The organism is Streptomyces sp. NPDC048211, assembly GCF_043202315.1.
In the GTDB taxonomy this organism is placed as follows: domain Bacteria; phylum Actinomycetota; class Actinomycetes; order Streptomycetales; family Streptomycetaceae; genus Streptomyces.
Genome location: NZ_JBIDAD010000004.1, coordinates 287,492 through 399,403 on the forward strand (window position 1 = coordinate 287,492; position 111,912 = coordinate 399,403).

The following is a 111,912-nucleotide window of genomic DNA, read 5'->3' on the forward strand; positions in this document are numbered from 1 at the left end:
GTGTTCGACTCGCTCACCTCGATGCTCGGCTCCGCCTCCGGGTGGACCAACATCAAGGTGACCACCATCGAGGTGCTGGCCGGCTTCGGTCTCGGCGTCGCCACCGGAACGGTGATGGGGCTGGTCCTGGGCTCCTTCCCGCTCCTGGGGAAGGTGCTCGAACCACTCGTGGCAGCCGTCAACGGCATCCCGAAGATCGCACTGGCCCCGCTGTTCCTGCTGTTCTTCGGCATCGGACAGTGGTCGAAGATCACCATCGCCATGACCGGTGTGGCCTTCGTCGTCTTCTACAACATCTATCTGGGACTGCGGCTGCGGGAGCGCGAGCTCGTCGAGGTCGTCCAGGTGATGGGCGGACGCAAACACCACGTCCTGGGCTATGTGACGATCCCGACGCTCGCGGCCCCGTTCTTCGCCGCCCTCAAGACCGGTGGCCCCCTGGCCATCCTCGGCGTCATCGGCGGAGAGTTCATCGCCTCCTCCGAGGGCGTGGGGCACGAGCTGTTCACCGCCGCGCAGAACCTGGACGCGGCCTCCGAGTTCGCCGGCCTGATCGTCCTGGTCGTGCTGACCCTGTCCCTCAACGGCGTACTCAGCGCACTCGACACCTACGCCCTCAAGCGGCTCGGCCTCGCGGCCCGCCGCCGGCCTCAGCCCAAGAAGTGAATTCCACCCGCCCCGTCAGGAGAAAGGCCGGCCCCTCGATGAACGAATCCCCGCACGCCGCCCCGGATGACGCGTCGCCCTCACCCGGGAGGCCCTCCCGCAGGACGGTGCTGGCAGCCCTCACCGCGTCGACCGCGGCAGCGCTGCCCCTGCTCTCCGCCACGTCGGCCGGCGCCGACCCGAATCGGTCCGCCGACCTCCTCTACGTCGGCACCTGGGGTCAGAACCAGGTGCACGCCATACGGTTCGACCCCGCACACGGGACCATGACACCCCTCGGGCCCGTGGCCGAGGTCAGCTCGAACTGGGTCGCGGTGCACCCGACCCGCCCGGTCCTCTATGTCGCGGCCGGCGAGCAGGGCGGCGCCATCCGCGTCTTCCGTATCGACGGCGCGTCCGGAGCCCTCCGGCAGACCGGTGAGGTCCGGGCTCAGGAAGCCCCGGGCGTCCAGGGCGGGCTGTCGTACATCGGGCTGAGCGAGGACGCGGCCACCCTGCTGGTCGCCGACTTCTCGGCGGGATCGGCGGCGACCCTGCCGGTCGACGCACACGGGGGACTCGGAGCGGTTGCCTCCCGAGTGCACGACACGGGGTCCGGCCCCAGCCCCCGCCAGGCCGGACCGCACCCGCACCACGTCGTCATCGCCCCGGGCGGGAGGTTCGCGCTGGTCGCGGACTTCGGAGCCGACCGGGTGTTCGTCTACGACTACGACCGCAAGACCCAGCGGATGTCCGCCGGGACCCCCGACGGTCCCGGCCCGTACGCGACGGCGCCGGGGTCGGGACCCCGGCGCCTGGCCTTCCATCCGGACGGCCGGACGGTCTACCTGCTGAACGAACTGACCGCGGACATCGAGGTCCTGAGGTGGGACGGGAGCAGGGGCACCCTGACGTCCCGCCAGGTCCTCACGACGAACGCACCGGGCCACACGGGCACGACCAGCGCAGCCGAACTGGCCGTCAGCCGGGACGGCCGCCACGTCTACACCTCCAACCGCGGAGACAACGCCCTGGTCGTCCTCTCGGCCGACCCGGGCACCGGCCTGCTCACCGAGGCGCAGCGCCTGCCCTGCGGCGGCGTCACACCGTGGAGCTTCTCCCTGCACCCCGACGGGCGGTGGCTGTTCGTCGCCAACGAGGTCAGCGGCACGGTCAGCCTCTTCCGCGTGGACCCGCGATCCGGGCGCCTCACGGACACCGGCACCTCCGTCGCGGTCCCCAACCCGGACTGCATCGGCATCCACTCCTCGCACGGCCGCTTCTGATCAACGGCGTCGCCGGGCCCGGCCGGTCACCGGCCGCCGGGCCCGGCAACTTCGCGCGCCCTTTCGCGGGACACCGGCAGCCGGAGCACGGCGAGTCCACCGACGTGCGTGCCGTCTTCCCGGGCGGGGCCACTACCTCTCAGGACAGGCGATGGGACATGACCATGAAGCTTCACCGCAGATGCCCCCGGTCCTCCGCGGGCGCCCTGTTATCGGTGATCGCCGGCGGCCGGGCGGTCGTGCTCGCGACGGTGATGGTGACCGGTTCCGCTCTGCTGACGGCGTGCGGGGGATCCGGGGCGGACGGGCCGGACGCGGTGATCACCGTCGGCGTCGCAGGCAACGTCTTCGACGTGCCCCTCCGAGTGGCGGACGCGGAAGGATACTTCGGCAAGCGCGGGATGAAGGTCGACTTCGTCGAGGTCACGGCCGCCACGGGTATGCCCGCCCTGGAATCGGGATCCCTGCAGTTCCTCAACTCCAGCCCCACGAACTTTCTGGGGGGCTTGGCGAGGGGCCTTCCGGTGGTCGCGGTCGGCGTGGACGGGCTCGGGAATCCGCTCGGCCTGGTCGTGGGCGACGAGTTCGCCGAGCGGCACGGCCTGACCGCCGGGTCCCCGCTGGACGAGGTGGCCGAGGAGCTGAGGGGCTCGACCGGTGGCTACAGCTCGGCCAACACCAAGGCCGAGGCGGGGATCTTCCTCAAGGCCTGGGAAGTCGGCCCCGAGGAGGTCCGGTGGGTGTCGCTGCCCAGCCCCAGCGCGGACGAGGCGGCGCTCGACAACGGCCGGATCGACTGGTTCCTCACCTCGGAACCGCTCCCGCTGCAGATCCAGCACTCCGGGGGCGGTGTCGTGGTGGCCGACTCGGGAAAGGTCGTCGAGTGGTCCAGCGGTTACGCCGGCTACGGGCAGGTCGTAGTGGCGGACAAGAGCTACGCCGGTCAACACGCCTCCACAGTACGGAGGTTCATGGCCGCGGTGCAGGACGGAGCGGGCTATCTGGCGGCGCACATGGATGACCCTTCCGTCGTCGCGGTGGCAGGCAAGGCCCTGCCCGGCGTCCCCGCCCCGGTGGTGCGGGCGAGTATCGAGGAAGCCGAGTACCCCATCTTCGCGGACATGAGTGCGCATGACTGGCGGGTGACTCTTCGCTTCGTCGACGACCTGGGCGGTCTTCCCGAGGGTGCCGGAATCACGGCGGACGGCTGGACCAACACGTACCTGCGATGACGCGGCGCGGTGCGCACCGGTGTGCCGGACCGCGCCGGAGCCTCGACGGGGGCAGCGCCCGCAGCCCGGGGTCTCCCCTCCCGTGCTCGCGGACGGCACGCGACGAGTCGCTGGTCGCTGGCGTTCCATTGATGCCCCAGCTCGACATAATTGTCAGACAAAAAATGCGAGCCCTTCATGCATCCTCGCGATGCGGACCTCGTTTTCTGTGCAATCTCTTGCTGAGGCGATTTCCGTGGTGTTACGGTCGCGCCCAGCTTGTTCGACAATCCGTGTGACGGACGCGTGTCGCCAACGAACCGGGCCAACCCTCGGGCGTGTCTCGGCCGTGGCCGTGAGAACCCCCGCAGAGCCCTCCGGCAGCCCGACGATCACGTCGAGCGAGGCGATGTCCCCCGGAGCCGTACGTCCTCCGCCATCGAAAGGACCCAGACAGTGATGTCTTCCGACATGAAGCGTCGAGCGTTCCTCACCGCCGGTGCCGCAGTCGCCGGTGCCGCGTTCCTGCCCCGGCCCTTCGCGGTGGCCGCGGCCGCCTCCGGCAAGAAGGGCGTGATGCTGATGAACCGCATCGGGCCGTCCTCGTCGACCCTGTACATGGCCGACGCCGACGGTTCCAACGAGCGCATGCTGCTGGCCGGCGGGGCGTACGACCGGCACGCCGCCTTCTCGGCCGACGGCAAGAAGGTGTTCTTCACCTCGGAGCGGACCGGGGACGGCAACTCCTGTATCTACTGGGCCAGTCTCAACGGATCGGGCCAAGGCGTGGGCGTCCAGGCCCTGGTGACCGGGCCGGCCATGGACGACGCCGCGGCTCTGTCGCCGGACGGCAACACCCTCGCCTTCGCCTCCACGCGCTCGGCGGACCACCTCTCGCAGATCTGGCTGCTCGACCTGCGGACCAAGAAGCTGACCAACCTGACCGGCACGGCGGCCCTGGCCGGCGATCCCGCGAGCCCCGACGGGCATTTCCGTCCGTCCTGGTCGCCCGACGGCACCTGGATCGCCTTCTCCAGCGACCGCAACACGACCTGGCGCGGGCACAACGACGGCAAGGGCTGGGAACACACCCAGGAACTGAGCATCTACGCCATCAAGCGGGACGGCACCGGGTTCCGCCAGGTGGCCACCAAGCCGGGCTACTGCCTGGGTTCGCCGAAGTGGTCGCCGGACGGCACCAGGATCGTCTACTACGAGATCACCACCGAGGGCACCTGGGGAGCGCACCGCCCGGAAGCCATCGGAATCGTCGAGTCACAGATCGTCTCGGTCGATGCCGCGACCGGCACCGACCGCGTGGAACACACCTCGGGCCCCCACCTGAAGGTGGCCCCCCAGTACGTCAACGCCACCGAGATCGGCTATCTCGTCAAGGGCGGACCCGACGAGGGTCTGGCCTACGCCTCGGGCACGCTGCCGTCCGTCAAGCGGGCGCTGCGCTCGCCGGTCTGGTCGCCGGACGGGCAGTCGGTGATCTACGAGAAGGTCGGCTTCACCACGCGCGCCCTCGACGCGCCCCTCTACAGCTGGGACGCGGACTGGGACTACCGGTTCTGTGACGTGTTCCCCGTCATCTCGTCGCAGGGCAGGCTCGCGCTCACGGAGAAGCAGACCGGTCCCGGCAAGTCCTCGATCGTGACCATGAACCCGGACGGCTCGGACGTCGAGGTCGCCTTCGACACCGCGAACAGCGGACTCGACCCGGTCATGGTCGCCAAGGGGCTGGCCGGCGCCTTCCGCCCGTCCTGGTCCCCGGACGGCCGGTGGATCGCGTTCGGTCTGGGCGGATGGTTCCAGGAGCGCGCGGAGACCACGGCCACGGTGATGAGGGTGCGCAGCGACGGATCGGCGCTGGAAGCGCTCACGGACAGTACGACGAACGCGGGCTTCCCCAGCTACTCGGCCGACGGCAACCGGGTCGTGTACCGGGTATGGGGTGAGGAGAACGGCCTGCGCGTCCTCGATCTCTCCACCGGAGCGACGACCGTCCTGACCACCGAGTCCGACAACCTGCCGGACTGGTCCCCGGACGGCAAGCTGATCCTCTTCACCCGCAGGACGAGTACGACCAACTTCGACGTGTGCACCATCCGCCCCGACGGGACCGGCCTGAAGGTCCTGACCGGCACCGGCGCGAACGACGGCCACGCGGTCTGGAACCACGACGGATGCATTCTGTACAGCAGCGGCATGTACGGCTTCCGGGAGGAGGCCGCGCTCTACGACAACACCTTCCAGCCCTACGGCCAGATCTTCAGCATGAAGGCCGACGGTTCCGGCAGGAAGATGCTGACCGACAGCCAGTGGGAGGACTCCATGCCGCTCTACCTCCCGCAGGAGGTTCTCTGACGGTGACCCGCGGACGCCCCGGCGTGCAGGCGTTTCGCATGCCGGGAACGTCCCGCACCCGGGTGCCACGGACCGGTGGATCCTCGTCCCACGCGCGACCCGGACGCGGGGCCGGCCGACGCGGGCGAGCGGCGAGCGGCGGTGCTCGGGTCCGTTGCGGGCACGTCAAGCGCGTCGGCTAGGGTGCGATGCGCTGCGGACTTCCGGAGCACGGATGCCGCGCGACCGAGTGCGCGCGTGCCGCACCACGATCGAGGAGCACGACGGGCCCTGCCACAGGATCCCGTCGGCCGCCGTCGGTGGTTGCGTCGGATGCGGCCGCGAGCCGCATTGAATGGGGTGGGGAATGTCCAGACATCGGCTGTCCAGAAAAGGCCGCTACATCGCGTGGGCGACAGCGGGGGCCGTCGTCGTCGCAGGTGCCGGGATCGCGGCACAGACGTCCATGGCGGCTACCGCGTGGCCGGCCCAGAAGACCTACACCGGCCGGGCTTTCGACGCCTGCACCGCGCCCTCGCTCAGCGCGATGAAGGCGTGGCACACGGGGTACTACGGCGCCGCCGCCGTCTACATCGGCGGAAAGAACCGCGGCTGCGCCCAGCCCAACCTGACCAAGTCCTGGGTGAAGTCGGTCAGCGCCACCGGATGGAAGCTCATCCCGCTCTACGTCGGCGCGCAGCCGCCGTGCCAGAAGAGCGCGAACCGCGAGAGGTTCACCGCCTCCACGGCCTCCTCCGTCGGCGCGAGCAACGCCAAGGACGCGATCGCCAAGGCATCCGCACTCGGGATGAAGGCCGGCAGCCCCGTCTACCTGGACATGGAGCCGTACAGCATCACCGACACGGCGTGCAACAACGCCGTCCTGACGTACGTGCGGTCCTTCACCAGGACTCTGCGCAACGCCACTTACCGCGGCGGCTTCTACGGCTTCAGCAGTTCCAGCGCCAAGGCCATCGCCACCGCCACGAACAAGACGGACCTGCCGGGCAACCTCTGGTACGCGCTGTGGGACAAGAAGAACACGACGACCACGGACTGGCCGTGGAAGCCGGCCCAGTTCACCGACCACAGCCGCGGCCACCAGTACATGGTCAACAGCAAGGAGACCCGCGGCGGCTACACCATCACCGTCGACCGCGACGCATGGGACGCCCCGGTCGCGATCATCGGCTGAGGGTCCGGCCGGCCTCCGGCTCCGCGCGCGGAGGCCGGGCCGGGGCCCCTGCCGTGAGGCCGCCGGGCCCGGTCCGCCCCCTCGGGGCCGGTCGTTACCATGCTCCGTGACCGAATCCCTGACCGAACCGACGGACGCGGCCGATGCGACGGCTTCGAAATCCCGGATATTCGCCGACCTGACCCCGCTGCGGACCTCCCCCGACTACCGGCGGCTCTGGTTCGGGAACACGGTCTCCTGGATCGGCCAGGGCATGACGGCGCTCGCCGTGTCGCTCCAGGTGTACGACCTCACCGGCTCCGCCTTCTCCGTCGGGCTCATCGGGTTCTGCTCGCTCGTGCCGCTGGCCGTCTTCGGGCTGTACGGCGGAGCCGTCGCCGACACCGTCGACCGGCGCAAGCTGGGACTGGCCAGCGCCTTCGGGTCGTTCCTGCTCTCGGCGGCGCTCGTGGCGGTGACCGTGGCCGGGGTCGAGCAGGTGGGGCTGCTGTACGGGATCGTCGCGCTCCAGGCCGTCTGCTTCGCGCTCAACTCACCCGCCCGCAGCTCGATGATCGCCCGGCTGCTGCCGGCCGAGCAGTTGCCCGCGGCGAACGCGCTGTCCTCGATGACCAGCACCACGGGCGCCCTCGTCGGACCGATGCTCGGCGGGCTCATCGTCGGCTGGTGGGGGTACCGTGCCGCGTACGGCGTCGACGCGATCACGTTCACGGCCTCGCTGTACGCGATGTGGCGGCTGCCCTCGATGCTGCCGGACCGGGGCGCAGGGAAGGCCGCGGACACGAAACGCGCCTCCGTCGTGGACGGGCTGCGGTTCCTCGGGAGCCGGCCCAATCTGCGGATGACCTTCTTCACCGACATGTGCGCCATGGTGCTCGCCCAGCCGCGCGCGCTCTTCCCCGTCGTCGCCGGGCTCTGGTACGGGGGTGACGCGAAGACCACCGGACTGCTGGTCGCCGCCCCGGCCCTGGGGGCGTTGCTGGGCGGGGTGTTCTCCGGCTGGCTCGGGCGGATCCGGCGCCAGGGCCTCACCGTCATGTTCGCCGTCGCGGGCTGGGGGACCGCCATCGCCGTGTTCGGGCTGACCCGTCAGCTCTGGCTCGGGCTGCTCTTCCTGGCCCTCGCGGGGGCCGCCGACACCACGTCCATGGTCTTCCGCAACACCATGCTCCAGGCCGCCGTCCCCGACGACATGCGGGGCCGGCTCCAGGGCGTGTTCATCGTCGTGGTGGCGGGCGGACCGCGACTCGGCGACTTCCTGGCCGGGTCCGTCGCCGACCTGACGTCCCCGGGCCTCGCCGTGACCGGCGGCGGGATCGCGTGTGTGGTCGCGGTGGCGCTGCTGGCACTGCGGTGGCCCGGGTTCGCGCGCTACGACGCGAGCGCACCCGAGGCCTGATCCGACGGGTCCGCACGACCGGTCAGGACACCTTCTCGATCGTGGGCATGTCGCCCCCGGTCGTCGTGCCGTCGATCAGCGAGAACATGGCGCCCTGCGGATCGGTCAGCGCGGCGAACCGGCCGAACGGCATCGTCATCGGGCCGAACCGGATCTCCGCCCCGAGCGACTTCGCCTTCTCCACCGCGGCGTCGCAGTCCGCGACCGTGAAGTACACGTTCAGATGCGGCGGCATCCCGGACGGGAAGTCGTCCGTCATCTTCATCCGGCCCAGGACGGGGTCCGAGCCCAGGTCGTACAGCGTGAAGTCGACCGCGTCGTCGACCATGCGCTTCACTCCGTACCCGAAGACCGCCGGGAAGAAGGCGTCCGCCTTCTCCGGCTCCCGGGTGAAGATCTCGGCCCAGGCGTAGGCGCCCGGCACCGTCCGTGCCTCGAAGCCCTCGTGGGAGCCCGCCTGCCACACTCCGAAGGCCGCCCCGCCCGGGTCGCTCGCCAGCACCATCGTGCCGAACTCACCGACCTGCATCGGCTCGACCACGACCGTGCCGCCGTTCTCGCGGACCTTGGCGGCGGTGGCCGCCGCGTCCGGCGACGCCAGGTACAGACACCAGGTGGCGGGCTCGTCGTGGCCCGGCCTGCGCGGCATCACGGCGGCGACCGCCTTGCCGTCCACGTGGGCCTGCGTGTAGTTGCCGTACTCGGACTGCGTTTCGCCGTACGTCCAGCCCAGCACCTCACCGTAGAAGCGCTTCGCCCCTTCGAGGTCGCCGAACGTCCCGTCGGCCCAGCAGGGTGTGCCCTTCGGCTCTGCGGCCATGACCGGTCATCTCCTCAGGTGTGAATGGCCCCCGTGACACGCTAACCACCTCTCGCCCCTCCTGCGCGCCGGACACGGGTCAGGGCCCCGGCCGGTCCGCCCGGACGACGGAACGGACCACCGAGCGGGCGACGCCGAGGTCCACCAGGTCCTGTGGGCGCAGCCGCAGCTGGTCGGCCGTGGCGTGCACCCGGTCCGGGGTGCGTTTCAGGATCGCCGCGGCGAGCTCCGGGGCGATGACGGAGAAGTAGCTGTCCGCGGTGACATGGGTGTTGTCCGGCGCCGCCAGGGCCAGCGCCCCGCCCGAGCCTCCTTCGCCGATCACCAGGGTGGTGACGGGGACCCCGGCCGCGGCCACCGCCGCGAAGGCGTCGGCGATGGCCGCTCCCGCACCGGCCCGCTCCGCCTCCGCGTCATTGGCCGCGCCCGGGGTGTCGACCAGGGTCAGGACCGGGACCCCGAGCCGGTCGGCCAGCCTGATCACCCGGGCCGCGGTGCGGTAGCCGGCCGGCCGGGTCGCCGTGCCGCACTGCGCCACGTACGCGACCGGCTCACCCTCGTGCAGCCCGAAGCCGCACAGCAGCCCCGGGTCCGTGCCGCCGCAGCGGTCCCCGCTCAGCGGGAGCCGGAGGCCGAAGTAGGCGTTCAGATACGCCTCGGCGTGCGGTCTGTCCGCGGACCGGGCCCGGAGCACGGCGTCCCAGCCGGTCCCGGGGAGCCCCCTCGTGGTGAAGGCGGCCGGGACCGGGGCGGGGGCCGGCGGGGTGTCGCGGTGGGCGAGCAGCCGGAGCCAGTGGCCCACCGTGGCCGCCAGCTCGCCGGGCGGGACGACCGCGTCGATCTGGCCGGCCGTCAGCTGGCCCTCGGCGGTGTAGGCACCGGGGTCCGCGCCGTCCGGCCGTACCCGGGATCCGGCGAACCCGACCTGTGCCCCCGGCAGCGCCAGGATCACATCGGCGCCCGCCCCCAGAGTGGCCCAGCCACCGCCGGTCGTGGGGTCGCGCAGGACCGCGAGCTGGGCCGGGCCGGCCGCGCGCAGCCGGGCCGACGCACGGGCCACCCGGTGCAGCTGGGTGAGGGCGATCATGCCCTCCTGCATCCGGCTGCCGCCCGTCGCGATGAGCGAGACGAGGGGAAGGCGCTTAACCGTGGCCTCCTCGTACGCCGCCTCCAGCCGGTCGCCCGTGCGCTGTCCGAGCGAGCCGCCCAGGAAGCCGAACTCGAAGGAGATCAGCACGCAGGTCCGGCCGCCGACCGTGGCGGTGCCGTGGACGACGGACTCCTGCTCGCCGGTACGGGCGGTGGCCCGGGCCCGGGAGTCGGCGTACCCGGACCAGTCGAGCGGTCCGTCGGCCGCGGGGCCCCGGTCGGGTGCGCCGTGCGGGCCGGGCGTGTGGGTCACGGGAGACGTGGTGGTCCCCGCAGGCGCGGCGGACTCGGCAGATCTGGTGGCCCCCGAAGGCGCGGCGGACTCGGTGAAGTCGGTCGTCAGTGCGGCGATCGCCTCCCGGGCCGTCAGCCGGTCAGCCATGGAGGGACCGCTTCATGATCTTGCCCAGGTCGTTGCGCGGCAGGGCGTCCAGATAGCGGACCGTGCGCGGGCGCTTGTGCGGGGAGAGCTGGGCGGCGACGTGGTCGGCCAGCTCGGCGGCCGAGGGCGGGGCGGCGGGATCGGCCGGTACCACCCAGGCGACGACCCGCTCGCCCAGGTCCGGGTCCGGTTCGCCGGTGACGGCGGCCTCGCGGACGCCCGGGTGCTCCAGGAGCGCGTTCTCGATCTCGCCGGCGCCGATCTTGTAGCCGCCGCTCTTGATCAGGTCGGTGGCCTTGCGGCCGACGATCCGTACGTACCCGTCGGGGTCGAGCGTGGCCATGTCGCCGGTGCGGAACCAGCCGTCGGCGGTGAGGGCCGCGGCCGTGGCGTCGGGGCGGTTCAGATACCCGGTGAACAGGTTCGGGCCGCGGACCTGGATCTCGCCGATGGACGCGGGGTCCGCGAGCGGAGTGCCGTCCTCCTCCACCAGGCGGAGTTCGACGCCGCGCAGCGGGGCGCCGACCGTGCCGGGACGCGGTTCGCCGTCGGCCCGGACGCCCGTGTTCATCAGCGTCTCCGTCATGCCGTACCGCTCGATGACCCGGCGGCCGGTCGCGGCCGCGATCCGTTCGTGGTCGTGGACCGGCAGCGCGGCCGAGCCGGAGACGAGCAGCCGGGCCCCCGCGAGCGCCTTGGCGAGGCCCTCGGACGCCGACGGGTCCGCAAGCGCTTCCGCCAGCCGGTGGTACATCGTCGGGACGCCGAACAGCATCGTGCCGCCGGAGCCCAGTTCCCGGGCCACGCCCTCGGTGGAGAACCGGCCGAGATGGCGCACCGAACCGCCCCGCCGCAGCGGGCCGAGGATGCCGAGGATCAGGCCGTGCACATGGAACAGCGGCAGGGCGTGGACGAGGACGTCGTCCCCGGTCCACTGCCAGGCGTCCTCCAGCGCGTCCAGGGAGGCGGCGATCGCCCGGCGGGGCAGGACGGCCCCCTTGGGCGGGCCGGTGGTGCCGGACGTGTAGACGACCAGGGCGGGGGACTCGGGGGAGGGGTCGGGGAACCGCGAGTCCGTGGGGGGCCGGGCCGTCACGGACACGTCGATCCGTCGCAGCCCGGCCAGTGCGGGCGGCAGTACGTCCTCGGCCGCGGCCAGCACGGCCGAGGGCGCGCTGTCGGCGACGATGTGCGCCAGTTCCCGCTCGCCCGTCTTCGGATTGAGCGGTACGGCGGGCACCCCCGCCCGTAGCGCGGCGACCACCGCGACCACGGTCTCCGGGGCGGGGGTGGCCCAGACAGCGACCCGCCCGGCGCCGGCGACGCGGGCCGCCAGCGCATCCGCCGATGCTGCCAACTGTGCGTAGGTGAGGGTCAGTTCGCCGAAACGGATGGCTTCGCGGGAAGCCGTCGGGCCGGCCGTGTCCTGGAGTGCAGGCAAGAGTGGCATCACGCCGCGAAGCCTAACGACCGGTGCGCGGGAGCGGGCGGGCTCGCGACGCCCCGCGGCTCCGTCTCCGGCGCCGTCGGCGTCCGGTTTCGCGCCCCTCCTCCGGCTTGGACGCGAAGCCGTGTGACGCCGCTCGCCGACCCCTCCCTGTCGCGCTCCGGACCGTCATCCGGTGAAGCGCTTCCGGCCCCGGAGCCTCGCTCGAACCGCGGCGCGGGTGGCTGTACGGGGCACCCGAGAGGGATTTGGTTGTGACCTTGACAAATTAATTTTGCGTTGCCAGCATGCAAAAAGTTCACTCCGTCCGAGCATTCCGGCGTGTCCGGGAAGAAAAAACCTGGTCGCCCCACCTGGTCATGTCTCGTTGCTCGTCCGGCCGCACACGCACGTCGCAAAGCGCGACAGCGCCTTGCCTGACAACCCCACGCACCGTCAGGAAGGAACGCGTTCATGTTCTTGTCTCCCCCACTGTGGTCCAGAGTCGTCACCGCGCTGACTCTGGTGGCCACCGGTGGACTCGCCGCCGGCACCGCGGCCGCCGCACCCCCCGCCCCCACCGCGGTCCACGCCCCGGCCGATATTCCCGCCGCCGACTACCAGCAGGTCCAACTTGCCCTGGGCGCCGACGAACTGGGCGAGGCCATGTCCCTCGCCGTCCTCCCGGACCGCTCGGTCGTCCACACCGCCCGCGACGGCACGGTCCGCCTCACCGACGCCTCCGGGGCGACGAAGACCGCCGCCGAGCTCAAGGTCTACACACACGACGAGGAAGGGCTCCAGGGCGTCGCGGCCGACCCGGACTTCGCGAACAACCGCTACCTCTACCTCTATTACTCGCCCGCCCTGAACACCCCGGCCGGCGACGCCCCCGTCACCGGCTCCGCCGCCGACTTCGAGGCATGGAAGGGGCACCTCAACCTCTCCAGGTTCACGCTGAAGGCCGACGGCACCCTGGACACCGCGAGCGAGAAGGTCCTCCTCGAAGTCGCCAACGACCGCGGCCAGTGCTGCCACGTGGGCGGCGACATCGACTTCGACGCGGCCGGGAACCTCTATCTGACCACCGGCGACGACACCAACCCCTTCGAGTCGAGCGGTTACGCGCCGATCGACGAACGCACCGAACGCAACCCGCAGTTCGACGCCCAGCGCTCCTCGGGCAACACCAACGACCTGCGCGGCAAGCTGTTGCGGATCAAGCCCACCGCCGACGGCGGTTACACGATCCCGGCGGGCAACCTCTTCGCCCCCGGTACCGCCGCGACCCGCCCGGAGATCTACGCGATGGGCTTCCGCAACCCGTTCCGGATGTCCGTCGACAAGCCCACCGGCACCGTCTACATCGGCGACTACGGCCCCGACGCCGGCACCACGGACGCCGGCCGCGGCCCCAGCGGCCAGGTGGAGTTCGACCGGGTCACCGGCCCCGGCAACTTCGGCTGGCCGTACTGCACGGGCACCAACACCGCGTCGGAGACGTACAACGAGTACACCTTCCCGAGCGGCCCGTCCGGCGCGAAGTACGACTGTGCGGGCGGCCCCGCCAACAACTCCTTCCGCAACACCGGTCAGCCGAAGCTCCCCGCCGTGCAGCCCGCCTGGATCAGGTACGCGGGGGACGCGGGCTCCCCGCCGGAGTTCGGCGGCGGCTCCGAATCGCCGATGGCCGGTCCGGTCTACCACTACGACGCGAACCTCCCGTCGTCGGTGAAGTTCCCCGCATCGCTCGACGGCCGCTTCTTCGCCACCGAGTACGGCCGCAAGTGGATCAAGCCGGTCGAGGTGAAAGCCGACGGCTCACCCGGGACGATCGAGACCTTCCCCTGGACCGGGACCCAGGTCATGGACTCCGCGTTCGGCCCGGACGGTGCGCTGTACGTCCTGGACTACGGCACCGGCTCCGGCAACCAGGCGCTCTACCGCGTCGAGTACCTGGCGGGCAGCAACCGTTCGCCGGTCGCCAAGGCCGCGGCGGACCGCACCTCCGGACCCACCCCGCTCGCCGTCGCCTTCTCGGCGGCCGGCAGCGCGGACCCCGAGGGCGGGGCGCTGGGCTACGCCTGGGACTTCGGTGACGGTGCCACCTCCACCGAGGCCGACCCGCACCACACCTACACCACCGCCGGCACCTTCCACCCGACCCTGAAGGTCACCGACCCCGACGGGCTCACGGGCACGGCCAGCCTCGTCGTGACGGCCGGCAACACCGCCCCCACCGTCACGCTGACGGCCCCGGCCGACGGAGCGCTCTTCTCCTTCGGCGACTCCGTGCCCTTCACCGTCACCGTCACCGACCCGGAGGACGGCACGGTCGACTGCGCGAAGGTGAAGGTCACCTATCTGCTCGGCCACGACAGCCACCGCCACCAGATCACCTCGAAGAACGGCTGCTCCGGCACCATCGACGTCCCCGTCGACGGTGAGCACGACAGCGCCGCCAACATCTACGGGGTCTTCGACGCCGAGTACACCGACGCGGGCGGCCTGACCACGCACAGCGACAGCGTCCTGCAGCCGCGCCACCGCCAGGCCGAGCACTTCGCCGCCCAGTCCGGCATCGAGCCCGCCCAGCACGGCGCGGCCGAGGGCGGCGCCACCGTCGGCTTCACCGACGACGGCGACTGGATCTCCTTCGCCCCGTACGCCCTGGGCAACGCCACCGGCATCTCGGCCAGGGTCTCGTCCGCGGGACCCGGCGGCACCATCGAGGTCCGCGCGGGCTCCGCCACGGGCACGCTGCTCTCCACCCTGACCGTCCCTCCCACCGGCGGCTGGGAGACCTTCACGGACGTGTCGGCCGGCCTCGGCAACGTCCCCGCCGGCTCCACCGGACTCTTCCTCGTCTTCAAGGGCCCCACGGGCCAGGGGAATCTGTTCGACATCGACGCCTTCACCTTCGAGACGGAAGGGTGATCCACGGATGAGACGCCAACTGGCCCGGCACGCACGCCATGTCGCGTGCGCCGCCGCACTGGCCCTCGGCGCGGCCTTCCTGGCCCCCGCCCCCGCAGGGGCCGCGGCTGCCGCCGACCCGTACGACGTGCTGGTCTTCTCCAAGACTGCCGGATTCCGACACGACTCCATCCCGGCCGGCATCACCGCCATCCGGGAACTCGGCACGGCGGACGGTTTCACCGTCACGGCCACCGAGGACGCGGGGGCCTTCACCCCGCAGAACCTCGCGGGCTACGAGGCGGTGGTCTTCCTCAGCACCACGGGCGACGTCCTGGACAGCGCGCAGCAGGACGCGCTGTCGGCGTACGTCGACGGGGGCGGCGGATTCGTCGGCGTCCACGCGGCCGCCGACACGGAGTACGACTGGCCCGCGTACGAGCACCTCGTCGGCGCCTGGTTCAAGAGCCATCCGGCGATCCAGCAGGCGAAGGTCGTCACCGAGGACCACGCCCACCCGGCCACCGCGCACCTCGACGACGTGTGGACCCGGTCCGACGAGCTGTACAACTACCGCACCAACCCGCGCGCCGACGTCCACGTGCTCCAGACCCTGGACGAAAGCAGCTACACCGGCGGGGAGATGGGCGACGACCACCCGATCACCTGGTGCCACCCGCAGCAGCAGGGGCGGTCCTTCTACACCGGGCTCGGCCACACCATCGAGTCCTACAGTGATCCGGACTTCCGGCAGCTGCTGCTCGGCGGCATCCAGTACGCGGCCGGCGCGGCGCAGGCCGACTGCGGCTCAGGAAGCACGGACCCGGATGACGACCCCGTGGAGGCGGAGTCGTACACCTCCTCGTCCGGTGTGCAGAGCGCCGCGCACGCCGGGGCCGGCGGCGGGGCCACCCTCGGGTACATCGACAACGGCGACTGGGCGGGCTACGCCTCCGTCGACACGGCCGGGGCGGCCTCCTTCACCGCCAGGGTCTCCTCGGCCGGGGCGGGCGGCACCATCGAGGTCCGCTCCGGATCGGCCACCGGGCCGGTCCTCGGATCGGTGGCCGTCGCCCCGACCGGCGGCTGGGAGACGTTCACGGAGGTCACCGGCACCCTCACGGCCGCCGGTTCGGGACCACTGTTCCTGCGCTTCACCGGGGGAGCGGGGGCACTCTTCGACATCGACAGCTTCACCCTGGCCGAGGGGACACCGGCCGCGGCGTCGGGCTCCTCCGACGTGCACCTCTTCTACTACCCCTGGTACGGCACCCCGGAGACGAACGGCAGCTGGCGGCACTGGGAACAGGGCGGCCACACCCCGCCCGACGACATCGGCGCCGACCTGTACCCGAAGCTCGGCCCGTACGACTCCGGTGACACCGCCGGGGCCGTCGAACAGCACATGAAGTGGATCGAGCGCTCGGGCGCGGGCGTCATCGTCTACAGCTGGTGGGGGCGCGGCGGGTACGAGGACTCCCTCGCCGGCCAGGTCCTGGCCGCCGCCGCCCGGCACGGGATCAAGGTCGCCTGGCACATCGAGCCGTACAGCGGCAGGACCGCGGCGTCCGTGGTCGACGACATCGCCTACCTGAACAGCACGTACGGCGACAGCCCCGCCTACTACCGGGACGCGGAGCACGGCAACCGCCCGGCCTTCTACGTCTTCGAGAGCCTGCGGATCCAGGACTGGTCGGCCCTGGACGCCGTACGGGACAGTGCCATCGTCCTCGCGCAGACCACCGACACCACCAAGGTCGCGCACTTCGGCGGGATCTACACCTACGACGGCATCGCGGGCGCCACCGCCCCCGGCTGGCAGCAGGCAGGGGCGTACGCGCAGGCCAACGGTCTCGTCTGGGCGCCCTCGGTGGCCCCCGGCTACATCGACGACCGTGCCGTACCCGGCAACACCACACCCACCCTGGGCCGGGACGACGGCGCCGCCTACGACCTGGAGTGGAGCAACGCGCTCGACCCCGCCATCGGCGGATCACCCACCTGGGTCTCCGTCACCTCCTTCAACGAATGGCACGAAGGCAGCCCGATCGAACCCGCGTCGAGCACCCCGCCCGCAGGACACGGCTACCTGACCTACGAAGGGGCCTACGGCAAGACCGGGGCGGCCGCCGAGACGGCCTACCTCGACCGGACGGCCTACTGGGCCGAACGGTTCGAGCAGCAGCGCGCGGCGGCCCCCGCCCCGCACTGACCCGGCCCACGACGAACGGCAGCGTCCCGGCGGGGCCGCTGCCGTTCTTTGCTTGCCGCGGGGGCGTCTCAGGCGTCCCGCTGAATGGTCCGCATCCGCCCGTACGCGTACACGCAGCCCGCCAGCGCCAGGTCGGACAGCAGCATGAAGCCGATCGAGTAGGAGCCCTTCGCGCTGTAGATCGCACCCATCACCAGCGGCGGGACGAAGCCGCCGAGGCCGCCCATCGCGCCGACGATGCCGGTGACACTGCCCACCTTCGCCTGCGGGGTCACCTGCGAGACCAGGGCGAAGACGCTGCCGCTCGCGGTGCCGAGCCCGGCCGCCATGACGAGCAGGGCGATCGTGCCGCCGGGCACCAGCTTCGGGTCGAAGGCCTGGACGATGGCCATCAGGGCGGCGACGCCCAGCGCGGCCGAGGAGACCAGGGCCGGGTGCATCCGGTCCGAGAGCCAGCCGCCGATCGGCCGGAAGATGACGGTGACCAGGGCGAAGCCGGCGGCCTTCGTGCCGGCGTCGGTCGGCGAGAGCTCGTACCAGGTCTTCAGGTACGTCGGCAGATAGACGCCGAAGGCGACGATGCCGCCGAAGCCGATCGCGTACAGGGCGGACAGCTCCCAGGTGACGCGCAGCCGCCCCGCCGCTCCCAGCCGATGGGCCAGTGTGTCGGTCGGCACCTGGCGGCCGGGCCGGTCGCTGATCAGCACCGCCGCCAGCGCCGCGAACACCACGAGCGCCGCGGCGACCACGAGGAACGGCAGGTTGTCGCCGTGCTTGGCGATCCGCGGGGTGAAGTAGCCGGACAGGGCGACGCCGCCCATGCCCATGCCGAACACGCCGAGCGCGAGGCCGCGGTCGGCGGGCGGGAACCAGGAGTTGACCAGGGGGATGCCGATCGCGAACGTCGTCCCGCCCAGCCCCAGCAGAAAGCCCACGGCCAGCATCGCGCCGTAGGAGTCCTTCGCCGGGATCAGCAGCAGCACCGGCACGATCGTGAGCGCCGAGACCAGCGGGAACATCAGCCGCGCACCGTACTTGTCGGTGAGCGCGCCCACCGGGATGCGGCCCAGCGAGCCGACGAGCACCGGAACGGCGACCAGCAGGGACTGCTGGAACGAACTCAGACCCAGCCGGTCCTTGTAGTCGGCGGACATGGGCGCGATCAGGTTCCAGGCCCAGAAGGTGAGCGCGAAGCCGATCGTGGCCATCACGAGGTTGCGGTAGGCGGCGCCGGAGGGCTTCTCGGTGGCCGGGGCTGGTGACTGCTTCGCTGCTGTGTCCACACAGTCAGTCAAGTGCGCGGGCGGGCCGTGGGCCCGTCGGGTTACTCCGAACGTGAGGCCCGCGACGGCCGTGTCCCATGGGCGGCCGGCGTCTCCGCAGTCGCGATCGGCCCGGAGCTGGGACAATCGCGGTATGGACCGTCTGGACAGGGAAATCCTCGGCGTTCTCCAGGAGGACGCGCGGATCTCGTACCGCGATCTGGGCACACGGGTCGGGCTCAGCGCCAACGCGGCGGCCGACCGGGTGCGCCGGCTGCGCCGGGACGGTGTCATCCGCGGCTTCACCGTGATCATCGACCCCGCCGCCGACACCAGGACCGGACTCGTCGTCTTCATCGACGTGACCCTGCGGACGGACACCACCAACGAGGTGTTCGAACGGGCGGTGCTGACCCTGCCCGGAATCACCGAAGTGGTCCATGTGACGGGCGGGCACGACTACCTCGTACGGGCCACGGCCGCCGACACCGCGGCCCTGGACGGGCTGCTGCGCAGACTCAAGCGAGAGGCGGGCGTCGCCCACTCCAGCACCAGGATCGCGCTCAGAGCGGCGCCTGCCAGATGACGGTCGGCGCGCGCGAACCGTCGGGTTCGCGCCCGTCGTCGGCGACCGAGAGGCGGACCCCGGCCCGGCCGTCGGGCAGCACGGCCGTCGCGTCCACCTCCACCTCGATCGCCGACACCCCGGCCCGCCGGTGCGCGGCCGCCAGCGCACCGCGCAGCGCGGCGAGCAGCTGTCCGTCCACCGGGTCCCGCACGAGCGCGTCCACCGCACCGGCGAAGTGCACCGAGGGCGGGAACCCGAGGACGGCGGCCGCGCCGCTGGTCTCCCGCAGCACCCGGCCCCGGAAGGTGGCGGGGGCCTCGGCGGGCGGCTGCTGAAGGGCGAAGATGGCCGTCCGCACCTCCTGGATCGTGGAGTCCAGCTCGTCGACGGCCCGGCCGAGCAGCTCGTCCGTGTCCTCGGCACGGGCCCGGCGGCGGGTCGATTCCAGCATCATCTCGGTGGCGAACAGCCGCTGGACGACGAGATCGTGCAGGTCGCGGGCGATCCGGTCCCGGTCCTCGTACACCGCGAGCTGTTCGCGGTCGTGCTGGGAGTCGGCCAGGACCAGGGCGAGCGCGGCCTGCGAGGCGAACTGCGAGGCCAGCAGCCGGTCCACGTCCGTGTACGGACGGGCGCCGCGCCGGCGGGGCAGGGCCAGGGTGCCGATGAGCCGCCCGCCGCTCTGCAGCGGCAGCATCATGCTGGGTCCGAAGCGGGACCGTACCGGGGTGGTCATCCGGGGATCGGTCGCCGAGTCGTCGACGAAGACCGCCTCGCCGCCCAGCAGCTGGACCAGGACGGGGGAGCCGGGGGCGATCGCCGTCCCCACGAGCCCGGCCGGGTCCTCCAGGGTGGACGCGACGACGATCTCCATGCCGCCCTCCTCGTCGGGCTGGAGGATCACCCCGGCCGACGCGTCGCTGAGGACCCTGGCCCGTTCCGCCACGGTCATCAGGGCGTCGGAGGCGTTCTCGCCGGTCAGCAGGGTGTTGGTGACCGCGGCGGCGCCCTCGATCCAGCGCTCCCGCTGCCGGGCGCTCTCGTACAGCCGGGCGTTGCCGATCGCGATGCCGGCCTGCGCGGCGAGGACGCGGAGCAGCGTCATGTCGGTGTCGGTGAAGTGCCCGGTGTCCTTCTCGGCGAGGTAGATGTTCCCGAACACCCTGTGGTGGACGCGGATCGGGGAGCCGAGGAACGAGCGCATCGGGGGGTGCCCGGGCGGTACGCCGCAGGAGCGGGGGTCGGCGGTCAGGTCGTCGGAGCGCAGCGGTTGCGCGTGTTCGATGAGCTCGCCGAGCAGGCCCGTGTGCCCGTCGGGGAGGCCGCCGACGGCTGCCCGTTCGCTCTCGCTCAGCCCGGTGACGAACAGCTCGCTGATCTTTCCGCTCCCGGGGTCCAGCACCCCGAGCGCCCCGTAGCGGGCCCCGGCGAGGGCGGTGGCGGTGTCGATGATCTGCTGCAGGGTGGTCCGCAGTTCGAGGGTGGTGCCGACGCGCAGCACCGCCTCCAGGAGGGCCGGCAGCCGCGGTGACTGCGGGACACCGCGGCCGGGCGTCCGCTCGGGTGGTTCGTCGGTCATCCGCCGGGCCCGTGGGGCTCAGCCGGCGAGCGGATCGAGGACCAGGGGGCTGATCTTGCCCTCCATCATGGCCCCGAGCCCCAGGACGGAGCAGACGTCGGGCCGTTCGGCGATGTGTACCGGCATGCCCGTCGCGTCGCGCAGCATCTGGTCCAGGCCGGGCAGCAGCGCGCTGCCGCCGACCATCATGATCCCGCAGTCGGCGAGGTCGGCCACCAGGTCGGGCGGGCAGTCCCGCAGGATCTTGCCCAGGCCGTCGAGGACCGCGGTCAGCGGCCGGTGGATCGCCTGACGCACCGCGGCGGTGTCGACCTCCACGGAGCGGGCCAGGCCGGTCGCCACGTCCCGGCCGTGGATCTCGGTCACCGAAGGGCCGTGCGGGGTCAGCCCGTTGCCGCTGAGCGCGAGCTGGAGGGGGCGCACGGACTGGCTCGGCAGCATCAGCTCGTGGAACTGGCGCAGGTGCTGGATCACCGCGTGGTCGATCGCGTCGCCGCCGATGGGGATCCGTACCGCGGTCACGATGGAACCGAGCGAGAGCACCGCGATCTGGGTGGTCGCGGCCCCGCACACCATGATCATGGTGGCGGTCGGCTGCTCGACCGGCAGTCCGCAGCCGACGGCCGCCGCGATCAGGGTGTCGACGAGCTCGACCCGGCGGGCCCCGAGGCCGACCAGGGTCTCGACGGCGGCGCGCTGGGCCAGCGGGTCGCTGTCGTGCGGGGTGCAGGCGGCGGCGCGCAGCCGCGGCTTGCGGCGCAGCTGGCGGCGGAGTTTCTCGCCGAGCAGATGGCGCAGCATGCGCTGGGCCATCTCGATGTCGACGACGGTTCCGCCGGAGACCGGGCGGGCCACCCGGATGTAGTCGGGGGTGCGGCCCGTCATCTGTTCGGCGAGCGCGCCGACGGCGATGAGCGAGCCCGTACGGGTGTTCACGGCGGCGACGCTCGGCTCGTCGACGACGAGCCCGAGCCCCTTGACGTACACCCGGGTACGGGCGGCCCCGAGGTCGACGGCGACATGGCAACGGCGCAACTGCTCAAGGCTGACGGTCACGGCAGGTTCTCCCGAGAGCGCTGATGGGGGGACCGACGGGCAGCCGGTTCTCTTCGCATCGTGCGCCGTTCGGGGGCATCGTGCGCGTTGGGATACGCCGGAGGAGGTACGGAGCTGACGGTGTGTCGGCCGTGGCTCAGCCGCCGGGCGGACCGGGGAGCAGCCGCTGGAACAGCCCCCAGGTGAACTCGGCGACGTACGGGGTGCCGGTGGCCGCGTCGGTGATCGCGAGGGCCCAGCGGGTCGGCGCGCTGCCCTCCATCGGACGGGCCGGCGCGAAGGCCCGGGCCACCTCGTTCACGGTGCACGACCAGGGGCGCAGCTCCTCGGCCGGGCCGAGCACGGGGGCGGCCGCGCCCGGGGCCCGGACCAGCCACTCGTTCCACACCGCGCCGCCCGGTGCCACCATCACCTCGAACCGCAGGTCCGGCCAGAGCGGTACCGGCCAGAACAGCGCGTCGCACTCCAGGTCGCCGACCGTGCGCCGCAGGGACGTCTCGGGCTCGCCGAGCACCGAGCGGTAGCGGCGCAGCGCCCCTCGCCCCCGGGGCGCCCGCGTCATGGCCTGCCAGCGCCGGTTGGCCTCGCGCATCTCGGCGAGGCCGGCGCTCAGCTCGTGCCGGGCGTCCTCGACGAGGCCGGGCTGGTGGTCGGCCATCCGGCGCAGCAGGACGAGCTGGAACTCGCGGGGGCCGAAGGGGGCTGCGGTGGTCATGGAATCAACGGTTCCACACAAGACCCTCACCTGAGCGGCTTTCTCCGTTGTCCGCCGGGCATCTAATCTGCGGGCGCCATGGATTACTGCCAGCCCTGTCAGCGACATCTCAACGGCGCCCTGGCCTGCGCCGGATGCGGAACCCCCGCGGAGGCGCTGAGCCCCTACGCCTTGTCGGCGTCCTTCGGCCACGAGCCGGAAGCGCGGGACGAACAGGCGGCGTCGCACCCGTCCGGGGGGCGCCGCCGCCGGGGGCACGACGCTGCCCGGACGCGGGGCGGTACGCACGGCGGACACGGTCCGGGCCGCAGGCGCGCGGAACCGGACGAGCGGCCGCGCCGGGGCCGCCGGGGCCGCAGCCGCCGGGGCCGTTCGGTCCTGCTGGTCCTCCTGGGTGTGGTCCTCGCGGCCGGTGCGCTGAGCCTGGCCGAGCTGGCGGCCGAACCGGACGGCGGTGACGGCGGCTCGGACTACGTACGCGAATCGACGTCCGTCACCACCGCTCCGGCCCCGGAACCGTCGGCGAGCGACACGGCCGAGCCGCCCGGACCGGTGAGGAGGCCCGTGGGCAGTCCCTCGGTCGTCCCGGCCACCGACGCCCACTCCCCGGACGCCGGCCCGACCGGCCGGGCCACGGCCGAGGCGCGCCCCGGCGGTGTCACCTCGGCCCCGGCTTCCGCCCCGGCCTCCGCACCGTCGTCGGCGGCTCCGTCGGTCACCACCGGCGGTCCGTCGGAGCCGGGCGGGCCGGGCGGCACCCCGCCGCCGTCCGAGACCCCGCCGCTGCCCACGCCCACCCCGACACCCGCGCCGACACCGTCGGACGACGCGTGCTGGTGGTTCCCGTGGTTCTGCTGAGGGGCCGGGCGCTCAGGTCCTGAGCGGGCCCTGAGCGAGCGCCGAGCAGGCCGGGGCGCTCAGGCGCTCGGCGCCGGCGGTTCCACGCCCAGCATCCGGCGCAGCAGGTCCCGCAGCACCGCGCGGTCCGTGTCGGAGAGGCCGGCCAGGGGCTCGCGGGCGAAGTCGAGGGAGGCGCGCAGCTCCCGGGCCGTCGTGGCGCCCTTCTCCGTGGGCGCGGCCAGCTTCACCCGCCGGTCGGCCGGGTCGGGTCGCCGTTCCACCAGGCCGCGTGCCTCCAGCCGGTCGACGATGCCGGTCACGTTCGACGGCTCGCACTTCAGCTTCTGGGCGATCCGGCGCATCGGCAGCGGATCCAGGGAGAGCAGCCCGAGGACCCGGGCCTGGGCGCCGGTGAGGCTGTGGGCTGCCGCGGCCTGCTCGTACTCCTCGTAGTAGCGCGCCACGACCGCGCCGATCAGCTCGACGACTTCGAGGGTCAGCGGGTCCGTACGAGGGGTGGCCATGACACCCAGGATAGCGGGTTACTTGACAAGGTGAAATATCCAGGCGCATGGTTGTTTCACATCATGAAGCTTTTCTGCTCCGGCCGAACGGCTTCCCGCACCCCCTAGGCATCGAGGAGACCCCGAGCCCATGTCTGCAACTCTTCCCACGTCCAGCCGTGAATGGCACCTCGTAGCCCGTCCGCACGGCTGGCCGAAGGCCGAGGATTTCGCACTGCGTGAGGCGCCGGTCACCGCTCCCGCCGAGGGCCGGGTCCTCGTCCGCAACCTGCACTTCTCGGTCGACCCGTACATGCGCGGCCGGATGAACGACGTGAAGTCCTACACCCCGCCCTTCAAGCTGGACCACCCCATGGAGGGCGGCGCGGTCGGCGAGGTCGTCGCATCCAACGCCGAGGGCTTCGCGGTCGGCGACCACGTCCTGCACGGTCTCGGCTGGCGCGAGTACGCCGACGTCCCCGCCAAGCACGCGGTGAAGGTCGACGCCTCCCTCGCCCCGCTCTCCGCCTACCTCGGCGTGCTCGGCATGACCGGGCTCACCGCCTACGCGGGCCTGTTCGACGTGGCCTCCTTCAAGGAGGGTGACGCGGTCTTCGTGTCCGGCGCGGCCGGTGCGGTCGGCAGCCAGGTCGGCCAGATGGCGAAGCTCAAGGGCGCCTCGCGCGTCATCGGCTCGGCCGGCTCCGACGAGAAGGTCAAGCTGCTCGTCGAGGAGTACGGCTTCGACGCCGCGTTCAACTACAAGAACGGCCCCGTCGCGCAGCAGCTGCGCGAGGCCGCCCCCGACGGCATCGACGTCTACTTCGACAACGTCGGCGGTGAGCACCTCGAAGCCGCGATCTCCTCGTTCAACGTGCACGGCCGCGCGACCATCTGCGGCATGATCGCCCAGTACAACGCGACCGAGCCGACCCCCGGTCCGCGCAACCTCGCCCTCGTCATCGGCAAGCGGCTGCGCCTGCAGGGCATGCTCGTCGGCGATCACGCCGATCTCCAGGGGCAGTTCGTCCAGGAGGTGGCCGGCTGGCTGGCCTCCGGCGAACTGAAGTACCGCGAGACGGTCGTCGAGGGCATCGAGAACGGCTTCGAGGCCTTCCTCGGTCTGCTCCGCGGCGAGAACACCGGAAAGATGATCGTCTCCCTCGGCTGAACCGCCCGTCGGAGCACCGGCTAGGCTCGCCCCAGGCCGTCGCGATCGTGGGCGCGAGTCGCGGCGCACCAGCAGGAGGAATCCTCAGCATGACCATTCAGGACATAGCCGTCGCGTACACCGCCGTCGCCACCGCTACGAACGGCCGTGACGGCCGCGTCGCCTCGGACGACGGCAAGCTCGACGTCGTCGTCAACCCGCCGAAGGAGATGGGCGGCAGCGGCGCGGGCACCAACCCGGAGCAGCTCTTCGCAGCGGGCTACAGCGCCTGCTTCCAGGGTGCGCTGGGTGTGGTGGCCCGCCAGGAGAAGGCGGACATCTCCGGATCCACGGTCACCGCCGCGGTCTCCATCGGCAAGACCGAGGCCGGTGGCTTCGGTCTGGAGGTCGCGATCACCGCGACCATCCCGAACGTCGACACGGCGACCGCGCAGGCGCTCATCGAGAAGGCCCACCAGGTGTGCCCCTACTCGAACGCCACGCGCGGCAACATCAAGGTGGAGCTCTCGGTCGCCTGACCGCCCGCACCGCCCGTACGCAGCCGAGGGCCGCACCCGTGAGGGTGCGGCCCTCGGCCGTTTCGCCGTCCCCGCCCGGCATCCCCTGTTCGGTACTCCGGACATTGCCCGGAATTCTTGCGCGACCCATTGACGCGCAAGCGCTTCGATTTTACGGTCCGTTCGAAGTTACGGGCAGCATTCGGTATTTCGAACAGTGAGGGCGGGGCATGGGACGACCTGGCCTGAATCGCAGGCAACTGATCACCGGGCTGGGCGGCGCGGCCGTCGCCGGCAGCTTCGGCTTCGCGGCGCTGGGAAGCGGTGCGGACGCCCTCGCGTCGAGTGCCGCCACCCGGGTCCGCTACTGGAACCTCTTCAGCGGCGGCGACGGCTACAACATGATCGCGATGCTGGACTCCTTCCGTAAGGAGAACCCCGGCATCGACGTGAAGGACTCGACCCTCCAGTGGGGCAGCCCCTTCTACACCAAACTCGCCATGGCGGCGGCGGGCAACCGCGCACCGGACCTCGGCGTCATGCACCTGGGCCGGGTCACCGGGTTCTCACCGGGGCGCCTCCTGGACCCCTGGGACGTCGGCCTGCTCGCCAAGTACGGCGTGAAGGAAGCCGACTTCAGCCCCGCGCTGTGGAAGCGCGCCGTCATCGACGGCAAGCTCTACGCCCTCCCGCTCGACAGCCACGTCCAGCTCTGCTTCTACCGCAAGGACGTACTGCGCAACGCCGGCCTGCTCGGTGACGACGGGCGGATCGTGCCGGTCACGTCCACCGACGAGTGGTTCGACGTGCTCAAGAAGGCGAAGAAGGCCACCGGGAAGGGCCTGCAGACGATCGGGATGTGGGCCAGCGACCAGAACTTCCAGTGGTGGTTCTTCGTCGCCTTCTACACCCAGCTCGGCGGCACCTGGTTCGACGCCGCCAACACCGGGACCACCTTCGACACCGGCAAGGCCACCCAGGTCCTGGAGTTCATGCGCCGGCACATCACCGACGGGTACTCCAACCCCGGCTTCGCGGGCGGCGCCGGCGCCGAACAGTTCATCAACGGTTCCCCGTTCTGCTGGGAGGGCAACTGGTCGGTGCCGGTGTTCTCCGGAGCGAAGATCGAATACGGCGCGACCCCGCTGCCGCCCGTCTTCGGCAAGCCCGCCACGCACGCCGAGTCGCACGCCTTCGTGCTGCCCCACCAGTCGGGCCGCGGCGGCGACACCAACGACGGCGCCCACCGGCTCGCCGCCTACGTCGTCCGGCACGCGCAGCAGTGGGCCGCCGGCGGGCACATCCCCGCCTACACGCCGACGCTCTCCACGGCCGCGTACAAAGCGCTCGAACCGCAGAACGAGTACGTCTCCGCCATGGACCACCAGGCGACCGAACCGAAGGTGTGGTTCGCGGGCTCCACCGGCATCCTCGCCCAGCGCGTCGGCCCGATCGTCGTGTCCTCGACGCTGGGCTCCGCGAAACCGGAGGCGGCCGCCCGCCGCATGAAGGGCATGCTCACCGAGCTGCTGGCCTCGAAGAACCCCATGGACGGCCGTACCGCGGCGCAGGGAGGTGCGGTCGCATGACGACGACCAGCCCACAGACCGTCCTCGCGCCCGCCCGCGCGAGGACCACCGCCGACAGCGCCACGATCCGCCGCAAGCAGGGCATCCAGCACGGCGGCTGGTTCGTCGCCCCCTTCCTCGTCCTGTTCGCGCTCTTCGTGATCTGGCCGCTGCTGCGCGGCGTCTACCTCAGCTTCACGGACGCCAACATCTCCGGCGACGGGGCGGGCTTCGTCGGCCTCGACAACTACCGCGAAGCCCTGCACGACCAGCTGATGTGGGACGCGCTCGGCCACAGCGCCTACTTCACGCTGCTCGTCGTGCCGTGCATCACGGTCCTCGCCTTCCTCCTCGCGATGCTCGCCCACCACATCCAGCGCGCCCAGTGGCTGTGGCGCCTGTGCTTCTTCATCCCGTTCCTGCTGCCCTCGACCGTCGCGGGCAACCTGTGGCAGTGGCTGTTCAACCCCGGCACGGGCATGGTCAACTACCTCTTCGGCCTCGATACGCCGTGGCTGACCGACAAGTCGTACGCCATGCTCGCCGTCGTCCTCACCACCCTGTGGTGGACGGTCGGCTTCAGCTTCCTGCTCTACCTCGCCGCGCTCCAGGGCATCCCCGCCCACCTCTACGAGGCCGCGAAGCTCGACGGTGCGAACGCCTGGCACCGCATGGTCCACATCACCCTGCCCCTGCTGCGCAACATCACGGGCCTCGTGATCGCGCTGCAGATCCTCGCCTCGCTCCAGATCTTCGACCAGGCCGTCGTGATGCAGGACTTCGGCCCCGGGCCGGAGGGATCGACCCGCACCTTCGTGCAGTACACGCTCGAAGAGGGCTTCACCAGCTACCGCGTGGGCTACGCCTCCGCCATCTCCATCATCTTCTTTGTGATCATCGCGGCCGTCGCCCTCGCGCGGATGTGGCTGCTGCGCAACCGTGAGGAGGGCAGCCGATGACCACCGACGCCGCACAGACACGGATCAAGTCCCGTACCCGCACGGCCTGGACGCCGAGCCAGATCGTGCTCACCCTCATCGGCGCCGCCGTCTCCGCCGTCTTCCTGGCGCCGCTCGCCTGGGCCCTGTTCACCTCCCTCAAGTCGGAGACCGAGGCCGTCGAGGTGCCGACGCACTGGCTGCCGGAGCACTGGACGGGCCAGGCGTGGAAGGCCCTCTTCGAGACGGGCAACATCACCAACTGGTTCGTGAACTCGCTCGTCGTCTCGGTGTGTGTGACCACGGTGGTGCTGCTCGTGAGCGCACTCGCCGGATACGGCTTCGCCCGCACCGAGTTCAAGGGCAAGACGTTCTGGATGGGTGTGGTGATGGCGGGCCTGATGGTCTCGCCCGCCGTCCTCGGCGTCCCCCTGTTCACCACCGTCCAGCAGATGGGCATGGTCGACACCTACTGGGGCATGATCCTGCCGCAGTGCGCGCCCGCCGCGATGGTCTACATCCTCTACAAGTTCTTCCAGAGCATCCCGAGGGAGCTGGAGGAGGCCGCGTACATCGACGGCGCCGGCCGCTGGCGGGTGTTCTTCACCATCATCGTGCCGCTCTCCCGCCCCTCCCTGTCCGCGGTCGGCATCTTCACCTTCATCGCCTCCTGGAACAACTTCCTGTGGCCGTACATGGTGACCAACAACCCCGATCTGATGACCATGCCGAACGGCATCGCGACCGTCATGAACTCCTACGGCATCCAGTGGGCCCAGCTCATGGCCGGCGGGCTGATGGCGGGACTGCCACTGATCATCGTCTTCGTCTTCTTCCAGCGCCAGATCGTCAGCGGCGTGGCCCACACCGGCCTCGCAGGCCAGTGACCCGTACCGAGACACGTACCGACACCACCCCGAAGGAAGTCATGACCCGCACCGCCCGCTTCACCCTCGACCCCGCCTTCACCGTCGGCGAGGTCGACCCCCGCCTCTTCGGCTCGTTCGTGGAACACCTCGGCCGCTGCGTCTACGACGGCATCTACGAGCCCGGCCACCCCTCGGCCGACGAAGCCGGCCTGCGCACCGACGTCCTGGAACTGATCCGCGAACTCGGCGTCACCGCCATCCGCTACCCCGGCGGCAACTTCGTCTCCGGCTACCGCTGGGAGGACAGCGTCGGCCCCGCCGACGAGCGGCCGCGCCGCCTCGACCTCGCCTGGCGCTCCACCGAGACGAACCGCTTCGGGCTCTCCGAGTTCATCGCCTTCTGCAAGAAGATCGGCCCGCAGGCCGAGCCCATGATGGCGGTGAACCTCGGCACCCGGGGCGTCCAGGAGGCCATCGAGCTCCAGGAGTACGCCAACCACCCGGCCGGCACCGAACTCTCCGAGCGCCGCGTCTCCCACGGCGACAAGGACCCCTTCGGCATCAAGCTGTGGTGCCTGGGCAACGAGATGGACGGCCCCTGGCAGACCGGCCACAAGACAGCCGAGGAGTACGGCCGGATCGCCGCCGAGACGGCGCGCGCGATGCGGCAGATCGACCCGTCCGTCGAACTCGTCGCCTGCGGTTCCTCCGGCCGGTCCATGTCCACGTTCGCCGCCTGGGAGGCGACGGTCCTCGCCGAGACCTACGACCTCGTCGACTACGTCTCCCTGCACGCCTACTACGAGGAACTCGGCGGCGACCGCGACTCGTTCCTGGCGTCCGCAGTGGACATGGAGTCCTTCATCGAGGACGTCGTCGCCACCTGCGACCACGTCGGCGCGCGGCTGAAGTCCACGAAGAAGATCAACCTCTCCTTCGACGAGTGGAACGTCTGGTACATGGCCCGCAGCCAGCAGGAGGCGGAGGCGAACCCCCTCGACTGGCCCGAGGCCCCCCGTCTGCTGGAGGACAACTACTCCGTCACCGACGCCGTCGTCTTCGGCACCCTGCTCATCGCCCTGCTGCGCCACGCCGACCGGGTCACCGTGGCCTGCCTGGCCCAGCTGGTCAACGTGATCGCCCCGATCATGACCGAGCCGGGCGGCCCGGCCTGGCGCCAGACCACCTTCTTCCCGTTCGCCCAGGCCGCCCGGCACGGCCGGGGCCAGGTCCTGGACGTGCGGGTGGACTCGCCCACGTACGGGACGGCCAAGTACGGCGAGACGGACCTGCTGCACGCCACCGCCGTCCGCGACCCGGAGACCGGCGCGGTCACCGTCTTCGCGGTCAACCGCGGCCAGGACACGGCCCTGCCGCTCGAAGTCGCCCTGCACGGCTTCGACCTGACGGAGATCGCCGAGCACCAGGTCCTCGCCGACGCCGACCCGGACGCCCGCAACACCCTCACCGAACCGGGCCGGGTCGCCCCGCACCCGGCCGAGGGCACGGTGCTCGAAGGGGGCGTGCTGCGGGCCACCCTGGAGCCGATGTCCTGGAACGTGATCCGCCTCGTCTGAACCGGCCGGGCCGGGGCGACGGGTACCCGCACCCCGGGGCTTCGCGTACGGAGCCCCGGGGCGTCAGCCCGTGCCGCCGGCGGCCTCGCCCGTACCGAAGACGTACACCAGGTAGGCGGGCTCCTTCCCGGGGAGCGGATACTCGCGGAGATAGGTGGCCGCCTGTCCCGACCGGTACAGCGGGCTCTCGACCAGGGCCCCGGCCTTCTCGTACGCCGCGTCGACCCGGGGTGTCATGCCGTCCAGCCAGGCGGCGGCGGCCTTCGGGTCGGCACCGGGGTGGTCGAGCCCGGAGCAGTCGCGCAGGAAGCGGGCGCGCCCGGGTGCCTTCTTCGGGGCGGTGCAGGTCACGGCGTCGAGATCGCCGGAGAGCGTCCAGACGGCCGCGACGGTCAGCGCGGAGCCGCCGGCGGAGGTGCCCGCGGAATGCCAGACCGCAGGCGCCGCGTCGCCCGCCCGCACGTCCACCTTCTCCCGCGGTTTCATGGCGATGTGCCAGGTCTTCGCGAGACGGTCCAGGAACGCCCGGCCGGTGTAGCCCGGGGCCAACGGCACGGCACGTCTGCCCTGGGGGATCTTGTCCCGGGTGGCGGGAGCCGTGGGCCAGTCCCCCAGATCGGCCGAGGTGGTCAGGGGCGAAGGGGCGCTCGGGTGCGCGGACGCCGGGGCGGTGGGTGTGGCCCGGGCCGTCTCGGGGGGCGCGGCCGAGGTGTGCGGGGACGAGCAGGCCGAGAGGAGGGCGGCGGACAGGGCCGCCACCGCGACGGCGTGCGCCGCGCGGGACCGTGACGTGGACAAGGGTGACTCCATTCGATGAGGTGCGGGCCCGGGGTGGTGCCGTCCCCGCGGGGACGGCACCACGGTCACCTCACTCGTCGAAGCAGGTGCCGGTCGAGGCCGCGGAGACCGGGACCAGCTTCACCGCGTCGTAGGCGACGTCGGCGTCGCCGGTGTAGTCCGACCGGCTCGTGTTGTCGGCCTGGATGTTGGCGCCCTGCCAGAGCTTGAGGGTGCCGAGGGGCGCCCACACGTCCTGGCCGTTGCTCTTGGAGGCCTGGTTGACACTGCAGGTGTGACTCGGTTGGGCGCCTACCGTGTTCATGCCGACATTGACGGTGTACGGGACCACGGCCTGCGCGCCGTGGTTCGGCAGGTGCACGTAGATCGCGTACCGGCGGCCGGGCGATTCGGAGAACGGGAGCAGGGAGGCTTCCGGTGTCCAGGTCGCTGTGACCGTGTGCCACAGGTAGTTGGTGTGGGTGGCGTTGTTGGGGTAGGCGTGGGTGAACCAGACGTGGCCGTCGTAGCCCGCGCCCAGCTGGTGCAGGTCGATCGGGGCGATGTCCCCGGTCGCACGCCAGGTGCCGTCGCTGCGGTTCATGGTGAAGTTGTCACCGAGCCGCAGCTTGAACGTGCCCGACATCGTCGACGCGTCCTTGCATCCCTGGGTGTTGTCGGCCGGGACCGGCAGGTCGTCGATGAGGAGGGTGCCGTCGGCCCTCTCGACGTTGTCGCACGGGCCGGCGGCGTACTGCCGGTCCAGTGCGGGCTCGCCGCTGCCGAGCGCGTACACGAGGTTCTCCTTGGAGCCCGTGGTGTCGTCCATGCCGCCGCCCCAGCTGACCGATCCGTCCCACCAGCAGCTGTCGTCCTCGGCCGGGCACGGGTCGCTTCCCGAGGGGGCTCCGGGGTCACAGCTGTTCGTCCCCTGCGTGCAGTAACTGTGGTAGTTGGTGTTGAGGTTGAGCTTTCCGCCGACGCCGACGCCTCCGGTGGGGAAGAGCGGCAGGGCGTAGGAGGGCTCGGTGCCGTACGTGTGCTGCGGGGTCTCCACCCAGCCCATGATCTTCTCCTCGTACGGCCAGTTGGCCGGGTGCGCGGCGTCGTCGTACGAGTCGCGGAGGAAGGGGGCGCGGTCGGCGGGGTAGTTGGGATTGGCGGGGTTGTTGTACCAGCCCAGGCCGGTGTGCCCGCTGTTCTGGGACGAGTCGGTGTAGACGCCGCTGTTGTATCCCCACAGGGCCATGTACCAGTTCTCCACGTAGCTGGAGTTGCCTGTGTTCACGTTCATGCCGAGGGACTTGAGCTGGTTCCACGTCTTGCTGAGGATCTGCACTCCGGCGGCGATGTTGGACGCGTAGTCCGTGGCGATCGCATACGCCTCGGTCGGGCTGTACGGGTCGGGCTTCGCCTCGTTCATGCCCGAGGTGACCTGCGCGATGCCGTAACCGCAGTCGGCCACGGCCCCGTTGGGGTAGTAGTGGATGCTGTCGGTGTTGCCGAAGTAGTCCCCGAGCAGCGGATTGCCGCCGTCGCCCGGGACGGAGTGCCAGGACGCCTGCCGGAAGTTGGACTCCTGCGCGAGGACTCCGAGCATCACCTGGGCGGGGACGGTGCCGCCGCCGGTCAGAGCCACCCGCGGGAAGAGACCGTTGGGGGTGTACGCGACGCTGCCGGTGCCGAGGTAGTTCGCCGGACGGGTGACCGTGAGGTCGCCGTGCACGGCCTGGTCGACGGCCCACTCGACCATGTTGGTGCTGGGCTGCAGGGCCTGAGCGTGCGGATCGTTCCGCTTCACCAGGCAGTTCGAGTAGTGGGAACCGGTGTTGGGCTCGTCGGGAACGAGGCCCGTGTAGGCCAGTTCGTCCTTCTCCAGCTCCAGGTTCGGGCCCGTCTCGCGTTCCACGTCGTCGGCGGCTTGGGTGACGGCCGCCTCGGCCGTGACCACGTCGGTGGAGGCCGGGGTGTCCGTCGCCGTGGCGAGCGCGGCCACGTGGATGCGCCCGGCTCCGGTTCCCGACGGGGAGCCGATGGCCGAAGTGATGCCCTTGAGCTCGTCGGAGGCCACCGACGTGGTGAGCAGATGACCTTGCCGCGAGGCCGCCACGGGCTTGTCGGGGGCGTCCGCCTTGCGGAGTCCGGGCGCCTTGGTGGTGTCGATGCCCGATACGGTGCCCGCGACCAGGTCGCCGTCACCGCGCGGAAAGAGCCCGAGCTTGCCGAGGGGTGCGCTGCCGAGCCGGGTCAGCTTCCCGCTCCGGCCGTCCAGACGGTGCAGCTCGTCCTTGCCGTGCGCGACGAGGGCCAGGTCGATCGCGCCGCCCTCGGAGGGCGCGAGGGCGAAGAGCCGGCCGGGGAGTTCGGCGACGGTGTCGGACGTGCCCTGCGCCTTGCCTTGCGTGGCGAGCCTGACCAGCCTGCCGTCGATGACTCCGAGGTCGTCGCCGTCGGCGGTGGGCATCGGGTTGGTGAACTGGCCCTTGACCGTGGTGGTGCGCAGCGTCCTTCCCGACGCCGCATCGACGTCGAAGACCTTGGTGGTGCCGTCCCGTGAGTCGCCCACCGTGCTCCGGGTGAAGGTCACGGTGTCGTTCTCGCCGCAGCCGGGCGAGAAGTAGGCGAGCTGTACACCGGTGACCGACTGGGTGACCTTGCCGCTGGCCAGGTCGATCACCGCGGCAAAGGCCCCGTGCTGCATCAGCGAGGGCTTGTTCGCGGCCGTCGACGGTGCGTAGACGGCCGCCGCGTAGCGCCCGGAACCGGTGGTGCAGGTGTAGCCGGTCCACGGCCCGATGCCGTTCAGACCGGACTGGGTGAGGTTGGCGATCTCCCGGTAGGCGAACGAATCGGCCTCGTCCGCCACCAGGATGTGGAAACCGGCGGAGTCGCCCGTGCCGGTCACGGCGCGGTCGGTCGAGTCCTGCCAGTTCGTGCCCAGCTGGCTCTCGGGCGAGGCGAACAGGCGCCCCTGGGTCTGAGGCGCCGCCGCGGCCGATGTGCCCGCCATGCCGATCGCTCCGGTGGCGGGAAGCATCCCGGCGGCGAGGGCGGCGCAGGACAGGAAGGCGGTTCTGGCCGTCAGCCGAAGCGCCCGCGGGCGGCGGCCCCCGGCACGCGCGGCAGTGCTCCTTCTTCTCAACGCCATGGTGTGCACGCTCCGTTGGTTCCCTGGGTCCGCGAGCTCTCGGGTGCCGGGTCGTGGTCCTCGGTCAGGTCGCTGAAGCAGCCCTTCGCCGAGTAGCTCGCCGGAACCATGGGGGTGGCCAGGGCGACATTGGTGCTGTCGACGAGTCCGCCCGAGTAGGAGGCCTCGCTGCCGCCGAACTGGGGCACGTAGAAGATCGTCGCGTACTGCTGGTACAGGCTGGTGTTCGTGGGGTCCACGGTCACCTTCGCCCAGGATGCCCCGCAGGTGGCGGAGTGGAAGAGCTTGACGGTGATGGCCACCGTGCCCGACGGCGGGTCGTCCGTCTCGCTCACCAGTTGGGCGTCCGAGTCGCAGCCCATGGCCACGGGGTTCCTGCCCATGCAGCTGATGCCCTGGCAGGAGTCCGCCGCGGCGGGTGTGGCGAGAGACAGGGGAGCGGCGCAGGCCAGGGCAAGCGTCAGGAGCAGGGCTCGGCGGATACGTGCACGTCTTCGTCTGAGCATGAGGTCCTCGGTCCATGGATGATCGATCCATGACAGGGTGTGCGGCCGCTCCTCACGGCGACAACCACGGTTTGCTCAAGGGATTCTCAAGGCTGTTCCGCGCCTCCGACCTGCGAACTCTCAAGTGAATGGCGCGATTTGCAGATACTTCGCAGATTGCGAAAACGGATGCTTGGTCGGTGCATCTATGTCTAAGGCGGGCGACCTCGTCCTCGCGAACGCCGGGGCCCCGGAGGCGGTGGGCCCGCTGCGCGGCTCCCCGTCGTGCCGGCGCCGTGCGCGATCTCGTACGCTGACGCCATGCGTGATCTCGGGGCGGGCCTCGGCTATCTGATCAAGGGGCAGCGCTGGGTCGCCCAGCACGGCAAGTGGTTCGGCATCGGGCTGCTGCCCGGCCTGATCACCCTCGTCCTGTACGCGGGCGCCCTCGTCGGCCTCGGCTACGGGGCCGACGACCTCGCGGACTGGGCGACCCCATTCGCCGACGGCTGGTCATCGCCCTGGCTCGGGCTGCTCCGCACCACCCTGACCGTGCTGGTCTTCGCCTTCGGCCTGTTCCTGGCCGTCATCACCTTCACCGCGGTGACCCTCCTCGTCGGACAGCCCTTCTACGAGTCGCTGTCCGAGGAGGTGGACCGCGCCGAGGGCGGCGAGGTCCCCGAGTCCGGGCTGCCGCTCTGGCGGGAGCTGTGGATCTCCGCCCGCGACAGCGTGCGCATCCTGGTGCGCGTCGCGCTGTACGCGATCCTGCTCTTCGCCCTCGGATTCATCCCGGTCGCCGGCCAGACCGTCGTCCCGTTCCTCGGGTTCTGCGTCACGGGGTACTTCCTCGCCGAGGAACTCACCGCCGTCGCCCTCCAGCGCCGCGGCATGGTGCTGAAGGACCGGCTCGTCCTGCTGCGCGGCCGCCGTCTGCTGATCCTCGGCTTCGGCGTGCCGCTGGGGCTCGCCTTCCTGGTCCCGTTCGTCGCCGTCTTCCTGATGCCGGGCGCCGTCGCGGGGGCGACCCTGCTCGCGCGTGACCTGACGGGAGAGGACGGCGACGAGGAGGAGGACGCCGGGACGGCTCCGCCCCCGCGCCCCTGAGACCCGTCCGGTCAGCTCCCGTGGACCTCCAGCGCGGCGCGTACGGCGGACTCCAGCGCGCCCTCGATCCAGGCGGGCTTGACGGACGTGTGGCAGCCCGCGAAGTGCAGCGGCCCCTCGACCGAGCGCACGTCGGCGAGCAGTTCGGTGTGCTGGCCGGGCAGCAGGACGGACGCCTCGCCGTACGCGTACGGGTCGCGCATCCACGACTGGGTGGCACCGGCGCCCGTGTAGAAGACCTCGACGCGCTGGCCGTACACGTCCTGGACCCCGCCCAGGGCGTGCGGGTAGCGCTCGTCGTCGTCCAGGGAGTCCCACTTCAAGGCGTCGTCGGCCCAGCTGTACGAGGCGAGGAGTACTCCGCCCCTGCTCCCGTCGACCGGGTGGGAGGGCTGGTACATGAAGCGGTTGGCGTTGTCGGTGACCGATCCGCCGCCGATGACGTGGGCCGCCTCGGGCTGGTTGCGGGCGGTCGCGCGGTACGCCGCGTAGTGCACACGCTGGTTGGGCGGAATGTGCCCCGGCGGTACGGAGGGGTGCGCGCCGAGCAGTGAGCCGTCGGCCGGCGCCCTGCCGAGCCGGTAGTCGTCGTACAGGCCGGGCCGGACCCTCTCCAGCTCCGCCTTCCAGTCCTTCTCCTCGAACTCCCACCAGCGGCGGCTGAATTCGAGCAGCACCTTGGTGGCCGAGTCGTAGTGGACCTCGGTGATCGCCCGCCGCTTGCCGTACGAGAGCGGCGGCGTGACCGGGACGTGCCGCAGTCCGGAGAACGGCACGGTGACGATCGCCCGGTCCCCGGTGAAGGTCTCCCGCACGACCTTGCCGTCCCGCCCCTCCGACACCGTCTCGACCCGGACGCCGTCCTGGCCGTGGCTGATCCTGGCGGCCCGGCGATCGAGGCGCACCAGGTCCTTGACCCGTGCGTACATCGCGTCGGCCAGCGTCGCCGTGCCGTCGGGCAGCTCGTAGAACGCCGTGTCCGGGCTGATCAGGGAGGCCCCGATGAAGCTGTGCACGAAGGCGAGCGGCAGCCGCGAGGTGAGGTTCTCGACGGTGCCGATGAGGTCGATGGTGCGCTCGTCGAGCCCGGCCGCCTCGGTCAGGAAGCGGAACATCGACCAGTGGCCGTACTTCTGGATGACCCGGGCCCAGCCCTTGACGAGCTCCGAGCCCTCCTTGCCCTCGAACTCCTCGCGTACGGGGGCGAAGGCCTCCCGCACGATGGCCGAGGCGGTCTTGTCCTCGAACTCCGCGGGGACCCCGAAGGACCGGTTGACCGCCTGCGGCCTCTGCGCGTAGTCCGCCTTGCGGACCCGGATGCCGTTGACGTGGATCCAGGTGTGGTTGACGGGCTTGCCCTCGGCGTCGACGTCGACCAGGTGGAAGCGGCGGCGCTTCAGCTCGAAGCTGTCCATGAGCCCGGTGACGAGCGGATGGCTGTCGGGGATCCGCATGGCCCCGGCCTCGGCGTACTGCTTCGGGTCGGCGAAGGGGGACTTCGCGTTCTCGTGGCCGCCGGTGCGGAAGGTCTTGATCCGGCCGCCGACCCGGTTGCCGTTGGCCTCGATCACTGTGACGGTGTGTCCGGCCTCGCTGAGCAGGCGGGCGGCGGTGAGCCCGGCCGGTCCCGCGCCGATGACCAGCACCTTCTTCGGGCCCTTGCCACTGCGCGGCAGGCCCTTGGTGAGCAGGACGTCCTGGTAGTGCGGCACCAGCGACTCGTCCTGCTCGTCGCGTACGAGGATGGCGCGGGCGACGGTCAGGCAGGCGTTCCAGTCGGAGCCGGGAGCGGCGGCCGGGGCGGCGGCGGGCGCCGCGAGGGACCCGGGCGCGGCCGCGTGCGCCGCGCTCGCGGCGGTCGTGGCCAGGGCGGCGGCACCGGCGGCGGCGCCCGCGATCACGGTGCGCCTGGAGGGCAGGCCGGCAGCGGGCGCGCCGGAGGAGGGCAGAGCGGAAGAGGGCAGGCCGGACGTCGGTTCGGCGGGCTTGGAAGTCATGCGAGCCACCTTGGGGGGCGTGGAACGGGGCGCATTGCGCGAACGCGCGTAGATCGCCCCGAATCACTCCCAGGTACCGCTTAACGATCTTGTATTATCGGCATTGCCGCAGGTCAGATCGGGTCGGATCGCCCGGCTGCGGGATGTGCGCAGCCGGCCGGGAACGGCCCCGCGGGCTCAGCGCGCCGAGAAGCCGTACACCGTCGTCGACCGGTATTCCGCACCCGGCCGCAGCACCGTGCTCGGGAACTCCGGCCGGTTCGGCGAGTCCGGGAAGTGCTGGGTCTCCAGCGCGATCCCGGCGCACGGACCGAACGGCCGCCCGTCGAAGTGGTCCGCGGTGTACAACTGCATGCCCGGCTCCGTCGTCGTGACGGTCAGGACGCGCCCCGACACCTCGTCGTACAGCTCGGCCACCGGTCCGGCCACGCCCTCGTCCAGTACGAAGTTGTGGTCGTACTCCTTGGAGACCGGCTGCGGCTCCCGGAAGTCGAACCGGGTCCCGTCCACCGGCAGGAACTCACCCGTCGGCAGCGACTCCTCGTCGGCCGGGGTGATCCGCCCGGCCGCGATCCGCAGCCGCTGGCCCAGAGCGCTGCCGGAGCCGGCGCCCGCCAGGTTCCAGTACGTGTGGTTCGTCAGGTTCAGCACGGTCGGCGCGTCCGTCGCCGCCCGGTACGCGATCCGCAGCGCCCCGTCCTCGTCCAGCGTGTAGGCCACCGAGACCTCCAGACGCCCCGGGAACCCCTCCTCGCCGTCCGCGGCGACCAGGGACAGCTCCACCCCGTCGGCGATCCCGCGCGCGTCCCACACCCGCTTGTCGAAGCCGACGGCCCCGCCGTGCACGTGGTTGCGGCCCTCGTTGCGCGTGACGTGGTGGGTCGTCCCGTCGAGGACGAACGCCGCACCGCCGATCCGGTTCGCGTACCGCCCGACCAGTGCGCCGAAGTACGGCCCCGTGTACCGGACGTACGAGGCGAGATCGGGCAGTCCGAGCGCCACCCCGGCCGGCACGCCGTCCCGGTCCGGCACCTCGACCGACTGCACGGTGGCGCCGTACGTCAGCACCCGTACGCGCGTACTGCCGCGCTCCAGCGTCCAGCGGTCCACGGCGGTGCCGTCCCCGAGGGTGCCGAAGTGTTCCGTACGCATCACCGTGTTCGAACCCGTCTCCATGATCCAGACCTTAGCCCGGAGGCCGCGCCGCCGTGACGTTGCGGTAGGCGATCTCGGCCAGCCGGGCCTGCCCGTTGCGTCCCGGGTGGAACCAGTCCCACTGGCTGAGCTGCTTGCCCGTGAACCGGTAGTCGAACACCGCCCCGCCGTCGTAGCGGCAGCGCGCGTCCTTCGCGCACACCTCGCGCAGCACCCCGTTGTACGCGACGACGCGGTCCTGCACCGCCGTCCGCCGGGCCACCGCCGAGGCGCCCAGGTTGTCCGCGTCGCCCAGCATCGACCTGCAGATGCCCAGCTTCCAGATCTGCTTGCCCAGCTGGCTGCCCCGGCCCGTCGACCAGAGCCGCTTGAGGTCCGGCACGCTCGACACGTACACCTGCGCCTTCGGCGCCGCGCTGCGCAGCTGACGCATCGACGCCTCGAAGGACGCGCGGAAGTCGGCCACCGGTGTCATGGTCCGCACCGAGTCGCGGCAGGCGTCATTGGCGCCGATCATCACCGTCACCAGATCGGGGTCCTCCTTCGCGGCCAGCGCCATCTGCTCCGGCAGCTGCGCGATCCGGGCGCCCGTCTCGGCGTGGTTCCAGCTGTGGGCCGCCGCGCCCGAGGCGCCGAGAAGCCGCACGGCCAGGCTCCGCACCGAACGGTCCGTACCGGTCGACCAGGAGGCCTCGGGGCAGTCGGCCAGCACCGAACAGGCGTCGAAGCCACGGGTGATGGAGTCGCCGACCGCGGCGACCGACTCCGGACTGCGGTCCCAGACCGGTGCGGCCGCCGGCCGTCTGCCCGCGTCGGAGGCCGCGCCCTTCGTCGTCCGGTCGGACCCGGAGTCACAGCCCGTCAGGACGGCCGTGCCGAGGAGCGACACGGTGGCCAGCGCGGCCAGCGCGGTGCGCGGACGGTGCCGTACGGAGCGATGCGGCATTGCTCTCGTCCCCTCCTGTTCCTGTCCCATGCCTCCGGCACACCTGCGTGGCACCGGTCGGCGGGCCCCCGCGCCCTGCCGGGTGAATGCCGAGCGAATCATGGGCCCAGGACCGACGGTACGTCACACCTCGGACGCCGCCGCACGGTAGCTTTTCCCCGTCGAACCAGTGCCTCTTCCGGCCGCCCGGCTCCACTCGGGTGGCTCTCGAACATCACATCACGTCACATACCCTCCCTTCTCCGGACATTAACTCCCGATACTGTTTACTGATGACAGCCTCGGGAACCGGCCGGTAAGAGGTGGTACGGCGCGAGGCCGCTGGGGAAGGCGAACCTCGTCCCACACTGGAGGTCCCGGTGACGACACGTGGAGTCCTGTACGTCCACTCAGCCCCGCGCGCGCTCTGCCCACACGTCGAATGGGCGGTGGGGGGCGTGCTCGGCGTGCGGGTCCAGCTCGACTGGATCAGACAGCCGGCCGCACCCGGCACCTGGCGTTCCGAATTCTCCTGGCAGGCCAGCCCGGGTACGGCGTCCAAGCTCGCCTCCGCGCTGCGCGGCTGGGATCTGCTGCGTTTCGAGGTGACGGCCGAACCGTCGCCGACCGCGGAGGGCGAGCGCTACAGCTCCACGCCCGAGCTCGGCATCTTCCACGCCGTCACGGGCATGCACGGCGACATCCTGGTGCCCGAGGACCGGCTGCGGGCCGCGCTGGCGCGGTCGCTGAGCGGGGAGAGCGACCTGGAGGCGGAGATCGCCAAGCTCCTGGGCAAGCCGTGGGACGACGAACTGGAGTCCTTCCGCCACGCGGGCGAGGGCGCGCCGGTGCGCTGGCTCCACCAGGTGGTGTGACCGCCCGGAGCCCCGCCCCGCGGCGCACGGACCGTGCCGGCCCCATCGAGCCCCTCCCGCGGCCGGGGAGCGGTTGCGGGGGCGGCGGGCGCCCGCGAAGGGCCCGTGACACGCGGGAAGCCCGCCCCCTGGCCGGGGACGGGCTTCACACGTACAGCCGAAGAGGTCACACGCTGCGGAACGCCAGCACCACGTTGTGCCCGCCGAAGCCGAACGAGTTGTTGATCGCCGCGATCGGCCCTTCCGGCAGCGGCCGCGGCTCGTCGCGCACGATGTCCGCCTCGACCGCCTCGTCGAGGTTGTCGACGTTGATGGTCGGCGGAGCCATCCGGTGGTGCAGCGCCAGGACCGTCGCGACGGTCTCGATGCCGCCGGCGCCGCCGAGGAGGTGACCCGTCATCGACTTCGTCGCGGAGATCGCGACGTGGTCCAGGTCGTCGCCCAGGATCTTGCGCAGCGCCTTCAGCTCCGCGACGTCGCCCTGCGGCGTGGACGTCGCGTGCGCGTTGAGGTGCACGACCTCGGACGGCTTGAGGTCCGTCTGGTCCAGCAGGTTCTGCATCGCCGCGGCGATGCCGCGCCCGGTCGGCTCGGGCTGGGCGATGTGGTGGGCGTCCGCGGACAGCCCCTGGCCCAGCACCTCGCAGTAGACCCGGGCGCCGCGCGCGGCGGCGTGCTCCGCGGACTCCAGGACGACGACGCCGGCGCCCTCACCGAGGACGAAGCCGTCCCGGCCGGTGTCGTACGGACGCGAGGCCTTCTCGGGCTCGTCGTTGCTCTTGGACATCGCCATCATGTTGGCGAACGCGGCGATCGGCAGCGGGTGGATCGCCGCCTCGGTGCCACCGGCGAGGACCACGTCGGCACGGCCGGTGCGGATCATCTCGACGGCGTACCCGATCGCCTCGGCACCCGACGCACAGGCGGAGACCGGGGTGTGGACGCCCGCCCGGGCGTTCACCTCGATACCCACGTTGGCGGCCGGGCCGTTGGGCATGAGCATGGGCACGGTGTGCGGGGAGACGCGGCGTACGCCCTTCTCCTTCAGCACGTCGTACTGGTCGAGCAGGGTGATCACGCCGCCGATGCCGGAGGCGATGACCGAACCCAGCCGCTCGGGCTGGATCTTCTCGTCCTCACCGGCGGGACCGGTGAAGCCCGCGTCCGCCCACGCCTCGCGGGCCGCGATCAGCGCGAACTGCGCCGAGCGGTCCAGCTTGCGGGCGAGCGGGCGGGGCAGGACGTCTCCCGGGTCGACGGCCGCGAGGGCCGCGATCCGGACAGGCAGTTCGGCGAAACGTTCGCCCTCAAGAGGCTTGACGCCGGAACGGCCGGCCATCAGACCTTCCCAGGTCGATGCGGAATCGCCACCCAGCGGAGTGGTTGCGCCGATACCGGTGACGACCACGGTGCGATTGGTCGAGCTCACTGGAAAATCTTCTCCACGTGTAGAGGGTCGTGAATCAGCGGCGCCACCGCCGGGTGGCGACACAGCTGGGCCGGGATCAGCCCTGGTGCTTGAGGATGTACTCGGTGGCGTCGCCGACCGTCTTGAGGTTCTTGACGTCCTCGTCGGGGATCTTGACGTCGAAGCGCTCCTCGGCGGCGACGACGACCTCGACCATGGACAGGGAGTCGACGTCCAGGTCGTCCGTGAAGGACTTCTCCAGCTCGACGTCCTCGGCCGGGATACCGGCGATCTCGTTGACGATCTCGGCGAGACCGTCGAGGATCTCCTTCTGCGTGGCGGCCATGTTGGCGCTCCTTCGGTGTATATCTGCTGGGTTCGGGCGTCCGGGCGAAAAGCCCGGTGTGCCTAGGGGAGGGTAACGACCGTCGCGGCGTAGACGAGACCCGCCCCGAAGCCGATGACGAGCGCGGTGTCGCCGCTCTTCGCCTGACCGGTCGCCAGGAGCCGCTCCATTGCGAGCGGAATCGAGGCGGCGGAGGTGTTGCCGGTGGTCTCCACGTCACGGGCGACCATGACGTGTTCCGGCAGCTTCAGGGTCTTCACCATCGAGTCGATGATCCGCATGTTGGCCTGGTGCGGGATGAAGACGTCCAGGTCTTCCGGGGTGATCCCGGCCGCCTCCAGCGCCTGCTGGGCGACCTTCGCCATCTCGAAGACGGCCCAGCGGAAGACAGCCTGGCCCTCCTGCGTGATGGCGGGGAACTTCTCCGGACGGTCGGCGTGGAAGGTGTCCCACGCCACGGTCTGCTTGATCGTGTCGGACTTGTCGCCCTCGGAGCCCCAGACCGTCGGGCCGATGGCCGGCTCCTTGGAGGGGCCGACGATCACGGCACCGGCTCCGTCGCCGAACAGGAACGCCGTCGCGCGGTCGCTCAGGTCGGTGAGGTCGCTCAGCCGCTCCACGCCGATCACGAGGACGTACTCCGCCGAGCCCTCGACGATCATGCCCTTGGCGAGCGTGAGGCCGTAGCCGAAGCCCGCGCAGCCGGCAGAGATGTCGAAGGCGGCGGGCTTGCCCGCGCCGACCTTGTGGGCGATCTCGGTCGCGATGGCCGGGGTCTGCTTGAAGTGCGAGACGGTGGAGACGATGACCGCGCCGATCTGCTCCGGCGTGATCCCGGCGTCGGCGATGGCCTTGCCGGACGCCTCGACGGACATCGCGGACACGGTCTCCTGGTCGGAGGCCCAGTGGCGGCTGGCGATTCCGGACCGGGAGCGGATCCACTCGTCGGACGAGTCGATGGTCTCGAGGATCACCTCGTTGGGCACGACACGGGTCGGGCGGTAGCCGCCGACACCCATGATCCGTGCGTACGGGGCGCCCTTGCCGGGCTTGATCTTCGACATGCTCTCGGGCTCCTTAGACGCCCGCGTGCTCAGCGATGAGCGCGCGGGCGGCGTCGAGGTCGTCGGGGGTCTTGAGCGCGAGAGTCCGGACGCCGGGCAGTGCCCGCTTCGCCAGACCGGTCAGCGTGCCGCCGGGGCAGGCCTCGATGAGCGCGGTGACGCCCAGCGCCTTGAAGGTCTCCATGCACAGGTCCCAGCGGACCGGGTTGGCGACCTGGCCGACCAGCCGGGAGATGACCTCCGCGCCGGTGGCGACGGTCTGCCCGTCGGCGTTCGAGACATATGTCACGGTCGGGTCGGAGACCTCCAGGGCCGTGGCGGCCTCACGGAGACGCTCGACCGCGGGAGCCATGTGATGCGTGTGGAACGCGCCGGCGACCTTGAGCGGAACGACCCGGCGCACGCCCTCGGGCATGTCCTCGGTGAGCGCGGCGATCTGCGCGGCGGTGCCGGCGGCGACGATCTGGCCGCCCCCGTTGACGTTCGCCGGGGTCAGACCGAGCTTCTCCAGGTGCGGGACGGTGACCTCCGGGTCGCCGCCGAGCAGCGCGGCCATGCCGGTCTCGGTGACCGCCGCGGCCTCGGCCATGCCGAGCCCCCGGGTGCGTACGAAACGCAGCGCCGCGTCATCGCCGATGACTCCGGCGAGAGCGGCCGCGGTGATTTCACCCACGCTGTGACCTGCGACGACACCCGGCGACGCGTCGAGCGCGGCGGCGGAGAGCAGACCGGCGGCGACCAGCAGCGGCTGAGCCACCGCGGTGTCACGGATCTCCTCCGCGTCGGCCTTCGTGCCGAAGTGGGCAAGGTCCAGCTCGATGGCGTCGGACCAGGCCGCGATGCGGTCGGAGGCACCGGGGAGGTCGAGCCAGGGAGTCAGGAAGCCGGGCGTCTGAGCGCCTTGGCCGGGAGCGACGAGTACGAGCACCCTCACACTCTCTCTTGTGAACGGTACGGAACGCCCGTGGGGACAGGGACGAAGAACCGTATGGGGAATTGTTGAAGTCCGACAAAAGTCTAGGACTGGGGATCTCTGTCGGCCAGACGCCCCAGAATCAGGGCGATCCGCAGAGTGAACGCCGAGCGGACGTCGGAAGGCGACCAGCCGGTGACGTCTGTCACACGTCGGAGCCGGTAGCGCACGGTGTTGGGGTGGACGAAGAGCATCCGGGCCGCGCCTTCGAGGCTGCTCGCCTGTTCCAGATACACACTCAGCGTCTCCAGGAGGGCAGAACCTGCTTCTTCGAGCGGTCTGTAGATCTCCTCCACCAACTGATCCCGTGCGGCCGGGTCGCCCGCCATCGCGCGTTCCGGCAGCAGATCGTCCGAGAGGACCGGCCGCGGGGCGTCCTGCCAGGCGCCGCACGCCTTGAGCCCGGCGGCCGCCGCCTGCGCGGACCGGGTGGCCGCCAGCAGGTCCGGCACCACGGGACCGGCGACGACCGGCCCCGCCGCGTACGGGCCGATCAGCGCCTTCGCGACCTGGAGCGGATTGTCGCTGCCGCCCGCGATGACGACCAGGCGGTTGCCCAGCACCCCGGTCAGGACCTGGAGCTTGGCGTGCCGGGCGGCCCGGCGGATCGCCTCCACCGTCAGCTCGCTGTCCCCGTCCGGGGCCGTGCCGAGGAGCACGCACACGTGCTCGGGCGAGTTCCAGCCGAGCGCGGCGGCCCGGGACACGGCCCCCTCGTCGGCTTCCCCGGACAGCACCGCGTTCACCACGAGCGATTCGAGGCGGGCGTCCCAGGCGCCCCGCGCCTCGGCGGCCTGGGCGTACACCTGGGCGGTCGCGAAGGCGATCTCACGGGCGTAGACGAGCAGCGCCTCGCGCAGCACCGACTCGTCGCCGGGCGCGGCGACTTCGTCGATCGCGGCCTCCATGACCTCGATGGTCGTCCGCACCATCTCGACGGTCTGCCGCAGCGTGATCGCCCGGGTCAGCTCGCGCGGGGCCGTACCGAACACGTCGGTCGAGATCGCCTGCGGGGTCTCCGGATGCCGGAACCACTCCGTGAACGCGGCGATACCGGCCTGGGCCACCAGGCCGATCCAGGACCGGTTCTCCGGTGGCATCGCCCGGTACCAGGGCAGCGACTCGTCCATGCGGGCGATCGCGTTCGCGGCCAGCCGGCCGGAGGACTGCTCCAGCCGTTTCAGGGTCGCGGCATGGAGGTGGGCGGCGTTGGCGTCGGGCTGCTCAGGATCGGGTCGGGGCACGGGGACAAGACTGCCCTATCCGGACGGGTGCCCGAAGGGGCGGGGCGGTCAGCGGGTCGAACCGACGGGTATCCGGCGGTGCCGGGGGCCCGCCCGGGCTACCGTGGGCGGGTGATTTCCGTACGTCGCTCGGGCGACCGCTTCAGGGGTGGGGACGGGGCGGCCGGCATCGAGTCCCGGCACTCCTTCTCCTTCGGCGCGTTCTACGACCCCGACCACCTCCGCTTCGGCCCGATCCTGGCCTGCAACGAGGAGCGCCTCGCCCCCGGCGCCGGCTTCGAGGAACACCCGCACAGCCACACGGAGATCGTGACCTGGGTGGTCGAGGGCGAGCTGACCCACCGCGACTCGGCCGGTCACGCCACGGTCGTACGGCCCGGGGACGTCCAGCACCTCAGCGCCGCCTCCGGTGTCCGGCACGTCGAACGCAACGACGGGGAAAGCCCGTTGACGTTCCTCCAGATGTGGCTCGCGCCCCGGGAACCGGGCGGCGAACCCTCGTACACGACCGTCCCGGGCATCGCCGACTCCACCCCGTACGCCCTGCCGGAAGCCGGTGCGATGCTCCATGTGCGCCGGCTGACCGAGGGGGAGCGCACGGCGGTGCCGGACGCGCCGAAGGTGTACGTGCACGTGGTGGCCGGCACCGTGCGGATCGGTGACCTTGAGCTGGGGCCGGGCGACGCGGCACGGATCGCCGGCGAGGAAGGCCTCGAACTGGTCGCCGGAGGGGCGTCCGAGGCGCTGATGTGGGAACTGCCGGACTGAGCAGAGCGGGGGGTCGGCGCCGGCACTCCTTCGGCTCCTCCCGTGTCCTCCGCGCCGGATCAACCGGCCCCGGACGAGCCCGGACAGCTGATCACGCGGCCCGGAACTCCGGACGGAACACCGGCTAAGGGCTGCAGTCCAGGGCTGCGGGGAGTTCGGCGAAGGTCTCCTCCACCAGCTTCGTGAGACCGTCGCGGTCGCCGTTGCCGCCACATGCGGTCCAGCGCAGGGAAGCCGTGCGCCAGGCCGCCACGAAGATCTCCACGGTCAGCCGCAGCCGTACCTCGTTGACGCGGTCGCCGGCCCGGCCCTTCACGCCTTCGATCAGAGCCCGGGTCGTGTCCTGGCAGTAGCCCAGGCTGTGCGCCTGCAGTGCGGGAACGGCTTCCGCCAGTTCACGGGTTGCCAGGAAGCGGCGGTCCCAGTCGGGGTCCATGGTGCCCAGGGTGGCGTGAAGCGCCATCCGCAGAGCGTCGAGCAGGGGGCCGTCCATGTCCAGCGTGGCCACGTCGTCCAGATAGGCGGACCACAGGTCGCTGTCCGCGGCGAGCGCGACGTCCTCCTTGGACCGGTAGTTCCGGAAGAAGGTGCGCTTCGACACCTCCACGACATCGCACAGCTCGTCCAGCGTGGTCGCGTCGTATCCGCGTTCGGTGAACAGGCGGAGTGCGGTCTCGGACAGCGCCCGGCGGGTGCGCAGCTTCTTCCGCTCTCGCAGCGGCAGGTCGCGCAGGGCATCACTCACGATCACGAGGCTACCAGAGGCTATTGCCCTTTGACGGTTAATGCCACTCAGTGGCATTCTCGCCCGAGTGGCCAACCTTGGCTGCCGCATGCCCTTCGAAGGAGCCCGACATCGTGACTGCTGTTCCAACGGTCCGCTCCCGCCCGGCGATCACCCTGGCGGTGGTGTTACTCGCCTTTGCCTCCGTGCCGATGTCCATCTCGGGAGCGGCCGTCGCCCTGCCCGGCATCGGAGACGACCTGCACGCCGCCGGCGCGCCGTTGCAATGGGTCATGAACGCCTACAACCTGACGTTCGCCTCGTTCATGCTGGTCGCCGGTTCCGCGGCCGACCGGGTGGGCCGCCGCCGGATCTTCGTGACCGGCGCCGCGGTGTTCGCCGTCGGCTCGATCGCCGCGGCACTCTCCACCGGCATCGAGCTGCTCGGCCTTGCCCGTGCCCTGTCCGGCATCGGCGCGGCAGGCGTGTTCGCCAGCGGCGGCGCGATCCTGGCCACCACCTTCGACGGCGCGCAGCGCACCCGCGCGTTCGCGGCCCTCGGCAGCGCCGCGGGTCTCGGCCTCGCGGTCGGGCCCACTCTGTCCGGCTGGCTGGTCGGCGGGATGGGCTGGCGGGCCACCTTCGGGATGCACGCGGTGCTGGTGCTGGTGGCGTTGGCGGGCGTCGGGTTCGTCGCCGAGTCCCGCGCTCCGCGGCGTCCCCGGCCGAACGCGGTCGGCGCGGTGGTGTTCGTCGCCGGGCTGGGCGCGTTGGTCCTGGGCGCGGTCCAGGGGCCGGAGTGGGGCTGGGCGAGCGCCGGCGTGCTGCTGTTGCTGGCCGCGGGCTTGGCGCTGCTGGTGGCCTTCTCCGTCCTGCAGTCGCGGTCCGCCGACCCGTTGCTGGACCTGACGCTGGTGAGGAACCGCCGTTTCCTGGCCCTGTGCATGGTGCCCGTGGTGACGACGTTCGGCTTCGTGACGCTGCTGACCTACCTGCCCACCTATCTGGTGGGGGCCGGCGGCTTCTCCGCCCAGCGCGCGGGGACGGTGCTGCTGCTGATGACCGGACCGGTACTGCTGGCCCCGCCGTTGGCCGGAGGGCTCGTCAACCGGGGTGTGCCGGCCCGGCTGCTGATCACGGTGTCGCTGGCGCTGTTCGCCGTGGGCAACCTGTGGCTCACCGTCATCGGCCCCTCCACCCCCGTGGCCACCTTCGCGGGACCGCTGCTGCTGGTCGGGCTGGGCGCCGGACTGTCCTTCGGGGTGGGTGACGGACTGGCGATGAGTCTCGTCGAACCCGGGCGGGCCGGAATGGCCACCGGATTCCTCAACACCATGCGCGTCGGCAGCGAGGCCATCGTCATCGCCGTCTTCGGCGCGGTCCTGGTCAGCCTGATCGGCACCCGTGTCGACTCTCCCGAGCTGGCGGCAGAGGTTGCCGCGGGCGACCTGTCCGGCGGTGTCTCCCACGTGCTGGCCGACGGATACACCCACGCCCTGCACCTCGCGCTGTACGGTACGGCCGCCGTCTGCGCGGTCGGTGCGGTGCTCATCGGCCTCGCGCTGGCCCCGGCGCGAGGCAGGGCCACTCCGCCTGCCGCACCACAGCCGTACGAGTCCGCCGCGTCCGGCACCCCGGCGCCGCGTCCGGCATCCGGTGCGTCGAACGCAGCCAACGCAACCAGCGGAAAGGCGCGTTGAGCCTTCACCCGGATGCGCCTCGTCCCGCCGCAGCCGGACGGTGAGCCCGCGCACCCGACCGCCCCCGGTGTCGCCGGGCCAACCGCGCACGCACGGCCGCAGGCAGGTGCGACGCTCCATGGGCCGCCGGCCGGGGGCGGGGGTGCGCACGGGTCATCCGGCAGGCGACGGATCTTCATCTCGCGGCCACGGGCGCGCCAGTGGGCGGGGCCAGGATCGAGGCCGTTCATGACCCTGTGCCAGGAGGCTCCCATGTTCCGCCGGACCCTGTCCGTTCTCGCCACCGTTGTCGCACTCACCGCCGTGGGATCCGCAGGGCAGGCCTCGGCCGCCGACGGCGCGCGGACCGCCTCGCCCGCCGGTGCCCGCGTGCTGAACGTCATGTCGTTCAACATCCACCACGCCCAGGGCACCGACGGCGTGCTCGACCTGCAGCGGATCGCCCGCGTCGTTCGCGAGAGCGGTGCCGACGTGGTGGGCCTGCAGGAGGTGGACAACCACTACTCGGCGCGCAGCGACTGGGCCGACCAGCCGGCGGAACTGGCGGCCCTGCTCGGATACCACGTGGTGTTCGGAGCGAACATCGACGCGGCCCCGCCGGCCGCCGGCGGGCACCGCGTCCAGTACGGCACCGCGATCCTCTCCCGGTACCCGGTCACCGCGTCGGACAACACCTGGCTGTTCAACTCGCCGGGTCAGGAGCAGCGTGGCCTGCTGCACGCCACGCTGGACGTCCGCGGCAGGAAGGTCGAGTTCTACGACACCCATCTGGCCGCCGGTTCGCAGACCGACCGCCTGCGCCAGACCGATCAGATCGTGGACCTGATCGGTACGAAGAAGCCCGCCATCCTCGTGGGCGACTTCAACGCACTGCGCGACGCCCCCGAGTCCCAGCCGCTGCAGAACGCGTACACGGACGCGTGGGCGAGGTCCCCGCACCCGCGCGGCGACGGTGCGACGTACCCCGCGGAGGCCCCCACCGGACGGATCGACGTCATCTACACGACCCGTACGGCGACTCCTCTCGTCACCCGCGTCGTGAAGGGCGATCCGGTGGCGTCGGACCACCTGCCGCTCCTCAGCAAGGTCCTCATCACCTCCTGACCGGCGAAGCCCTCCGCGGCGGCGACGGGACTTCCGCCACACGCCCTACTCGTCCCCGCCCGCCGGGTACGGGCTGATCATGGTGTCGAAGTAGCCGGCAGGGGCTTCTTCGAGGAAGTCCAGCATGTTGTCCAGGAACGCGCGCAGGGGCGGGGTCGCGTTGTGCCGGTCGAGATCCTCCTGGGAGCGCCAGACCTCGTACAGGAAGAGCCGGCCGTCGTCGTGCGCGTGAAGGTGGTATTCGAGGTTGCCCTCCTCCTGCCGGGTGGGCTCCACGAGGGAGGCGAGGAGCTGGCGTACCTCGTGGGCGCGTTCCGGCCGGGGGCGCAGGAAACCGTAGAGGGCGATGGGTGCTTGAGCCGTTGTCATGCCGCCCACGCTAGGATCTGACATCCATGAGAGGTTCAAGGCCGTCGTGCGTGAGGTGGGTCACATGAAGATCGGTGAACTGGCCCGCACGACAGGTGTGAGCGTGCGGTTGCTGCGCTACTACGAGGAGCAGGGACTGCTCACCTCGTACCGGACGGCCGGTGGCCATCGCCACTACACCGCCGATGCCGTGACCGCGGTGACGCGGATCCGCTCCCTGCTGGCCGCCGGCCTCCCCACGAGGACCATCCGGGATCTCATGCCCTGCTTCCTCGGCGACGGCCCTGTCCTCGACGCCTGTGTCCAGGGGCACCTGGAGACGCAACTGCAGGACCTGGACAGCCGTATGGCCGACCTGCGCCATGCTCGCGCATCGCTCAACGGCCTCATCGACGCCTCGACGAGGGCGTCCACGCCCTCGCCCGTCTGAACCGGCCCCGGAGCGCTCGCCTACCGGCGCCCGGTCTCCCGCCGCCACATCGCCCACATCGGCGGCCCCGACCGGAACGCCATCTCCTCGTGCACGGCGAAACCGTGCCGCTCGTAGAACGTCAGATTGCGCCGGTTGCTCGACTCCAGGAAGACCGGCCGCCCGTCCGCGTCGGCCCGCTCCAGCAGCCCGCCCAGGACCCGGGAGCCGCGCCCCGTGCCGCGCGCGTCGGCGTGGGTGCCGATGTACTCGACGTACCAGTGGGCGGGGGCGGCCGGGTGGCGGTGCTCCAGCGCGAGCAACCGTAGTCCAGTTCGGGGGAGTTGGGCCCGCCCGGCCCGCACCAGCGTGCCCGCGTTGCGCAGCAGGTAGCTCACCGGGAGTTTCCACTGCCCGGGCTCCGCCCACACCGCCGCCACGGTGCGGTCCGTGTCGGTCCACACCCGCCCCGCCGGCACCTGCTGGGCGAGGTGGGCGGTGAACAGCAGCCGCAGCCGCCGGTCCCGGTCGTGCGGCATCAGCCAGGACCAGACGGGGTCCTCGGCGTAGGCGCTGGCGAGGACGGCGGCGAGCGCCGGGACGTCGGAGGCGGTGGCGCGGACTGTGTCGGTCATGGCCGGGGAGGGTAGCGGCTCTCCGCGATCTCCGGCCAGCGCGATGGCAAGACCGGCCGACCGGCCAACCGGGAGCGAGTTTCGGCTATCGCAGTGAACCGTCTCGACCCGGCATCGGGCTCCGTGGAAATCTGCCGGTGCCTCAGGAATACGTCCCTGGTTCGCCCGGCGTTCGTCCTGGCGGCCTAGTTTTCGCAGGCATGCGCCGACGTTCGCCCCCCTGAATCACTCTCCCCCAGAGGTCCCCCTGATGACTCCCCGCATCACCGAATCCATGTGCCCCGACGCCGAGAGCACCGTGAGTCCCGCCGGCGAATTCCGGATCACCCGGCGCCGGATGCTCCAGACCGCCGCCGTCTCCCTCGGCGCCCTCGCCGCCGGGCCGGTCGCCGAAGCGGTCGGCGGCGCGCAGGCGAGCGCGGCCGAATACCACCTGCCCAAGGGCTACAAGGGCGACATATCCGATCTGAAGCACGTGGTGATCCTCATGCAGGAGAACCGGTCCTTCGACCACTACCTCGGCCAGCTGCCCGGTGTGCGCGGGCACCACGACAAGCAGGTCCTGAGGTTCCAGGACGGCACCGACGTCTTCCAGCAGCGCGACGCCACCGGCGCCGTCGTGACCCCCGCCGTGTCGACCGCCACCTGGAGCGACAACCACAACTTCTACGGTGCCAACGGCGGGCGCTGGAACACCTGGGTACAGGACAAGGGCGACCACTGCATGTGGTACTACACGCCCGACTACATGCCGTGGATGTACTCGCTCGCCTCCCAGTACACCGTCTGCGACATGAACTTCTGCTCGCTGCACGGGCCCACCATCCCGAACCGCTACTACCTGATGACCGGTTCGGCGGGCGGCGAGGTCACCAACGCCAGGCAGAACGACTACAGCCGCGGCTGGACCACGGTCCCCGAGCAGCTCCAGCAGGCCGGAATCGACTGGCGGGTCTACTCCGACAACAGCGGCAACGGCGTCCGGGGCAGCCTCCAGAGCGGCTACGTCGGCGAGTACGGCTGCAACGTCACCAACAGCTTCGCCTCCTTCGACCCCCGCACGGCCGACCCGGCCGACCTCGCGCCGGGCACCGGCAAGATCTGGAAGGCCAACTCCTTCGTCTACGAGGGCGCCACCACGCCCAACGACGACTCCGAGGCCAACCTCGACGCCGTCCTCCGGGACCTGATCGCGGCCTGCGCGCCCGGCGCCGAGCACCCGCTCCCCGAGGTCTCCTGGGTGGTGATGCCCGCCGCGTGGAGCGAGCACCCGGGCTTCGACACGGTGCACGGCGAGCGGTACATGAACAAGGTGCTCCAGACGCTCCAGAGCAACGAGGACATCTGGAACCACACCCTGGTGATCATCACGTACGACGAGAACGACGGAAAGTTCGACCACGTCCTGCCCCCGCGCCCGGAGGACGGCACACCCGGTGAGTTCTCCGGCACCACTCCGTACGGCTTCGGCCCACGGGTGCCGATGCTGCTGGTCTCGCCGTGGACACGAGGCGGCTACGTCGCCTCGGAGGTGTTCGACCACACCTCGACGGTGAAGTTCCTGGAGACCTGGGCCTCCCATCTGGGCAAGCCGTTCACCTGCCCCAACATCACCGACTGGCGCCGTTCCATCGCCGGCGACCTGACGAGCGCGATCGACTTCGCGCACCCGCGCCCGGGTCCGGTCGTCATCGCCGACCCGGTCACCGGGACCCCGCCGAAGCCGCCGCGTGACCGGATGGAACCGCGCGGCCTCTCCTTCCACCCGCACGCCACCCTCACGGAGGACCGCTCCGCCGGCACGGTGACCGCGTCCATGACCCTGGCCGGTGGCCCAAAGGGCAAGGCGGTGAGCCTCCAGGTCTTCCCCGACCAGTACCTCGCCTTCGCCAACACGCCGTACACGGTGAGCGCGGCCGCCCCACGCTCGTACACCTGGGACACGACGCAGACCGACGGCACGTACGCCTTCTCCGTCTACGGCCCGGACGGCTTCCTGCGCTCGTTCGCCGGACAGGTGATCCCCGAGGGGGAGCACGGGAAGCACGTCGGTATCCCGCGCGTCGGCGCGGAGCTGGCCGGCGGCAGGCGCGCCGAAGTCAGGCTGCGGCTGCACAACGACGGCAAGCACCCCGTCCGTTACACCCTGAAGGCCAACGACTACCGCGGCGGCACCCGGAAGTTCACCGTCCCCGGCGGCCACTCCACCCTCGTGCACTGGCCCACCGAGCACGGCTACTACGACGTGGTGCTCACCGCCGACACCGGCACCGGCTGGACCCAGCGGTACGCGGGGCGGGTCGCGACGGTCTGACGCACCGCCCCCGGGCATGAGGGATTCCCGGCCCCCACGGGGTGGGGCCGGGAATCCCTCATGCCCGGTACGGGCTCGCTACGGCCCCGGGACTCCTGCTAGCGGGCGAACTGCGGGTCCTTCTGCTGGTTGTAGATCTCCTTGCCGGATGCGTCGAAGGCGTGGACGTAGGGGTTCGGCCCCCCCACATCCATCGGGTCGATGTGGGACGCCTCGGTGGCGAGAGCCGCCGCGTAGACGAACGCGCCGCCCGCCATGACCGCCGGGTACTGCTTCGGGTCGTCGCCGTAGCTGATGGTGATCCTGGCGACACCGGACGCGTAGTGCCCGGCGCCCAGCATGGCCAGCTGCTTCTTGCCGACGGGCGAGCCGATGGAGTCGAAGTACGCGATCGTGCGGCCCGTGCCCCACAGACGGTTGTTGATGAACGTGGGCGGGGAGTCCGGGCTGTTGCCCTTGTCGCCCTTCGACTCGCACTGCACGTACTGGCCCGCGGAGTCGACGGCGACGACCACGCCGTCCCAGTCCTTCGAGGCGAGGGGCGTGCGCACGCCGATCACCGCGTGGTAGCGCGACGCGTCCGCACCCAGGCAGGAGGAAAGGATCCTGGTCACGGTTCCCGCGTCGATCGGCGTCGTCTTCCCGCTGGTGACGGTGTACACCGCCGGAGCGGAGGACCCCTGACCCGAGGACGACGTCCCGCCCGTACCACCCGACGTGGAGCCGTGCGCGGCGCCCGCGCTCGGTGACGCGGCGGCACCCGTCGGGTTGCCGGCGGGGGAGGCGAGGACCGGCTGGGCTTCCCCTGCCCCGCTGAAGACGGCCACGGCCCCGATGCTCAGCGTCGCGACGCCGGCGGCGACAGCCACCGGCACACCCCACCTGCTGCGCAGCGAAGGCCGGTTGTCTTCTGCGTCGATCTTCATCAGTAGCTCCTCTCGGGTCCGCCGATGATTCGGCAGATCACGATCGGAAGGAGCCGCAGGAATGCCCTGCATGTCATTCATCGTGCGACCTCTTCCGCGTTGACGGGATTCCTGGAACTGAATGACGCCGCCACCATGGCCCCGTCGACGAGATCGGCCCCCAGCCTCCGCCGTGCCCGGTGCAGCCGGGACTTCACGGTCCCGACGGCCACCTTCAGCGTCGCCGCGGCCGCCTGCTGGTCCAGGCCCGACCACACGCAGAGCTCGACGACCTCGCGTTCGTGGCGCGGCAGCCGGGCCAGCGCCCGGTGGATCTCCGACATGCGACGCTCGTCGTCGACCCGGACGGCGACGCGTTCCGCGTGGTCGCCCACCGGCTCGTCGTGCGAGACGAGCCGGTGCAGCAACGCCTCCGCCCGCCGCAGCCGCCGTCTGGTGTTCGACACCAGGCGGTCGGCGATGCCGAGCAGCCACGGCAGGGCCGAGTCGCGGTCGAGTACGGTCTCCGACCGCCGGCGCCAGGCATGCAGGAATACGGTCGACGTGAGGTCTTCGGCCTCCGACCAGTCGGCCGTCCGCCGGAAAAGATAGTTGTAGACGGTCTTTCCGTGACGGTCGAAGATCCGGCCGAACGCCTCTCGGTCCCCGTCGACGGCCCTCGCCCACAGCGCCCGGTCGGATATCCCTCCGACCGGTGCGGGGGGTCCAGCGTCGTTCAGTTCCATGACCTATACGTGTCCGGCACCAGGCCGAAGGTTCCCGCCGGGCCGAACCCGTTTCGGCGGATGGATCCGAGTGCCCTTGCCCCGGCCCGGGCGGGGGGTTCCGTCCTCAATCGCCGGACGGGCTTGGTTGGCGCGGGTGCCCCGTGGGGTGCGGGTGCTCCGCGGTGGTGCGGTGCGCCTCTGCCGGGTGGGCGGGGGTCCGGGGCCCCTCCGGGGCGTCTCCTCAAACGACGAACGTTCCGCGGGTACGCGATGATCCCGGGTCGGTGTTCGTCGTTCTGCGGGGACTCCCCTGCACGGCCCCGGCCCCGGCCGCCCTGCGTCTGCGGCGGTCGATTCGCCGGTGTGCAGACGCGGGCGATGCCGGGTGGGGGCGTGCAGGGGAGTCCCCGCAGGGAATGGCGTACGACCCGGGTCCTGCGCGTTGCCGGGTGAACACGCCATTTCTGAGGAGACGCCCCGGAGGGACCCCACCCCCACCCCACCCGGCGGTGGCGGGCCGCACCACGCGGAGCACCCGCACCTCTCAAGCCCGTCCGGCGATTGAGGACGGAACCCCGCGCCCAGGGGGTGTCGATCAGAGGCTGTCCACGAAGCCCCGCCAGGCATCGGCCCCGATGACGAGGACGGGGCCGGAGGGGTTCTTGCTGTCGCGGACGGGCACGGAGGCGGCGCAGCCGTCGGCCACCTCGACGCAGTCCCCGCCGGTGTTACCGCTGTACGACGACTTCCGCCAGGCCGCGCCGCCGGTCACGCTGCACTCGACGCACTCGCCGCCGGTGTTTCCGCTGTAGCTGGATTTACGCCACTGCGTGTTCTTCGGGTCGAGGCCGGTCTCCATAACGCTCCTCCATCACGCGGGCGATCAGGGCGGCCGAATCCTCGACGGAGAGGGCGGCAGCCTGCAGGTGAGCGTATCGGAGGGAGCCCTCCCTGACCGTGTCGGGGCTGGCGGTCATATGGCCGGAGATGAGGTCCTCGGTGTAGACGATGTCCGGGTCGTCGTCGAAGCGCATGGTGGTGAACGAGCCTGCCAGGCTTGCATGTTCACCTGCTGCGAAGGGCAGTACCTGGATGCGCATCCACCGGTTGGTGACGAAGTCCAACAGCCGCAGCAGTTGGGCCCGCATGGCCTCGCGGCCGCCGATCGGCCGGTACAGTGCGGCCTCGTCCAGGATGGCCCAGGCCAACGGCGGCCGTTCGCGCTCCAGGATGCGCTGGCGCTCCATCCGGGCGGCGAGCAGGCCCTCCAGATCGTCCGGCATGCCCGTGGCCAGGACCGCCCGCGCGTACTCCTCCGTCTGCAGCAGCCCGTAGACCAACTGCGCCTGGTACGTCGAGATGTACGTCGCACGGGCCTCCATGTCCGCGTACGGCTGGAACCAGGTCGGCAGCTGGCTGCGCAGGACCAGGCCCATCAGGCGGGAGAACGTCCCGCCGGTTCCGAGCGCGGCGTCCACGCGTTCGGAGAAGTCGCGGGTGGGGATCTTCTTCGTCGTCTCGATCTGGCCGACCAGCGATCCCGTACAGAAGATGATCTCGCCCAACTGGCCCTGCTTCAGGCCGTGTGCCTCGCGCAGGCGGCGTAGTTCCCAGCCGTAGTAGTCCAGTGGGGAGGCGCTGGGGTCGAGCGATTGGACGTTGGCCACGGCGGGACCTCCGGTGTGCAACGCCTGGCGGCGTTCGTTTCCGTACGTAGCCGAGCGTAGTCATCCCCTCGCAGGATGGTGACATGAATCACGCAACTGCTCCCGGTGCGGCCGAGTCCGAAGAGGCGGTCTACCGGGCCGACTTCGCCATGGGCGAGCACTCCGCCCGGCACCTGCGCCGCATCCTGCGCCTCTACCTCACCGGGTGGCGCATGACGGAGATCGCCGACGCGGCGGAACTCGCGTTGACCGAGCTGATCGCCAACGTCGTCCGGCATGTCCCCGGGCGCCGCTGCCAGACGTTCATCTTCCGGCTCCCGGGCGGCGAGGGCGTCCGCGTCGAAGTGGCGGACGCCTCGCCGGCCGTGCCCCGCGTGGGCGGGGGCGAGGTGCTCGACGAGGGCGGGCGAGGGCTCGTCCTCGTGGATGCCCTCGCCGACAAGTGGGGTGTCGAGATGCGCGGGGACGGCGGCGGCAAGACGGTCTGGTTCGAGTGCCTGGCCGTCGCCGCGCCGGTTACGCGGCCAGCTCGGCCAGCACCGCGTCCGTGAACGGGGGCCACACCTCGGCCGCCCACGGCCCGAACGCGCGGTCGGTGAGGGCCACGCAGGCCGCGCCCGCGACCGGGTCGATCCACAGGAACGTGCCCGACTGGCCGAAGTGGCCGAACGTCGCGGGGGAGGAGTGCGCGCCCGTCCAGTGCGGGGACTTGTGGTCGCTGATCTCGAAGCCGAGGCCCCAGTCGTTCGGGTTCTGGTGGCCGTAGCCCGGCAGGACGCCCTTCAGTCCGGGGTGGACGACGGTCTGGGCCTCCAGCACGGTGCGCGGGTCCAGGAGCCGGGGCGCCTGGACCTCCGCCGCGAACAGCGCCAGGTCGTCGACGGTCGATACGCCGTCGCGGGCGGGGGAGCCGTCCAGGGTGGTCGAGGTCATGCCCAGGGGCTCCAGGACCGCTTGGCGCAGGTACTCCGGGAACGGGATGTCGGTGGCCTTCGCGATGTGGTCGCCGAGCACCTCGAAGCCCGCGTTCGAGTAGAGCCGGCGGGTGCCGGGCGGGGCCGTCACCCGGTGCTCGTCGAACGCGAGACCGCTGGTGTGGGCGAGCAGGTGGCGGACCGTGGAGCCCTCGGGGCCCGCCGGCTCGTCGAGTTCGACCGCGCCCTCCTCGTACGCCACCAGGGCCGCGTAGGCCGCGAGCGGCTTGGTGACGGAGGCGAGCGGGAAGCGGTGCGCGGTGGGACCGTGCCTGCCGAGGACGGTGCCGTCCGCTCGTACGACGGCTGTCGCCGCGGTGGGGACGGGCCAGTTCTCGATCATCGCCAGGCTCTGCATGCCTACGAGGTTAGTGCCCGTGGCGGAGCGGCCCGTTCGGCGGGCTCACATGGCGCGCAGGCCCCGGTCGGCGAAGGTGATCAGCCACTCGAAGCTCTCGTCGACCTCGGTGCTCCACTGGAAGGCGTTGGCCGACTGGAGCGTGGCGAAGCCGTGGCAGAGGCTGCGGAGCATGCGCAGGGCGTGGTTCACGTCGGACGCGGCGATGTCGTAGCCGCGCAGGACCGCCATGAAGGCGTCGAGCAGGCGGCGGCCCGCGCCGGCCAGCGGATCGTCCGGGCCGGTCGGTTCCACGCCGATCGTCGCGGCGTACCGGCCGGGGTGCTCCAGGACGAAGGTGCGGAAGGCGCGCGCCGCGGCCGCCAGGGCGTCGCGGCCCGCGTACCCCTGCACCGCGGTGCCGACGGCGTCGGCCGTCTCGGCCAGCGCCAGGGCGGCGATGCGGCGGACGAGGTCGTCCTGGCCGCCCACGTGCTTGTACAGGGACGGAGTGCGTACGCCCACCCGCTCGGCCAGCAACGCCATCGTCAGCCGGGGGAGGCCCACCTCGTCGGCGAGGGCGGCGCCCGCGGCGACGACGGCCGCCGGGTCCAGGCCGGCCCTAGGCACGGGCGGCGTCCGAGTGGAGGAAGGCGAGCACGAGGGAAACCACCTGGTCGGGGAACTGGTTGTGCGGGTAGTGCCCGGCGCCCTCGATCATCTCCAGGCGGCCGGTGCCGGGCGGCAGGGCCTCGATGATCGCCGAACCCTCGGCGTGCGGGTCGCCCCAGTCGGGATCGAGCGAGCCCATGACGACCAGGACCGGGCAGTGGACGTTGCCGAGCTGCGCACCGGCGTCGGTCGGGGCGCTGCGGCCCATGCCCTGGAAGGCCTTCATCCGGCCCGGCTCGCGCAGCAGGGAATCGATGCGGCCGAGCCGCTCGGGCCAGTCGGCCGGCTTCACCCCGGGGTAGGCCACGTCGAGGTACGCGCGCCACTGCGGCACACTGCCGAGCACGCCCGCCCCGAGCAGGTGCAGCATGCCCCGCCGGAAGCGCTTCACCCGGAGGTCGCCGAGGTGGATCGACTGCTTGCGGGTGAACGGCGCCAGCTCGACGACCGCGGTGACCAGCGAGGGTTCCCGCGCCGCGGCGATGGTGGCGGCCCCGCCGGAGATCGAGTGCCCGACGAGCACGGCCGGACCGCCCAGGTGGCGGATCACCGCGAGCAGATCACCGGCGATGGCGGTGCGGCTCCAGTCCGGCCAGCCGGCGCTGGACTCGCCGCAGCCGCGCAGGTCGACCGCGGCGACGCGGTAGCCCGCCGCCACGAGCGAAGGGATCATCGCGCGGTACGCGGCGCGGCTGTCGCCCATGCCGTGAGCGAGAACGATCAGCGGGCCGGCCCCCGCCACCTCGTAAGCGATCGTGCCGCCGTCGACGGCAAGGTGTTCGGTCATGACATCCTCCGTGTGGCTAAGGTTGTTAGCTAAAAGCTACTGTCATTAGCCGGAGGAGTCAATGACCGAAACTCGTATCCGGTGGCACTTGCTTAGAGTGCACTCCAGGGTTCTAGCGTGGAGGGCATGACGGTGACGGAGACTGAGATCGCTTCGACAGGGGTGGACACCTGCGCATCGGGCCCCCGGCCCCATCCGCGCCCCGAGGGCCAGGACCGGTACACCATCAGTGAGGTGGCCGCCTTCACGGGGCTGAGCGCCCACACGCTGCGCTGGTACGAGCGGATCGGGCTGATGTCGCACGTCGACCGGTCGCACACGGGACAGCGCCGCTTCACCAACGCCGACCTGGACTGGCTCGGCTTCGTCGGCAAGCTCCGGCTGACCGGAATGCCGGTCGCCGACATGGTCCGCTACGCGGAACTGCTGCGCGAGGGCGACCACACCTTCGAGGAGCGCCAGGAACTGCTGGAGGCGACCCGCCGCGACGTGAGGACGCGGATCGCGGAGCTCCAGGACACCCTCGCCGTCCTCGACTACAAGATCGAGTTCTACGCAGGCGCCCGACGGGCGCCGGAAAGGCCCAGTGCCTGATGACTGACAACAAGATCGCCACCGCGGAGCTCGGCACCGGAGGCCCGCAGGTCGGTGTCCAGGGTCTCGGCTGCATGGGCATGAGCGAGTTCTACGGCGACACCGACGAGGCCGCCGCCCGCGAGACGCTGGAGACGGCCCTCGCCGCCGGTGTCACGCTCTTCGACACCGCCGACGTCTACGGCCTCGGCGCCAACGAGACGTTCATCGCGCCCTTCGTCGCCGCGCACCGCGACGAGATCACCCTCGCCACCAAGTTCGCCATCGAGCGGCGCGGGGACGACCCGCACTACCGGGGCGTGCGCAACGACCCCGCGTACATCCGCGAAGCCGTGGAGAAGAGCCTGCGGCGGCTGAACACCGACGTCATCGACCTCTACTACATGCACCGCCGCGACCCCGCGATCCCGCTGGCCGAGTCCGTCGGTGCGATGGCCGAGCTGGTGCGGCAGGGCAAGGTCAAGCAGCTCGGGCTGAGCGAGGTGACCGGTGCGGAACTGCGCGAGGCGCACGCCGTGCACCCGATCGCCGCCCTCCAGTCAGAGTGGTCGCTCTTCAGCCGGGACGTCGAGCGCAGCGCCGTGCCCGCCGCCGTGGAGCTGGGCGTGGCCTTCGTGCCGTACTCGCCGCTCGGCCGGGGCTTTCTGACCGGGGCGTTCGCGGACGCGGGCAAGGACCTCGGGAAGAACGACTTCCGCCAGTTCCAGCCGCGCTTCACCGGCGACAACGCGAAGACCAACGCCGCGCTCCTGGAGCCGGTCCACAAGATCGCCGCCGCACACGGGGCGACCGCGGCCCAGGTGGCGCTCGCCTGGGTCCAGCAGCGGGCCCAGGTGCACGGGCTGGCCGTGGTGCCGATCCCCGGCACCCGTAAGAGCAGCCGACTGCTGGAGAACGTCGGCGCGACCCGCCTCACGCTGTCGGCCGAGGAGCTGGCGCTGCTGGAGCCGATCGCCGGCCAGGTGGCGGGGGACCGCTACCCGGACATGAGCTCCACGTCCGCGGCCCGCGAGTAGCGGCAGGGGGCTCCGCCTCACGCCAGCCCCAGGGCGAAGACCGCGAACCCCGCCGCGAGCACCGCCGCCACCGCGCGGCGGGCGTTCGCGGCGCGCGTTCCCGCCCTCCACGGCGCCTCGAACCGCCGGGCGTACCGCGCGATCAGCACCAGCAGCCCCGCGAACACCGGCATCCAGGCCAGCCGGGCCAGGATCCAGCCGAGTGTGTCCGGACCGGTCGTCAGTCCGGGCACCGGGCCGGCGAACGACGCCGGTACCGCCGCCGCGAGCATCGCTGTCTGGTGCCAGCACAGGATCGTCATCGCCGACAGGTTGATCACCACGACCGGCGCCCACACCGGCGGCCTGCGCAGCAGCCCGCCGATCCGGTCGCGCAGCAGGATCGCCGCACCGCTCTGCGCGGCGGCCAGCGCCAGGACCAGCAGCGACGGCGGATGTGAGTTGGTGCGGGCCTCGCCCGGCACCCCGACCATCGACGCCGGGTAGTGGAGGAGCAGCAGCAGGGCGGCGAACAGCACGCCACCGCCGACGAGGAGGAACCGGGCACCGCGCTTCCCGATCCGGCCCTCGCCCCAGGAGACGCCGAGCTGGTATGCGAAGAGCCAGCCGGGCACGATGTTCAGCATGCTGAGCCAGGAGGGCATCGCCTCGGCGAGCGGCCCGTAGCGCAGCAGGTCGACAATGGCGACCGCGCCGATCAGCGGGACCGCCGCCCAGCCTCCGAGCCGCCGCGCCATGCGGACGCAGTACGGCGTCAGCGCGGTGACCACCGCGTACACGCCGACGAACCAGAGCGGCTGGATCACCAGCGTCGACCCGGTCCGCAGCGTGTCGCCGGGCACCCCGAGCGCGTGCAGCACCGGGATCATCGCCGCCCACACGGCCGTCACCCCGAGCACCGGCCGGCCGAGCCGGGCCATCCGGCCGCGCAGCCAGGCCCCCGTCGTGCTCTTCCTCCGGCGGTAGGAGAGCACCGAGGCGTACCCGCCGACCAGGAAGAAGACGCCCAGCATCTGGAGCACCCAGCTGAGCGGGGCGAGTGCGCCGAAGGCCGAGAGCGGGCTGGCGTTGTGCAGGGCCCCGCCGTCGTCGAGCCGGAACCCGCCGAGCAGCCAGTGCCCGGTGGGTACGGCGAGCAGCGCGAGCGCGCGCAGACCGTCGAGGGCGCGGTCGCGGTGGGCGGGGGTGCGGGAATCGATGCGGGAGGCGAGGGCGCGCAGGCTCATCGCAGGTCCCCTTCCGTGTACGAGCCCACGGTGTACGTGCCGTCCGCGATCGCGGCGAAGGCGCGGAGGGACTCGGTGCCGGGTGCGAAGTAGCCGGTGTGGCCGTGGGCGTCGGCGGCGGGTACCCGGCGGGCGCCGAACCCCGGGGACGTCGGGTCGGCACCGTGGCCGAGCCCCGCGAACTCGACGTTCGGTACGTTGTCGATCCAGTCGTCCGGGTCCTTGGCGGCCCACACCCGGGCATCGGTGTGCAGGTCGCCGACGTTGTCGGCGCGCATCCCGGGCGAGCCGAGGACGACCAGGTCGCCGGCGTGCAGCCGGGGTGCGGCCAGACCGCAGACGACGGAGCCGTAGCTGTGGCAGAACACGGTGGGCTCGGGCGCGCCGGCGGCCGCGAGTCCGTCCGCGAACCGGGTCAGCCGGTCGGCGCCGGCCTCGGCGAGCGAGCCGGTCGCGGCGTCCACGCCGACGCCGACGGGCGTGGTGTACCCGGCCCACGCGATCACCGCACTGCCCGGACCGGTCTCCGCGTACAGCGACTCGGCCATGCCGGCCGGTGTTCCGTATACATCGTTCGTACGGTCGAAGGTCCCGGCGTCGATGTCCGAACCCGGCACCACGACGGACACCCGGTCCGCCGTGGCCAAATCGCCGAAGACCTCGGCCACTTGGCCGCGGCCGCGCGGGTCGAACGCGAGGATGTGGCGGCGCGGGTCCGCGGCGAGGCTCGCGTAGCGGGGGTCGTGATCCGCCTTCAGGGCCAGGGCGTTGGCCCGGTAGCGCAGTTCGACGGGTGCGCCGTCCAGGTTCCCGACGACGAGCGGATGCCGGGCGATCAGGGACTGCCGGTCCTGCTCGCTCAGACCCCGGAAGAACCGGGCCACGTCGGCCGGCGTGTCCCGCTCCGGATCGGGCAGCTGCCGCCCCAGTACGTGATCCGACCGCCAGGCGGCGGTGCCGGGCGGCGGACCCGTCAGCGCCTGCTGGGAGTTCCCCGACGCCCAGCCGGCGGTCCCCGACACGACGGTGGTCGCCAGGGCGACCGCGACCAAGGTCCTCGCATAGCGGCGCATCCGACCCTCCCTCTCCGGCAGAACCGGCTCCCGCACGCCGTCCGGCGCGTCGGAGAGGAAGGTAGGAAGGCGACGGGTGCGGGGGCGTCACACCGGGGGGCCAAGTGCGGGGTGATACCGGGGTAGGGGGTGTACGGGGTGCGCCGGGCGGACCCTGTACACCGCCGGCACGCCCTCGACCGCCGGGCGGGCTGAAGGAGTCCTCAACCGCCGGTCGGGCCGGACTCGCCCGGCACCACCAGGCCCGCCTCGTACGCGAAGATCACCGCCTGGGCGCGGTCGCGCAGGTCCAGCTTGGCCAGCACCCGCCCGATGTGGGTCTTCACCGTCTGCTCCGCCAGGACCAGGTGCCCCGCGATCTCCTGGTTCGACAGGCCCCGCGCTATCAGCTCCAGGACCTCCGTCTCGCGCGGGGTCAGCCCGTTCAGCCGCAGCGCGGGCCCGTTGCGGGTGGTGCCCGACGGGCGTTGCCGGGCGAAGTCCGCGATCAGGCGCCGCGTCACGGACGGCGCCAGCAGCGCATCGCCGGCGGCCACCACCCGGACCGCCGAGATCAGGTCGGCCGGCGGGGCGTCCTTCAGCAGGAAGCCGGACGCCCCGGCTCGCAGCGCCTCGTACACGTAGTCGTCCACGTCGAAGGTGGTGAGCATCAGCACCTTCGGCACGTGCACCACGCCCACCGGCGGGTTCAGCAGCTCGCGCGCCGCCGCCAGGCCGTCCATCTCGGGCATCCGCACATCCATCAGCACCACGTCCGGATGCGTGTGGCGGCTGACGTCGACGCCCTGGCGGCCGTCCGGCGCCTCACCGACCACGTCGATGTCGGCCTGCGCCGCCAGCAGCGCCGCGAATCCCGCCCGCACCATGGCCTGGTCGTCGACGATGATCACACGGATGGTCACGAGTCCTCCGGTTTCGGGGGCGGGACAGAGGAGGCGGAAGGGGCCGGGGCGGGTGGCAGGGGGAGCCGGGCGGCCACCCGGAAACCGCCGTCCGGCAGCGGGCCGGTGTCGAGGGTGCCGCCGGTCAACCGTACGCGTTCGCGCATGCCGACCAGCCCGTGGCCCGTCCCCGTCGTCTCCACCGGAGTACGCGGGGCGAGCGACGAACCCGTGTGCTCCGGCGGGTCGTTGACGACCAGCACCGTCAGATGCGCGCCGTCGGAGCTGACCGACACGCGGGTCCGGGCACCCGGCGCGTGCCGGACCACATTGGCCAGGGCCTCCTGCACGATCCGGTACGCGGACAGGTCCACCGCCGGAGGGACCTCCTCCAGCCCGGCGGGCAGCGACAGCTCGGCCGGCAGCCCGGCCCGTACCGTCGCCTCCACCAGCTGCTGCACCCGGTCCAGACCGGGCTGCGGCGCCCGCTCGCCCTCCGTGCCCTCGCTGCGCAGCACCGTCAGCAGGCGCCGCATCTCGGTGAGGGACTCCCGCGCGCTCGCGGCGATCGAACCGAACTCCTCGCGCGCCTCGTCCGACAGCTCCCGCAGCCGGTACGGGGCGGAGTCGGCCTGGACCGTGATCACCGACATGTGGTGCGCGACGACGTCGTGGAGCTCGCGGGCGATCCTGGTCCGCTCCTCCAGCAGCGTCCGCTGCGCCCGCTCCGCCTCGCTGATGGTCTCCTGCTCGGCGAGCCGGCGTTGAGCGACGCGCCGTTCCCGTACGGTCGCGCCGATCACCAGCACCACGGCGCCGAGGATGAACACCAGGAGCGAGTTGTCGGTGCTGCGGTGGGTGGAGACCACGAACAGGATGAGCCCCGCGGCGCCGGTCGCCAGCCAGACGCCGACCAGGGTCTGCCGGCGCTCGCGCAGCCCCAGCGCCAGGAGCAGGAAGAGGTAGCCGACGACGCCGGGCGGGGTCCACGGCCAGGCGCCGCTCTGCCCGCCCTCCTGTCCCATGAGCACGACCGCACCCAGGATCTGGGCCGGGAAGATGATCCACCAGGCCTGCAGCGGGCGGTGCGCCAGCATCAGGAGCGGCACGGCCTGCGCGACGGCGAGCGCGCCCGCGATGCCGCCGCTCAGGCCGTACTGGTCGTTCAGGACGGTGATCGTGACCGGGACGAAGACGGCGACGAGAGCCAGGACGGCGACGTACGGAAGCAGCCGCTGCCACGGCTTCGGCGCGTCGGCCAGGAGGGGGGTCGGGGGATGGGACGGATGGGACAGCGCATGGCCGATCTCGCGCAGATTGCGCAGGGCGGCCTTCAGCAGACCGTCCGCCGGAGGGTGCGCGGGAGCGGGCTGCGGCGGCGGGGGCGGGGAGGATGAGGGCATGGCGTGATCAGGGTAGGCAGCGAAGTCCCCCGGGCGCGTCATACCGGGGTCCCGGTCCGCCGCCGCCGCTCCCGTACGGGGGTATGAGTTCTCGTACGGACACGCCCGCTACAGCTCGGCGAGCAGCTGTGCCTTCTTCGCGCGGAACTCGTCGTCCGTCACCAGCCCGGCCTGGTGCAGCTCCCCGAGATGACGGATCCGCTCGGCGATGTCCGCCGGGTCCCGCCGTCCCGCGCCCACCAGCGCGGCCGCGGCCGCGACGGGGGTGGTCTGCTTCCTGCGTACGGACTCCAGCACGGCCGCGGCGAAGGGCAGCGACTCGTGCACCGGGCCGTAGCCGAGGCCGAAGATCACCGCGGCCGGGTCCTGATCCACCCGGGTGGGAGGCGCCGTCATCGACTGCGCACTCGGGGCGGTGCTGGTCAGCAGGCCCGCGCCCGGGCCGGTGGCCCCAGCTCCGGCGCCCGTGCCCGCTGCCGGACCCACGGACTCCAGGCCCCGCGGCACCAGCCGCAGATAGCCCTCGAAGGCCTCGGGCGAACGCCACTCGACCCCGCTCAGCTCCGTCACCGGGAACGTCTGGTCGCCCGCCTTCCACTTCTCCGAGGAGGCACCCGTCCAGAACCACCGGAAGGAGATCCGGTCCCCGTCGAAGCTGGCCCTGCCGTCGTACGCCTTGAAGCGCATCGGCGCCTCGGGGGCCGCGACCAGGAACCTCTCGGCGGGTTCCCCGGCATCGGGCCCCAGCCTCGCGCGGAGCTCGTCCGCGTAGTACTCCGCGAGCGTCTCGCGTTCGGCGGGGAGCACCAGACGATACGGATCGCAGCCGTCCTTCAGCTGCCCGGCCGCCGCCTCCAGCAGCGGATCGGCACCGGGTCTCGGGACCGCACGCAGCACCACCGTGCCCCGCTTGCCCGGGGTCAGCGTCACCGACGACAGCGCCGCATGCGGTACGCGGCGCTCACGGAGGCTCTGGAGGAGCCTCGGCGTGCGGATACCCCGTTCGAAGCGGATGAGCACGGAGTCGGTGTCGAACTCCCAGGTGGCATGAATTCCGGCCAGCACATCACCCATGTGCCTCATCGTATGCGGCACTTGCCCGCGCGTCGCCCCTCGGAGGCCCTCGCAATTCGTGGCCGGTCGCAGTTCTCTACGCGCGTCAGACCCGTTTGCGCGGCTGTTACGCCCGTCAGACCGTCGCGTGGCCGGAAATCTGTTCGTGGCAGCCGTGGTCGGACTGGGCACAGGTCACGGAGGCGTAGGCCCCGGTGCCGATCGCGGCGAAGTTGCCGAGGCTCTCGGTTCCCGGCTCGAAGTAGCCGCTGTGACCGACCGCGTCGCCCGCCGACGCGATGCGCGCACCGAAGTCCGGATCCACCGGGTCGGCCCCGTGGCCGATGCCCCCGACCTCCAGGTTCGGCACGTCCTCGATCCAGTCGTCGTGGTCCCGCATGGCCCACACGTTGGCCCGGGTGTGCAGCTGGCCGGCGTTGTCGACCCGCATGCCGGGGCTGCCCGCGACCGCGATGTCCGTCACCCGGCCGGGCAGTTCGTCCGCGGCGACGCCGCACAGGACGGAGCCGTAGCTGTGGCAGAACAGCGAGACCGGGGCGGTTCCCGGGAGCGCCCCGACGAGTGCGCCGAGCCGGACCGCCCCGCGTTCGGCGAGGTTGCCCGTGGCCGCGTCCATGCCGATGCCGGCGGGTGCGGTGTAGTCGGCCCAGGCGATCACCGCGGTCCGCACGGCGGGATGCGCGGAGTGCTCGGCCGCGTACAGGGACTTGGCCATGCCGACGGGCGCGGCGTTCGTCTTGGTGCCGGTGCGTTCCAGCGTCAGGAGGTTCGTGTCGACGCCCGGGACGATCACCGAGACGCGCTCGGCCCGGTCGAGGTCGCCGAAGACCTCGGCCGCGTGGCCGCGGCCCGTCGGGTCGAACGCGAGGAAGTGGCGGCCGGCGGCGAGCATCGAGCGGAAGCGGTCCGCCCGGTGCTGCGCCTCGGCGCGCCCGTCGGGGGAGAGCCGCTGGTCGTGCACCCGGGCCTGCTCGGTCGTCCGCGCCTGTTGCAGCGCCAGCCGGTTGGCCCGGTAGCGCAGGGTGACCGGGGCGCCGTTCAGATTCCCCACCACGAGCGGGTACTTGCGGGCCAGCCCGGCGCTCTGCGCGTCGGTGAGGGCCGCGAAGAAGTGCGCCAGCTTGTAGGCGGGCGCGTCCGCCGAGGGGAGGGCGTGTCCCGCTATCGACCCCTTGGCCCAGGAAGCGAGTGCGACGGTGCGTGGCGCGTCGGATTGCTGAGGGCGCACGGCGGTCCAGCCGGTGGTCGCCAGCATCACGAACACGACCGCGATGGCGAGAAGAGCGCGCCAGGCGGTGAGCGTGGGGGAGGAGTCGAAGGAAGTCACTTCGGCCCACATTAGGAGACGCGCGTAGGACGCCGTTAAGCGGGTGACGCACATCACTCGACTATGGGGAAGAGAACGCCGTTTCGCTCACGCTGTGTTCGGCCTTGCGGCACGCTCCGACGCGCCGGGCGTCACCGGAGTGCCACATCGGGGCCTCGTGGCCCGCCTGTTGTGAGGTCGGTCATGTGCCGCGGCTGAGGCGTGCGGCACACCGCCTCAGTTGAGGTGCGCCGTCCCCGCCGGATGGGTGCGCCAGTCCCCGGCGAGGGCCGGCCCCAACTGGTCCAGGTAGGTCTCGGTCAGCGTCCGCAGCGAGTCCATGGTGCCGTCGCAGCCCCGCCCCCACAGCTGCCCGGTCACCCGCATCACCCCGCAGAACGCGGCGACGGCGACCCGCGGCCGCGGGTCCCGCGCCATGTCCAGGCCCTCGCGCCCGGCGATGAGCCCGGCGATCTGCTCCTCCACGGTGACACCGCGCCGCATGTGGGCGGCGAGCAGGGAGGGGGTGGACTCGATCATCCGGTACGTCTGCATGTGGAGCTCGACCGGGACGATGGCTTCGATGGCCTCTCCGATACTGTTCCAGGCGCACAGGACCGCGTGACGCATCGCCTCGAAAGGGGTTTCGGCGGTGGGGCGTTGACGCAGTTCGAGGATGAAGCGGGACTCCACCATGTCCTGGACGGCGAAGACGACCGACTCCTTGCCCGCGAAGTAGCGGAAGAAGGTGCGCTGGGAGACGTCGACGGCGTCGGCGATCTCGTCGACGGTGGTCTCCTCGTAACCCTGGGTGGTGAAGAGGTCGAGGGCGGAACGGATCAGTGCGTCCCGGGTGCGTTGCTTCTTGCGTTCGCGCAGCCCGGCCGGAAGGCCTGCGGCTCGCTGCCGGTCGGTCACTGAACTGATCCTCTTTTCCCTGTTTTGTCCAGCTCAGCCTACCTGCGCGCTACGTGTGAGCTACGTGACAGTTACCGACTTGTGAAATGGTTTGTCAACTGTCAGTGACTGACACTACCCTCCGGGTATGACTAGTCAGACCACCGTCGAGAAGGCGTCGCGGGAACCCCAGGACTCGCTCGGCACCCCACCCGCCAAGGGCCTGCGCGGCCACCCCTGGCTGACGCTCTTCTCCGTGGCCATCGGCGTGATGATGGTCGCGCTCGACGGCACGATCGTCGCGATCGCCAACCCCGCGATCCAGAAGGACCTCGGCGCCTCGCTCGCCGACGTCCAGTGGATCACCAACGGCTACATGCTCGCCCTCGCCGTCTCGCTGATCACCGCGGGCAAGCTCGGTGACCGGTTCGGCCACCGTCAGACCTTCCTCATAGGCGTCGTCGGCTTCGCCGCGGCATCGGGCGCCATCGGCTTCTCCAGCAGCGTGGTCCTGGTGATCACGTTCCGGGTGCTGCAGGGCCTCTTCGGCGCTCTGCTGATGCCGGCCGCGCTCGGCCTGCTGCGCGCCACCTTCCCGGCCGAGAAGCTGAACATGGCGATCGGCATCTGGGGCATGGTGATCGGCGCCTCGACCGCGGGCGGTCCGATCCTCGGCGGCGTGCTCGTCGAGCACGTGAGCTGGCAGTCCGTCTTCTTCATCAACGTGCCGGTCGGCGTGATCGCCCTCGTCCTGGGCGTGCTGATCCTCAAGGACCACCGCGCCGAGAACGCGCCGCGCTCCTTCGACATCGCCGGCATCGCGCTGCTGTCCACGGCAATGTTCTGCCTGATCTGGGCGCTCATCAAGGGTGCGGAGTGGGGCTGGGGCGACCCCAAGACGGTCGGCTTCCTGGTGGCCGCCGTGGCCCTGTTCGTCGGCTTCGCCCTCGTCCAGCAGCGCGTCCGGGAACCCCTGATCCCGCTGGCGATGTTCCGGTCCGTCCCGCTCTCCGCGGGTGTGGTCCTGATGGTGCTGATGGCCTTCGCCTTCATGGGCGGACTGTTCTTCGTCACCTTCTACCTGCAGAACGTGCACGGTCTGAGCCCGGTCGACAGCGGTCTGCACCTGCTGCCGCTGACCGGCATGATGATCGTCGCCTCCCCGCTCGCGGGCTTCATGATCACCAAGTTCGGCCCGCGGGTCCCGCTCGTCGGCGGCATGGTGTGCACGGCGATCGCCTGCTTCGGGATGTCCCAGCTGAGCATCGGCACCGGCACCCTGACCATGTCGATCTGGTTCGGTCTGCTCGGCCTCGGCCTCGCCCCGGTGATGGTCGGCGCCACCGAGGTCATCGTCGGCAACGCCCCGATGGAGCTCTCCGGTGTCGCGGGCGGTCTGCAGCAGGCCGCCATGCAGGTCGGCGGCAGCCTCGGCACGGCGGTCCTGGGCGCGATCATGGCGGCCCGGGTCGACTCCGTACTCCCCGGCAACTGGACGGAGGCGAAGCTTCCGCCGCTGTCGTCCGAGCAGCTCGACCAGGCCTCCTCCGCCATCAAGGTCGGCATGCCGCCGGTCGCCGAGGGGACCCCGCCGGACATCGCGGGCAAGATCGTGGGCGTCGCCCACGACACCTTCCTCTCGGGCATGAGCACGGCCTTCATGGTCGCCGGCATCGTCGCGGTGATCGCCGCGCTCGTCGCCACCCTGACCAAGCGCGGCGAGAACGCCGAGGCGGGCGTGGGAGCCGGTCACATCTGACCCGACCCGACCCGACCCGGCCCGGGGCCCGTCGCCCCGGAGCGTCAACACCGTGCGCACGACAGCCCCGCCGGAACGTTCCGGCGGGGCTGTCGCCTATCAGGGTGGTCCCGCCCCCGGGCCCCTTCCCCCGCCGCTGCCGCGCAGCTCAGGGTGGGTTCCGAAGATCCACATCAACACGGGGGTTGATTCCTATGCGTACGACCGTTGTCGCGGCCGCCCTGGCCGCCACCGCCCTCATCCCGCAGGCTCCGGCGCACGCCGCACCCGGCCGGCTCGGGGACTGCGGGAGCGGGCAGCTCTGTCTCTGGGCGAAACCCGACTTCACCGGCGCCCGGCAGGTCCACGAACTCTCCACCGTCGACATCGAGAGCTGCGTCCCGCTGAAGGCGGGCGCCACCGCCCAGGCGCTGGCCAACCGCACCGGCCGACCCGTCACCACCTACCAGTCGGCGGAGTGCGACGAGACCGGCGAGTTCGACACCTACCCGGGAGACGGCACCTGGGTCCCGCACGCCTCGTACCAGGTACGGGCCTTCAAGATCTGGGAGAACTGACCGCACACGGAAAACGCCGCGGGGCGGCGGGAGCCGTCCGGCTCCCGCCGCCCCGCGGCCGTTCGTCCGTCCCGGCTACGCGTCGCCGCCCGCGGCACCGGGGTCTGCCGAGGCCACGTCCAGCAGCTCGTAGCGGTCGACCGCGATCTTCAGCGCCGAACGGTCGACCTTCCCCTCCTTCGCGAGCTCGGTGAGCACCGCGAGGACGATCGACTGCGCGTCGATGTGGAAGAACCGCCGGGCCGCCCCGCGGGTGTCCGCGAAGCCGAACCCGTCCGCGCCCAGCGACTGGTACGCACCGGGCACCCAGCGCGCGATCTGGTCGGGCACGGACCGCATCCAGTCCGACACCGCCACGAACGGCCCCTGCGCCCCGGACAGCTTGCGCGTCACGTACGGCACGCGCTGCTCCTCCTCCGGGTGCAGCAGGTTGTGCCGCTCGACCTCCACGGCCTCGCGCCGCAGCTCGTTCCAGGAGGTGGCCGACCAGACGTCCGCCTTCACGTTCCACTCGTCGGCGAGGATGCGCTGCGCCTCGACCGCCCAGGGGACCGCCACACCGGACGCCATGATCTGGGCCGGGATCTCGCCCTTCTCGCCGCTGCTGTAGCGGTGGACGCCCGCCAGGATGCCCTCGACGTCCACGTCGGCGGGTTCGGCCGGGTGCTGGATCGGCTCGTTGTACACGGTGAGGTAGTAGAAGACGTCCTCACTGTTCTCGCCGTACATCCTGCGCAGACCGTCCTTGACGATGTGCGCGATCTCGAACCCGTACGCCGGGTCGTACGCCACACAGGCCGGGTTGGTCGAGGCGAGCAGCTGCGAGTGGCCGTCCGCGTGCTGGAGGCCCTCGCCCGTCAGCGTCGTCCGGCCGGCGGTCGCACCCAGCACGAAGCCGCGTGCCAGCTGGTCGGCCATCTGCCAGAACTGGTCACCCGTGCGCTGGAAGCCGAACATCGAGTAGAAGACGTACACCGGGATCAGCGGCTCGCCGTGCGTGGCGTACGCCGAACCCGCGGCGATCAGCGAGGCCGTGCAGCCCGCCTCGGAGATGCCGTCGTGCAGCATCTGCCCGGTCGGCGACTCCTTGTACGCGAGCAGCAGATCGCGGTCCACCGACTCGTACTGCTGCCCGAGAGGGTTGTAGATCTTCGCGCTCGGGAAGAACGCGTCCATGCCGAAGGTGCGGTACTCATCGGGCGCGATCAGCACGAAACGCTTGCCGATCTCCTTGTCCCGCATGAGGTCCTTCAGGATGCGGACGAACGCCATGGTGGTGGCGATCGACTGCTGACCCGACCCCTTCTTCGCGGTCGCGTACGTCTTGTCCTCGGGCAGGACCAGCGGCTTCGCCCGCACCACGCGGGTCGGGACGTAACCGCCCAGGCCCTTGCGGCGGTCGTGCATGTACTGGATCTCCTCCGAGTCGCGGCCCGGGTGGTAGTACGGCGGGTTGCCGTCCTCCAGCTGGGAGTCCGCGATCGGGATGTGCAGCCGGTCCCGGAAGCGCTTCAGGTCCTCGGCCGTGAGCTTCTTCATCTGGTGGGTCGCGTTGCGGCCCTCGAAGTTCGGCCCCAGCGTCCAGCCCTTGACCGTCTGCGCCAGGATCACCGTCGGCTGGCCCTTGTGGGCCTTGGCCGCCGCGTACGCCGCGTAGACCTTCTTGTGGTCGTGACCGCCGCGCCCGAGGTGCAGGATCTGCTGATCGGTCATGTCCTTGACCATGTCGCGCAGCCGCGGGTCGTCACCGAAGAAGTGATCACGGATGTACGCGCCCGTCTCGGTGGCGTACGTCTGGAACTGGCCGTCCGGCGTCGTGTTCAGCTTGTTGACGAGGATGCCCGTGCGGTCCTGCGCCAGCAGCGGGTCCCAGGAACGGTCCCAGACCAGCTTGATGACGTTCCATCCGGCGCCGCGGAACTGCGACTCCAGCTCCTGGATGACCTTGCCGTTGCCGCGCACCGGGCCGTCGAGGCGCTGCAGGTTGCAGTTGACGACGAAGGTCAGGTTGTCCAGGCCCTCACGGGCGGCGATGGACAGCTGGCCGAGCGACTCCGGCTCGTCCATCTCGCCGTCGCCGAGATACGCCCAGACGTGCGAATCGGAGGTGTCGGCGATGCCGCGCGCCTCCATGTAGCGGTTCATCCGCGCCTGGTAGATCGCGCCGAGCGGGCCGAGGCCCATCGACACGGTCGGGAACTCCCAGAAGTCCGGCATCAACCGCGGGTGCGGGTAGCTGGACAGGCCGTTCGGCGCCTTCGACTTCTCCTGGCGGAAGGCGTCGAGCTGGGCCTCGCTCAACCGGTCCAGCAGGAAGGCGCGGGCGTAGATCCCGGGGGAGGCGTGCCCCTGGAAGAAGATCTGGTCGCCGCCGCGCCCGTCGTCCTTGCCGCGGAAGAAGTGGTTGAAACCCACGTCGTACAGCGAGGCCGAGGAGGCGAACGTGGCGATGTGGCCGCCCACGCCGATCCCCGGACGCTGGGCGCGCGACACCATCACGGCCGCGTTCCAGCGGGTCGCGTTGAGGACCTTGCGCTCGATCTCCTCGTCGCCGGGGAAGAACGGCTCGTCCTTCGTGGCGATCGTGTTCACGTAGTCCGTACTGCGCATCTCCGGCACGGCGACACGCTTCTCCCGCGCGCGCTCGATGAGCCGGAGCATGAGATAGCGGGCCCGCTCACGGCCTCGCTCGTCGACGGCGGCGTCGAGGGAGTCGAGCCATTCCTGGGTCTCTTCGGGATCAAAATCCGGGACCTGACTCGGAAGGCCGCCAATGATGATCGGGTTGCGATCGGATCCGGAAGCCACGCTGTTCCTTCGCTGTTCGGTGGTGCTCTACGGGGCCTGTGCACGGGGAGCGGTCCCCCCGGTGTGTCTGCTGCGTACGCCAACCCATCGTGTACCGCGAGGGCGCAAACGTCATCTCTACCCAGAGGTAACCGCCGACTTTCGCGACTCCGTGTCCCGGACGGGCGCACGAACCGTGCCGGAACGGGTCTCCGGCCGGGCGGGAACCGCCGGGCAGGGCCATCGGGCGGGAGACATCAACCGGGAGGCATCGGGAAGGAAGCATCGGGCAGGATGAGTCGGGCAGGATGGGTCGGGCCAAACCGCAACCATACGCCCAAGGCGTCCAAGCGTTCCCAAATGCTGCTCGACTCCGTTTGCCGGACCGAAACCGCATAAGCTGTTCAAGGACGTAAAGGGTGTGGACGGCAGCGCCGGCTCCCGCAGGGGACTCGCCGACAGTGCGGTGACGTGGCAGGGAACGTCACCGTTTAGGCGGTCTCGTACGCTGGGTACTTGCGCGATCCGCCGCTCCCGTGTGGACTACGGCCAACGCCCCGCGCACGCGCGTGGCTGAAGCATTTTCCGAAACATGATCAGGAGGCAACCCGTGAGCGCGACCGCGGACCACGCGGAGGAGCGGACCAACCCGGCAGCACGCCTGGGGTTCGAGCCCGGACAGGTGGTCCAGGAGATCGGCTACGACGACGACGTCGAGCTGGAGCTCCGTGAGGGCATTGAGGCCACTACCGGCCAGGATCTCGTCGATGAGGAGTACGACGACGTCGCAGACGTCGTCCTGCTCTGGTTCCGCGACGAGGACGGCGACCTTACGGACGCGCTGGTGGATGCCATTGGTCTGCTCGAGGACGGCGGTACGGTCTGGCTGATGACGCCGAAGACCGGCCGTGACGGATACGTCGAGCCGAGCGATATCAACGAGGCTGCCCAGACAGCCGGTCTCGCCCAGACCAAGAGCATCAGTGCGGGCAAGGACTGGACGGGCAGCCGTCTGGTCACGCCGAAGGCGGCCAAGGCCAAGCGCTGAACCGCACTCGCCCCTGAAGGCCCCCGACGGCATCACGCCGTCCGGGGCCTTCGTACATTCCCCCGCACGTCCGCAGGAACCTTCCACGGGCGCCGCACGGCCGCCCCGCGCCTCTGCGTAGGGTGGGAGCCACCCGGACAGCCCAGCCCGGCGACGTAGCGAAGGGACGCGTTTTCATGGCGATCGAGGTCGGCACCAAGGCCCCGGATTTCGAGCTGAAGGACAACCACGGCCGGACCGTGAAGCTCTCCGACTTCCGTGGTGAGAAGAACGTGGTGCTGCTGTTCTACCCGTTCGCCTTCACCGGCGTCTGCACGGGCGAGCTCTGCGCGCTGCGCGACGAGCTGCCCGCCTTCGAGAACGACGACACGCAGCTGATCGCCGTCTCCAACGACTCCATCCACACCCTGCGCGTCTTCGCCGAGCAGGAGGGTCTCGAGTACCCGCTGGTCTCGGACTTCTGGCCGCACGGCGAGACCTCGCGCGCGTACGGCGTCTTCGACGAGGACAAGGGCTGCGCGGTGCGCGGGACCTTCATCATCGACAAGGAGGGCGTGGTGCGCTGGACGGTCGTCAACGGCCTGCCCGACGCCCGCGACCTGAACGAGTACGTCAAGGCGCTCGGCGCGCTCTGATCCGTGATCCGGTGGATCTCGCTGCGACCCGGGCCAAAAGCCTGTTTTGGCCGGGAACCGGTCACTAGGATCCATTCGTTGATCGGATGCCAACACGACGTGGAGGCGCCGGCACCGGCCGGCCCCCAAAGAAACCAATGGGAGGACTCGTGGGAGTCAGCCTCAGCAAGGGCGGCAACGTCTCGCTGACCAAGGCCGCGCCCAACCTGACCGCGGTCATCGTGGGTCTGGGCTGGGACGCTCGTACCACCACCGGCGGCGACTTCGACCTCGACGCCAGCGCCCTGCTGACGAACGCCGAGGGCAAGGTCGGCAACGACGGCAACTTCGTCTTCTTCAACAACCTCAAGAGCCCCGACGGCTCCGTCGAGCACACCGGTGACAACCTCACCGGTGAGGGCGAGGGCGACGACGAGGTCGTCAAGGTGAACCTGGCCGGCGTTCCGGCCGACGTCGACAAGATCGTCTTCCCGGTCTCGATCTACGAGGCCGAGTCCCGCCAGCAGAGCTTCGGCCAGGTGCGCAACGCGTACATCCGCGTGGTCAACCAGGCCGACAACACCGAGCTCGCGCGCTACGACCTCAGCGAGGACGCGTCGACGGAGACCGCCATGGTCTTCGGCGAGCTGTACCGCAACGGTGCGGAGTGGAAGTTCCGCGCCATCGGTCAGGGCTACGCCTCGGGTCTGCGCGGGATCGCGCAGGACTTCGGCGTCAACGTCTAGACAGCAGTCCGGGGTGCGCGCCCACGCGGGTGCGCACCCCGGTCGGCACCAGCACGTCCCGTCCGGCGCCGCACCCTGTGCGGCGCCGGACGCGCTCGGCAGACGGATTTCACCGGTTCATCACCGGTTCATCGACTCGGGGAGGACACACCATGGGCGTCACGCTCGCCAAGGGAGGCAATGTCTCCCTCTCCAAGGCCGCACCCAATCTCACCCAGGTGCTCATCGGTCTCGGCTGGGACGCACGATCCACGACGGGGGCGGACTTCGACCTCGACGCCAGCGCACTGCTGTGCCAGTCGGGCCGGGTGCTCGGCGACGAATGGTTCGTGTTCTACAACAACCTCACGAGCCCCGACGGCTCCGTCGAGCACACCGGTGACAACCTCACGGGTGAGGGCGAAGGCGACGACGAGTCGGTCATCGTGAATCTCAACGAGGTGCCGGCCCACTGCGACAAGATCGTCTTCCCGGTCTCCATTCACGAGGCCGACAATCGCGGACAGACGTTCGGCCAGGTCAGCAATGCGTTCATCCGCGTGGTCAACCAGGCCGACGGCCAGGAACTCGCGCGTTACGACCTCAGCGAGGACGCTTCCACCGAGACCGCGATGATCTTCGGTGAGCTGTACCGCTACAACGGCGAGTGGAAGTTCCGTGCAGTGGGGCAGGGGTACGCGTCGGGGCTGCGGGGCATCGCTCTAGACTTCGGGGTCAACGTTTCGTAAAGCCGCGCACGGCGCGGGGGAGCCCCGTGCTCTTCGGGGGAGACCCGTTACATACATGATGGGGTAGCCAGTGCTTCTGAAAACCTTCGGCTGGTCGTTCGCGATTACCGCGATCGGCCTGGTCGCAGCGTGGTTCTACGGGGGGTGGGAAGCCTTCGGAGTGGTGGCGATCCTTTCCGTCCTGGAGATCTCGCTGTCCTTCGACAATGCGGTGATCAACGCCGGAATCCTGAAGAAGATGAGTGCCTTCTGGCAGAAGATCTTCCTCACGGTCGGCGTGCTCATCGCGGTCTTCGGCATGCGGCTGGTATTCCCCGTCGTGATCGTGGCCGTCACCGCCAAGCTGGGACCGATCGAGGCAATCGATCTTTCCTTCAACGACCCGGACCGCTACAAGGAACTGGTCACCGACGCCCACCCGGCGATCGCCGCCTTCGGTGGCATGTTCCTGCTCATGATCTTCCTCGACTTCATCTTCGAGGACCGTGACATCCAGTGGCTGCGCTGGATCGAGCGCCCGCTCGCCAAGCTCGGCAAGGTCGACATGCTGTCGGTCTGCATCGCGCTGATCGTCCTGCTGATCTCGGCCCTGACCTTCGCGACGCACGCGCACCAGCACGGCGGCGGACACACCGACAAGGCGGAGACGGTCCTGCTCGCCGGCGTCGCCGGCCTGATCACGTACCTCATCGTCGGCGGTCTCTCCGGCTTCTTCGAGAACAAGCTCGAAGAGGAGGAGGAGCGCGAGCACGAGGCGGAGGAAGAGGCCAAGCGGTCGGGCAAGAAGATCTCCGCGGTCGCTCTCTCCGGCAAGGCCGCGTTCTTCATGTTCCTCTACCTGGAAGTGCTCGACGCGTCCTTCTCGTTCGACGGTGTCATCGGCGCCTTCGCCATCACCAACGAGATCGTGCTGATGGCCCTGGGCCTCGGTATCGGCGCGATGTACGTCCGTTCGCTCACGGTCTACCTGGTCCGCCAGGGCACCCTGGACGACTACGTCTACCTGGAGCACGGCGCCCACTACGCGATCGGCGCCCTGGCCCTCATCCTGCTCGTCACGATCCAGTACGAGATCCACGAGCTCATCACCGGTTCCGTCGGCGTCATCCTGATCGGCTGGTCCTTCTGGTCCTCGGTCCGGCGCAACAAGGCGATCGAGGCCGATGGCGCGGGAGGCAGTACGGAAGTCTCCGCCGGGGTGTGACCCGGCAGGGAATGAGGAACGCTCTCTGCGGGGCGGCTCGTACGGCGACGGCTTCGGGGAACACCCGGATCCGGCCCGGAGCCGCCCCGCAGCGGTGCGTGCGTCGCATGTGCCGCGTGCGACCTGTGGGGCCGACATGTATGGGGGTTGGGGATGGCGTTCTGGAACAGCCTGTGGCCGGGGCGGGAGACACAGTTCGAGTCGGGCAGCGCCGCCACCAACTCCATCGTGCTCTCGCGGCGGCACGCCACGGTCTCACTGACCAAACAGGGCGCGCTGACCGGCAACCTCCGGGTCAACCTCTCCTGGCAGATGCGTACGTCCGACATCGGGGGCCGGTCCCGGGAGAGCGGCCGGCTGCTGCGGCCGCTGAAGCTGTTCCAGCCGGACGTGGTCCAGGCCCACACCCAGGGCGTGGCCAACGTCGACCTGGACCTGGGCTGCATGTACGAGCTGGCGGACGGCACCAAGGGGGTGGTGCAGCCGCTCGGGAATCTGCTCGGTGATCTGAACGGGCCCCCGTACATCAAGCTCAGCGGCGACGACCGTTTCGGTTCGGCGTCCGGGGAGACCGTCTACGTCAACCTCGACCAGCGCTCGCAGATCAAGCGGATGCTGTTCTTCGTCTACATCTACGACCAGACCCCGGCCTTCGACCGTACGCACGCGAAGGTGACGCTCTATCCGGGCAACGGGCCGCGCATCGAGATCGAGCTGGAGGAACGGGCCCCGCAGGCCCGCTCGTGCGCCGTGTTCACGCTGGAGAACGTCAAGGACGAGCTGATCGTGCGGCGCGAGGTGAAGTTCGTGTACGGCTTCCAGTCGGAACTGGACCGGCTGTACGGGTACGGCATGCAGTGGGGGCGCGGCTACAAGACCCGGGCGTAGCGGATGTCGCCGGTCAGGCGGCCCGGCCCCGTGGCCGCTGCCCGTTCGGGGGCGGACAGGGCCCGTGAGCCCGGCGCGGTGGGGGCAGGGCCCCCGTCTGCCCGGCCCGGTGGGGGTCGGGCAGGGTCCCGTGCACGCGGCCCGGTCGCAGGGAGTGGCCCCGGCGGCGAGCCGGTCGGGTCACGGCCGTATGAACTGCGGACCCTGAGGCGGCAGGACGAAATTCGGGTCGGGCGCGTGCGCCGCCGCCGCCGCGGGCTGCGGGTAGCCGTAGGCGGGCTGTGCGGACGTCGGCTGAGGGTAGCCGTAGGCGGGGCCCGGTGCCGGTGCCACAGGGGCCGCAGCGGGCTGCGGGTAGCCGTACGCGGGCTGCTGGTGCTGGATCGTGGCCTGCGCGTCGGGGCCGGGAGCCGGTGCCGGCGGGAACGCGGGAACGGGGGGCGGTGTCGGTCCGGGCTCGGCGGCGGCCTCCGACTCGTCCACCGAGATGCCGAAGGCGGTCGCGAGGCCGATCAGGCCGGTCGGGTACCCCTGCCCCACGGCCCGGAATTTCCAGCCATCGCCGCGCCGGTACAGCTCGCCGCAGATGATCGCGGTTTCCTCGCCCGTCTCCGGCCGTACGTCGAAGACGGCGAGCGGCTCACCGCCCGACGCCGCGGCGTCGTAGAGCAGGATGCGGAGGTCGCGCACATGCTCGAAGGCGGCCCCGTCGGAGGACGCGGCGATGACGACCTGGTCGACCGAGGGGTCGAGTGCGTTCAGATCGGCCTCGACGGTGTCCGTCAGACCCTCGGGCAGGCTGCGCTTCGGCAGCCGTCGTACCAGGCCGGAGGGGTGGCGGGGCTGGTTGTAGAAGACGAAGTCCTCGTCGGAACGCACGCGGCCGCCGGAGCCGAGCAGCAGGGCCGAGGCGTCCACATCGGGAACCCCGGTGCCCGGTGTCCAGCGCAGCACGGCCCGTACGGCCATGGCGTCGAGGGGGACGTTCGAGCCTTTCACCATCGCGTGCGTCATGCCGGTCATCCTGCCTGCTGGCTGCCCGTGCGGACAACGCGGGGGTCGCAAGCCGTGTCGCAGGGGAATGTCGGAACGAGTCCCTCCGCACCCTTTGGAACCATCGCTAAATGGACGAGTTACCCGGAATTCATGTGCGCAGGGAACTGCCGACACCCGTCCGAACGTACTATTACCGGCCACACGTTGTCCGGCCGGCCAGGTAGTACGGGGGGAATCACATGCGTCATTTCGGTCATATCGCAGCTTCGACGAGGGGCGATCTGTTCTTCCGGGAGCCGTGCGCCTTCGACGCCGGTTCACCGGCGCCCGTCCTCGCGGCCGCCCTCGGCGCCACCCTCTACAGCCCCGCCACCCGGCCCCGGCTCGCCGACGACGTCATCAAGCAGGCCCGCCGCGGAGTCGTCTCCATGGTGCTGTGCCTGGAGGATTCGATCGACGACTCCGAAGTGCAGGGCGCCGAGGAGAACCTGGTCAGGCAGTTCGCCGACCTCGCCGCGCGCGACGACGAGCTGCCCCTGCTGTTCATCCGCGTCCGCGAACCGGGTCAGATCGCGGACCTCGCACGGAGGCTCGGCGCATCGGTCCGACTGTTGTCCGGTTTTGTACTTCCCAAGTTCACCCAAGAGCGTGGCGTCCCCTTCATGGAGGCGCTCACCCAGGCCGAGCGCGCCGCCGGGCAGCGGCTCTTCGCCATGCCCGTGCTCGAATCCCCCGAGCTGCTGCACCTGGAGACCCGCCAGGAGTCCCTCCAGAGGATCGCCCGCACCGTCGACACGTACCGCGACCGGGTGCTTGCGCTGCGGCTCGGCGTCACCGACTTCTGCTCGGCGTACGGACTCCGCCGCGCGCCCGACATGACGGCCTACGACGTCCGGATCGTCAGCGACGTCATCGCCGACGTGGTCAACGTGCTGGGCCGGGCGGACGGCACGGGCTTCACCATCACCGGCCCCGTCTGGGAGTACTTCAGGCTCCAGGAGCGCATGTTCAAGCCACAGCTGCGCCGCAGCCCCTTCCTGGAGGGCCGGGCGGAGGAGCTCCGTACGACCCTGATCGAGCACGACCTGGACGGACTGCTGCGGGAGATCGAGCTCGACCGGGCCAACGGCCTGCTCGGCAAGACGTGTATCCACCCGTCGCACGTCGCACCCGTGCACGCGCTGTCCGTGGTCAGTCACGAGGAGTTCAGCGACGCGCAGGACATCCTGCGGCCGGAGCGCGACGGCGGCGGGGTGCTGCGCTCCTCGTACACGAACAAGATGAACGAGGTGAAGCCCCACCGCGCCTGGGCCGAACGCACGCTGCGGCGGGCGGAGGTCTTCGGCGTGGCGAAGGAGGACGTCGGCTTCGTCGAACTGCTGGCGGCGAGCGTCGCGGAATAGCGGAACGAGCGGTGCGCGAGCGGAGCCGGCGGTGCGGGTGCACGCTCGGGCACGTGATGCTTGAGGGACGGGCCCCGGTGAGCGGGCGCGCGTGACAGGCCAACGGAAGGAAACGGCGAACGTGGTGTGGTCGGGTAGCTGGGTCGCGGAGCGGCTGGGCGTCGAGCTGGCGGGCGACGGGGAGCTCCGTGAGCTGCTGGGCCTCGCCCTGCGGCGCAACCCCAAGCGGGCACATCTGCTCGTGTCCAACGTGCTCGGCAAGCACGTGCCGCAACGCCCCTCGGTCGTGTACGGCGCCGGCTTCGAACTCGGCCGCCGGGTGCGCGACCTCCTCGGCGAGGACGGCGCACGGCACGCGGTGGTCCTCGGCTACGCGGAGACGGCCACCGGACTCGGGCACGCCGTCGCCGACGGGCTCGGACCGGCGCCCTACCTCCACTCGACCAGGCGCCCCGTCGAAGGCGTGGCGCGGGCCGGCGGCTTCGAGGAATCGCACTCCCACGCCACCTCGCACCTGCTGCTGCCGGAGGACCCGGACCTGCTGGCGGGCGAACGGGGCGGTGACGCGGGCGCGACCCTCGTCCTCGTCGACGACGAGTTCTCCACCGGCAACACCGTCCTCAACACCATCCGCGCCCTGCACGAGCGCTACCCCCGCAAGCGGTACGTCATCGTGGCCCTGGTCGACATGCGCTCCCCGGCCGACCAGGGGCGGCTCGCCGAGTTCGCCGAGGAGATCGGGGCCCGGGTCGACCTGGTGGCGAGGAACACGGGCACGGTCAGCCTCCCGGAGGGCGTCCTGCAGAAGGGGCAGGCACTGGTCGCCGAGCAGGAAGCGGCCCAGGCGGCGGCGCGGCCCGGGGACACCCACCAGCCGCTGCGCGACGTCCCCCGCCCCGTCACCCGGATCGACCTCCGGTGGCCCGCCGGAGTGCCCGACGGCGGCCGGCACGGCTTCACCCCCGCACACCGCGCCCTCCTGGAACCGGCCCTCCCCGCCATGGCCGACCGCATCGCGCAGGCACTGGGCGCACACCCGCGCCGGGTCCTGGTCCTCGGGTTCGAGGAGCTGATGTACGCGCCCCTGCGCCTGGGCACCGCCCTGGAGGAGCGCACCGGCGCGGAGATCCGCTACTCCACCACCACCCGCTCACCGGTCCTCGCCGTGGACGACCCGGGCTATGCGATACGCACCCGGCTGGTCTTCCCCGCCCACGACGACCCGGCCGACGGACCCGGCGAGCGCTACGCGTACAACGTCGCGGGCGGCGGCTTCGACGCCGTGGTCCTGGTCGTCGACTCCACCGCCGACACCCCCGCACTGCACGGCCCCCGCGGCCTGCTGCACCAGCTCACCCCGCACACCGCCCATGTCCTGCTGGCGGTCGTCCCCTCGTACGTACCGGCGGCGGCCCGTGCCGCCGCGCCGGCCCCGACGTACGCCCCCCAACGGCAGGAAGAGTCCGCCATGCTGCCCGAGCCCCTCCGTGGCCCCGCCTTCTCCTCCTACGCACCCGACGAGGTCGGCTGGCTGCTCCAGGACCTCTCGGACACCGAGCTGGAGGCGCCCACCGAGGAGCGCGAGGAGGCGATACAGAGCGGTGGCGCGCACTACGCCGAGTCGCTGCCCGTCGAGTACCAGCCGTCCGAGCAGTACCAGGACCTCTTCAAGGCGGCCCTGGACCTGTCCGCCGCCCGCATCGCCCGCGCCGTCGGCACGGTCACCGAGACGGTCCTCGCCGAGCGCGGCCCCCGCCCCGTGCTGGTCTCGCTGGCCCGCGCCGGCACCCCCGTCGGCGTCCTGATGCGCCGCTGGGCCCGCCTGCGGAACGGCATCGACCTGCCGCACTACGCCGTCTCGATCGTGCGCGGCCGCGGCATCGACGCCAACGCCCTGCGCTGGCTGGCCGCCCACCACAACCCGGCCGACGTGGTCTTCGTCGACGGCTGGACCGGCAAGGGCGCCATCACCCGTGAACTGGCCGCGGCGATCGCCGAGTTCGAGGCGTCCGACGGCACCGAGGGCTTCAACCCCGAGATCGCGGTCCTGGCCGACCCGGGCGGCTGCGTCCGCACGTACGGCACCCGCGAGGACTTCCTGATCCCCTCCGCCTGCCTCAACTCCACGGTGTCCGGACTGATCTCCCGTACGGTCCTGCGCTCCGACCTGGTCGGGCCCGACGACTTCCACGGCGCGAAGTTCTACCGGGAACTCGCCGGATCCGATGTCTCCGGACACTTCCTCGACACCGTCACCGACCGGTTCGGCGAGGTCGTCGACGCCGTGGACGCCGAGGTCAAGGAACTGCTCACCGCGGACCGCGCACCCACCTGGGAGGGCTGGGCCGCCGTGGAGCGCATCAGCGAGGAGTACGGCATCCACGACGTGAACCTCGTCAAGCCCGGTGTCGGCGAGACGACCCGCGTCCTGCTGCGCCGCGTCCCGTGGAAGATCCTCGCCAAGCGCGGCGCCGGCGCGGACCTGGAGCACATCAGGCTGCTGGCGCAGCAGCGAGGCGTCCCGGTCGAGGAGGTCGACGCACTCCCGTACACCTGCGTCGGGTTGATCCACCCCAAGTACACGCGCGGAGCGACCGGTGCGGACGGCAAGGCGGTGGAGTCCAAGTGACCTCCCAGGGAGCCCCGCTGTCGCCGTCCGCCGTGACGCTGGTCGCCAGCGACCTCGACCGCACCCTCATCTACTCGGCGGCGGCCCTCCAGCTCCCGATGCCGGACGCCGAGGCACCCCGGCTGCTCTGCGTCGAGGTGTACGGCAAGAAGCCCCTCTCGTACGTCACGGAGACGGCCGCCGGTCTGCTCGCCGAACTGAGCGGCTCCCCGTCCACGGTCTTCGTACCGACCACCACCCGCACCCGCGAGCAGTACCACCGCATCCATCTCCCGGGCCCGCCCGCGGAGTTCGCGATCTGCGCCAACGGCGGACACATCCTGGTGGACGGCGTGTCCGACCGTGACTGGCAGCGGACCGTGACCGGCCGGCTCGCCGAGGAGTGCGCCTCGCTCGACGAGATCCGCGTCCATCTCGTCTCCGCCGCCGACCCCGCCTGGCTGCTCAAGGAGCGGGTCGCCGAGGACCTCTTCGCCTACCTCGTCGTCGACCGGCCCCTCCTGCCCGCCGACTGGACGAAGGAGCTCGCCGCGTGGGCGGAGCCGCGCGGCTGGACCGTCTCGCTGCAGGGCCGCAAGATCTACGTCGTACCGCGCCCGCTCACCAAGAGCGCGGCCATGCGGGAGGTCGCCCGCCGCACCGGCGCCACGTTCACCCTGGCCGCCGGTGACTCCCTCCTCGACGCAGACCTGCTGCTCGCAGCCGACCGGGGCTGGCGCCCCGGCCACGGCGAACTGGCCGACGCAGGCTGGAACGCCCCGCACGTGGAGGCGACCGCGAAGAGCGGTGTGGCCGCGGGCGAGGAAATCCTGCGCCGCTTCCTGGAGGCGACGGGCGCGCGCCGGGCTGCGGCCTGAGGCGGGAGGCCCTCCGGGACGGGCGGTCGTAGGCGCGTGGCCCTCCGGGACGGGCGGTCCTTCGGGGCGGGGCGGTACTCAGCCGCTGGGCGGTCCGGGACCGGCGGTCATGGACGGGGCGTCAACTTTGCGGCGCGCCAGGGGAATCCGCTCGGTCCGCGGAGGTCCGACGGCTAAAGTCACCGCGTTCCCGCCGGTCGGCGGAGCACTCGGCACGAACAGGAGTGGCGCGTTGACCAAGGGCAACCAGACAAAGATCACGGACGAGCTGTACGCGTACATGCTGGAGCACAACCCGCCGCTGGACGCGGTGCAGCGTGAACTCGTCGAAACCACCTACGCCCAGCTGCCCGGCCACGCGGGCATGCAGTCGGCCGAGGAACAGGGCCCGCTGCTCGCCTTCCTCGTACGGCTGACCGGGGCCCGGCACATCGTGGAAGTCGGGACCTTCACCGGTTTCTCCGCCCTGGCGATGGCCCAGGCACTGCCGGACGGCGGGCGGCTGATCGCGTGCGACGTCTCGGAGGAATGGACCGCCTACGGCCGTGAGGCCTGGGCGAAGGCAGGCGTCGCGGACCGGATCGACCTGCGGATCGCCCCGGCCCTCGACACACTGCGGGCCATGCCCGCGGAGCCGCACATCGACTTCGCCTACCTGGACGCGGACAAGGAGAACTACCGCGCGTACTGGGAGGAACTGGTGCCACGGATGCGCCAGGGCGGCCTCATCACCACGGACAACGTGCTCTTCCACGGCGGCGTGACGGACCCGGGGGCGACCGGGGCGACGGCGGCCATCCAGGAGTTCAACGACCACGTGTCCGCCGACCCGCGGATGGACAGCGTGCTGCTCACGGTGGCGGACGGACTGACGCTGTCGCGCAAGCGCTAGACGTATTGCCCTGTGAGGTTGGGGACGCGGTCGGCTCGCGGAGGCTGGTAACGCGGTCGGCTCGCGGGGGGTCGTCGCGCGCCGACTCGGTGCCCCGCGCGGGCCCCGTGTCCGGGTCCCGTGTCCGGGTTCGTGGGGGTCAGCCGCAGCAGCCCCCGCCGCAGCAACCGCCGCCTCCGCCACCGGCCGAGGGCGCGGGAGCGGAACCGGCCGAACCGCCCACGGCGACGGCCGAGAGGAGCTTCACGGTGTCCTCGTGCCCGGCGGGGCAGGAGGCGGGTGCCGAGGACTCGGCCATCGGACGGCTGAGCTCGAAGGTGTCTCCGCAGGAGCGGCAGCGGTACTCGTAACGAGGCATGCCCCCAGGCTATCGGCCGGGACGCGCAACGGACGGCCGGACGGCCCACGCGTTCTACGAACCGCCGGGCGAGGAATCACCGGGGGGCGGACCCGCCGGGCGCGGAACCACCGAGCGCGGAACCACCGGGCCGGACGACGGGCATCTCCTCGACCGACCGCCGCCGTGCGAGCCGCTGCTCACGCGCGGCCTCCTCGGGGTGGCGGGCCCGCCAGTAGGGATTGTCGTGGGGGAGCCCGCCACTGACGCGCCCGTACATCCCGAACATCATCAGCAGCAGCCCGACCACGAAACTGAACAGCACGTTCTGGATCTCGAAGGCGAGGAAGTTGAGCCCGGTGTCCAGCAGGGCGAGATTGACGAAACCGCTGAGGACGAAGGCGATGCCCAGCACCATGTTGAGCGTCGAGGCGAAGTTGCCGCCGATGACCATCCCGATGAACAGCAGTAGCCCGACACAGATCGACAGGACGCTGAGCGCGCCGTTGGTGCTCAGACCCGCGACCGTGTCGCCGCCGGTGTCGAAGAAGCCGACGTGATCGGTCAGCCCGAGGATGCCGAAGGCGAGAAGCACCAGACCCATCAGCCCGGCGCCGATGCGGTAGACGCGGCTGAGCCGGTGGTCCACCGGAAGGTGCTCATCGAGCCGAGTGGCCTTGCGATGGGCAGCCGGCCGCCGGGCGGGACGCAGTACATGGGTGGCCATGGGGCCTCCTTCCAGGTACTACCAGGATCCCGCCGGACCGGGGCCGCCGCACGCGGGCAGCCCCGAGGGCGGTACGTACGCGCCCTCGGTGCGCGGTGCGCGGTGCGCGGTGCCCGGTGGCCGGTGCCCGGGTCAGGCGCCGGCGCCGCGCTCCTCACGGATCTCGGAGACGACGCGCGCGGCGGTCTGCCGTACGCCCTCCGTCACGGTCAGGAAGTGCCAGTAGTCGGGGTGGCGGCCGTCGAGGGCGGTGACGGCCTGGTCCAGCCGGGCCACCGCGTCGTCGAGCGGCTGGGCGTGGCGCGGCTCGGGGGTGTGGCGCCCGGCCATGGCGAGGCGCTGGGCGTCACGGATTGCGAACCGGGTGCGCTGGATCTCCTGCTGCGGGTCCTTGGCGACGGCGTCCAGCCGCTGCAACCGGTCACCGGCCGCCGAGACCGCCTCGTCCGTGGCGTTGAGCAGGGCCCGTACCGTACTCAGCCGCGACGTGGCATCCGCCCAGCGCTGCTCGTCACGCGCCTTCGCGGCCTCCTTGAGCTTCTCCTCGGCCTGGCGCACATTGACGGCCGCCTGCTCGGGAACGGGCTGGAGGTCCTGCCAGCAGGCCGCCGAGAACCGCCGCCGCAGCTCGCTGAGCACGGGCTCGACGGAGGCCGACCGTGTGGTCAGCGCCTGGGCCCGCGTACGCAGCGTCACCAGCCGCTTGTCGATCTCGGCGGCCCGCTCGGGCAACTGCGCCGCCTCGGCGCGTACGGCTTCGGCATCGCGCAGCACCTGATCGGCGCGCTGAAGGGTCTCGGGTACACCGTGCCGGCCGGCTCCCTGGTTGAGCTTGGTCAGCTCGGGGGCGAGAGCGGCCAGCCGCGCGGCGAGATCGTCCGCCCGCAGTCCGGACTCCCGCACCGCGTCGAGAGCATTGCTCGCGGCGAGGAGCGCCTGACGCGCCCGCTCCACCGCGGGGGCGAGCCGGGCGAGCTGCGTCTCGGCCGTCCCCAGCAACGGACCGAGCCCGGCGGCGAACCGGTCGAGCTCGCCCTTGACGCGTACGAGCTCATCCTTGGCGGAGGACAGCTCGGCCCGGGCACGGGAGGCGACCGAGGGTTCGAGATCATCCCGGTCGAGATCGTGCGCGTCGACGGCCGTGATGTAGGCGTGACTGGCCTCGTCGATGCGCCGCCCGAGAGCGGCGAAGCCGTCGACGGCCTTCCGCGCGGCCGGCGAACTGTCCACGGCCGTGATGGTCTCGATGGAGATCTGCAGATCGCGCTGAGCGGTGTCGAGCTCGTAGAAGGCCTCCGCGGCGGCATCCTTCGCCGCCTGGGCCTCGGCCCGCTGCCCCTCCCCGCGCCCGCCGAACCAACGCCGCGTACCGCCCCCGGCGACGGCGGCAGGCAACGCCGAGACGAACAACGGCACGGGCAGCAGCATCAGCAGGAGAGCATCGCGAATGCCCCGACCGAGGCCGTGCCGACCGAGGCGGACGGCGCCGTGCCGACTGACAGGAACATCGCCGTGCCGGCTGACAGGGACATCACTGACGGCGGAACTCCCACCCGCTCTCGCCTGCGGCTTCGCGTGTGTCGCCGTCACATCCCTCTCCCGTGCTGTTTCGCCCTGCCCGGTACATTCTCCCACCAGGTAAGGACGAACACACGGGCCCGTTAGTTCGCGCTTCGTACGGTGACTTCGCCGTTGTCGCTGTGCGCTTTCACCGCGTGCGGACTGTCATCACTGCGAGGCACCTTCACCGAGACGCTTCCGTTGTCGGCCGACGCGGACACGGCGTACCGGTTCTTCCCCGCCGGCAGGTCGATGGTGATACCGCCGTTGTCACTGACGGTGTCCACGAGATTCGGCACACGCGTGAAGTCGAGCCTCACCGAACCATTGTCGGAACGGGCCACCACGGACGCCGCCGAGATCCGCTCCCCACGCACGGAGCCGTTGTCGCTCTTCAGCTCCAGCGGCCCACTGATATCCCGCACGACGACTCCGCCGTTGTCGGAGAAGAGCTTGAGCGGCGTACCGAACCCGGACGCGGTGACCTTCCCGTTGTCGGCATCCACGGTCAGCGCGAGCCCACGAGGCACCTTCACCTGGTGCTGCGCCCCGCAGTCACTGATCATCGCGTCGCACTTCACCCGAAGCGTCAGCGTGTCGCCCTCCAGCTTCCACACGGGATCCGGCCCACTCCCGAACATGACCCACCCGTCCACCTTGCGGGTCACCTCGATCCGCTCCACATCGGCGGGCACGACCTCCACGGTGGAGTCCTCCGCGTCGATGGTCAGCGCTTTCCCCTTGTACGCGAACGACTTGTGCTCGGCGGGGGCACCCTCCACATCGGCGCTGCCGCACCCACTGAGCAGGCCGACGAGCAGAACGGCACCACCGGTGGCCACGAGGACGTGGGTACGGGCACGGGCACGGGTGCGGGTGTGAGTGCGGATGGTCATGGCGATGGAGTCCCCCTGGCTGGTGCTGCCGATGTGATCCCACCGTATGCAGCGGCCGCCCGGGGGACGATCCGGACGGCTACCGTCTTGGGGGTGGGGATATCCCCCGTACCGACTTCGGGGCGGACGCGCCGGGGGCGCCCCGGACCGGCCCCGGACCGGCGCGGCCCGGCCGGGTAACCGATTGTCGACGGGCACCGTGAGGCATGTAATCTGTTGCTTCATCCACGGGTGCGTAGCTCAGGGGTAGAGCGCTGCTCTTACAAAGCAGATGTCGGCGGTTCGAAACCGTCCGCGCCCACCAGTAGGTAGATAGGCAAAGGCCCAGGTCACCGGTACTGAACCGGGAGCCTGGGCCCTTGTCGTTCTTTGGGCGGGAGGCGGGGGAGGGGCGTCGTGCTACTTACGTGCCAGATGCGTCGCCGGATTCGCCCGGCCAGACCTGCCTGTTCCGCTCGTCGACGTGAGCGGCGATGGCGTGGGCACGTCCGTTCACCAGGTGCTGATGGATCAGCGCTGCCCGCGCCGAGGAATGTCCCATCCGCGGCATCAGCTCACGCGTCGTGGCGCCGCCTGCTTCCGGTGCGTCGGGCGCATAAGTCCCCCGGGGCCGAGGGGCTGTATTCAAGGTCCTCAACTGCGCCCGTAGCGCATCGATTTCAGTCCAGCTGATACGAACGACATTCCAGAGAACAGGCATTTTCGCCGCTTCCTCGCCGGCGAGACCGTCGATCACCGCTGCGCCTCGGCTGCGCCCGGCGTCTTGAAGGTGGCTGAGGTCGTCCCGCAGCGTGCTGTCGTGTTCGGTGAGCGGCGCAAGGCCCTCGGCCATGAGGTCAACCGTAAATGATCGCAGCTTCCCAAGTTGAGGGATCCGAAGCTGTCGGCACGGGCCTGCCCTGCGGATTGCTCTGGTCCGCGAGCGCACGTCGCAATTCTCATGCCCATCGAGGCGTTGCACACTAGTCTCCGACTATGGCGAGCACGACATGTGGATGGTGCGGACGGCTGGCTCACATGAGACCGGTCGGCGGGGCCGAAGTGGTCCCCGATCAGGACAGCCGTCTCAACGTGGGATTCGAAGCCTATCGATGTGCCAACTGCCGCCGGCTTGTCCTCGCCTATGGGTGGACCGACTTCAGCCGTACGAATGATTGGGACGACGCACCTTCTGATCTCTGGGACCATCCGCAGGCCCAGCAGGCACGGTGGCTTCCCCCGGCGGAGTCCAACAGGACATTCCCAGACGTCCCCGCAGCGATCGAGTCGCTCGCGGTTGAGGCGCACGACTGTCTGAGTATCAAGGCCGACCGAGCTGCCGTTGTACTTGCTCGTGCGGTGGTCGAAGCGTCCGCGAAGGAAAAGGGTGTCACCAGAGGGAGCCTGATCGCGAAGATCGATGAGCTCCACCAACTAGGTCTGCTTCGGGGGCACATCAAGGAAGCAGCACACGAGGTGCGCTTCGGGGGCAATGAGGTAGCCCATGGCGATCTCGCCCCCGTTGATCACGAGGCGTCCGAAGAGATCTTGACACTCATGGATGAGGTGCTGAACGACCTGTTTCAGTCCCCGGCTCGCGTGGCCCGTGCCCGTCAGCGACGACTGGAGCGGTCCCCAACAGGCCCTGCGTCAGTGAGCACCACCGCGTCAGAAGGACAGCCCAGCATCTGAGCTCCTGACGCAGCACGCACGGCAAGGCTCCACGGACGATCGCAGCCGCACCGTGGTGCATCTCTCCGTGAAGAGGTCGCGTGCCACAACCGTGCAGGACGCAGGGGTCAGCCACGGGTAACACCGGTGCCTCATGGGCGAGTACTCGCCCGTTTCCTGGATCGGTGAAGCCGCAGCTCAGAAGGAAGACAACCCAGCCGCGCTCCTGAAGCGGTGGCCTCAGCCCCAGTGCGCCCCAGTGCTTCCAAGTGCAAGCGGCATGCGCCTACGTGCGCCTTCCGCAGAGTCGGGAGCGTTCGACACACTCGGCTGGTCTGTCGGTCCGACGGCACCAGGGGGAGTAGTGGCTCGAACGCAGTCCAAGTGTGGAGCGCTTACACAGAAGGGGAGCCGGTGTCAGCGCCTCGCCATGATCGGAGCATCCAGGTGCGACCGTCACCGCGGCGAGTGGTCTTCCTACGAGGTTCAGAAACGCAAGGCGAAGAAGAAGCGGAAGTAGCCGGCCGCCGGGCCGTGCCGGGCCCCTGGACGGCGACCAACGGTGACAGGTCACGACGGTTGAGCTACAGGTCAGAGGCCGTCAACCACACGACGGCCCAGGTCGGATCAAGAACCGGCGAGAGAGGGAGCCCTAGATCGGCCCCTGCGGCTGAGGTGGCAAGTTGCGCCACTCGTGACCGCATCCGTCGGCGCACCGCAACTCCCGCCTGCGGGTATCGGCGATGCTGAAAGAGAAGTTCCGGACTCTGGTCCGGGGCTTCGACTTGTCAGCGGTGTGCAGGTGCTAACCGGAGTCCGCCGCAGGCAGTTGAGGGCCCGCGTTTCCTTCTCCGCATGTGGTGGAGTCTGGCGCAGGGAGTGACAGCCGGTGCAGAAAGCGTGCGCCCCGTCCGGCGGAAGCTTCTGGAGGACGGACTTGAGTCTCCTGTAAGGGGAGACGCGAGGGTGGGGGCATGGACGGCGACACGCTATACACGATCGGGGCGTTGGCCCGGCGGACCGGGCTGACGGTGAAGGCCATTCGGTTCTACTCCGACAGCGGAATCGTGCCGTCGACCGACCGCAGCCCAGCCGGCTACCGGCTCTACGACCTCGACGCGCTCGCACGGCTGGACCTGGTGCGGACCTTGCGTGAACTGGGACTCGATCTTGCCGTCATCCGGCAGGTGCTGGACCGGGAGATCTCGGTGCCCGAGGTCGCTGCCGCGCATGCCGACGCCTTGGACGTGCAGATCGGCACCCTGCGCCTGCGGCGCGCGGTGCTGCGCGCGGTGGCCAAGCGGGGCTCCACTCCGGAGGAATTGGATCTCATGCACAAGCTCGCCAGACTGTCCGACGATGAACGCCGGCGCCTCGTCAACGACTTCATCGACGACGCCTTCGGAGGCCTCGACGCCAATCCCGACTTCGTCGAGATGATGCGCTCGGCCATGCCTGAGCTGCCGGAGGACCCCGAACCCGACCAGGTCGACGCCTGGGTGGAGCTCGCCGAACTCACCCAGGACCCGGAATTCCGCGCCGCCGTGCGCCGGATGGCCGAGCACCAGGCAGCGGAACGTGCCCAGGGTGACACCACGGGTCTGCATCACGACCTCACCGAAACGGTCCGCGACCAGGTCGGCTGTGCTCTCGCCGCCGAGATCGACCCCCTTTCCGCGGGTGCGACTCCCGTTGTCGACGCCCTCGCCGCCCGCTACGCCCAGGTCTTCGGCCGCGCCGACGACACCGAACTGCGCCGGTGGCTGCTGGCGCGCCTGGAGGTCGCCAACGACCCTCGCACAGAACGCTATTGGTGCCTCCTGTCCGTCATCAACGGATGGCCCGTTCCGCCGAGCCTGGCGCCGGTCTTCACCTGGTTCATCCAGGCCCTGCGCGCCGGCATCGAGGAGCAGCCGACGCCGCCGGGCTCTCCCGGTCCGACGATCGGGCCGTGAGGTGCTCGGGACGCTCGATGAGTCGCCCTCGTTGGAACCGAGGGCAGCCTGAGCGGCAGTCGGGCGTGGGGGTCGGTGGTGCTGCCGCCGGACGGGTCGTTGCCCACTGCGGCGATGCAGCTCGGCCACAGTGGGGACTGCGAGGTACCGATAGCGGCGGTACGTGCGCGATCCCGGCCGGACTACTTGCCGGCGCGCCGTCGACGGGCGCGTTCGAGTTCGGCGGCATCCGACATCCAGGAGCCGTGCTCCCCGAGGGCTACGCAGCCGCCGCGGACGAAGGCGCTCACCAGGTTCCGGTACCCGCCGATCCCGTCGACCAGGCTGTACTCGACCCGGTACTCCGGATCCGACCCGCCCTCACCCACGGACACGGTCGTGATCCGGGCGATCGAGTCGGCGTAGAAGTGGAGCTGGATCCCTTCGCCCATCTCCTCGTCCTCGATGGTGAACACCTCGTTGTCCCCGGCAGAGCGATCGCCGACGAACTCCCAGAACTCGGCGGTGGCAGTGCGGGGACTGTCCTTGACCCACTTCTTCTCGACGCCCTTGTCGTCGGTGAACGACAGGCTCGTCTTCCTCGCGCTCCCGCCGGATTCCGCGCGGCCGCCGGCCGCCTCCTCGTCGTCCTCCATGGGTGCGTTCCTGGAGCGGTCCGCGGCCTCCGAGCACATCAGGAAGCTCACGGTACGTACCGCGTCGTCGGCGAGCTCGGGGTGGGCGCGACGTACGGCCGTGTCGACCGTCGTAGCCATCCGATCCCACTCGCGCTTGTCCGTGGCGCGCTTTCCCCGTCGCGGATCGCGGCCGATCCGCATCCCGGCGCACGCCTGCTCCGCGACAGCGATCAGGTGCATGACCTCGGGCAGCAGCGCCGGGTCGACGGCGCCGGGTATCCGCTTCGGAACCGTGGCGCCGTGCAGGTACTGGCCCGTGTACTTCAGGATCGCGGTGTCGAGTGGACCGAGTACGGTGCCGCGCTCGGCGCGACGGCGGTTCGCGTGGTGCTCCTGAGCGCGCTTCCCGTCGGACGTCTCCGTCGCCGCGCGCATGGCCGCGCAGACCTGACCGCGTTCGAGCAGATCGATGTCGGCCCCATGGGCGATGAGCCGACTCCTGTCCCACGGGATCCGCCGGAAGAGCGCGTCGACGTCCGCGGGCGCGGAGAGAAGGACCGGGTCCAGGAGCTCTACGGCTGCGTTCTCGTCGAGCCGGCCCCGGGTTCCGGCGGCATCGCACAGCGGAAGGACCGCGCTCCACAGCAGCAGGTGTCGGCCCAGATCCTCGCGTATCACCGCAAGGTGGGCTTCCCGTACCGGGAACGTGAACGTGCGAGGCTCGTGGTTGGCGTCGGCCCCGGCACCGAGCATCAGTTTCAGCTCGCCGTCCTCGCGGATCACGTTCGGGATCCAGCCGCTCATGCGTGTGAAAACGACTTCTCTCATGGACTCAGTCTTCCCCATCGGACGGGACCGGCGTGTTCTGCCTGCACCGTTCCGACCGGCTGCCTCGTGTGCGCCCGCGCCGTCCGGAGCGCGCAGTCGAGCGGTCCCGCTCGTCATGGTCGTCGAGTCAGGCCGTCGCGGGGCGCCGGCTGGACAAGGCCGGGCCTCGGGCCCATGGCCGGCGTCACGCCGGATGCTGCGGCCCCATCCTGAACCATCTGGTCATGGCCGACATCTCCGGTCAGGGCCGAACCATCCGGTCATGACCGATCCCTCCGGTCATGACCGATCCCTCCGGTGATGACCGACCCCTGCGGTCATGACCACCGCTCGAATTCGACGTCGAGGCGCACGTCGGTGCGTACCCAGACTTCGCCTTCGGCGGCCCCGGCCGGGGTGTCGACCCGTTCGATGCCGAGAAATGCGATCAGCTTGAGCAGTTCGGCTCGTTCGGCTCGGTCGTCGTCGGCATCACGCGAGTCGAAGAACACGTAGTACTGGTCGCTCGGGTCCACGTAGCCCGAATCCGCCCAGATCCGGGCGACTTCCCTGATGGCCGCGGATTCGGTCGTGAACGTGGCGGCGCGAGTGGCACCGCGATTCTCCGGCGAGGCGTCGAGGTCGGCGAGGTCCGCGAACCACTGGCCGAATCGGTCGAGGCCGGCGTATCCGTTCTCGAAGAACAGCATCGCGCTCGGCAGGTAGCGATTGACTCGGTCGACCTGGAGGTACTCCGACCGAGGCCGGTCCGCTCCTTGTGTCCGGGCGACCACGCCCTGACCGGGCATGAGCACCAGGCTCTGGCCCGACGGCTCGTCTTCGATGGTGTAGGTCGCGGAGTCCCGATCCCGGAAGAACGCGGAGAACGCTACGTAGGCTTCCTGAGGGTCGTGCACGGAGACCTGCTGGTCGTTGCCGTCGCCGACACCGAAGACGAACTGTTTCGGTCCGGGGGCGTAGGGGCGAGCCATGTGTGTCCTTCGTTCAGACGTGGCGATTTCGCCAGCGTAGTTGCATCGGAGTGGGCAGACTCGTCGTTGGCGACCCGCTCGATCATCACCGACGTGTGGGTGGAGGAACTGGCCGGACGTCTGCTGTCCCCGCCGATGACGGTGGGGTGCAGCCGGTCCGGACTCGGGCCCGGCCCTGAAGTCGTTGCGACCAGCGCCAGGCCATGATCCGGGTTGAGTCGCCCGGTGTGTTCTGGAAGACGCCTGAGATCGTCGCGTGGGCGGCAGGCCGGGCGTTCGCGTGGATCGATGACGAGATCACCCAGGCCGATCACGCCTGGGTGAAGGAGCATCACGACGGTCCCGCCCTGCTGCGCCGGATCGACGCCCGACGCGGCCTGGTTGCCGACGACTTCGCAGCGCTGACCGCATGGGGGACCGCCCGGGCGACCGGTCCGGGCTGATGTAGGCGTTGTCGCGTCGCTGGTCGCCGATGTCTCCGTTCGCTTCAGTGGAGGCGTTGCGGGGCCGGTCGCCCCCGGACGCGAGGGATCCGGGAAGCAGCCCCTATTCGGCGATGACCTGTGAGGCAGAGTGGGGCCATGTCTACGTACGAGACGATGGCGTTCCACCTTGAGACCGAGCGGCTGATCCTGCGGCCGTGGGCCGAATCGGACGCTGTCGAGTTCAGCGCCCTCCTCGCCGAACGAGGCAAGGGGACGCCCACAGTGGAGCGCGCCCGGACGTCCATCGCGACGCTGCTCGCCGGGACGGAGACGACCGGGTTCGCCCTGTTGCCCATCCAGCGCCGCGCCGAAGGCGACTTCATCGGCTATTGCGGGTTGATCATCGGCCGCTCCACCGTGGAGGAGCCCGAGATCGCGTATGAACTGTTCCAGCGTGTGCACGGGCATGGGTACGCCACCGAGGCGGCCCGTGCCGTGCTCGATGCGGCTGCGGCGACCGGGCGGAAGCGGCTCTGGTCGACCGTCGGTGCCTGGAACACGCCGTCGCTCCGCGTCCTGGAGAAGCTCGGGTTCGCGCGCGATCACATGACCACGGACGACAGCGGTGAAGTGGTGTGGCTCACGCGCTCGTTGCCGTGAGGGGGCGGTGCGTCAGCTCCAGGACGCAGCCGGGGCCCTTCATGCTCAGGTTGTCGTGGTCGTGGTCGTGGTCGTGGTCGTAACCGTGAACGTGGTCGAGCGCGCTGCAGAAGCGGGAGCAGGAGCGGCTTGACGGCAGGGTTCGCCGTCAAGCCTCAGGCCTCAGGCGGAGGAAACCGGGCCGGGCGGCAGGTGGACGGTCATGATCAAATGGCAGGCCTCGGTGCCGGCGCCGCGGTAGGCGTGGGGGGCGTCGCCGTCGAAAGCCGCCGTCTGGCCGGCTTCGACGTGGTGCTCGGTGCCGTCCACGACGAGCGTCATGCTGCCGGATGTCACGCTGACCGTTTCCACGACCCCGGCCTGGTGCGGGTGGCTGGGGTACTCCTCGTCCGGTTCCAGGCGCCAGCGCCAGACCTCGACCGGGGCCGCGCCCGAGGTCGTCAGCATGAGCCGGGCCTCGCTGCCCTGCGTCCCGGTCCACAGAGGGGCCACGGCGTCGGCCGTGACGACGCGGACACGGCCTTCCGCCGGCCCTTCCATCAGCGCGGACACCGAGATGCCCAGAGTGTCGGCCAGGCGGACGAGCGTGGCGAAGTTGGGATTGCCCTGAGCCTTCTCCAGGCCCACCAGCGCGCCCTTGCTGACCTGTGCGCGCCGGCCGAGCTCGTCCAGGGACAGGCCCGCGCGGGTGCGGGCCGCTCTGACGTTGTGCGCGAGCGTCCGCAGTGCCGCGTCCGTCTCGGCCATCCGATCACCATCCTTGCGAAGGACCACTGGAATGCACCGTGCGGTCGTTTGGTTGACAGAGGTCGGTCGTTTCGTTGTACCGTTGGGTCGTTCCAGTGAATGGTAAGGGATGTGCCCGTGATTGCTCTGCTACTGGCCCTGGGAAGCTCGCTCGCCTACGGCTGCGCCGATTTCCTGGGCGGCCTCGGGGCCCGCAAGGCTCATGTGCTGCACACCGTGATGATCGCGGCCCCGGCTTCCCTCGCGGTCGAACTGCTGCTGTGGCCGTTCCTCGGAGCGTCGTTCGGCGTCGAGGCCCTGGGCTGGGGTGCCGCGTCCGGTGTCGCGTCGGCCGCCGCGTTCGCCCTGCTCTACCGGACGCTGGCGATCGGCCCGATGAACGTGCTGTCACCCGTGACGGCGCTGGTGTCCGCCATGCTGCCCGTGGGCGTCGGCCTGCTCCAGGGGGAGCGCCTGGGCGTCGCCGGGCTGGTGGGTCTGCCGCTCGCGCTGGCCGCGGTGGTGCTGGTCAGTGCCGGGCACGGTTCGGGGGCTGCGCGGCCCTCGCGTACGGCCATGCTGCTCGCTCTCGGTGCGGGCGCCGCCATCGCCCTCCAGCTGATCTTCCTGCACCAGGCACCGTCCGACAGCGGGGTCGCTCCACTGCTCATCGGCAGGGCGGTGTCCTCGGCCGTCACCCTGGGTGCGGCCGGGCTGATGTTTCGACGGCTGGGATCCGAGCGGCCCGCCTACGCGATGTCCGCCGCCGCCGGCGTGCTGGACTCGGTCGCGAACCTGCTCTTCCTGCTCGCCGCCCGCAGCGGAGACCTCGCCGTGGTCGCCGTCATCACGGCCCTCTACCCGGCCGGCACCGTCCTGCTCGCCCGCATGGTGCTGGCCGAGCGCATCCACCGAGGCCAGCTCGTCGGGCTCGGCACCGCCGCCGCTGCCGTCAGCCTCCTCGCCCTCACTTGAGCCCCTGCCTTCCCCGAGGCCCGAGGCCCGAGGCCCGAGGCCCGAGGCCCGAGGCCTGAAGCCCGAGGCCCCGAACCTGATCGACCCCGCCGCACCACCGCACCCGTGCAAGGAGCCGCATGCTCATCCATCCCTGGGACGCCGCCCTGGACGCCGCCGAATGGCAGACCTGGATCGCCGACGGCCACGACTTCGGACAGCTCAGCGTCAACGGCCTGCCGGGCCGGCCGCCCGCCGTCGTCCCCACCCATTTCACCACCGACGGCAGCGACCTGCTGATCCACCTCGCCCGGCCCAACCCGGTCTGGGAAGCGATCGAGCACGACCCGAACGTCACCTTCACCGTCATCGGCGACTACGCCTTCATCCCCGCACCCTGGCGCGCCAGTCCCGGGACCCCGCCCGCCGACGGCGTGCCGACCAGCTACTACGCGGCCGTGCAGTTCACCTGCCGCGCCACCGTCGTCGACGACCCCGAGGCCAAGGCCGAGCTGCTGCGCCGCCAGCTCGCCCACTTCCAGCCCGACGGCGACCACGCACCCGTCGCCGTCGACCAGCCCCCCTACGGCCGGATGCTGCCCGGCATCCGCGGGCTTCGCCTGGAAGTCACCGAAGTCATGGCCAAGTTCAAGTACGACGACCACAAACCCGTCGAGCACCGTACGGCCGTGGCCGAGAGCCTCACCCGACGGGGGAAGGGTCTCGACGCCCCCGCCGCGGACCAGCAGCGCCGCCGCCTGGACCGCATCGGCCCGTGGAAGGTCTGACTTTCCGCCCTGCCGTACGTACGAAGAAACGGAGCCTTCACTCATGACCGACTTCCGCCTTGCCCCCGCTGTCGCCGACGCCTTCCCCGATACCCTCGTCGCCGTGGTCACCGCCACCGGCCTGCGTGGTCGCGAGGACTGGCCCGGCACGACCGCCGCGCTGGAGGCACTGGAGCAGGAACTCGCGTCCGGTGCCTGGCAGCCCGCCGACGAGGCCGACCCCCGCATCGAGGTGTGGCACGCCGCCTACCGGTCCTTCGGCACGAACCCCCGGCGCATCCGCCCCAGCGTGGACGCACTCGGCAGGCGCCTCGCCAAGAAGGGGGCGCTGCCGCGGATCAATCAGCCGGTCGACTCCTACAACGCCGTCTCCGTGCGTCACGGCCTGCCCGCCGGCGCGTTCGATCTCGGCCGGGTCAGCGGTGACGTCGACATCCGGCACGCGGACGGCAGCGAGGAGTTCACCCCGCTCGGCGAACCCGGCACCGTCGAGAACCCCAAGCCCGGAGAGATCATCTACGCCGACGCCGACGGCGTCCTGACCCGGCACTGGAACCACCGCGACGCTCACCGCACCCGTGTCACCGAGGACTCCACCCAGGTCGCCTTCATCCTCGAAACGCTCCACGCCACCCGCGACGGCCACCTCCTGAAGGCCGCGGCCGAGGAACTGCGGGAGCTCCTCACCCCGCACGCCCAGCAGACAGCCGTGCACCACCTCGGCCCGGCGCAGCCCCGGGTCACCGTGTGAGGGCCGGCGCCGGGCGGCGTCGCCGAGGCGCACCAACGTCGCCCCGAGCATGCGGCATTGCCGCCGAACCTCGGTCTCCCACGCCCCCGGAGGGCACAATCGCGTCATGGAACCCCATGGCAGGGCAAGGGCACTGCGGGGCCCCGACGAGCTGCGGAGACTCTTCTCCCTCGTCCTCGACCGAGTCGATCCCGACACGCGGGGCCTCGCCTATCGGTTGGTCGGGACCGGTGCCGCGCTGGCGCAGGGAGTCTTGCTGCCTGCAGGCGATGTGGACATCCTGGTCGGCGGCCGGGCCGACGTCGACGGATTCGCAGCCGGGCTGTCCGGGTTCCCGTGTCCGGACGCACCGGCCTGGCTGCCCGAAGCGCGGCAGTACTTCGCCCGGTTCAGGGTCGACGGGACGGATGTGGAGATCAGTACGGTCGAGTGGCCGGCCGACACCGATACCTTCGAGTGCACGGGGCGCGGCCCCTGGGAGCACTGTGTACGGGTCGGACTCGGCAGTCATGTCGTTCCCGTCGTCCGCCTGGAGCTGAGGCTGGTCTCCGAGCTTGTCCGCAACCGTCTCGACCGGATTGCGCCCCTGATCGAGCACATGCGGGTACACGGCGCCGATCTTCCCCTCGTGCAGAGGGCGATGAGCGAGCGCGAGGTGGAGCCGCAGCTGCGGGCCCGTGTCGTGGAACAGCTTCGGAAGCGATGAACGGCTTCGGGAGCGATGAACGGCTTCTGGTTTCTCCCGGTGTGTGTGCGGTGATCATCCTCGTCGCCTCCCTTGCCACCGCGTGCGGGCGCGACGGGTACCGGTTGCGTCGGGCGGGCTGAACTCCTCCCTGAGGGGATCCGGAGCCGTACGGGTGCTGTCCGTGTGTTGGCGGCAGGCGTCCAGGGGGCCCGTCGGCCGTTCGTGCGGAAGGTGTCGGCCCAGTCGGGCCAGCGGGGAGAACGCCATGAACAGCGGGGACAGGGAGAGGGCGACGGCGGTCACCAGCAGCGTCGTACGCAGTCCCCAGTGGCCCGCCAGGAAGCCGCCCAGCAGCGAGCCGACCGGGGTCAGCCCCATGCCCGCGAAGTTGATCGTGGCCACGACCCGGCCCTGTATCCGTACGGGAGTGATGGCCTGCCGCACGGCCATCATCGTCACGTTGACCAGCTGACCGAAGGTACCGAAGGCGAAGTTGACGCCGATGAGTACGGGGAGCGTGACGGCGGCCGAACCGTCCAGCGCCGGTACGCACAGCATCACGCCGTCCGCGACCACCGCCGAGGACACGAGCACCTTGCCGTACCCGAACCTTCCCGGCAGCCTCGCCGCCAGCAGCGACCCCGCGACCGCTCCCGGGCCCATCGCGGCGAGGGCCACACCGACGGCCGTGCCCGACAGGTGCAGTCCGCGCGGGAGGTAGAGCAGATAGACGGTCATCAGGGCGGCGAACCAGAACTGGAACAGGGCCGAGGCGATACCCACCGCCCGCAGGGAGGTGCTGCCGGCCACGAAGCGGAGGCCCTCAAGGATCTGCTGCCGTACGCGGGCCGGTCCGTCGCCGCGCGCCGGGACCGGTTCGCGCCTGCGGATCCGCCGGATCGACACGGCCGACCACACGAAGAAGAACGCGCCGGGGACGACGGCGACCGGGCCCGCGAACAACGACACCAGCAGGCCGCCGAGGGCCGGACCGCCGATCTGTGCCGCCGATCTGCTGCCCTCCAGCGCGCTGTTGCCCCGCATCAGCCGGTCGCGCCCCACCAGCCGTACGAGCGAGGCCTGGTACGCCACGTCGAAGAACACACTCAGTACGCCGACGAGCAGCGCGACCACGAGCAGGACGGGCAGCCCGAGCAGGCCCAGCAGGTACGCGGCGGGGAGCACCGCCAGGACGAGCGCCCGTCCGCAGTCCGCCGACACCATCACCGTGCGGGCGCGCCGGCGGTCCACCCACGCGCCGGCGAAGAGCGAGAGCAGCAGGATCGGCAGCTGCTCCACCGCACGCAGGAAACCGAGTTGCCCGGAAGTCGCGTGGAGCGACACCACGGCGAGGAGAGGCAGTACCACCATCGTGGACTGCGCCCCGAACTGCGACGCGGTCTGGCCCACCCACAGCCTGCGGAAGTCGGCGTCCCGCCACAGGCCCGGCGGAGCCCCGTCCCGGCCGCCGGAGGCCGCCTTCATCGTGTGCCCCGGACGCGGCGAACGCGCGGGCCGGCATGGCTGATTCCGGGGAAAGCCGGCGTGGAGAAGGTTCGGTTGTGCGGCAACGGTTGCACGAGGACCCCTTGAGCTGCGGAGGACAACGCTCGCCGGCCGGGGCGCGGAAGAGCGCACCGGCTGTCCGGGCGAGAAAGGCTCGCTGTGCCGCAGACCTGAGGCAGCACGCGATGACGGGTCGATCACGACCTACGACGTCAGCGCGTGCTCGGGCGACCGGGCATGTCGACTCCTGCCTGAGGGATCACGTGAGGGGCGAGTCGAAGGGTAGCCGCCGGACCTCTGGAGAGGGAGCGAATTACCGCCCCGCGGACGCCTCGTGCCCGACGCGAGGGGCCTCCGAGGTGCCTCCAGCGCGTCCCGTTCCCTTCACCCGTTCGGCCGCGTCCGAGTGGCCGAGCCCGAACGTGCCCAGCAGGGTCGGTCTGACGTGCAGTCCCACCGGCCCAGGAGTCCTCATGGCACAGACCGCGCCCACGCCGGGCACTTCTCCCACGCCCCCGTCCCACCCCGGGGGCATCAACCCCTGGGCGGCCGGCGGGATCATGTTCGCCGGTGTTCTGCTGATGGTCGACGGCGTACTGGGGGCGATCAAGGGCATCGCCGGAATCGCCTCCGACGACGTCTACGCGCGGATCAACAACTACGTCTTCGAGTTCGACGTGACCACCTGGGGATGGATCCACCTCGTCCTCGGCGTCATCATCGCCGTCGTCGGCTGGGGCATCCTCAAGGGTTCCGTCTGGGCGCGCGGCGCCGGTGTGGGGCTGGCGGCGCTCAACATGATCGCCAACTTCATGTGGCTGCCCTACCAGCCGGTCTGGGCCGTCGTCTCCCTCGCGATCGACACCTTCGTGATCTGGGCCCTGTGCACCGACCGTTCGAAGGCGGTCATCTGACGGGTGCCGGTGACGGCGTCGGCCCGGCGGTGGCTCCCCACCGCCGGGCCACCGCCGGACCGGCCCTCCACGCGCGGCAGGACCCGTCCGAGGACCCCGCGCGGGCCGCCGGCCGGCTTCCCGCGCCCGACGGGCCCGTCACCCCGCCGTCCGGGTGTACGGGCCCGAACCGTCGGCCCAGGGCCGCGGCCGGTCCAGGCCGACGCCCGCTGCGCGCGATCACCGAACGCGCCGCGCACGATCACTGAAGGGGAGGTTCTCCATGCCTGAGGAGCGCACGAACGAGCTCGTCGAGTCGGCAGCCGAGGCGTACGTCTACGGGTATCCGCTCGTCTTCGACCTGTCGATGGTCGAGACGTGTCTGCACAAGGGGTTCGGCGGCCTGCCGGCCGCGCCCTTCAACCGGTTCGCCCACGCCGACCGGCTCGCCGACGCCGGCACGCACTTCGTGTCCGTCAACAACGACACCGTGTACTCGATCGCCCAGCTCGACCTGTCCGGCGGACCGCTCCGGCTGCACGTCCCGGACACCGGCGGGGCCTACTACGTCCTCCAGTTCGTCGACGCCTGGTCCAACAACTTCGCGTACGTCGGCCGCCGGGCCACCGGGACGGAGGCCGGCGACTGGCTCGTCGTGCCGCCCGGCTGGGCAGGCACCGCACCCGAGGACGTGCGCGGGGTGATCGACGCCCCCACCACCGTCGTCACCATCGTCGGCCGCAACGCCTGTGACGGCCCCGAGGACCTGGAGCAGCGGGTCCGCGCCCTCCAGGAGCAGTTCACCCTCACCCCTCTCGAACCGGGCGAGCGCCGCACCGGTCTGCCCGCCCCCGATGCCGGGGTCCCGGCGGAGCTCCGCTTCTTCGAGCAGCTGAGGGTATGGATGGCCGACTTCCCGCCGTCCGCCGCGGACCGGGCCTACCAGGACCGGTTCCAGCCGCTGGGGCTCCTGGAGGAGGGGCCGTCGCCGTACGTCCCCGCCGGCTCCGCTCTCGTACGCGCCCTGACCGAGGGACTGGCCCTGGGCAAGGAGCGGGTGGAGGCGGCCAGCCGGTCGGGGGCCGGGGGCGGCGGGGGATGGTCGATGGACCCCCACCTCTTCGACTACAACCTGGACCGGTTCGGCGTCGGGACCATCGACGCGCCGGAATGGAAGATCGCGGACCGGGCGGCCTCCTATCCGGCCAGGGCCGTGGCGGCCCGCATCGGACTGTGGGGGAACCACGGCTACGAGGCCGTGTACGCGCAGACCTTCCACGACGCCGACGGTGCGCCGCTCAGCGGTGCGCACCGCTACGAGCTCCGCTTCGAGGAGCCGCCGCCGGTCGACGCCTTCTGGTCCGTGACCATGTACGGCACCCCGGACTACTTCCTCGTCGCCAATCCGGCGGGGCGGTACTCGATCGGGGACCGTACGCCCGGAATCGTGCGCGCCGACGACGGGTCGCTGACCGTCCACATCAGCCGGGAGCGGCCGGCCGACCCGGACGCGGCGGCGAACTGGCTGCCGGCGCCCGAGGGAGAGTTCCGGCCCATGATCAGGCTGTACATGCCGCAGCGGCCGATTCTGGACGGGACGTACGAGATCCCCGCCGTCCGCCGGGTCGGGGAGGCAGCCCGTGGGTGATGCGATCGGGCAGATGCTGGCCTCCGCCGTCGGCATCGCCATCAGCCCGCTGCCGCTGATCGCCGTCATCCTCATGCTCGCCACCCCGCGCGGCCGGTCCAACGGCATCGCCTTCGCTCTGGCCTGGACGGTGTCGCTCGCCGTCCTGGTGACGGTGGTCGTCCTCGCTGGCTCGGGCGCCGACGCATCGGAGGGGGACGACGGCCCCGCCACCTGGACGTTGTGGCTGAAACTGGGGCTGGGCGCGCTGTTCGTGCTGATGGCGGCCAACCAGTGGAGGGGGCGGCCGAGAGAGGGGCAGGACGCCGCGGAACCCCAGTGGATGCGGGCGATCGACGGGTTCGGCCCCGGCAAGTCGGCGGGGCTGGCGGCCGTGCTGGCCGTCGCCAACCCGAAGAACCTGGTGCTGGCGGTCGGCGGAGCGGTCTCCATCGCCTCCAGCACCGCCGACGCGGGCGGGAAGACCGTCGCCGGCGTGCTGATGGTGGTCGTCGCGTCGCTCTGCACCACGCTGCCGCTGGCCGTCTACCTCTTCGGCGGGGAGCGGTCCTCGAAGGTGCTGGGGAACTGGAAGACCTGGATGGGCCGGCACAACGCCGCGATCATGACGACGGTGCTGGTCGTGCTCGGCGCCAAGTACATCGGCGACGCGATCAGCGGGCTGGCCGGCTGACGGGCCGGGTCCGGATCGCAGTCCGGATCAGGGGTGCGTCGCGGCCGGTGGGCCGGGGCGCACCCGCGGCCCGGGACGTTGTCAGTGGCGCGGTCCACACTGGAGACATGTGCCGAAGCATCAAGACCCTTCGTCCGCCGGCCCTCCCCGAAGAGGCCACCGAGGAAGACATCCGCGCCGCCGCCCTGCAGTTCGTCCGCAAGGTGTCCGGGTTCCGTGCCCCGGCCGCGCACAACAGGGAGGTCTTCGACCGGGCAGTCGACGAGATCGCCGAAGCGACGGCCAGGCTGCTGGACGGTCTGGAAGTGCGGGGTGGTGTCAGGACGCCGTAGGGACCGAGACCGGGGCGGAGGCGGCGGCCGCGGCCGCCGCAGGACGCTTCATCAGGAGCGCGGCGAACGCCCCCGCGACGAACAGGGCCAGCACCGAGAGCGCCGTGCCCAGCCAGCTCGCGCCGAGCCAGTGCGCGCCGAAGTAGCCGAGGCCCACGCTGTAGCCCGCCCAGGCCACGCCTGCCACGGCGGACCACGGCAGGAACTCCTTCACGGCGCGGTGCGAGGCGCCCGCGCCCAGGGAGACGACCGAGCGGCCGGCCGGGGCGAAGCGTGCGATGACGACGAGGACTCCGCCGCCGCGGCTCAGGGCGGCGCCGAGACGTTCCTGCGCCGAGGTGAGACGGCGAGAGCGGGCGATGGCGCGGTCCAGGCGCTCGCCGCCGCGCCAGGCCAGCCGGTACGCGACGAGGTCGCCGAGGACGGAGGCGGTGGCCGCGCAGAGGATCAGGGCCAGGACCGAGGGGACCTCGGTCACGTGACGTGCCGCGCCCGCTGCGCCGGCCGCGACACCCGTGGTGCCCGCGGCGGCGGCCGTGGCGGCCGTGATCACGAGGACCCCGCTCGGCAGCACGGGAAGGAAGACGTCGAGCAGCACGGAGACGGCGACCACGGCGTAGATCCATGGGCTGCTGGTCAGCGCACCCACACTCTCGAGCACCTTCTACTCCCCGACTTCGTAACAACGCCGCGACGTCGCAGGGGAGCGGCAGGAGCGGCAGGGCCAGCTGTACAGCGTACGCCTGCCGTTCACCTGGAGATCCATATATATGCGCGATGTTGGGCATCTCACGTGCGTCACAGACGTACCGTGCGCACCGGCACAGCCCCTGCCGGCGCGCTACTTGCCCGCCTCGCGATCGGTACCTCGCGATCCGTACGTCGGGACCGTGCCCCGCGGCCCGTACTTCGCGCCCCGGACCCGCCCGGCGACCGCGGCCCCTCGCTCGCGCCCGTACCCCGCGTCCACCGGGGAGCGGTTCCCGGTGGACGCGGGGTCTCGCTGCGGGCCCGGTCGGCTCGGACCCGTGCGGTGGGTGTGCGGCCGATGTCAGACGGCGACCGGGGAGCTCGGCTCGGGTGCCCGGTCCGGGTCGCTCTTCGCGGTCGCGCGGGAGGTGAACAGCCGGTCCAGGGCCAGTGCGCCGGGGCCGGTGAAGACGAGCAGCAGGAACGCCCAGCAGTAGACGGCCGAGGGCTCGCCACCGTTCTCCAGGGGGAAGAGTGCCTCGGGCTGGTGGACCTTGAAGTACGCGTACGCCATGGAGCCGGACGCGATGAGGGCGGCGATGCGGGTGCCGAGGCCCAGCACCACGAGGCTGCCTCCGACGAGCTGGATGACTGCCGCGTACCAGCCGGGCCAGGTGCCGGCGGGTATGGAGCCGCCGCCCATGGCGCCGCCGAGGATGCCGAAGAGCGAGGCGGCACCGTGGCAGGCGAAGAGCAGGCCTACGACGACGCGGAAGAGCGCGAGGGCGTAGGGCTGGGCTTGATTCAGGCGTGTGTACATGGGGGGAGAGCTCCTTCGGTCTGGTGGGGACGTGAACCGACTGAGCGCCACAGATTAGGTAGGCCTCACCAATACTTGCAAGTTCAACGTTTTGTCGACTGGCTGAAACTCGACGGGGCGTCATCGGTCAGTGAGCGATCGAAGGCCAGCTCCAGCACGGTGCCTGACTTCCTCGACTTGGCCTGAACCAATGACAACGCGGCTTTCCGGCCACTCAAGGTCAGTGTCATCAGCTGATTGCCGAACCACGGTCCGTCCGTCCTGCGCCACCGCACCGAGGGCGTTCCGGTCCGCCCGTGCCGTGCCAGCAGCCGGCCGAGCAGCCGTCCCGCCCGGCTCCAGGCGAAACGGAAGCTGCCCCTGAGCGGTGCGGGGATGGAGTTGTGCACGGGAGAGCAGGTCAGTTGCAGGACGCGGGCCGTCGGTGCGCCGGTGGCGGCCTGAGCGGACGCGGCGGACGGAGCGGGCTCCGCGATGTACGCATGGTGCACATCGCCCGACAGTACGCATACCGTCGCGGGTGCCTCCGGCCCCTGGGCCACCTCCCGGATCAGCTCCGTCAGCCGCCCGAACGACTCGGGGAAGGCCGCCCAATGCTCCAGGTCGGAGCGTTGCCGAAGGAACTCGCCGACGCGCGCCCAGCGGCCGTCGGGCCCGCCCCGCTCGCCCCGGCACAGCGCGGCGCTCCACTGCTCCGCGTCATGGATCAGGGGCGGCAGCAGCCACGGCAGGGAGGTGCCGATCAAGAGGTGGTCGCAGGAGCCGGGGGCGGCGAGCGCCTCCTCGCGCAGCCATGCCTCCTCCTGCGGGTGGAGCATCGCCCGCCGCTGTTCGTCGAGCACCCGGGCCGCGCGGCTGTCGACCATGAGCAGCCGTACTCGGCCGAAAATGCGTCGGTAGCTCCAGCGGGTGCGGGTGGGGTCGTCGGCGGCCGCGGCGGCGAAGCGGCGCACCGCTTCCGTGGCGTCCTCGGTGGCGTGCACCGCCGTGTGCAGGGGGTCGGCGGCGATCTCGGCGGGGGAGAGGTTGCCCAGGTGCTGGTAGACCCAGTAGGACATCAGCCCGCTGACGATCCGCTCGTGCCACCAGGACGTGGCGCGGACGCCGGCCAGCCAGGCGGCGCTGGTGTTCCAGTCGTCGATGACGTCGTGATCGTCGAAGATCATGCTGCTGGGGACCGTCGAGAGCAGCCACCGCACCTCGGGGTCGCGCCACGACTCGTCGTACAGGACGGTGTATTCGTCGTAGTCCGCCACCTCGGCCCCCGGCGGCTCGTTCAGATCGCGCCGGGCGGCCAGCCTGCGACGGGTCGCCTCGGAGGTCTCGTCCGCGTACACCTGGTCGCCCAGGAGCAGCAGGACGTCGGGGCGTACGGCGTCGGGGTCGGCGGCGAGGCGGGCGGCGAGGGTGTCCAGCGCGTCCGGCCCCACGGGGTCGGTCCGGCCCGGCAGATGGCCGTAGGCGGGCGGTGCCGCCCAGCGGCAGGAGCCGAACGCGACCCGGATCGTCGCGGGGCCGGCCCCTTCGGCGCCGTCCGCCGCGGGTATGGGCGGGGTGGTGATCGTGCTCGGCGGGAACCGGTACTCCTCGGGCGGCCACACCGTGCGGTCGTCGAGCAGTACCTCGTACGGGGTGGTGGACCCGGGCGTCAGCCCGGTCACCACCACCAGGGCGTAGTGGTGCCCGGCGACCGCGAAGGTGCGGGACGAGCCCGACGCCCCGTCCGCGCAACGGACTTCGGCCGTGCACGGGCGGTCCGCCTCGACCCAGACGGTGGCGGTGGTGGCGGTCTCCCAGTCGACGTACCGCAGCAGTGGTCCCAGGCGCAGGCCGGCCATGTCGTACTCCTCGCGTCGTTCCGTACGGGACGGTTCCGTACGGCGGATGCGTACGGCGGGTTCGTACCGTACGGAACGACGGGGGAGTTGCGGGAGTGCACCGGTCCCGGCCGCCGGGGGCCGCGGGGCGGCTCCCGGAACCTCATCGGGCCGTCAGCAGCCGTTGAGCACGGACTGCAGGGCACTCTTCTCGGCCGAGTCGACGGTCAGGTCGTAGTAGTGCTTCACGTGCACCCAGGCGCGGACGTACGTGCACTTGTACGCGGTGCGCGAGGGGAGCCACGTGGCGGGGTCCTGGTCGCCCTTGGACTGGTTGACGTTGTCCGTGACGGCGATGAGCTGGGGACGCGTCAGGTCGTTGGCGTACGCCTGGCGTTGGGCCGTGGTCCAGCCGGAGGCGCCCGAACGCCAGGCCTCGGCGAGCGGGACCATGTGGTCGATGTCCAGATCGGATGCGGCTGTCCAGGTGGCACCGTCGTACTCCGAGTACCAACTGCCGCTGACCGCGGCGCAGCTGGAGTCCTGCGAGACGTTGCTCCCGTCGCGCTTGAGGACGACCTCGCGGGTGTTGCAGGCCCCCGACTGGGTGATCCAGTGCGGGAACTTGTCCCGGCTGTAGCCGGTGGACGAGCCCTCCGCCTGCACCGTCAGCTCACTCAGATAGGTGCGGGCGGTGGACGCGGAGACCGGGGTGGGCATGGCCGCCTGGGCGCCGGGGGCGGTGAGCAGCCCGGTGGTTGCGGCGAGCGCGGCGGATGCGGCGAGGACGGCTATGCGACGCGCGTAGACACCTGACATGCGAACTCCCTTGATGTGGGGGGATGTTGGGCGGCCCGTTCGGAACGGCCCGGCCATCGTGGCGGCGCCAGGTTTCCGTGGGGTGGGCGCCAGGTAACAGAGTGGCGACATGGGCACGTCACATCAAGGGGTCTGACAAAGGGGCTCGGGGTGCGGGGGCGTACCCGAGTGCGTGCGCGGGCGTACGGAACTGAGGGGGCGGCAGGTCCGCTGGCTGTGACGCGCCCCGGCCGCAGGGGGAATCGACCTGGTGGCGGGGCGGCCCGCAGAGCTCTCCGGCGATCCCCGTCGGCGCGCACCCACCTCGTGTGGCGGGGGTCCGGCCCGCAGGGTTCTCCCGTGATCCCGGCGGGCGCGCGACGGCGGCTTCGGCACCTCGCCGCGTCGTCGGGGACGCTCGGACGCGTCCCGTACGCGGACGCCGCTCCGCCCTGCGATCCGCCGCATCCGACGCCGTGCGCTGGTCCCTCAGGCATGACGGGGCAGCATTTATGGTGGCCGCGTGCTGCTTCCGGTGAACATCACGCTCGGCGTCGTCCTGGCGCTGCTGCTCGCGGCGGCCGCAGCCGTCGCCCGGTTCGCGTCCCTCGGCCGGTCGCGCGAGATCGTCGTGGCCGGGCTGCGGGCCGCCGTCCAGCTCGCCGTGGTCTCCTCGCTGATCGGCTGGGTGGTCCACGCCCTGGCGCCGATGTTCGCGTTCATCGCGCTGATGTACGCCGTGGCCGTGTGGACCGCGGGTCGGCGCGTCACGGGAAACCGCACGTGGCGGTGGGCGGCCGTGCCGATCGGGGTGGGGGTCGCGCCGGTGGTCGTCGTGCTGCTGCTCACCGGTCTTGTCCCGGTCCGGGGCATCGCGCTGATCCCGGTGACCGGCATCCTCATCGGGGGCGCGCTGACCGCGACGGTGCTCGGGGGCCGGCGGGCGCTCGACGAACTGGCCACGCGGCGGGGGGAGGTGGAGGCGGCGATGGCGCTCGGGTTCCTCGACCGCGACGCGCGGCTGGAGATCGCCCGGCCCGCGGCGTCGGACGCGCTCCTGCCGGGGCTCGATCAGACGCGCACGGTGGGGCTCGTCACGCTGCCCGGGGCCTTCGTGGGCATGCTGCTGGGCGGCGCCTCACCGGTACAGGCGGGCGCCGTACAGCTGTTCGTGCTGGTAGCCCTGATGGCCGTACAGGCGGCGGCCGTCGCGACCGTGCTGGAACTGGTGGCGCGGGGGCGACTGCACCGCGAGCCGGCGGAGGAGCCGGACGCGGCGCGCTGATGCCGGTGCGGCGGTGCGGCGGTGAAGCCGTGCGGTGAGGTCGTCGGGCGGTGAGGCCGTCGGGCCGGTCCGGCAGTGGCCCGCCGGGCCGTGTGCCGGTGCCGGTGCGCCTGCCGGGCTGTGGGCCGGTGTGTGCCGTGGGCGCGGCAGGCGGTGCGGCTATCGCGCGCCTGCGCGGGAAGCCGTGGCCGTCACGCGCTGATGTGCAGCACGACCGAACCGTCCGCCGCCGCTTCCACCCGGATCTGCGACAGGTCGTCGACGTGGGCGTCGGGGGAGAGCGCCGCCGCGCGCGGGCCGACGCCCACGACGCGCATGCCCGCTGCCCGGCCGGCCGCGATTCCCGCTTCGGAGTCCTCGAAGACGATGCAGTCCGCCGGTGCGAAGCCGAGTCCGGCCGCGCCCTTGAGGAAGCCCTCGGGGTCCGGCTTGCTGGCGCCGACGCTCTCGGCGGTCACCCGCAGCTCCGGCATCCGCAGCCCGGCCGCGGTCATCCGGGCCCGGGCCAGAGCCATGTCGGCCGAGGTGACCAGGGCGTGCGGGAGCGCGGCGATCGCGTCCATGAACGCGGCGGCGCCGCCGATCGGGACGACGCCGTCGGTGTCGGCG

The 111,912-nt window shown here is 71.1% G+C and carries 103 protein-coding genes and 1 tRNA gene (2 of these 104 only partly in view); 52 read left to right on the plus strand and 52 right to left on the minus strand.

What is annotated here, in order from left to right; genetic code table 11:
- The 6 genes from ACGFZA_RS17590 to ACGFZA_RS17615 form a co-directional block, all read left to right on the plus strand.
- Window positions 1-666, plus strand: the 3' portion of a protein-coding gene (locus tag ACGFZA_RS17590; protein WP_385283669.1) for an ABC transporter permease. 201 nt of this gene lie to the left of the window's left edge; 666 of the gene's 867 nt are visible here — the last part of the coding sequence; its start codon lies beyond the left edge, outside the window; the stop codon is at window positions 664-666.
- Between the two features lie 38 nt (window positions 667-704).
- Window positions 705-1,931: a lactonase family protein gene (locus ACGFZA_RS17595; protein ID WP_393680014.1), complete on the plus strand. Its 1,227-nt coding sequence runs from the start codon at window positions 705-707 to the stop codon at window positions 1,929-1,931.
- 158 nt (window positions 1,932-2,089) lie between these two features.
- On the plus strand, window positions 2,090-3,163 hold the full coding sequence (locus ACGFZA_RS17600) for an ABC transporter substrate-binding protein (protein WP_393680016.1): 1,074 nt from the start codon (window positions 2,090-2,092) through the stop codon (window positions 3,161-3,163).
- 450 nt (window positions 3,164-3,613) lie between these two features.
- Window positions 3,614-5,512 carry a hypothetical protein gene (locus tag ACGFZA_RS17605; RefSeq protein ID WP_393680018.1) on the plus strand — a complete coding sequence of 633 codons (1,899 nt, stop codon included), beginning with the start codon at window positions 3,614-3,616 and terminating at the stop codon, window positions 5,510-5,512.
- Between the two features lie 346 nt (window positions 5,513-5,858).
- Window positions 5,859-6,686, plus strand: a complete 828-nt coding sequence (locus tag ACGFZA_RS17610) for a glycoside hydrolase domain-containing protein (RefSeq protein ID WP_385283681.1) — start codon at window positions 5,859-5,861, stop codon at window positions 6,684-6,686.
- Between the two features lie 106 nt (window positions 6,687-6,792).
- On the plus strand, window positions 6,793-8,085 hold the full coding sequence (locus tag ACGFZA_RS17615) for an MFS transporter (protein ID WP_393680021.1): 1,293 nt from the start codon (window positions 6,793-6,795) through the stop codon (window positions 8,083-8,085).
- A gap of 22 nt (window positions 8,086-8,107) precedes the next feature.
- Here ACGFZA_RS17615 and ACGFZA_RS17620 read toward each other — a convergent pair whose 3' ends face one another.
- The 3 genes from ACGFZA_RS17620 to ACGFZA_RS17630 form a co-directional block, all read right to left on the minus strand.
- The gene (locus ACGFZA_RS17620; RefSeq protein WP_385283687.1) at window positions 8,108-8,905 is read right to left on the minus strand and encodes a VOC family protein; all 798 of its coding nucleotides are present in this window, start codon (window positions 8,903-8,905) and stop codon (window positions 8,108-8,110) included.
- 79 nt (window positions 8,906-8,984) lie between these two features.
- Window positions 8,985-10,436 carry a carboxyl transferase domain-containing protein gene (locus tag ACGFZA_RS17625; protein ID WP_393680024.1) on the minus strand — a complete coding sequence of 484 codons (1,452 nt, stop codon included), beginning with the start codon at window positions 10,434-10,436 and terminating at the stop codon, window positions 8,985-8,987.
- Window positions 10,429-11,886, minus strand: coding sequence for an acyl-CoA synthetase (locus ACGFZA_RS17630; RefSeq protein ID WP_393680026.1), 1,458 nt, complete (start codon window positions 11,884-11,886; stop codon window positions 10,429-10,431). Before ACGFZA_RS17630 ends, ACGFZA_RS17625 begins: the two co-directional genes overlap by 8 nt.
- 450 nt (window positions 11,887-12,336) lie before the next feature.
- On the opposite strand from ACGFZA_RS17630, the gene ACGFZA_RS17635 reads away from it, so the two are divergent.
- Together ACGFZA_RS17635 and ACGFZA_RS17640 are read left to right on the plus strand one after the other, a co-directional pair.
- The gene (locus ACGFZA_RS17635) at window positions 12,337-14,799 is read left to right on the plus strand and encodes a PQQ-dependent sugar dehydrogenase (protein WP_385283692.1); all 2,463 of its coding nucleotides are present in this window, start codon (window positions 12,337-12,339) and stop codon (window positions 14,797-14,799) included.
- Window positions 14,800-14,806: 7 nt separating this feature from the next.
- Window positions 14,807-16,990: a ThuA domain-containing protein gene (locus tag ACGFZA_RS17640; RefSeq protein WP_393680029.1), complete on the plus strand. Its 2,184-nt coding sequence runs from the start codon at window positions 14,807-14,809 to the stop codon at window positions 16,988-16,990.
- Window positions 16,991-17,058: 68 nt separating this feature from the next.
- Here the strand turns inward: ACGFZA_RS17640 and ACGFZA_RS17645 are convergent, their stop codons facing one another.
- Window positions 17,059-18,273, minus strand: a complete 1,215-nt coding sequence (locus ACGFZA_RS17645) for an MFS transporter (protein WP_393680032.1) — start codon at window positions 18,271-18,273, stop codon at window positions 17,059-17,061.
- 133 nt (window positions 18,274-18,406) lie between these two features.
- Between ACGFZA_RS17645 and ACGFZA_RS17650 the strand changes: the two genes are divergently transcribed.
- A complete protein-coding gene (locus ACGFZA_RS17650; RefSeq protein ID WP_326736033.1) occupies window positions 18,407-18,838 on the plus strand; it encodes an Lrp/AsnC family transcriptional regulator in 432 nt (143 codons plus the stop codon).
- Here the strand turns inward: ACGFZA_RS17650 and ACGFZA_RS17655 are convergent.
- From ACGFZA_RS17655 to ACGFZA_RS17665, 3 genes are all read right to left on the minus strand, one after another.
- Entirely contained in the window at window positions 18,816-20,399 is a 1,584-nt protein-coding gene (locus ACGFZA_RS17655) for a GAF domain-containing protein (RefSeq protein WP_393680034.1), read from the minus strand. The genes ACGFZA_RS17650 and ACGFZA_RS17655 overlap by 23 nt on opposite strands.
- Window positions 20,400-20,417: 18 nt before the next feature.
- On the minus strand, window positions 20,418-21,455 hold the full coding sequence (locus ACGFZA_RS17660) for a rod shape-determining protein (protein WP_385283704.1): 1,038 nt from the start codon (window positions 21,453-21,455) through the stop codon (window positions 20,418-20,420).
- 136 nt (window positions 21,456-21,591) lie between these two features.
- Entirely contained in the window at window positions 21,592-22,170 is a 579-nt protein-coding gene (locus ACGFZA_RS17665) for a hypothetical protein (RefSeq protein WP_393680037.1), read from the minus strand.
- Window positions 22,171-22,248: 78 nt separating this feature from the next.
- On the opposite strand from ACGFZA_RS17665, the gene ACGFZA_RS17670 reads away from it, so the two are divergent.
- A complete protein-coding gene (locus ACGFZA_RS17670; protein WP_393680039.1) occupies window positions 22,249-23,028 on the plus strand; it encodes a hypothetical protein in 780 nt (259 codons plus the stop codon).
- Between the two features lie 59 nt (window positions 23,029-23,087).
- Here the strand turns inward: ACGFZA_RS17670 and ACGFZA_RS17675 are convergent, their stop codons facing one another.
- On the minus strand, window positions 23,088-23,534 hold the full coding sequence (locus tag ACGFZA_RS17675) for a MarR family winged helix-turn-helix transcriptional regulator (protein ID WP_385283711.1): 447 nt from the start codon (window positions 23,532-23,534) through the stop codon (window positions 23,088-23,090).
- A 130-nt stretch (window positions 23,535-23,664) separates the two neighbouring features.
- Between ACGFZA_RS17675 and ACGFZA_RS17680 the strand changes: the two genes are divergently transcribed.
- The 6 genes from ACGFZA_RS17680 (at window position 23,665) to ACGFZA_RS17705 (ending at window position 30,133) form a co-directional block, all read left to right on the plus strand.
- Window positions 23,665-24,684: an NADP-dependent oxidoreductase gene (locus tag ACGFZA_RS17680; RefSeq protein WP_385283714.1), complete on the plus strand. Its 1,020-nt coding sequence runs from the start codon at window positions 23,665-23,667 to the stop codon at window positions 24,682-24,684.
- 89 nt (window positions 24,685-24,773) lie between these two features.
- A complete protein-coding gene (locus tag ACGFZA_RS17685) occupies window positions 24,774-25,202 on the plus strand; it encodes an organic hydroperoxide resistance protein (RefSeq protein WP_385283717.1) in 429 nt (142 codons plus the stop codon).
- A gap of 209 nt (window positions 25,203-25,411) precedes the next feature.
- Window positions 25,412-26,770, plus strand: a complete 1,359-nt coding sequence (locus ACGFZA_RS17690; protein WP_393680043.1) for an extracellular solute-binding protein — start codon at window positions 25,412-25,414, stop codon at window positions 26,768-26,770.
- Window positions 26,767-27,708, plus strand: coding sequence for a carbohydrate ABC transporter permease (locus tag ACGFZA_RS17695; protein WP_393680046.1), 942 nt, complete (start codon window positions 26,767-26,769; stop codon window positions 27,706-27,708). Before ACGFZA_RS17690 ends, ACGFZA_RS17695 begins: the two co-directional genes overlap by 4 nt.
- On the plus strand, window positions 27,705-28,574 hold the full coding sequence (locus tag ACGFZA_RS17700; RefSeq protein ID WP_393680048.1) for a carbohydrate ABC transporter permease: 870 nt from the start codon (window positions 27,705-27,707) through the stop codon (window positions 28,572-28,574). The genes ACGFZA_RS17695 and ACGFZA_RS17700 overlap by 4 nt, the downstream gene beginning before the upstream one ends.
- A gap of 41 nt (window positions 28,575-28,615) precedes the next feature.
- Complete coding sequence (locus tag ACGFZA_RS17705; protein WP_385283727.1) at window positions 28,616-30,133, plus strand: alpha-N-arabinofuranosidase; 1,518 nt, start codon at window positions 28,616-28,618, stop codon at window positions 30,131-30,133.
- 63 nt (window positions 30,134-30,196) lie between these two features.
- Here the strand turns inward: ACGFZA_RS17705 and ACGFZA_RS17710 are convergent, their stop codons facing one another.
- The 3 genes from ACGFZA_RS17710 to ACGFZA_RS17720 form a co-directional block, all read right to left on the minus strand.
- A complete protein-coding gene (locus tag ACGFZA_RS17710; protein ID WP_385283730.1) occupies window positions 30,197-30,931 on the minus strand; it encodes a hypothetical protein in 735 nt (244 codons plus the stop codon).
- 70 nt (window positions 30,932-31,001) lie between these two features.
- Window positions 31,002-34,058, minus strand: coding sequence for a hypothetical protein (locus ACGFZA_RS17715; RefSeq protein ID WP_385283733.1), 3,057 nt, complete (start codon window positions 34,056-34,058; stop codon window positions 31,002-31,004).
- Window positions 34,049-34,564, minus strand: a complete 516-nt coding sequence (locus ACGFZA_RS17720; RefSeq protein WP_385283736.1) for a DUF2690 domain-containing protein — start codon at window positions 34,562-34,564, stop codon at window positions 34,049-34,051. The genes ACGFZA_RS17715 and ACGFZA_RS17720 overlap by 10 nt, the downstream gene beginning before the upstream one ends.
- Window positions 34,565-34,864: 300 nt before the next feature.
- Between ACGFZA_RS17720 and ACGFZA_RS17725 the strand changes: the two genes are divergently transcribed.
- Complete coding sequence (locus ACGFZA_RS17725) at window positions 34,865-35,650, plus strand: EI24 domain-containing protein (RefSeq protein ID WP_385283739.1); 786 nt, start codon at window positions 34,865-34,867, stop codon at window positions 35,648-35,650.
- 11 nt (window positions 35,651-35,661) lie between these two features.
- Here the strand turns inward: ACGFZA_RS17725 and ACGFZA_RS17730 are convergent, their stop codons facing one another.
- From ACGFZA_RS17730 to ACGFZA_RS17740, 3 genes are all read right to left on the minus strand, one after another.
- Window positions 35,662-37,647, minus strand: a complete 1,986-nt coding sequence (locus tag ACGFZA_RS17730; RefSeq protein WP_393680053.1) for a flavin monoamine oxidase family protein — start codon at window positions 37,645-37,647, stop codon at window positions 35,662-35,664.
- A gap of 177 nt (window positions 37,648-37,824) precedes the next feature.
- On the minus strand, window positions 37,825-38,823 hold the full coding sequence (locus ACGFZA_RS17735) for an aldose epimerase family protein (RefSeq protein WP_393680055.1): 999 nt from the start codon (window positions 38,821-38,823) through the stop codon (window positions 37,825-37,827).
- A gap of 10 nt (window positions 38,824-38,833) precedes the next feature.
- Entirely contained in the window at window positions 38,834-39,748 is a 915-nt protein-coding gene (locus ACGFZA_RS17740; RefSeq protein ID WP_393680057.1) for an SGNH/GDSL hydrolase family protein, read from the minus strand.
- Window positions 39,749-40,107: 359 nt separating this feature from the next.
- Between ACGFZA_RS17740 and ACGFZA_RS17745 the strand changes: the two genes are divergently transcribed.
- On the plus strand, window positions 40,108-40,602 hold the full coding sequence (locus ACGFZA_RS17745) for a DUF3145 domain-containing protein (protein WP_326736018.1): 495 nt from the start codon (window positions 40,108-40,110) through the stop codon (window positions 40,600-40,602).
- A gap of 166 nt (window positions 40,603-40,768) precedes the next feature.
- On the opposite strand, the gene fabF is transcribed toward ACGFZA_RS17745, so the two are convergent.
- From fabF to ACGFZA_RS17770, 5 genes are all read right to left on the minus strand, one after another.
- Window positions 40,769-42,031 carry a beta-ketoacyl-ACP synthase II gene (fabF, locus tag ACGFZA_RS17750; protein ID WP_385283751.1) on the minus strand — a complete coding sequence of 421 codons (1,263 nt, stop codon included), beginning with the start codon at window positions 42,029-42,031 and terminating at the stop codon, window positions 40,769-40,771.
- A 76-nt stretch (window positions 42,032-42,107) separates the two neighbouring features.
- Complete coding sequence (locus ACGFZA_RS17755; protein WP_326736016.1) at window positions 42,108-42,356, minus strand: acyl carrier protein; 249 nt, start codon at window positions 42,354-42,356, stop codon at window positions 42,108-42,110.
- Between the two features lie 62 nt (window positions 42,357-42,418).
- Window positions 42,419-43,420, minus strand: coding sequence for a ketoacyl-ACP synthase III (locus ACGFZA_RS17760; protein ID WP_393680061.1), 1,002 nt, complete (start codon window positions 43,418-43,420; stop codon window positions 42,419-42,421).
- 13 nt (window positions 43,421-43,433) lie between these two features.
- The gene (locus tag ACGFZA_RS17765) at window positions 43,434-44,348 is read right to left on the minus strand and encodes an ACP S-malonyltransferase (RefSeq protein WP_385283757.1); all 915 of its coding nucleotides are present in this window, start codon (window positions 44,346-44,348) and stop codon (window positions 43,434-43,436) included.
- An 89-nt stretch (window positions 44,349-44,437) separates the two neighbouring features.
- Window positions 44,438-45,637: a PucR family transcriptional regulator gene (locus ACGFZA_RS17770; RefSeq protein ID WP_385283760.1), complete on the minus strand. Its 1,200-nt coding sequence runs from the start codon at window positions 45,635-45,637 to the stop codon at window positions 44,438-44,440.
- A gap of 111 nt (window positions 45,638-45,748) precedes the next feature.
- Between ACGFZA_RS17770 and ACGFZA_RS17775 the strand changes: the two genes are divergently transcribed.
- Window positions 45,749-46,405, plus strand: a complete 657-nt coding sequence (locus ACGFZA_RS17775) for a pirin family protein (protein WP_385283763.1) — start codon at window positions 45,749-45,751, stop codon at window positions 46,403-46,405.
- Between the two features lie 124 nt (window positions 46,406-46,529).
- Here ACGFZA_RS17775 and ACGFZA_RS17780 read toward each other — a convergent pair whose 3' ends face one another.
- Complete coding sequence (locus ACGFZA_RS17780; RefSeq protein WP_393680064.1) at window positions 46,530-47,150, minus strand: TetR/AcrR family transcriptional regulator; 621 nt, start codon at window positions 47,148-47,150, stop codon at window positions 46,530-46,532.
- A gap of 113 nt (window positions 47,151-47,263) precedes the next feature.
- Here ACGFZA_RS17780 and ACGFZA_RS17785 point away from each other — a divergent pair, with 113 nt between their 5' ends.
- The gene (locus tag ACGFZA_RS17785; RefSeq protein ID WP_393680066.1) at window positions 47,264-48,829 is read left to right on the plus strand and encodes an MFS transporter; all 1,566 of its coding nucleotides are present in this window, start codon (window positions 47,264-47,266) and stop codon (window positions 48,827-48,829) included.
- A 252-nt stretch (window positions 48,830-49,081) separates the two neighbouring features.
- A complete protein-coding gene (locus ACGFZA_RS17790) occupies window positions 49,082-49,933 on the plus strand; it encodes an endonuclease/exonuclease/phosphatase family protein (protein WP_393680068.1) in 852 nt (283 codons plus the stop codon).
- 45 nt (window positions 49,934-49,978) lie between these two features.
- Here the strand turns inward: ACGFZA_RS17790 and ACGFZA_RS17795 are convergent, their stop codons facing one another.
- The gene (locus ACGFZA_RS17795; RefSeq protein WP_385283774.1) at window positions 49,979-50,302 is read right to left on the minus strand and encodes a putative quinol monooxygenase; all 324 of its coding nucleotides are present in this window, start codon (window positions 50,300-50,302) and stop codon (window positions 49,979-49,981) included.
- A 64-nt stretch (window positions 50,303-50,366) separates the two neighbouring features.
- Here ACGFZA_RS17795 and ACGFZA_RS17800 point away from each other — a divergent pair, with 64 nt between their 5' ends.
- Window positions 50,367-50,732, plus strand: coding sequence for a MerR family transcriptional regulator (locus tag ACGFZA_RS17800; protein WP_393680071.1), 366 nt, complete (start codon window positions 50,367-50,369; stop codon window positions 50,730-50,732).
- Between the two features lie 20 nt (window positions 50,733-50,752).
- Here ACGFZA_RS17800 and ACGFZA_RS17805 read toward each other — a convergent pair whose 3' ends face one another.
- Entirely contained in the window at window positions 50,753-51,346 is a 594-nt protein-coding gene (locus tag ACGFZA_RS17805) for a GNAT family N-acetyltransferase (RefSeq protein WP_385283780.1), read from the minus strand.
- 250 nt (window positions 51,347-51,596) lie between these two features.
- Between ACGFZA_RS17805 and ACGFZA_RS17810 the strand changes: the two genes are divergently transcribed.
- Window positions 51,597-53,660, plus strand: coding sequence for an alkaline phosphatase family protein (locus ACGFZA_RS17810; RefSeq protein ID WP_393680073.1), 2,064 nt, complete (start codon window positions 51,597-51,599; stop codon window positions 53,658-53,660).
- 98 nt (window positions 53,661-53,758) lie between these two features.
- On the opposite strand, the gene ACGFZA_RS17815 is transcribed toward ACGFZA_RS17810, so the two are convergent.
- From ACGFZA_RS17815 to ACGFZA_RS17830, 4 genes are all read right to left on the minus strand, one after another.
- Window positions 53,759-54,586 (minus strand): hypothetical protein, encoded by an 828-nt coding sequence (locus ACGFZA_RS17815; protein ID WP_393680075.1) that lies wholly within the window; start codon window positions 54,584-54,586, stop codon window positions 53,759-53,761.
- 77 nt (window positions 54,587-54,663) lie between these two features.
- Window positions 54,664-55,311, minus strand: coding sequence for an RNA polymerase sigma factor (locus tag ACGFZA_RS17820; RefSeq protein ID WP_385283788.1), 648 nt, complete (start codon window positions 55,309-55,311; stop codon window positions 54,664-54,666).
- Window positions 55,312-55,888: 577 nt separating this feature from the next.
- Window positions 55,889-56,152 (minus strand): DUF397 domain-containing protein, encoded by a 264-nt coding sequence (locus ACGFZA_RS17825; RefSeq protein ID WP_393680078.1) that lies wholly within the window; start codon window positions 56,150-56,152, stop codon window positions 55,889-55,891.
- Window positions 56,112-56,960: a helix-turn-helix transcriptional regulator gene (locus ACGFZA_RS17830; protein ID WP_393680080.1), complete on the minus strand. Its 849-nt coding sequence runs from the start codon at window positions 56,958-56,960 to the stop codon at window positions 56,112-56,114. Before ACGFZA_RS17830 ends, ACGFZA_RS17825 begins: the two co-directional genes overlap by 41 nt.
- A gap of 83 nt (window positions 56,961-57,043) precedes the next feature.
- On the opposite strand from ACGFZA_RS17830, the gene ACGFZA_RS17835 reads away from it, so the two are divergent.
- Window positions 57,044-57,511 carry an ATP-binding protein gene (locus ACGFZA_RS17835; protein WP_393680082.1) on the plus strand — a complete coding sequence of 156 codons (468 nt, stop codon included), beginning with the start codon at window positions 57,044-57,046 and terminating at the stop codon, window positions 57,509-57,511.
- Here the strand turns inward: ACGFZA_RS17835 and ACGFZA_RS17840 are convergent.
- From ACGFZA_RS17840 to ACGFZA_RS17850, 3 genes are read right to left on the minus strand one after another with little or no spacing between them, the layout of a single operon-like run.
- A complete protein-coding gene (locus ACGFZA_RS17840; protein ID WP_385286448.1) occupies window positions 57,477-58,292 on the minus strand; it encodes a serine hydrolase domain-containing protein in 816 nt (271 codons plus the stop codon). The genes ACGFZA_RS17835 and ACGFZA_RS17840 overlap by 35 nt on opposite strands.
- Before the next feature lie 45 nt (window positions 58,293-58,337).
- On the minus strand, window positions 58,338-58,901 hold the full coding sequence (locus ACGFZA_RS17845; protein ID WP_393680084.1) for a TetR/AcrR family transcriptional regulator: 564 nt from the start codon (window positions 58,899-58,901) through the stop codon (window positions 58,338-58,340).
- Entirely contained in the window at window positions 58,894-59,730 is an 837-nt protein-coding gene (locus ACGFZA_RS17850; RefSeq protein ID WP_393680086.1) for an alpha/beta fold hydrolase, read from the minus strand. The genes ACGFZA_RS17845 and ACGFZA_RS17850 overlap by 8 nt, the downstream gene beginning before the upstream one ends.
- 126 nt (window positions 59,731-59,856) lie before the next feature.
- Here ACGFZA_RS17850 and ACGFZA_RS17855 point away from each other — a divergent pair, with 126 nt between their 5' ends.
- Both ACGFZA_RS17855 and ACGFZA_RS17860 read left to right on the plus strand, forming a co-directional pair.
- On the plus strand, window positions 59,857-60,324 hold the full coding sequence (locus tag ACGFZA_RS17855) for a MerR family transcriptional regulator (RefSeq protein WP_385286441.1): 468 nt from the start codon (window positions 59,857-59,859) through the stop codon (window positions 60,322-60,324).
- Window positions 60,324-61,340: an aldo/keto reductase gene (locus ACGFZA_RS17860; RefSeq protein WP_393680089.1), complete on the plus strand. Its 1,017-nt coding sequence runs from the start codon at window positions 60,324-60,326 to the stop codon at window positions 61,338-61,340. Before ACGFZA_RS17855 ends, ACGFZA_RS17860 begins: the two co-directional genes overlap by 1 nt.
- A 17-nt stretch (window positions 61,341-61,357) precedes the next feature.
- Here the strand turns inward: ACGFZA_RS17860 and ACGFZA_RS17865 are convergent, their stop codons facing one another.
- The 7 genes from ACGFZA_RS17865 to ACGFZA_RS17895 form a co-directional block, all read right to left on the minus strand.
- Window positions 61,358-62,566: an acyltransferase gene (locus tag ACGFZA_RS17865; protein WP_393680091.1), complete on the minus strand. Its 1,209-nt coding sequence runs from the start codon at window positions 62,564-62,566 to the stop codon at window positions 61,358-61,360.
- A complete protein-coding gene (locus ACGFZA_RS17870) occupies window positions 62,563-63,639 on the minus strand; it encodes an alpha/beta hydrolase (RefSeq protein WP_385286435.1) in 1,077 nt (358 codons plus the stop codon). The genes ACGFZA_RS17865 and ACGFZA_RS17870 overlap by 4 nt, the downstream gene beginning before the upstream one ends.
- 203 nt (window positions 63,640-63,842) lie before the next feature.
- Window positions 63,843-64,541 (minus strand): response regulator, encoded by a 699-nt coding sequence (locus ACGFZA_RS17875; RefSeq protein ID WP_393680094.1) that lies wholly within the window; start codon window positions 64,539-64,541, stop codon window positions 63,843-63,845.
- The gene (locus tag ACGFZA_RS17880) at window positions 64,538-65,923 is read right to left on the minus strand and encodes a sensor histidine kinase (RefSeq protein ID WP_385286432.1); all 1,386 of its coding nucleotides are present in this window, start codon (window positions 65,921-65,923) and stop codon (window positions 64,538-64,540) included. Before ACGFZA_RS17880 ends, ACGFZA_RS17875 begins: the two co-directional genes overlap by 4 nt.
- A 108-nt stretch (window positions 65,924-66,031) precedes the next feature.
- Window positions 66,032-66,997: a DUF4429 domain-containing protein gene (locus tag ACGFZA_RS17885; RefSeq protein WP_393680097.1), complete on the minus strand. Its 966-nt coding sequence runs from the start codon at window positions 66,995-66,997 to the stop codon at window positions 66,032-66,034.
- A 115-nt stretch (window positions 66,998-67,112) separates the two neighbouring features.
- Complete coding sequence (locus tag ACGFZA_RS17890; protein ID WP_393680099.1) at window positions 67,113-68,324, minus strand: alpha/beta hydrolase; 1,212 nt, start codon at window positions 68,322-68,324, stop codon at window positions 67,113-67,115.
- Between the two features lie 216 nt (window positions 68,325-68,540).
- Entirely contained in the window at window positions 68,541-69,221 is a 681-nt protein-coding gene (locus tag ACGFZA_RS17895; protein WP_385286427.1) for a TetR family transcriptional regulator, read from the minus strand.
- A gap of 250 nt (window positions 69,222-69,471) precedes the next feature.
- Here ACGFZA_RS17895 and ACGFZA_RS17900 point away from each other — a divergent pair, with 250 nt between their 5' ends.
- Window positions 69,472-70,959 carry an MFS transporter gene (locus ACGFZA_RS17900; protein ID WP_385286456.1) on the plus strand — a complete coding sequence of 496 codons (1,488 nt, stop codon included), beginning with the start codon at window positions 69,472-69,474 and terminating at the stop codon, window positions 70,957-70,959.
- 194 nt (window positions 70,960-71,153) lie between these two features.
- Window positions 71,154-71,516 (plus strand): peptidase inhibitor family I36 protein, encoded by a 363-nt coding sequence (locus ACGFZA_RS17905; protein ID WP_385286425.1) that lies wholly within the window; start codon window positions 71,154-71,156, stop codon window positions 71,514-71,516.
- 75 nt (window positions 71,517-71,591) lie between these two features.
- Here the strand turns inward: ACGFZA_RS17905 and aceE are convergent, their stop codons facing one another.
- Window positions 71,592-74,324 carry a pyruvate dehydrogenase (acetyl-transferring), homodimeric type gene (aceE, locus tag ACGFZA_RS17910; protein WP_385286423.1) on the minus strand — a complete coding sequence of 911 codons (2,733 nt, stop codon included), beginning with the start codon at window positions 74,322-74,324 and terminating at the stop codon, window positions 71,592-71,594.
- A 589-nt stretch (window positions 74,325-74,913) separates the two neighbouring features.
- On the opposite strand from aceE, the gene ACGFZA_RS17915 reads away from it, so the two are divergent.
- The 6 genes from ACGFZA_RS17915 to ACGFZA_RS17940 all read left to right on the plus strand — a co-directional run bounded on the left by ACGFZA_RS17915 (window position 74,914) and on the right by ACGFZA_RS17940 (window position 79,531).
- The gene (locus ACGFZA_RS17915) at window positions 74,914-75,351 is read left to right on the plus strand and encodes a DUF3052 domain-containing protein (protein ID WP_148017457.1); all 438 of its coding nucleotides are present in this window, start codon (window positions 74,914-74,916) and stop codon (window positions 75,349-75,351) included.
- Between the two features lie 176 nt (window positions 75,352-75,527).
- On the plus strand, window positions 75,528-75,986 hold the full coding sequence (locus ACGFZA_RS17920; protein ID WP_330827393.1) for a peroxiredoxin: 459 nt from the start codon (window positions 75,528-75,530) through the stop codon (window positions 75,984-75,986).
- A 149-nt stretch (window positions 75,987-76,135) separates the two neighbouring features.
- Entirely contained in the window at window positions 76,136-76,711 is a 576-nt protein-coding gene (locus ACGFZA_RS17925) for a TerD family protein (RefSeq protein WP_266930369.1), read from the plus strand.
- 152 nt (window positions 76,712-76,863) lie between these two features.
- The gene (locus ACGFZA_RS17930) at window positions 76,864-77,439 is read left to right on the plus strand and encodes a TerD family protein (RefSeq protein ID WP_148017459.1); all 576 of its coding nucleotides are present in this window, start codon (window positions 76,864-76,866) and stop codon (window positions 77,437-77,439) included.
- A gap of 70 nt (window positions 77,440-77,509) precedes the next feature.
- On the plus strand, window positions 77,510-78,643 hold the full coding sequence (locus ACGFZA_RS17935; RefSeq protein WP_385286420.1) for a DUF475 domain-containing protein: 1,134 nt from the start codon (window positions 77,510-77,512) through the stop codon (window positions 78,641-78,643).
- A 153-nt stretch (window positions 78,644-78,796) separates the two neighbouring features.
- Window positions 78,797-79,531, plus strand: a complete 735-nt coding sequence (locus tag ACGFZA_RS17940; RefSeq protein WP_393680104.1) for a Tellurium resistance — start codon at window positions 78,797-78,799, stop codon at window positions 79,529-79,531.
- Window positions 79,532-79,711: 180 nt separating this feature from the next.
- On the opposite strand, the gene ACGFZA_RS17945 is transcribed toward ACGFZA_RS17940, so the two are convergent.
- Window positions 79,712-80,545 carry a TerD family protein gene (locus ACGFZA_RS17945; protein WP_385286417.1) on the minus strand — a complete coding sequence of 278 codons (834 nt, stop codon included), beginning with the start codon at window positions 80,543-80,545 and terminating at the stop codon, window positions 79,712-79,714.
- A 221-nt stretch (window positions 80,546-80,766) separates the two neighbouring features.
- Here ACGFZA_RS17945 and ACGFZA_RS17950 point away from each other — a divergent pair, with 221 nt between their 5' ends.
- The 4 genes from ACGFZA_RS17950 (at window position 80,767) to ACGFZA_RS17965 (ending at window position 86,308) form a co-directional block, all read left to right on the plus strand.
- A complete protein-coding gene (locus tag ACGFZA_RS17950; protein ID WP_393680106.1) occupies window positions 80,767-81,930 on the plus strand; it encodes an HpcH/HpaI aldolase/citrate lyase family protein in 1,164 nt (387 codons plus the stop codon).
- A 121-nt stretch (window positions 81,931-82,051) separates the two neighbouring features.
- A complete protein-coding gene (locus ACGFZA_RS17955; protein WP_393680108.1) occupies window positions 82,052-84,559 on the plus strand; it encodes a phosphoribosyltransferase in 2,508 nt (835 codons plus the stop codon).
- A 17-nt stretch (window positions 84,560-84,576) separates the two neighbouring features.
- Window positions 84,577-85,416, plus strand: coding sequence for an HAD family hydrolase (locus ACGFZA_RS17960; RefSeq protein WP_393680509.1), 840 nt, complete (start codon window positions 84,577-84,579; stop codon window positions 85,414-85,416).
- Window positions 85,417-85,648: 232 nt separating this feature from the next.
- Window positions 85,649-86,308, plus strand: a complete 660-nt coding sequence (locus tag ACGFZA_RS17965; RefSeq protein ID WP_393680110.1) for an O-methyltransferase — start codon at window positions 85,649-85,651, stop codon at window positions 86,306-86,308.
- A 139-nt stretch (window positions 86,309-86,447) separates the two neighbouring features.
- Here the strand turns inward: ACGFZA_RS17965 and ACGFZA_RS17970 are convergent, their stop codons facing one another.
- From ACGFZA_RS17970 to ACGFZA_RS17985, 4 genes are all read right to left on the minus strand, one after another.
- On the minus strand, window positions 86,448-86,666 hold the full coding sequence (locus ACGFZA_RS17970) for a zinc ribbon domain-containing protein (protein ID WP_326735985.1): 219 nt from the start codon (window positions 86,664-86,666) through the stop codon (window positions 86,448-86,450).
- Between the two features lie 76 nt (window positions 86,667-86,742).
- Window positions 86,743-87,372 carry a DUF4383 domain-containing protein gene (locus tag ACGFZA_RS17975; RefSeq protein ID WP_393680113.1) on the minus strand — a complete coding sequence of 210 codons (630 nt, stop codon included), beginning with the start codon at window positions 87,370-87,372 and terminating at the stop codon, window positions 86,743-86,745.
- A 132-nt stretch (window positions 87,373-87,504) separates the two neighbouring features.
- Complete coding sequence (locus ACGFZA_RS17980) at window positions 87,505-88,962, minus strand: hypothetical protein (protein WP_385286408.1); 1,458 nt, start codon at window positions 88,960-88,962, stop codon at window positions 87,505-87,507.
- 71 nt (window positions 88,963-89,033) lie between these two features.
- Window positions 89,034-89,828 (minus strand): DUF4097 family beta strand repeat-containing protein, encoded by a 795-nt coding sequence (locus tag ACGFZA_RS17985; protein WP_393680115.1) that lies wholly within the window; start codon window positions 89,826-89,828, stop codon window positions 89,034-89,036.
- Window positions 89,829-90,057: 229 nt separating this feature from the next.
- On the opposite strand from ACGFZA_RS17985, the gene ACGFZA_RS17990 reads away from it, so the two are divergent.
- Window positions 90,058-90,132, plus strand: a tRNA-Val gene (locus ACGFZA_RS17990).
- 99 nt (window positions 90,133-90,231) lie between these two features.
- Here ACGFZA_RS17990 and ACGFZA_RS17995 read toward each other — a convergent pair.
- Window positions 90,232-90,660, minus strand: a complete 429-nt coding sequence (locus ACGFZA_RS17995; RefSeq protein WP_393680117.1) for a hypothetical protein — start codon at window positions 90,658-90,660, stop codon at window positions 90,232-90,234.
- Between the two features lie 143 nt (window positions 90,661-90,803).
- On the opposite strand from ACGFZA_RS17995, the gene ACGFZA_RS18000 reads away from it, so the two are divergent.
- A complete protein-coding gene (locus tag ACGFZA_RS18000) occupies window positions 90,804-91,499 on the plus strand; it encodes a DUF4145 domain-containing protein (protein WP_393680119.1) in 696 nt (231 codons plus the stop codon).
- Between the two features lie 953 nt (window positions 91,500-92,452).
- Window positions 92,453-93,433, plus strand: a complete 981-nt coding sequence (locus tag ACGFZA_RS18005) for a MerR family transcriptional regulator (RefSeq protein ID WP_393680121.1) — start codon at window positions 92,453-92,455, stop codon at window positions 93,431-93,433.
- Between the two features lie 182 nt (window positions 93,434-93,615).
- Here the strand turns inward: ACGFZA_RS18005 and ACGFZA_RS18010 are convergent, their stop codons facing one another.
- A complete protein-coding gene (locus tag ACGFZA_RS18010) occupies window positions 93,616-94,878 on the minus strand; it encodes a DUF6357 family protein (RefSeq protein WP_393680123.1) in 1,263 nt (420 codons plus the stop codon).
- Window positions 94,879-95,195: 317 nt separating this feature from the next.
- Window positions 95,196-95,849, minus strand: a complete 654-nt coding sequence (locus tag ACGFZA_RS18015) for a DUF6357 family protein (RefSeq protein ID WP_393680125.1) — start codon at window positions 95,847-95,849, stop codon at window positions 95,196-95,198.
- Window positions 95,850-96,052: 203 nt separating this feature from the next.
- Between ACGFZA_RS18015 and ACGFZA_RS18020 the strand changes: the two genes are divergently transcribed.
- Window positions 96,053-96,292, plus strand: coding sequence for a hypothetical protein (locus ACGFZA_RS18020; RefSeq protein WP_393680127.1), 240 nt, complete (start codon window positions 96,053-96,055; stop codon window positions 96,290-96,292).
- 138 nt (window positions 96,293-96,430) lie between these two features.
- Window positions 96,431-96,934, plus strand: a complete 504-nt coding sequence (locus tag ACGFZA_RS18025) for a GNAT family N-acetyltransferase (RefSeq protein WP_393680129.1) — start codon at window positions 96,431-96,433, stop codon at window positions 96,932-96,934.
- A 162-nt stretch (window positions 96,935-97,096) separates the two neighbouring features.
- Here the strand turns inward: ACGFZA_RS18025 and ACGFZA_RS18030 are convergent, their stop codons facing one another.
- Entirely contained in the window at window positions 97,097-97,681 is a 585-nt protein-coding gene (locus tag ACGFZA_RS18030) for a helix-turn-helix domain-containing protein (RefSeq protein ID WP_385286392.1), read from the minus strand.
- A gap of 117 nt (window positions 97,682-97,798) precedes the next feature.
- On the opposite strand from ACGFZA_RS18030, the gene ACGFZA_RS18035 reads away from it, so the two are divergent.
- From ACGFZA_RS18035 to ACGFZA_RS18050, 4 genes are all read left to right on the plus strand, one after another.
- Window positions 97,799-98,635: an EamA family transporter gene (locus ACGFZA_RS18035; protein ID WP_393680132.1), complete on the plus strand. Its 837-nt coding sequence runs from the start codon at window positions 97,799-97,801 to the stop codon at window positions 98,633-98,635.
- A gap of 119 nt (window positions 98,636-98,754) precedes the next feature.
- Window positions 98,755-99,402 carry an FMN-binding negative transcriptional regulator gene (locus tag ACGFZA_RS18040; RefSeq protein ID WP_393680134.1) on the plus strand — a complete coding sequence of 216 codons (648 nt, stop codon included), beginning with the start codon at window positions 98,755-98,757 and terminating at the stop codon, window positions 99,400-99,402.
- Window positions 99,403-99,445: 43 nt separating this feature from the next.
- Window positions 99,446-100,153, plus strand: a complete 708-nt coding sequence (locus ACGFZA_RS18045) for a B3/4 domain-containing protein (RefSeq protein ID WP_393680136.1) — start codon at window positions 99,446-99,448, stop codon at window positions 100,151-100,153.
- A 106-nt stretch (window positions 100,154-100,259) separates the two neighbouring features.
- The gene (locus ACGFZA_RS18050) at window positions 100,260-100,859 is read left to right on the plus strand and encodes a hypothetical protein (protein ID WP_393680138.1); all 600 of its coding nucleotides are present in this window, start codon (window positions 100,260-100,262) and stop codon (window positions 100,857-100,859) included.
- 54 nt (window positions 100,860-100,913) lie between these two features.
- Here the strand turns inward: ACGFZA_RS18050 and ACGFZA_RS18055 are convergent, their stop codons facing one another.
- Entirely contained in the window at window positions 100,914-102,326 is a 1,413-nt protein-coding gene (locus ACGFZA_RS18055; protein WP_393680140.1) for an MFS transporter, read from the minus strand.
- A 494-nt stretch (window positions 102,327-102,820) separates the two neighbouring features.
- On the opposite strand from ACGFZA_RS18055, the gene ACGFZA_RS18060 reads away from it, so the two are divergent.
- The 4 genes from ACGFZA_RS18060 to ACGFZA_RS18075 all read left to right on the plus strand — a co-directional run bounded on the left by ACGFZA_RS18060 (window position 102,821) and on the right by ACGFZA_RS18075 (window position 105,893).
- Window positions 102,821-103,261, plus strand: a complete 441-nt coding sequence (locus tag ACGFZA_RS18060; protein WP_385286381.1) for a hypothetical protein — start codon at window positions 102,821-102,823, stop codon at window positions 103,259-103,261.
- A 262-nt stretch (window positions 103,262-103,523) separates the two neighbouring features.
- The gene (locus tag ACGFZA_RS18065; protein ID WP_385287422.1) at window positions 103,524-104,888 is read left to right on the plus strand and encodes a DUF1254 domain-containing protein; all 1,365 of its coding nucleotides are present in this window, start codon (window positions 103,524-103,526) and stop codon (window positions 104,886-104,888) included.
- Entirely contained in the window at window positions 104,881-105,561 is a 681-nt protein-coding gene (locus ACGFZA_RS18070) for a GAP family protein (RefSeq protein ID WP_393680143.1), read from the plus strand. The genes ACGFZA_RS18065 and ACGFZA_RS18070 overlap by 8 nt, the downstream gene beginning before the upstream one ends.
- Window positions 105,562-105,668: 107 nt before the next feature.
- The gene (locus ACGFZA_RS18075; RefSeq protein WP_326662624.1) at window positions 105,669-105,893 is read left to right on the plus strand and encodes a DUF2277 domain-containing protein; all 225 of its coding nucleotides are present in this window, start codon (window positions 105,669-105,671) and stop codon (window positions 105,891-105,893) included.
- Here ACGFZA_RS18075 and ACGFZA_RS18080 read toward each other — a convergent pair.
- The 4 genes from ACGFZA_RS18080 to ACGFZA_RS18095 all read right to left on the minus strand — a co-directional run bounded on the left by ACGFZA_RS18080 (window position 105,880) and on the right by ACGFZA_RS18095 (window position 110,039).
- The gene (locus ACGFZA_RS18080; protein WP_385287417.1) at window positions 105,880-106,554 is read right to left on the minus strand and encodes a DedA family protein; all 675 of its coding nucleotides are present in this window, start codon (window positions 106,552-106,554) and stop codon (window positions 105,880-105,882) included. The genes ACGFZA_RS18075 and ACGFZA_RS18080 overlap by 14 nt on opposite strands.
- Before the next feature lie 390 nt (window positions 106,555-106,944).
- Entirely contained in the window at window positions 106,945-107,403 is a 459-nt protein-coding gene (locus tag ACGFZA_RS18085) for a DoxX family protein (RefSeq protein WP_385287416.1), read from the minus strand.
- Window positions 107,404-107,486: 83 nt separating this feature from the next.
- Window positions 107,487-109,241: an alkaline phosphatase D family protein gene (locus ACGFZA_RS18090; protein WP_393680146.1), complete on the minus strand. Its 1,755-nt coding sequence runs from the start codon at window positions 109,239-109,241 to the stop codon at window positions 107,487-107,489.
- A gap of 153 nt (window positions 109,242-109,394) precedes the next feature.
- A complete protein-coding gene (locus ACGFZA_RS18095) occupies window positions 109,395-110,039 on the minus strand; it encodes an HNH endonuclease family protein (RefSeq protein WP_385287411.1) in 645 nt (214 codons plus the stop codon).
- Between the two features lie 502 nt (window positions 110,040-110,541).
- Here ACGFZA_RS18095 and ACGFZA_RS18100 point away from each other — a divergent pair.
- Window positions 110,542-111,303 (plus strand): ABC transporter permease, encoded by a 762-nt coding sequence (locus ACGFZA_RS18100; protein WP_385287408.1) that lies wholly within the window; start codon window positions 110,542-110,544, stop codon window positions 111,301-111,303.
- Between the two features lie 191 nt (window positions 111,304-111,494).
- Here the strand turns inward: ACGFZA_RS18100 and ACGFZA_RS18105 are convergent, their stop codons facing one another.
- A protein-coding gene (locus ACGFZA_RS18105; protein WP_385287405.1) for an HAD-IA family hydrolase crosses the window boundary here: on the minus strand, window positions 111,495-111,912 show its 3' portion. It continues 242 nt past the right edge of the window; 418 of the gene's 660 nt are visible here — the last part of the coding sequence; its start codon lies off the right edge, out of view — the gene reads right to left on this strand; the stop codon is at window positions 111,495-111,497.

Excerpts from the sequence above, each read along its gene's own strand:
- ACGFZA_RS17885 (WP_393680097.1), bottom strand. The coding sequence starts at position 66,997 with ATGGGTGATGTGCTGGCCGGAATTCATGCCACCTGGGAGTTCGACACC.
- ACGFZA_RS17625 (WP_393680024.1), bottom strand. The coding sequence starts at position 10,436 with ATGGCTGACCGGCTGACGGCCCGGGAGGCGATCGCCGCACTGACGACC.
- ACGFZA_RS17790 (WP_393680068.1), top strand. The coding sequence starts at position 49,082 with ATGTTCCGCCGGACCCTGTCCGTTCTCGCCACCGTTGTCGCACTCACC.
- ACGFZA_RS17735 (WP_393680055.1), bottom strand. The coding sequence starts at position 38,823 with ATGGAGACGGGTTCGAACACGGTGATGCGTACGGAACACTTCGGCACC.
- ACGFZA_RS18000 (WP_393680119.1), top strand. The coding sequence starts at position 90,804 with ATGGCGAGCACGACATGTGGATGGTGCGGACGGCTGGCTCACATGAGA.
- ACGFZA_RS17840 (WP_385286448.1), bottom strand. The coding sequence starts at position 58,292 with ATGCAGAGCCTGGCGATGATCGAGAACTGGCCCGTCCCCACCGCGGCG.
- ACGFZA_RS17970 (WP_326735985.1), bottom strand. The coding sequence starts at position 86,666 with ATGCCTCGTTACGAGTACCGCTGCCGCTCCTGCGGAGACACCTTCGAG.
- ACGFZA_RS17860 (WP_393680089.1), top strand. The coding sequence starts at position 60,324 with ATGACTGACAACAAGATCGCCACCGCGGAGCTCGGCACCGGAGGCCCG.
- ACGFZA_RS17920 (WP_330827393.1), top strand. The coding sequence starts at position 75,528 with ATGGCGATCGAGGTCGGCACCAAGGCCCCGGATTTCGAGCTGAAGGAC.
- ACGFZA_RS17640 (WP_393680029.1), top strand. The coding sequence starts at position 14,807 with ATGAGACGCCAACTGGCCCGGCACGCACGCCATGTCGCGTGCGCCGCC.
- ACGFZA_RS17690 (WP_393680043.1), top strand. The coding sequence starts at position 25,412 with ATGGGACGACCTGGCCTGAATCGCAGGCAACTGATCACCGGGCTGGGC.
- ACGFZA_RS17825 (WP_393680078.1), bottom strand. The coding sequence starts at position 56,152 with ATGGAGACCGGCCTCGACCCGAAGAACACGCAGTGGCGTAAATCCAGC.
- ACGFZA_RS18060 (WP_385286381.1), top strand. The coding sequence starts at position 102,821 with ATGGCACAGACCGCGCCCACGCCGGGCACTTCTCCCACGCCCCCGTCC.
- ACGFZA_RS17695 (WP_393680046.1), top strand. The coding sequence starts at position 26,767 with ATGACGACGACCAGCCCACAGACCGTCCTCGCGCCCGCCCGCGCGAGG.
- ACGFZA_RS18055 (WP_393680140.1), bottom strand. The coding sequence starts at position 102,326 with ATGAAGGCGGCCTCCGGCGGCCGGGACGGGGCTCCGCCGGGCCTGTGG.
- ACGFZA_RS17905 (WP_385286425.1), top strand. The coding sequence starts at position 71,154 with ATGCGTACGACCGTTGTCGCGGCCGCCCTGGCCGCCACCGCCCTCATC.
- ACGFZA_RS17705 (WP_385283727.1), top strand. The coding sequence starts at position 28,616 with ATGACCCGCACCGCCCGCTTCACCCTCGACCCCGCCTTCACCGTCGGC.
- ACGFZA_RS17795 (WP_385283774.1), bottom strand. The coding sequence starts at position 50,302 with ATGACAACGGCTCAAGCACCCATCGCCCTCTACGGTTTCCTGCGCCCC.
- ACGFZA_RS17655 (WP_393680034.1), bottom strand. The coding sequence starts at position 20,399 with ATGACCGACGAACCACCCGAGCGGACGCCCGGCCGCGGTGTCCCGCAG.
- ACGFZA_RS17855 (WP_385286441.1), top strand. The coding sequence starts at position 59,857 with ATGACGGTGACGGAGACTGAGATCGCTTCGACAGGGGTGGACACCTGC.
- ACGFZA_RS17865 (WP_393680091.1), bottom strand. The coding sequence starts at position 62,566 with ATGAGCCTGCGCGCCCTCGCCTCCCGCATCGATTCCCGCACCCCCGCC.
- ACGFZA_RS18040 (WP_393680134.1), top strand. The coding sequence starts at position 98,755 with ATGCTCATCCATCCCTGGGACGCCGCCCTGGACGCCGCCGAATGGCAG.
- ACGFZA_RS17610 (WP_385283681.1), top strand. The coding sequence starts at position 5,859 with ATGTCCAGACATCGGCTGTCCAGAAAAGGCCGCTACATCGCGTGGGCG.
- ACGFZA_RS17620 (WP_385283687.1), bottom strand. The coding sequence starts at position 8,905 with ATGGCCGCAGAGCCGAAGGGCACACCCTGCTGGGCCGACGGGACGTTC.
- ACGFZA_RS18090 (WP_393680146.1), bottom strand. The coding sequence starts at position 109,241 with ATGGCCGGCCTGCGCCTGGGACCACTGCTGCGGTACGTCGACTGGGAG.
- ACGFZA_RS18075 (WP_326662624.1), top strand. The coding sequence starts at position 105,669 with ATGTGCCGAAGCATCAAGACCCTTCGTCCGCCGGCCCTCCCCGAAGAG.
- ACGFZA_RS18005 (WP_393680121.1), top strand. The coding sequence starts at position 92,453 with ATGGACGGCGACACGCTATACACGATCGGGGCGTTGGCCCGGCGGACC.
- ACGFZA_RS17685 (WP_385283717.1), top strand. The coding sequence starts at position 24,774 with ATGACCATTCAGGACATAGCCGTCGCGTACACCGCCGTCGCCACCGCT.
- ACGFZA_RS17945 (WP_385286417.1), bottom strand. The coding sequence starts at position 80,545 with ATGACGCACGCGATGGTGAAAGGCTCGAACGTCCCCCTCGACGCCATG.
- ACGFZA_RS17995 (WP_393680117.1), bottom strand. The coding sequence starts at position 90,660 with ATGGCCGAGGGCCTTGCGCCGCTCACCGAACACGACAGCACGCTGCGG.
- ACGFZA_RS17975 (WP_393680113.1), bottom strand. The coding sequence starts at position 87,372 with ATGGCCACCCATGTACTGCGTCCCGCCCGGCGGCCGGCTGCCCATCGC.
- ACGFZA_RS17805 (WP_385283780.1), bottom strand. The coding sequence starts at position 51,346 with ATGACCGACACAGTCCGCGCCACCGCCTCCGACGTCCCGGCGCTCGCC.
- ACGFZA_RS17725 (WP_385283739.1), top strand. The coding sequence starts at position 34,865 with ATGCGTGATCTCGGGGCGGGCCTCGGCTATCTGATCAAGGGGCAGCGC.
- ACGFZA_RS18095 (WP_385287411.1), bottom strand. The coding sequence starts at position 110,039 with ATGTCAGGTGTCTACGCGCGTCGCATAGCCGTCCTCGCCGCATCCGCC.
- ACGFZA_RS17740 (WP_393680057.1), bottom strand. The coding sequence starts at position 39,748 with ATGCCGCATCGCTCCGTACGGCACCGTCCGCGCACCGCGCTGGCCGCG.
- ACGFZA_RS17600 (WP_393680016.1), top strand. The coding sequence starts at position 2,090 with ATGACCATGAAGCTTCACCGCAGATGCCCCCGGTCCTCCGCGGGCGCC.
- ACGFZA_RS18020 (WP_393680127.1), top strand. The coding sequence starts at position 96,053 with ATGATCCGGGTTGAGTCGCCCGGTGTGTTCTGGAAGACGCCTGAGATC.
- ACGFZA_RS17700 (WP_393680048.1), top strand. The coding sequence starts at position 27,705 with ATGACCACCGACGCCGCACAGACACGGATCAAGTCCCGTACCCGCACG.
- ACGFZA_RS17820 (WP_385283788.1), bottom strand. The coding sequence starts at position 55,311 with ATGGAACTGAACGACGCTGGACCCCCCGCACCGGTCGGAGGGATATCC.
- ACGFZA_RS17720 (WP_385283736.1), bottom strand. The coding sequence starts at position 34,564 with ATGCTCAGACGAAGACGTGCACGTATCCGCCGAGCCCTGCTCCTGACG.
- ACGFZA_RS17635 (WP_385283692.1), top strand. The coding sequence starts at position 12,337 with ATGTTCTTGTCTCCCCCACTGTGGTCCAGAGTCGTCACCGCGCTGACT.
- ACGFZA_RS17985 (WP_393680115.1), bottom strand. The coding sequence starts at position 89,828 with ATGACCATCCGCACTCACACCCGCACCCGTGCCCGTGCCCGTACCCAC.
- ACGFZA_RS18045 (WP_393680136.1), top strand. The coding sequence starts at position 99,446 with ATGACCGACTTCCGCCTTGCCCCCGCTGTCGCCGACGCCTTCCCCGAT.
- ACGFZA_RS17670 (WP_393680039.1), top strand. The coding sequence starts at position 22,249 with ATGGATTACTGCCAGCCCTGTCAGCGACATCTCAACGGCGCCCTGGCC.
- ACGFZA_RS18030 (WP_385286392.1), bottom strand. The coding sequence starts at position 97,681 with ATGGCCGAGACGGACGCGGCACTGCGGACGCTCGCGCACAACGTCAGA.
- ACGFZA_RS18085 (WP_385287416.1), bottom strand. The coding sequence starts at position 107,403 with ATGTACACACGCCTGAATCAAGCCCAGCCCTACGCCCTCGCGCTCTTC.
- ACGFZA_RS17850 (WP_393680086.1), bottom strand. The coding sequence starts at position 59,730 with ATGACCGAACACCTTGCCGTCGACGGCGGCACGATCGCTTACGAGGTG.
- ACGFZA_RS18065 (WP_385287422.1), top strand. The coding sequence starts at position 103,524 with ATGCCTGAGGAGCGCACGAACGAGCTCGTCGAGTCGGCAGCCGAGGCG.
- ACGFZA_RS17810 (WP_393680073.1), top strand. The coding sequence starts at position 51,597 with ATGACTCCCCGCATCACCGAATCCATGTGCCCCGACGCCGAGAGCACC.
- ACGFZA_RS17665 (WP_393680037.1), bottom strand. The coding sequence starts at position 22,170 with ATGACCACCGCAGCCCCCTTCGGCCCCCGCGAGTTCCAGCTCGTCCTG.
- ACGFZA_RS17880 (WP_385286432.1), bottom strand. The coding sequence starts at position 65,923 with ATGCCCTCATCCTCCCCGCCCCCGCCGCCGCAGCCCGCTCCCGCGCAC.
- ACGFZA_RS18025 (WP_393680129.1), top strand. The coding sequence starts at position 96,431 with ATGTCTACGTACGAGACGATGGCGTTCCACCTTGAGACCGAGCGGCTG.
- ACGFZA_RS17630 (WP_393680026.1), bottom strand. The coding sequence starts at position 11,886 with ATGCCACTCTTGCCTGCACTCCAGGACACGGCCGGCCCGACGGCTTCC.
- ACGFZA_RS17760 (WP_393680061.1), bottom strand. The coding sequence starts at position 43,420 with ATGTCGAAGATCAAGCCCGGCAAGGGCGCCCCGTACGCACGGATCATG.
- ACGFZA_RS17680 (WP_385283714.1), top strand. The coding sequence starts at position 23,665 with ATGTCTGCAACTCTTCCCACGTCCAGCCGTGAATGGCACCTCGTAGCC.
- ACGFZA_RS17930 (WP_148017459.1), top strand. The coding sequence starts at position 76,864 with ATGGGCGTCACGCTCGCCAAGGGAGGCAATGTCTCCCTCTCCAAGGCC.
- ACGFZA_RS17800 (WP_393680071.1), top strand. The coding sequence starts at position 50,367 with ATGAAGATCGGTGAACTGGCCCGCACGACAGGTGTGAGCGTGCGGTTG.
- ACGFZA_RS17870 (WP_385286435.1), bottom strand. The coding sequence starts at position 63,639 with ATGCGCCGCTATGCGAGGACCTTGGTCGCGGTCGCCCTGGCGACCACC.
- ACGFZA_RS17605 (WP_393680018.1), top strand. The coding sequence starts at position 3,614 with ATGAAGCGTCGAGCGTTCCTCACCGCCGGTGCCGCAGTCGCCGGTGCC.
- ACGFZA_RS17835 (WP_393680082.1), top strand. The coding sequence starts at position 57,044 with ATGAATCACGCAACTGCTCCCGGTGCGGCCGAGTCCGAAGAGGCGGTC.
- ACGFZA_RS17755 (WP_326736016.1), bottom strand. The coding sequence starts at position 42,356 with ATGGCCGCCACGCAGAAGGAGATCCTCGACGGTCTCGCCGAGATCGTC.
- ACGFZA_RS17715 (WP_385283733.1), bottom strand. The coding sequence starts at position 34,058 with ATGGCGTTGAGAAGAAGGAGCACTGCCGCGCGTGCCGGGGGCCGCCGC.
- ACGFZA_RS17815 (WP_393680075.1), bottom strand. The coding sequence starts at position 54,586 with ATGAAGATCGACGCAGAAGACAACCGGCCTTCGCTGCGCAGCAGGTGG.
- ACGFZA_RS17900 (WP_385286456.1), top strand. The coding sequence starts at position 69,472 with ATGATGGTCGCGCTCGACGGCACGATCGTCGCGATCGCCAACCCCGCG.
- ACGFZA_RS17730 (WP_393680053.1), bottom strand. The coding sequence starts at position 37,647 with ATGACTTCCAAGCCCGCCGAACCGACGTCCGGCCTGCCCTCTTCCGCT.
- ACGFZA_RS17950 (WP_393680106.1), top strand. The coding sequence starts at position 80,767 with ATGCGTCATTTCGGTCATATCGCAGCTTCGACGAGGGGCGATCTGTTC.
- ACGFZA_RS17940 (WP_393680104.1), top strand. The coding sequence starts at position 78,797 with ATGGCGTTCTGGAACAGCCTGTGGCCGGGGCGGGAGACACAGTTCGAG.
- ACGFZA_RS18010 (WP_393680123.1), bottom strand. The coding sequence starts at position 94,878 with ATGAGAGAAGTCGTTTTCACACGCATGAGCGGCTGGATCCCGAACGTG.
- ACGFZA_RS17650 (WP_326736033.1), top strand. The coding sequence starts at position 18,407 with ATGGACCGTCTGGACAGGGAAATCCTCGGCGTTCTCCAGGAGGACGCG.
- ACGFZA_RS17595 (WP_393680014.1), top strand. The coding sequence starts at position 705 with ATGAACGAATCCCCGCACGCCGCCCCGGATGACGCGTCGCCCTCACCC.
- ACGFZA_RS17675 (WP_385283711.1), bottom strand. The coding sequence starts at position 23,534 with ATGGCCACCCCTCGTACGGACCCGCTGACCCTCGAAGTCGTCGAGCTG.
- ACGFZA_RS18015 (WP_393680125.1), bottom strand. The coding sequence starts at position 95,849 with ATGGCTCGCCCCTACGCCCCCGGACCGAAACAGTTCGTCTTCGGTGTC.
- ACGFZA_RS18050 (WP_393680138.1), top strand. The coding sequence starts at position 100,260 with ATGGAACCCCATGGCAGGGCAAGGGCACTGCGGGGCCCCGACGAGCTG.